This window comes from Delftia sp. PE138, assembly GCF_018320755.1.
Taxonomy (GTDB): domain Bacteria; phylum Pseudomonadota; class Gammaproteobacteria; order Burkholderiales; family Burkholderiaceae_C; genus Comamonas; species Comamonas tsuruhatensis.
Map to the genome: position 1 here is coordinate 56,845 of NZ_JABEPN010000011.1, position 85,716 is coordinate 142,560.

Annotated in this window: 64 protein-coding genes, 2 tRNA genes and 1 riboswitch (1 of these 67 only partly in view); of the genes, 18 read left to right on the top strand and 48 right to left on the bottom strand. The window is 67.7% G+C overall.

What is annotated here, in order from left to right; all coding sequences use genetic code 11:
• Positions 1 to 201 carry the final stretch of a replication restart helicase PriA gene (gene priA / locus HFGMBDPB_RS26745; protein WP_212646621.1) on the top strand. 2,001 nt of this gene lie to the left of the window's left edge, so the window shows 201 of its 2,202 coding nt (coding positions 2,002–2,202); the start codon falls outside the window, past its left edge; its stop codon occupies positions 199 to 201.
• 223 nt (positions 202 to 424) lie between these two features.
• Entirely contained in the window at positions 425 to 1,561 is a 1,137-nt protein-coding gene (locus tag HFGMBDPB_RS26750; RefSeq protein WP_016450381.1) for an asparaginase, read from the top strand.
• Between the two features lie 198 nt (positions 1,562 to 1,759).
• Here HFGMBDPB_RS26750 and HFGMBDPB_RS26755 read toward each other — a convergent pair whose 3' ends face one another.
• From HFGMBDPB_RS26755 to HFGMBDPB_RS26795, 9 genes are all read right to left on the bottom strand, one after another.
• On the bottom strand, positions 1,760 to 2,623 hold the full coding sequence (locus HFGMBDPB_RS26755) for a ChbG/HpnK family deacetylase (protein WP_016450380.1): 864 nt from the start codon (positions 2,621 to 2,623) through the stop codon (positions 1,760 to 1,762).
• Entirely contained in the window at positions 2,620 to 3,042 is a 423-nt protein-coding gene (locus HFGMBDPB_RS26760) for a GtrA family protein (protein WP_017406517.1), read from the bottom strand. Before HFGMBDPB_RS26760 ends, HFGMBDPB_RS26755 begins: the two co-directional genes overlap by 4 nt.
• Positions 3,043 to 3,044: 2 nt before the next feature.
• Positions 3,045 to 4,049 carry a glycosyltransferase family 2 protein gene (locus HFGMBDPB_RS26765; RefSeq protein ID WP_016450378.1) on the bottom strand — a complete coding sequence of 335 codons (1,005 nt, stop codon included), beginning with the start codon at positions 4,047 to 4,049 and terminating at the stop codon, positions 3,045 to 3,047.
• Positions 4,046 to 5,665, bottom strand: coding sequence for a glycosyltransferase family 39 protein (locus HFGMBDPB_RS26770; RefSeq protein ID WP_034368704.1), 1,620 nt, complete (start codon positions 5,663 to 5,665; stop codon positions 4,046 to 4,048). Before HFGMBDPB_RS26770 ends, HFGMBDPB_RS26765 begins: the two co-directional genes overlap by 4 nt.
• 108 nt (positions 5,666 to 5,773) lie before the next feature.
• Complete coding sequence (locus HFGMBDPB_RS26775) at positions 5,774 to 6,724, bottom strand: AEC family transporter (RefSeq protein ID WP_016450376.1); 951 nt, start codon at positions 6,722 to 6,724, stop codon at positions 5,774 to 5,776.
• Between the two features lie 123 nt (positions 6,725 to 6,847).
• Positions 6,848 to 7,207: a hypothetical protein gene (locus HFGMBDPB_RS26780; RefSeq protein ID WP_016450375.1), complete on the bottom strand. Its 360-nt coding sequence runs from the start codon at positions 7,205 to 7,207 to the stop codon at positions 6,848 to 6,850.
• A gap of 93 nt (positions 7,208 to 7,300) precedes the next feature.
• Positions 7,301 to 7,702 carry a roadblock/LC7 domain-containing protein gene (locus HFGMBDPB_RS26785; protein WP_212646622.1) on the bottom strand — a complete coding sequence of 134 codons (402 nt, stop codon included), beginning with the start codon at positions 7,700 to 7,702 and terminating at the stop codon, positions 7,301 to 7,303.
• Entirely contained in the window at positions 7,699 to 8,262 is a 564-nt protein-coding gene (locus HFGMBDPB_RS26790) for a GTP-binding protein (RefSeq protein ID WP_016450373.1), read from the bottom strand. The genes HFGMBDPB_RS26785 and HFGMBDPB_RS26790 overlap by 4 nt, the downstream gene beginning before the upstream one ends.
• Positions 8,259 to 9,017 (bottom strand): hypothetical protein, encoded by a 759-nt coding sequence (locus HFGMBDPB_RS26795; RefSeq protein WP_046988366.1) that lies wholly within the window; start codon positions 9,015 to 9,017, stop codon positions 8,259 to 8,261. Before HFGMBDPB_RS26795 ends, HFGMBDPB_RS26790 begins: the two co-directional genes overlap by 4 nt.
• A gap of 281 nt (positions 9,018 to 9,298) precedes the next feature.
• On the opposite strand from HFGMBDPB_RS26795, the gene HFGMBDPB_RS26800 reads away from it, so the two are divergent.
• The 4 genes from HFGMBDPB_RS26800 (at position 9,299) to HFGMBDPB_RS26815 (ending at position 13,829) form a co-directional block, all read left to right on the top strand.
• Entirely contained in the window at positions 9,299 to 11,368 is a 2,070-nt protein-coding gene (locus tag HFGMBDPB_RS26800) for an ATP-dependent helicase (RefSeq protein WP_212646623.1), read from the top strand.
• Positions 11,369 to 11,386: 18 nt separating this feature from the next.
• A complete protein-coding gene (locus HFGMBDPB_RS26805; RefSeq protein ID WP_209803054.1) occupies positions 11,387 to 11,893 on the top strand; it encodes a hypothetical protein in 507 nt (168 codons plus the stop codon).
• A gap of 87 nt (positions 11,894 to 11,980) precedes the next feature.
• Positions 11,981 to 13,201: a phospholipase A gene (locus HFGMBDPB_RS26810; protein ID WP_047219272.1), complete on the top strand. Its 1,221-nt coding sequence runs from the start codon at positions 11,981 to 11,983 to the stop codon at positions 13,199 to 13,201.
• 166 nt (positions 13,202 to 13,367) lie between these two features.
• Positions 13,368 to 13,829: a hypothetical protein gene (locus tag HFGMBDPB_RS26815; protein WP_026062676.1), complete on the top strand. Its 462-nt coding sequence runs from the start codon at positions 13,368 to 13,370 to the stop codon at positions 13,827 to 13,829.
• Between the two features lie 27 nt (positions 13,830 to 13,856).
• On the opposite strand, the gene HFGMBDPB_RS26820 is transcribed toward HFGMBDPB_RS26815, so the two are convergent.
• Complete coding sequence (locus HFGMBDPB_RS26820; protein ID WP_016450367.1) at positions 13,857 to 14,327, bottom strand: universal stress protein; 471 nt, start codon at positions 14,325 to 14,327, stop codon at positions 13,857 to 13,859.
• Positions 14,328 to 14,462: 135 nt separating this feature from the next.
• Between HFGMBDPB_RS26820 and tgt the strand changes: the two genes are divergently transcribed.
• Positions 14,463 to 15,635 carry a tRNA guanosine(34) transglycosylase Tgt gene (tgt, locus tag HFGMBDPB_RS26825; protein WP_046988757.1) on the top strand — a complete coding sequence of 391 codons (1,173 nt, stop codon included), beginning with the start codon at positions 14,463 to 14,465 and terminating at the stop codon, positions 15,633 to 15,635.
• A gap of 45 nt (positions 15,636 to 15,680) precedes the next feature.
• On the opposite strand, the gene HFGMBDPB_RS26830 is transcribed toward tgt, so the two are convergent.
• Positions 15,681 to 16,631 carry a LysR family transcriptional regulator gene (locus HFGMBDPB_RS26830; RefSeq protein ID WP_016450365.1) on the bottom strand — a complete coding sequence of 317 codons (951 nt, stop codon included), beginning with the start codon at positions 16,629 to 16,631 and terminating at the stop codon, positions 15,681 to 15,683.
• Between the two features lie 112 nt (positions 16,632 to 16,743).
• Here HFGMBDPB_RS26830 and HFGMBDPB_RS26835 point away from each other — a divergent pair, with 112 nt between their 5' ends.
• A complete protein-coding gene (locus HFGMBDPB_RS26835; RefSeq protein ID WP_212646624.1) occupies positions 16,744 to 17,874 on the top strand; it encodes an aryl-sulfate sulfotransferase in 1,131 nt (376 codons plus the stop codon).
• Complete coding sequence (locus tag HFGMBDPB_RS26840) at positions 17,871 to 18,869, top strand: Bug family tripartite tricarboxylate transporter substrate binding protein (RefSeq protein WP_212646625.1); 999 nt, start codon at positions 17,871 to 17,873, stop codon at positions 18,867 to 18,869. Before HFGMBDPB_RS26835 ends, HFGMBDPB_RS26840 begins: the two co-directional genes overlap by 4 nt.
• Before the next feature lie 34 nt (positions 18,870 to 18,903).
• Here HFGMBDPB_RS26840 and HFGMBDPB_RS26845 read toward each other — a convergent pair whose 3' ends face one another.
• The 7 genes from HFGMBDPB_RS26845 to HFGMBDPB_RS26875 all read right to left on the bottom strand — a co-directional run bounded on the left by HFGMBDPB_RS26845 (position 18,904) and on the right by HFGMBDPB_RS26875 (position 25,427).
• Positions 18,904 to 19,680: a D-apionate lactonase family protein gene (locus HFGMBDPB_RS26845; RefSeq protein WP_017406527.1), complete on the bottom strand. Its 777-nt coding sequence runs from the start codon at positions 19,678 to 19,680 to the stop codon at positions 18,904 to 18,906.
• A gap of 97 nt (positions 19,681 to 19,777) precedes the next feature.
• Positions 19,778 to 20,938 (bottom strand): GGDEF domain-containing protein, encoded by a 1,161-nt coding sequence (locus tag HFGMBDPB_RS26850; protein WP_227740886.1) that lies wholly within the window; start codon positions 20,936 to 20,938, stop codon positions 19,778 to 19,780.
• 193 nt (positions 20,939 to 21,131) lie between these two features.
• Positions 21,132 to 22,244: a GGDEF domain-containing protein gene (locus tag HFGMBDPB_RS26855; protein ID WP_349305396.1), complete on the bottom strand. Its 1,113-nt coding sequence runs from the start codon at positions 22,242 to 22,244 to the stop codon at positions 21,132 to 21,134.
• Positions 22,245 to 22,453: 209 nt separating this feature from the next.
• Positions 22,454 to 23,551, bottom strand: coding sequence for a zinc ribbon domain-containing protein (locus HFGMBDPB_RS26860; RefSeq protein ID WP_212646627.1), 1,098 nt, complete (start codon positions 23,549 to 23,551; stop codon positions 22,454 to 22,456).
• Positions 23,552 to 23,618: 67 nt separating this feature from the next.
• Positions 23,619 to 24,437, bottom strand: a complete 819-nt coding sequence (locus HFGMBDPB_RS26865; protein WP_016450358.1) for a DUF2145 domain-containing protein — start codon at positions 24,435 to 24,437, stop codon at positions 23,619 to 23,621.
• 8 nt (positions 24,438 to 24,445) lie between these two features.
• On the bottom strand, positions 24,446 to 24,916 hold the full coding sequence (locus HFGMBDPB_RS26870) for a hypothetical protein (RefSeq protein WP_212646628.1): 471 nt from the start codon (positions 24,914 to 24,916) through the stop codon (positions 24,446 to 24,448).
• A gap of 37 nt (positions 24,917 to 24,953) precedes the next feature.
• Positions 24,954 to 25,427, bottom strand: a complete 474-nt coding sequence (locus HFGMBDPB_RS26875) for a YiaA/YiaB family inner membrane protein (protein WP_012202471.1) — start codon at positions 25,425 to 25,427, stop codon at positions 24,954 to 24,956.
• Positions 25,428 to 25,737: 310 nt separating this feature from the next.
• Here HFGMBDPB_RS26875 and HFGMBDPB_RS26880 point away from each other — a divergent pair, with 310 nt between their 5' ends.
• Complete coding sequence (locus HFGMBDPB_RS26880) at positions 25,738 to 26,922, top strand: saccharopine dehydrogenase family protein (RefSeq protein ID WP_212646629.1); 1,185 nt, start codon at positions 25,738 to 25,740, stop codon at positions 26,920 to 26,922.
• Here HFGMBDPB_RS26880 and HFGMBDPB_RS26885 read toward each other — a convergent pair.
• Both HFGMBDPB_RS26885 and HFGMBDPB_RS26890 read right to left on the bottom strand, forming a co-directional pair.
• Entirely contained in the window at positions 26,919 to 28,883 is a 1,965-nt protein-coding gene (locus HFGMBDPB_RS26885) for an MFS transporter (RefSeq protein WP_160855424.1), read from the bottom strand. The two genes, HFGMBDPB_RS26880 and HFGMBDPB_RS26885, sit on opposite strands and share 4 nt — an antisense overlap.
• Before the next feature lie 11 nt (positions 28,884 to 28,894).
• Positions 28,895 to 29,719 carry a hypothetical protein gene (locus tag HFGMBDPB_RS26890; RefSeq protein ID WP_016450354.1) on the bottom strand — a complete coding sequence of 275 codons (825 nt, stop codon included), beginning with the start codon at positions 29,717 to 29,719 and terminating at the stop codon, positions 28,895 to 28,897.
• Positions 29,720 to 29,833: 114 nt separating this feature from the next.
• On the opposite strand from HFGMBDPB_RS26890, the gene HFGMBDPB_RS26895 reads away from it, so the two are divergent.
• The 5 genes from HFGMBDPB_RS26895 to HFGMBDPB_RS26915 all read left to right on the top strand — a co-directional run bounded on the left by HFGMBDPB_RS26895 (position 29,834) and on the right by HFGMBDPB_RS26915 (position 35,031).
• Positions 29,834 to 30,574, top strand: a complete 741-nt coding sequence (locus HFGMBDPB_RS26895; RefSeq protein WP_012202467.1) for a helix-turn-helix domain-containing protein — start codon at positions 29,834 to 29,836, stop codon at positions 30,572 to 30,574.
• 182 nt (positions 30,575 to 30,756) lie between these two features.
• Positions 30,757 to 31,146 carry a YXWGXW repeat-containing protein gene (locus tag HFGMBDPB_RS26900; protein WP_016450353.1) on the top strand — a complete coding sequence of 130 codons (390 nt, stop codon included), beginning with the start codon at positions 30,757 to 30,759 and terminating at the stop codon, positions 31,144 to 31,146.
• 162 nt (positions 31,147 to 31,308) lie between these two features.
• Complete coding sequence (locus tag HFGMBDPB_RS26905; RefSeq protein WP_017406536.1) at positions 31,309 to 32,316, top strand: Bug family tripartite tricarboxylate transporter substrate binding protein; 1,008 nt, start codon at positions 31,309 to 31,311, stop codon at positions 32,314 to 32,316.
• 65 nt (positions 32,317 to 32,381) lie between these two features.
• A complete protein-coding gene (locus HFGMBDPB_RS26910) occupies positions 32,382 to 33,863 on the top strand; it encodes a SidA/IucD/PvdA family monooxygenase (protein ID WP_212646630.1) in 1,482 nt (493 codons plus the stop codon).
• A 7-nt stretch (positions 33,864 to 33,870) separates the two neighbouring features.
• Positions 33,871 to 35,031 (top strand): CMD domain-containing protein, encoded by a 1,161-nt coding sequence (locus tag HFGMBDPB_RS26915; RefSeq protein ID WP_212646631.1) that lies wholly within the window; start codon positions 33,871 to 33,873, stop codon positions 35,029 to 35,031.
• Positions 35,032 to 35,183: 152 nt separating this feature from the next.
• Here the strand turns inward: HFGMBDPB_RS26915 and HFGMBDPB_RS26920 are convergent, their stop codons facing one another.
• Both HFGMBDPB_RS26920 and HFGMBDPB_RS26925 read right to left on the bottom strand, forming a co-directional pair.
• Complete coding sequence (locus HFGMBDPB_RS26920; protein ID WP_016450349.1) at positions 35,184 to 37,802, bottom strand: PepSY domain-containing protein; 2,619 nt, start codon at positions 37,800 to 37,802, stop codon at positions 35,184 to 35,186.
• A gap of 321 nt (positions 37,803 to 38,123) precedes the next feature.
• A complete protein-coding gene (locus HFGMBDPB_RS26925; protein WP_249343728.1) occupies positions 38,124 to 47,573 on the bottom strand; it encodes a beta strand repeat-containing protein in 9,450 nt (3,149 codons plus the stop codon).
• Between the two features lie 388 nt (positions 47,574 to 47,961).
• Positions 47,962 to 48,072, top strand: a riboswitch (glycine riboswitch).
• 93 nt (positions 48,073 to 48,165) lie between these two features.
• Here HFGMBDPB_RS26925 and HFGMBDPB_RS26930 point away from each other — a divergent pair.
• Entirely contained in the window at positions 48,166 to 49,497 is a 1,332-nt protein-coding gene (locus HFGMBDPB_RS26930; protein WP_212646632.1) for a D-amino acid dehydrogenase, read from the top strand.
• A 32-nt stretch (positions 49,498 to 49,529) separates the two neighbouring features.
• On the opposite strand, the gene HFGMBDPB_RS26935 is transcribed toward HFGMBDPB_RS26930, so the two are convergent.
• The 4 genes from HFGMBDPB_RS26935 to HFGMBDPB_RS26950 form a co-directional block, all read right to left on the bottom strand.
• Positions 49,530 to 50,765 (bottom strand): FIST signal transduction protein, encoded by a 1,236-nt coding sequence (locus HFGMBDPB_RS26935; protein ID WP_212646633.1) that lies wholly within the window; start codon positions 50,763 to 50,765, stop codon positions 49,530 to 49,532.
• Between the two features lie 81 nt (positions 50,766 to 50,846).
• Positions 50,847 to 51,791 carry a PhaM family polyhydroxyalkanoate granule multifunctional regulatory protein gene (locus HFGMBDPB_RS26940; RefSeq protein ID WP_212646634.1) on the bottom strand — a complete coding sequence of 315 codons (945 nt, stop codon included), beginning with the start codon at positions 51,789 to 51,791 and terminating at the stop codon, positions 50,847 to 50,849.
• Between the two features lie 142 nt (positions 51,792 to 51,933).
• Positions 51,934 to 52,467: a copper chaperone PCu(A)C gene (locus tag HFGMBDPB_RS26945; protein ID WP_046988205.1), complete on the bottom strand. Its 534-nt coding sequence runs from the start codon at positions 52,465 to 52,467 to the stop codon at positions 51,934 to 51,936.
• A gap of 96 nt (positions 52,468 to 52,563) precedes the next feature.
• The gene (locus HFGMBDPB_RS26950) at positions 52,564 to 52,923 is read right to left on the bottom strand and encodes a hypothetical protein (protein WP_016450405.1); all 360 of its coding nucleotides are present in this window, start codon (positions 52,921 to 52,923) and stop codon (positions 52,564 to 52,566) included.
• Between the two features lie 116 nt (positions 52,924 to 53,039).
• Between HFGMBDPB_RS26950 and HFGMBDPB_RS26955 the strand changes: the two genes are divergently transcribed.
• A complete protein-coding gene (locus tag HFGMBDPB_RS26955; protein ID WP_016450404.1) occupies positions 53,040 to 53,702 on the top strand; it encodes a glutathione S-transferase family protein in 663 nt (220 codons plus the stop codon).
• 16 nt (positions 53,703 to 53,718) lie between these two features.
• Here HFGMBDPB_RS26955 and recD read toward each other — a convergent pair whose 3' ends face one another.
• The 6 genes from recD to HFGMBDPB_RS26985 form a co-directional block, all read right to left on the bottom strand.
• Entirely contained in the window at positions 53,719 to 55,854 is a 2,136-nt protein-coding gene (recD, locus tag HFGMBDPB_RS26960) for an exodeoxyribonuclease V subunit alpha (protein ID WP_212646635.1), read from the bottom strand.
• Positions 55,851 to 59,675, bottom strand: a complete 3,825-nt coding sequence (recB, locus tag HFGMBDPB_RS26965; protein ID WP_212646636.1) for an exodeoxyribonuclease V subunit beta — start codon at positions 59,673 to 59,675, stop codon at positions 55,851 to 55,853. Before recB ends, recD begins: the two co-directional genes overlap by 4 nt.
• Complete coding sequence (gene recC / locus HFGMBDPB_RS26970; protein ID WP_212646637.1) at positions 59,672 to 63,196, bottom strand: exodeoxyribonuclease V subunit gamma; 3,525 nt, start codon at positions 63,194 to 63,196, stop codon at positions 59,672 to 59,674. Before recC ends, recB begins: the two co-directional genes overlap by 4 nt.
• Positions 63,197 to 63,273: 77 nt before the next feature.
• Positions 63,274 to 63,726 (bottom strand): CopD family copper resistance protein, encoded by a 453-nt coding sequence (locus HFGMBDPB_RS26975; RefSeq protein WP_016450400.1) that lies wholly within the window; start codon positions 63,724 to 63,726, stop codon positions 63,274 to 63,276.
• Positions 63,723 to 64,169: an RrF2 family transcriptional regulator gene (locus HFGMBDPB_RS26980; protein ID WP_016450399.1), complete on the bottom strand. Its 447-nt coding sequence runs from the start codon at positions 64,167 to 64,169 to the stop codon at positions 63,723 to 63,725. The genes HFGMBDPB_RS26975 and HFGMBDPB_RS26980 overlap by 4 nt, the downstream gene beginning before the upstream one ends.
• 13 nt (positions 64,170 to 64,182) lie before the next feature.
• Complete coding sequence (locus HFGMBDPB_RS26985) at positions 64,183 to 65,379, bottom strand: NnrS family protein (protein ID WP_212646638.1); 1,197 nt, start codon at positions 65,377 to 65,379, stop codon at positions 64,183 to 64,185.
• Positions 65,380 to 65,498: 119 nt separating this feature from the next.
• On the opposite strand from HFGMBDPB_RS26985, the gene HFGMBDPB_RS26990 reads away from it, so the two are divergent.
• Positions 65,499 to 65,828, top strand: coding sequence for a cupin domain-containing protein (locus HFGMBDPB_RS26990; RefSeq protein WP_012202449.1), 330 nt, complete (start codon positions 65,499 to 65,501; stop codon positions 65,826 to 65,828).
• A gap of 97 nt (positions 65,829 to 65,925) precedes the next feature.
• On the opposite strand, the gene HFGMBDPB_RS26995 is transcribed toward HFGMBDPB_RS26990, so the two are convergent.
• The 16 genes from HFGMBDPB_RS26995 to tuf all read right to left on the bottom strand — a co-directional run.
• Positions 65,926 to 66,001, bottom strand: a tRNA-Phe gene (locus tag HFGMBDPB_RS26995).
• 66 nt (positions 66,002 to 66,067) lie between these two features.
• Positions 66,068 to 66,742 (bottom strand): response regulator, encoded by a 675-nt coding sequence (locus tag HFGMBDPB_RS27000; protein ID WP_016450397.1) that lies wholly within the window; start codon positions 66,740 to 66,742, stop codon positions 66,068 to 66,070.
• Positions 66,743 to 66,784: 42 nt separating this feature from the next.
• Positions 66,785 to 69,127: a sensor histidine kinase gene (locus tag HFGMBDPB_RS27005; RefSeq protein WP_126313041.1), complete on the bottom strand. Its 2,343-nt coding sequence runs from the start codon at positions 69,125 to 69,127 to the stop codon at positions 66,785 to 66,787.
• A complete protein-coding gene (locus HFGMBDPB_RS27010; protein WP_016450395.1) occupies positions 69,124 to 69,807 on the bottom strand; it encodes a DUF4390 domain-containing protein in 684 nt (227 codons plus the stop codon). Before HFGMBDPB_RS27010 ends, HFGMBDPB_RS27005 begins: the two co-directional genes overlap by 4 nt.
• On the bottom strand, positions 69,752 to 71,149 hold the full coding sequence (gene rsmB / locus HFGMBDPB_RS27015) for a 16S rRNA (cytosine(967)-C(5))-methyltransferase RsmB (protein ID WP_212646639.1): 1,398 nt from the start codon (positions 71,147 to 71,149) through the stop codon (positions 69,752 to 69,754). The genes HFGMBDPB_RS27010 and rsmB overlap by 56 nt, the downstream gene beginning before the upstream one ends.
• Positions 71,146 to 71,775 carry a LemA family protein gene (locus HFGMBDPB_RS27020; protein ID WP_212646640.1) on the bottom strand — a complete coding sequence of 210 codons (630 nt, stop codon included), beginning with the start codon at positions 71,773 to 71,775 and terminating at the stop codon, positions 71,146 to 71,148. The genes rsmB and HFGMBDPB_RS27020 overlap by 4 nt, the downstream gene beginning before the upstream one ends.
• Positions 71,776 to 72,030: 255 nt before the next feature.
• Complete coding sequence (gene rpoC / locus HFGMBDPB_RS27025; protein ID WP_016450392.1) at positions 72,031 to 76,260, bottom strand: DNA-directed RNA polymerase subunit beta'; 4,230 nt, start codon at positions 76,258 to 76,260, stop codon at positions 72,031 to 72,033.
• Between the two features lie 23 nt (positions 76,261 to 76,283).
• On the bottom strand, positions 76,284 to 80,396 hold the full coding sequence (gene rpoB, locus HFGMBDPB_RS27030; RefSeq protein WP_016450391.1) for a DNA-directed RNA polymerase subunit beta: 4,113 nt from the start codon (positions 80,394 to 80,396) through the stop codon (positions 76,284 to 76,286).
• 277 nt (positions 80,397 to 80,673) lie between these two features.
• On the bottom strand, positions 80,674 to 81,051 hold the full coding sequence (gene rplL / locus HFGMBDPB_RS27035) for a 50S ribosomal protein L7/L12 (protein ID WP_012202441.1): 378 nt from the start codon (positions 81,049 to 81,051) through the stop codon (positions 80,674 to 80,676).
• 37 nt (positions 81,052 to 81,088) lie between these two features.
• Positions 81,089 to 81,616, bottom strand: a complete 528-nt coding sequence (gene rplJ / locus HFGMBDPB_RS27040) for a 50S ribosomal protein L10 (protein ID WP_016450390.1) — start codon at positions 81,614 to 81,616, stop codon at positions 81,089 to 81,091.
• A 226-nt stretch (positions 81,617 to 81,842) separates the two neighbouring features.
• Complete coding sequence (gene rplA, locus HFGMBDPB_RS27045; RefSeq protein ID WP_016450389.1) at positions 81,843 to 82,538, bottom strand: 50S ribosomal protein L1; 696 nt, start codon at positions 82,536 to 82,538, stop codon at positions 81,843 to 81,845.
• On the bottom strand, positions 82,539 to 82,970 hold the full coding sequence (gene rplK, locus HFGMBDPB_RS27050; RefSeq protein ID WP_012202438.1) for a 50S ribosomal protein L11: 432 nt from the start codon (positions 82,968 to 82,970) through the stop codon (positions 82,539 to 82,541). It lies immediately after the preceding gene.
• Positions 82,971 to 83,110: 140 nt separating this feature from the next.
• The gene (gene nusG / locus HFGMBDPB_RS27055) at positions 83,111 to 83,695 is read right to left on the bottom strand and encodes a transcription termination/antitermination protein NusG (RefSeq protein WP_016450388.1); all 585 of its coding nucleotides are present in this window, start codon (positions 83,693 to 83,695) and stop codon (positions 83,111 to 83,113) included.
• Positions 83,695 to 84,078 carry a preprotein translocase subunit SecE gene (secE, locus tag HFGMBDPB_RS27060; RefSeq protein WP_012202436.1) on the bottom strand — a complete coding sequence of 128 codons (384 nt, stop codon included), beginning with the start codon at positions 84,076 to 84,078 and terminating at the stop codon, positions 83,695 to 83,697. The genes nusG and secE overlap by 1 nt, the downstream gene beginning before the upstream one ends.
• Positions 84,079 to 84,164: 86 nt before the next feature.
• A tRNA-Trp gene (locus HFGMBDPB_RS27065) sits at positions 84,165 to 84,240 on the bottom strand.
• A gap of 9 nt (positions 84,241 to 84,249) precedes the next feature.
• On the bottom strand, positions 84,250 to 85,716 hold a 1,467-nt coding region (gene tuf, locus HFGMBDPB_RS27075; protein WP_502757483.1), incomplete at its 5' end, for an elongation factor Tu.

Below are 85,716 nucleotides of genomic sequence, written 5' to 3' on the forward strand. Positions count from 1 at the left end.
TTTCTCTACCCGCCCATTCCCATGTCCGTCCAGCGCGTGGCCAATGTGGAGCGGGCGCAGATGCTGATCGAGTCGGCCCAGCGGCCCGCCCTGCTGCGCTTTCTCTGGGCCTGGCAGGCGCATCTGCACTGGATCAGGGCACAGCCCGAGCACCGCGCCCTGGTGCGCTGGCTGGTGGACGTGGACCCGCTGGCCATCTGAACGTGGCACAGCCTCTGGAACGGCCCCAAAAAACCTCAAGCCTTTCAGGCCTTTGGTGCAATCCCACAAAGCGTTCACCGCTCCTTTTTCGGAAGCGCATTTAGCGCATCCGCCGCACGGCTCCCATCGGGATTTGCGCTGATGCAGGCGGGGCATGTTTATTGCATCGTGCCGCATTCAGCCCACAAGGCTGGATCATTCAATGCCTTTCCAGGAGCGATACATGCCGTTCACCCCCTTCCGTATGACCTTGATGGCCGTCGCGCTTGCGCTGGCAGGCTGCGCGTCCCAGCCCGGCGCCAGCCAGGCCCCCGCAGCCGCAGCGCCCGCCACGGCGACCGCCCCTGCACCCGCTCCCGCCGCACAGGCCGGCAAGCCCAACGTGGTCGTCCTGGCCACGGGCGGCACCATTGCCGGCGCGGGCGCCAGCGCCGTCAACAGCGCCACCTACACGGCCGCCAAGGTCCCCGTGGACAAGCTGCTGGCCGGCCTGCCCGAGCTGAGCAACATCGCCAACGTCTCTGGCGAGCAGGTCTTCCAGATCGCCTCCGAAAGCTTCACCAACAAGGAACTGCTGACGCTGGCACGCCGCGTCAACGAGCTGGCCAAGCAGCCCGGCGTGGACGGCATCGTCGTCACCCACGGCACGGACACGCTGGAGGAGACCGGCTACTTCCTGAACCTGGTGGTGCCCACCGACAAGCCCATCGTCATGGTCGGCTCCATGCGCCCCGGCACGGCCATCTCGGCCGACGGCGCGCTGAACCTGCTGGGCGCCGTGGCCACGGCCGCCTCCAAGGACTCGGCGGGCAAGGGCGTGCTGGTCAGCATGAACGACAACATCGACTCCGCGCGCGATGTGGCCAAGCTCACCAACATCAAGACCAATGCCTTCTCCAGCCAGTGGGGCCCGCTGGGCATGGTGGTCGAGGGCAAGACCTACTGGTTCCGCGCCCCCGTCAAGCGCCACACCAGGGGCAGCGAGTTCAACATCGAGCAGATCACCGACCTGCCCGCCGTGGACATCGTCTACGGCTACGGCAACGTGCCCGCCACGGCCATCGACGCGCTGGGCAAGGCCGGCGTCAAGGCCATCGTGCACGCCGGCACGGGCAACGGCTCGGTGGCCGACCGCATCGTGCCCAAGCTCAATGAACTGCGCCAAAAGGGCGTGATCGTGGTGCGCAGCTCGCGCGTGCCGGCCGGCTTCGTGCTGCGCAACGCCGAGCAGCCCGACGACAAGTACGACTGGGTCGTCGCCCATGACCTGAACCCGCAGAAGGCCCGCCTGCTGGCCGCCGTGGCCCTGACCAAGACGCAGGACACGAAGCAGCTGCAGCGCATCTTCTGGGAATATTGATAGGCACCCCCTGAGGCGCTGGCGCGCCTTCCCCCCGTGGCACGGCGCCTCTCTACCCGCTTCGCGGGGGAGGGGGACGACAGCCTCGCTGCGGGGCGGCCCTTGCTTGCTGTCCCTTGCTTTGGGCCTCGTCGGTTTTTTGCGCTGCGCCCACATGGCCCGGTCCATTTTTGGCCGGGCCTTTTCTATTGCTGCTTCTTAGTTCGTTGTGAACAGCGGGGTGAGGGGGCCTTGGGCGATGTGGCAGTGCGCTTGTTCGAGGGCCTGGGCGAAGGCGTCGGAGCGCAGGTAGGCGTATTCGACGGCGCGCTGGGCGCCTATGGCGTCGCCCTGGACGGGGGCGGTGGCGGGGTGGCACATCATGAGGCTGCCGGGCTGCAGCTGGGCCAGCCATTGGGCCATGTGGCGGCCATAGCCTTCGGGCGTGGGCTGGTCGAAGGCGTAGACGCCGCCGAAGCCGTGGTTGAGCGGCACGCCCTGGCGGCGCAGGCGGCGGGTGGTGGTCCAGCCGCCGAGCAGGGCGATGATGGCGGCCTTGGGGTCGCGCCAGAGCTGGCCGGCCGGGGTGGTGGAGCGGACCCAGGGCAGGTCGTCGGCGTTGTCGCCATAGCGCTGGCGCAATTCCTGCACCAGCGCGGCGCGCACGCCGGGAAGCTGGTGCACGTGCTGGTGGCCGTCGATGAAGTCGGGGGCCATGCCCAGCGCGTCCTCGAAGGCGTCGAGCTGGCGGCGCCAGGCGTCGCGCATGGCGGCGCCGCCGAGTGCGCCGGCATAGGCGCGCGCGATCACGGCACCGATGCCGGCGGCGGGCTGCAGGCCATGGCCCTCGGTCAGGTTGAAGTGCAGGCCCAGCGACAGGCGCGGGCGCAGCGCGGGCAGGCGCCTGGCCGCCTGCCTCCAGTGCGGCGAGGTGGTCATGCAGCTGGTGGCCGACAGCCGGCCCTGCAGCGTGAGCTGCTCCACGGCCTCGTCGACCAGGGGGTGCAGCGCATAGTCGTCGGCGCACAGGACGACGGTTCTGGCCGGGGACTTCTCCCCGTTTATGGCAGGCATGGTGTTCATGGGGATTCCTTGCGTCCGGGGGCCGCAAAGGCCCAGAACTTGGCCAGGACGAAGGTGCCCACCGCCACCAGCACCAGCACCAGGGCCAGGCTCCAGAAATAGTGCCAGTGCAGCCAGTGCAGGGCCGCCCAGTACAGCAGCTCGTTGGCCACGAAGGAGACGCAGGCCACGGCGAAGTATTTGGCCACCACGGCCCGGCCACGTGCCTGGGTCTGCACGAAGGTGAACAGCGCATGGCCGTTGTAGCTGACCACGAAGGCCACGAGAAAGGCCAGCACATTCGCATGCAGCGGCGCCATGCCCGCCAGCTGCACCAGCAGGGCGACCACGGCCAGGTGCGTGGCGGCCGCGCAGCCGCCCACCAGCACGAACTGCAGCGCCTGCGGCAGGCGGCGCAGCTGCGCGATCACATCGTGCATGGCTACTCCCGCGGCGCCAGCGGGCTGCGGTCCTCGTCGCGCGCCAGCAGATAGGTGGGGCGGCGCTTGACCTCGTCATAGATCCGGCCGATGTACTCGCCCAGGATGCCGATGGACATCAGCTGCACGCCCGAGAACAGCATGATGCTGGCCGCCAGCGTAGGCCAGCCGTCCAGCGGGTTGCCGAAGATCAGCGTCTCCATGGTGATCCACAGCCCGTAGAGCAGGGCCGCCAGCGAGATCATCCCGCCCACGATGCTCCACACGCGCAGCGGCAAGGTGGTGAACGAGGTCAGCCCCAGCAGGGCCAGCGAGCCCAGGCGCCGGAAATTGAAGCTGGACGCCCCGGCCGTGCGGTCGGCCGGCACGAACGGCAGTGCCGCCGCCTTGAAGCCCACCCAGGCGTACAGGCCCTTCATGAACCGGTGGCTCTCGGGCAGGGCCTTGAGCGCGTCGGCCACGCAGCGGTCCAGCCAGCGGAAGTCGCCGGCATTGGGCGGGATCTTCACCAGGTTGCCGGCATTCATGAGCCGGTAGAACAGGTTGGTGCCCACCCGCTTGGCGCCGCTTTCGGCGCCCCGGTCGGCGATCACGCCATAGACCATGTCGTAGCCGGACTGCCACAGCTCGCACATCTGGGGCAGCATCTGCAGCGGATGCTGGAAGTCGGCGTCGATCAGCACCACGGCATTGCCGCGCGCATGGTCTATGCCGGCCGACAGGGCCGCCTCCTTGCCGAAGTTGCGAGACAGCGCCAGGTAGCGCACGGGCAGCTCCTGCGCCATGCGCAGCGCGATCTCGTGCGTGGCGTCGCGGCTGCCATCGTTGACGACGATCAGCTCGTAGTCGGGCGTCAGCGTGCGCACCATCGCGTCCAGGGCGCGCAGGAACGCCTCCAGGTTGCCCTCTTCATTGTGGGCCGGCACCACGCAGCTCAGCCGCAGCGGCGCGCGCGGCAGCATTCCCTTGGGAGCGGCCGGAGCAATGTCAGCATGCAATTCGGTCATAGGCCAGCATTGTCAGCGGGCTGGCTGCCCGCGCGCGGCAACACATCAAAAACCGCATACGCATAAGGTGTGGGCACAGGAAAACGCCAGCCCGAGCGTTGCAGCGTGAGCACACGCGGCTCCTGCGGCAGGCCCAGCTTCGCCAGCCAGGCCTGCGCCTGCTGCTCGCAATCGCGCGATTTCGCGGTCGGCCCGGGCTCGCCGGCCACGGGGCCGCGCGGGCACAGCAGCAGGCCGGGCTGGCGGCGCCAGTCCGCCAGCGCCAGCACACGAGCATATTCGCTGTCGGGCAGGCCGGGGATGGTGCGCAGATGCGGCTGTGCATAGAAGGAGAGCATGGCGTTTTCCGCCCAGTCGCCGCCCACCCACTGCAGCGGCTGCTGCGGGTGGCGCTGGTTCCAGGACAGCACGATGGCCTGGGCCGCATCGGCCGCGGGCCGGTAGTAGTCGGAGCTGCTCTTGCGCGCATTGCCCCAACCCGCGGCCACGCCAATCACCAGCACCACGGCCAGGCTCGGCCACCAGGCGCGGCGCAGCGCGGCCAGGGCGGCCTGCGTCGCGGCAGGCGCCTCGGCGTCCAGGTTGCGCAGCCACAGCAGCACGAAGGCATAGCCGATGGGAATGGCCCAGGGCGTGGACAGCTCCACCACGCCGGTGGCGCCAAAGCCCAGCGTCGCCAGCCAGGGCATGAGGGCCAGCCAGAACAAGGTGTCGCCCCGCCCCTGCCAGGCCCAGCTGCGGCGCAGAAAGCGCGCGCTCCAGCGCAGCCAGCCACCGCCTTGCTGGCGGGCCTGCATGAAGCCATACACCAGGCACACGGCCAGCCAGGCCGGCAGCCAGTAGAAGATGGGCGCCAGCGCAAAGCGCAGCACATAGCTCCACACCACCTGCCCGCCGCCCTGGTCCATGGCATAGCCCAGCGTCACCCACTGGTGGTGGGCAATCCAGGCCACATGCGGCGCCAGCGCCAGGCCAAAGGCTGCCAGCGCCACATAGGGCCTGGGAGTGAGCAGCCACTGGCGACCTTCGCGAACCAGGAGGATGGGCAGCAGAAAACCGGCCAGGAACACGCCGCTGTAGTACTTGCTGAGCATGCAGGCGGCCGAGACCACGCCCAGGGCCACGCTGAAGGCCAGGCCCCGCACACCCTTTTCCTGCCAGCTGGCCAGCAGCAGGGCCGCCGCCCAGGGCCACAGGGACAGCAGCTGGCTGTTGGCGTTGAACTTGCCGGCCAGCGTCGTATACGGGAAGCACCACAGCAGCAGCAGCGCCCCCAGCGGCGCCAGGCGCGCCAGCCCCAGGCGCCGGCCCAGCACATAGACACCCCACAGGCCCACGCCCACATTGGCATAGGACAGCAGGCGGTAGAAGGCGTCGTTCTGCGGAAACACCATGAACCACAGGCCGACCACCCAGGCGAAGAACGGCGGGTGCTTGTGCGTGCCCAGCTGCAGCGGCTGGGACCAGGCATAGTTCTCCAGCATGTCGTGGTAGCCGTCCAGGTTGCCATTGGCCAGCCAGGACACCAGGGCCCAGAGCAGGCAGGCCAGCGTCACCATCCAGAGCAGGCCCGCGCCCGTGGGGGCGCCGGCCGGGGCAGAGGGGGAGGGTTTCATGCAATCCCGTCGAGGTGGTGAAAAAACATGGGCGCGATTGTAGAGAGCGCCAGCCTGCCGACAGGCCTGGACTGACCGGGCCTGCCCAGGCCTGCCGCTCGGACCGGCTCAGGTCATCAACGCCACGGCACCCGAGAAACTCAGGAAGGCCAGCACCGTGGACACCAGGATGATGCGGGCCACCCGCCCGCCATGCGCACCGAAGCGCTCGGTCAGCAGCGAGACATTGCTGGCGCTGGGCAGTGCGGCCAGCAGCACCAGGGCCACGAAGGCCTCCTCACCCAGCGGCAGGCCCAGCGCCATGGCTGCGCGGGCCACGGCCCAGACCAGCAGCGGATGGACCAGCAGCTTGGCCAGCGCGATGGGCACGTAGTCGCGCGCGGCCACGCGCTCATGGCTGTTCATCTGCGAGCGCGCCAGCACGGCGCCTATGGTGAACAGCGCCACGGGCGAGGCCGCGCCCGCCAGCATGGCCACGGTGCGGTCGATGGGGCCGGGCAGCGTCCAGCCCGCCGCCGACGCCACTGCGCCCAGCACGATGGACCAGGGCATGGGGTTGGAGGCCATGCCCGCCAGCGCGCGGCGCAATGCCACCGTCACACCGTGCCCGCCCGGCATTCCGAGGCGCGACAGCGCAATGCACAGCGAGGTGGTCACCACCATGTCGATGGCCATGGTGACGATGACCGGGCCCGCCGCACGCTCACCCAGCAGCGCCACCAGCATGGGCACGCCCATGAAGCCGGTATTGGGGAAGGCGGCCACCAGCGCGCCGAAGGCCGCATCGTTCCAGCCCACGCGCCGCAGCGTGAGCGCCACGGTGGCGCCCACCATCAGCAGCGCGCACAGCAGGTAGACCACGGAGACGCCCACATCCAGCAGTTGCGCGATCGGCGTCTGCGCGCCAAAGCGAAACAGCATGCAGGGCAGCGCGAAATACAGCACGAAGGCGTTGAGCCCCGGTATCGCCGCCTGCGGCAGCACGCCACGCCAGGTGGCTGCGAAGCCGCAGGCCACGAGAGCGAAGAAGGGGAAGGTGATCAGCAGGACGGACAGCACGCGGCGATTCTGGCAGCAAGCCGGCGCGTACGCTGCGCGCCCGTGGCGCACCGGTGACGGCGGGCGAAAAAAACCTGCCGGAATCCGTCTCCGGCAGGTCTGGCGGCAAGAGCGCGGGCGCTCTCAGAGTGCCAGGTCCTTTTCGATCTCCTGCACCTTGCGGCGGGCCAGCGCCAGGTTGGAGCGGCTCTTGTCCAGCACCAGGTAGAAGAACACGCCTTCATGGGCGGCCACGGGCCGGATGACGTGGTACTGGTGGGTCAGGGTGATCAGGATGTCGTCGATGGCATCGTCCAGCTTGAGCATGCGCATGGTCTTGAGCTTGGCGCGCACCACCTCCGTGTTGCCGGCGGCCGCCAGCTCCATGTCGAGGCCGGAGCCCGCGCTGCCCATCAGCATGCCGCTGGTGCTGTCCACCAGGGCTGCGCACAGGGCGCCATCGATGCCCAGCAGGCCGTTCAGAGAATCATGTATCGAAGCCATATGCCACCTCTTTCAAATAGCAAGGGCAGGCGATGCGATGGACTCATCGCGCCCGCTCCTCGGGGGAGAAAACTCTTGAATCGGATACGGGGGTCAGAGACGGGACAGATCGCCGGCCACTTCGCCCGCGGCCCACAGCGCACGTCCCAGCAGGGCGCTTTGATCGACCACCATGCACAGGATGGCCGGGTGGCTGCCGCCCACGGCCTGGAAAAGGACGGTACCCAGTTCGGTCTCGAAGGTCAGGCGGTGGCAGGACTTGTGGCCTATCTCGGCGGCCACGGCCTTTGCCATGGCCATCAGCGAGCCCGCCATGGCAGACAGGCGCTCCGTCGGCAGCTCGCTCTTGACCCGCAGGGCCGTGATCTCGAAACCATCGGGCGTGCACAGCAAGGCGATATGCACGCCCTCGAGAGGCGCCACCACGCGATTGAGTGCAACTTGGCCAGCTTCGATCACGGTGGAGGAAATCTGGGGATGCGCTGGTGTCTTCATGCCTGACTTTGCAAGGAAAGCAAGGAAACGAGCACCCCCAGCGCATCCAGCAACTGCTGCCGGTCACGGGGGTCCGCCTGGATGACAGGCACTATACCGCGACCTCGATCGGCCAAGGCGGTGCTGAACGCCTCCTGCTGTTGTTCGCTGGCGTCACGGCAACTGAGCAGAAGCACCTGGGGTTCGACCTCCAGGGTGGCGATCTCGGACAGGAGCTGCGCGGCATAGTCCGGCGCCGAGGCATCGCCCACATCCACCATCAGCAGCACGCCCACCGAAGCATTGAGCACCCAGCGGCGCACGAAGTCGAAGCGGTCCTGGCCCGGGCTGCCCACCAGTTGCAGCCGCATTCCCTCGCCCAGATCGATCTCGCCGAACTCCGCGCCCACGGTGGTGAACTCCTTGGAATGGGCGGCCCGGTCGAGATTGGGCACATCCGTTGCGGCCATCAGCGCTCCGCACAGGCTGCGCAGCGCCGTGGTCTTGCCGATGCCCATGGGGCCGATCAGGCTCACCCGCACCAGTCCCGCACCGGGCTGGTCGCTCATCCACATGCTCATGCCTGCCCTCCGCGGCGTATCCAGCCGGTCAGCCGCTGCACCCACTGGCGCGACAGGCCTGGCGCCACGGCAGTGGCAGCCCCGTGCGCCTGCGCGCGGTGGCCGCCCAGCGGCGTCGGATCGTCCGCACGGGCCGGCCTCAGGCTGCAATCGAGCGTGCCGCGCAGCCGGGGGTGGCGCAGGAGCTCGGCCACGGCGGCAGGCTCCATGCCGCTGTGCTCGCACAGTGTGGCCACATCCATCGGGCCACGGCACAGCATGGCCAGGGCCCGCAGGGATTCGGCACTGTTCCAGGGCGCGGGCAGCGCCACCCAGGCCTTGAGCCGGAATTGGTAGCGGCAGCCCTCAGCCTGCTGCCGAAGGTCATCCAGGGCGCGCACCAGGGTCTGCGAGGACGCCACCTGCTGGCGCACCGTCCAGTCCATGAGAAAGACGGCGGCCCGGTCCAGCATGTCGATCAGGTCGGAGAGCGTGAAATCCAGATCCAGATAGGTGGCCAGGCGCTGGGGCGTGCGTTCCAGGTGCTGCCCCTGGGGCACACCGCCCACATAGACCACGCAAGGCAGCCATCCGGCCGCCTCGGGCACGGGCAGGCTGCCGTCCACCACCAGCACCTGGGCGCTGACCAGGGGCACCTGCCGCCAGCCGCGCAGCGACTTGCGGGACGCCACGGCAAACAATGTCTCAAAACGCTGCTTGAGCAGCGGCGACCACAGCTCGGCAGCCAGGCCAATCTCATCGGTAGTGCGAGCCAACTTCAACGCCTCCCCGGATAGCAGCGGGAAATGAACAGATCGAGGTCGCCTGGAGCAAATATAGGCGAGCACTGATATTTTCGATAGTTTTCGCTCAACGATCACACCCATCAATGTGAATTTTTCTATCGGTGGCTGTACAGCCACAGACAGCTCCCCGCGGGTCGCGAGATTTGTCGCCGAATTCCAAGGGTGCTTACACCTGCCCGGACGGCCCCGATCCCCGAAGCGGTATGCTCCCGCTTCCCTCACTTTCACGCCTTTCCCCGCGCAACGCACCCATGTCCGCAGGACTCAATCTGGCCCAGCTCCAGGCCGTCCACTACACCGAAGGCCCCTGCCTGGTCCTGGCCGGCGCGGGCTCGGGCAAGACACGCGTGATCACGCACAAGATCGGACGCCTGATCGAGACGGGCATGGCGCCACGGCGCATCGCAGCCATCACCTTCACCAACAAGGCAGCGGCCGAAATGCGCGAGCGCGCGGCCGGCCTCATCGGCCGACAGGCCAAGGATGTGCTGGTCTGCACCTTCCACGCCCTGGGCGTGCGCATGGTGCGCGAGGACGGCCATGTGCTGGGCCTCAAGCCCCAGTTCAGCATCCTGGATGCCGACGACGTGACGGGCATCCTCAAGGACTGCTCGGGCGGCACCACCGACCTGGCCACGGCGCGCCAGTGGCAATGGACCATCAGCAACTGGAAGAACGCCGGCTGGGACAGCCGCAAGGCCCTGGCCATGGCCCAGGACGACAACGAACGCAGCACGGCGCTGATCATGCAGCGCTACGAAGAGCGCCTGACCGCCTACCAGAGCGTGGACTTCGACGACCTGATCGGCATGCCCATGCGCCTGCTCAAGAACCACGCCGAGGTGCGCGAGAAATGGCAGCGCCTGCTGGGCCATGTGCTGGTGGACGAATACCAGGACACCAACGCCACGCAGTACGAGCTGCTCAAGCTGCTGGTGGGCAGCCGGGCCCACTTCACGGCCGTGGGCGACGACGACCAGAGCATCTACGGCTGGCGCGGCGCCACGCTGGACAACCTCAAGAAGCTGCCGGTGGAGTTCCCGCAGCTCAAGGTGATCAAGCTGGAGCAGAACTACCGCTCCACCTCGGCCATCCTGCGTGCGGCCAACAACGTGATCCAGCCCAACCCCAAGCTCTATCCGAAGACGCTGTTCTCGGAGCTGGGCGAAGGCGAGCCCGTGCGCATCGTGGACTGCGACACCGAGGAGCACGAGGCCGAGCGCGCCGTGGCCCGCATCCAGAGCCTGCGCGCGGCCAGCAACCCGCCGCCGGACTGGAAGGATTTCGCCATCCTCTACCGCGCCAACCACCAGGCCAAGCCCTTCGAGAAGGCCTTGCGCAAGGCCAACATTCCCTACAAGGTCTCGGGCGGCACCAGCTTCTTCGACCGCGCCGAGATCAAGGACCTGTGCGCCTGGTTCCGGCTGTGGATCAACAACGACGACGACCCCGCCTTCCTGCGCGCCATCGGCACGCCCAGGCGCGGCATAGGCCACACCACGCTGGGCAAGCTGGGCGAGTTTTCCTCGCAGCACAAGCTCAGCATGTTCGGCGCCCTGTTCGCGCACATGCTGGAAGCGGCCCTGCCCAAGAAGGCGCATGACAGCCTGCTGGAGTTCGGCCGCTACATCAACGACCTCGAATACCGCGCCCGCCACACGCTGGGCGCCGAGCAGTCGCGCGGCTTCATGCTCGACTGGCTCAAGGAGATCGGCTACGAGCAGTACCTCTATGACAGCGAGGACAGCGAATCGGTGGCCGCCGCGCGCTGGAGCAACGTGCTGGAGTTCTGCGACTGGATGGCCCAGCGCGCCGGCGGCCAGATCGAGGATGCGGCGGGAACGACCACGCACACCGAGGTCAAGAGCCTGCTGGAGGTGGCGCGCAACATCGCCCTGCTGTCCACCATCAGCGAGCGCGAGAAGGAGCAGGACATGGTCATCCTGTCCACGCTGCACGCCTCCAAGGGCCTGGAGTGGCCGCATGTGATGCTGGTCGGCGTGACCGAGGGCATGCTGCCCTTCAAGCTCGACGACGACGATGGCCGCCAGCAAAAGGTCAGCGACGAGACCGCCCAGCGCCTGCAGGAAGAGCGCCGCCTCATGTACGTGGGCATCACGCGCGCCCGGCGATCGCTGGCCGTGAGCTGGACCAAGCGCCGCAAGAAGGGCCGCGAGATGGTCTCCACCCTGCCCAGCCGCTTCATCAAGGAAATGGGCCTGGACGCCGCCACCTCGCGCGAAGACCCGCGCGAGAAGCTGCGCCAGCTGCGCGCCGAGTTCGCGCTCAAGGCACAGCAGTCCACGCCCGCCGACTCCTGATTCCCCGAAAGACACCGCATGCGTTTTTACCGCCCCGTTCTCAGCCTGGCGCTGGTGGCCGTGACCGCCGCCTGCTCCAGCACCGCCTTGCAGCCCACTGCCCAGGCCACCCCACAGTCCACCGCCCAGGCCAAGGCCGCACCCAAGGCCGCCCGCACAACCTCCGCACAGTCCCCTCTCTCATGCCCCGAGGGCGAGGAAATGAAGGACAGCCAGCTGCAGGGCGAATGGACCGGCACGGTCGAAGGCCAGGCCCAGCCCGTGCGCCTGCAGCTGGGACCGCACCCCCAGTGGAAGGGCAACGTCAAGGGCACGATCGCGCGCGGCGCAGACACCCGGCCCATGGTCGGCGACGTGGCCGATGACCACATCACGCTGGAAGAAAGCGCCGACGGCAAGCGCATCACCGCCACCTGGCTGGGCGATGTCGTCGAAGGCAGCTGCGCCCGCGAGATCCGCGGCAACTACCTCGAAGGCGAGGATGCCGCGCCCCGGCCCTTCGTGCTGCGCAAGCTCGCGCCCTGACCGGCCCCCGAGCCTGCACACGAGCCCCTGCTGCCTCTTCACTCATTACCCCTTACTCTTCGCTCCTTCCATCACCGGACCCCTGCCATGACGAATCCTCCACACCTGGATCGCCGCAAGCGCCCAAGCCGCACGCCGACACCCCTGCAGTGGGCCCTGGCCATGGGCCTGGGCGCCACGCCCTGGCTCGGCGCCCAGGCGCAGACAGCGCCCCGCCCCCTGTCCGAGGACGCCTGGCGCCAGTGCGCCGCCACCACGGACAACCAGTCTCGCCTGGCCTGCTTCGACACCTGGGCACAGCAGCAGCAACCGCTGACCGCGCCGCCAGCCACCGGCTGGAGTGCTCCGGCCGCCAGCGCCGCAGCCGATCCTGGCGCCCTGCCCACGCCCGCCCCCGTGGTGACGGCCGACAGCGGCCAGGGCCTGGCGCTGCCCACCACCCCCACCAACGGCGGCTGCCGCGACCCGCGCTACAGCGAGCTGTCGCGCTACTTCGAGCTGGAACCGGGCAGCGACTGCGGCACCTTCAGCTTCCGCGGCTACCGGCCCATGTCCGTGTCCGTGGTGACGGCCGACCATGTCAACCGGCAGCCCACCACGCCCGGCAAGGACCCTGCGCAGTCGCAGCCCTACAAGACCGAGGAAATGCGCGTGCAGCTGTCGGTGCGCACCAAGGTCGCCCAGGGCCTGCTGACCGGCAGCACCTCGGCGGGCAAGGACTCGCTGTGGGTCGGCTACACCCAGCAGTCGTACTGGCAGCTGTTCAGCCCCGCCATCTCGCGGCCCTTCCGCAACACGGACCACGAGCCCGAGATCTTCTACGTCTACCCCACCGATGCCCGGCTGCCCTTCGGCTGGCGCTGGCGCTACAGCGGCGTGGGACTGGTGCACCAGTCCAACGGCCAGAGCGATCCGCTGTCGCGCAGCTGGAACCGCTGGTATCTGATGACCGGCTTCGAGCTGGACAACCGCTGGCAGCTGCACGCCAAAGCCTGGCAGCGCATCCGCGAAAGCGCCGAGCACGACGACAACCCGCGCATCCAGGACTACATAGGCCGGGGCGAGGTGAAACTGGGCTGGAACGTCAATGCGCAGAACTATCTGGGCTTCACTGCGCGCGGCTCGCTGGGCCAGGGCCGCGGCTCCGGCCGCGTCGAATGGCTGCGCACCCTAGGCGAAGGATGGAACGGTGGCAAGAGCAATTTGCGCCTGCATGTCCAGCTTTTCAGCGGATACGGTGACAGCCTGATCGATTACAACTACAAGCGCACCGTGCTCAGCGTGGGCTTCAGCCTTCTGGACTTCTAGAAGGCCGGCCCTCGCGGGCACGCTTTGCCGCTTGCCCTTCGCGGGGAAGCCCCGCCCCGCTGGCTGCATTGCCAGCGGCCGGGGCCATGCGTCAGAATGCGCCGATGCCCCGGGCCTTTTCAGGCAGGCCCGGAACCCGCCCCAGAACGAACCGCGGAGGTCCGCCATGGATTTGCAATACCAGCTCAAGGCCGGCAGTTACTGCCTGTACGACATGCGCGAGACGCCCAGTGCCATCACGGGCGAGCGCCGCTGCCGGCTCAGGACCGAGCTGGTGGCCATTGCCTTCGACCTGGTCACGGGCCAGGTCCATGAGCATGGCTCGCCCACGCGCATCCATGCCTGGGCGCTGTGCACGCGCAGGCGGCTGCGCGCGGCCGGCGACTGGGACCAGGCCGACAGCATCGTCGTGGTCTCCGGGCCCCTGCCGGTGGATGAGATCAACAAATGCCTGGGCATACGCGGCTACTGCCGCCGCATGTTCCAGCGCCTGGCCAGCCTGCCGCACGGCAAGCTGCAGCCCCACGCGCATTCGCACGCTCATGGTGCCCACGGCGCCTACGGAGCTTACGGCGCCCATGCAGGCCGGCACCAGAGCCATCAGGGCCAGCAGCGGCGGGCTGCCTGAAGGCCCGCGCGCCTGCCCGGCGCGTCCTCACTCGGGACTCAGGTCCTGCTCCTCATCTTCATCGCGCGGCTCGGCATGCTTGACGATGGTCACCGGCAGCCGGCTGTTGCGCGCCACCTCGCGCGAGACCGAGCCGATCAGCACGCGCCGCAGGCCGCCCTGGCCCAGCGCGCCGATGATGATCTGCTCGCAGCCCGTGCTCTCGGCAATGTCGGCCAGCGCGGCGGCGGGCTCGCCCAGGCCGATCTCCACCTCGTAGGAAATGCCGGCCGCCCGCACCAGGGCCACGGCCGGCGCCACCAGGTGCATACCGGCGTCCACGCTGGCGGCGGCGATCATGTCCGAGTCCTGCGTGGCCAGCTCGAACAGCGAGGCCTCCTGCTGCACATGGGCCAGCACGAAATGCGCCTGAAGGCCCTGGCGCACCAGGGAGATGGCGTGGTGCACGGCATCCAGCGAGGGCTCGGACCCGTCGACGGCAATCATGATCTTCAGCATGCAGACCTCCTTTTTTGTAGCTGGCGAATCGCAACCACCCCAGTGTAGACGCGGGCCGGCTAAGCCGGACGGGCTCCGGGGACAGTCGCGGCGCGTCCGACACGCGCATGCGGCCATCTGGGACAATGGAGGACTATGCTGCAATTCGACCTGCTCAAGACCGATCCCTCCAGCCACGCGCGCCGCGGCCAGCTCACGCTCAACCACGGCGTGGTGCAGACACCCATCTTCATGCCCGTGGGCACCTATGGCACCGTCAAGGGCGTGATGCCGCGCAGCCTGCAGGAGATGGGCGCGCAGATCATCCTGGGCAACACCTTCCACCTGTGGATGCGCCCGGGGCTGGACATCATGCAGAGCTTCGGCGGCCTGCACGGCTTCGAGAAGTGGGACAAGCCCATCCTCACCGACTCGGGGGGCTTTCAGGTCTGGAGCCTGGGCGCCATGCGCAAGATCACCGAGGAAGGCGTGCACTTCGCCAGCCCCGTCAATGGCGACAAGCTGTTCATGTCGCCCGAAGTCAGCATGCAGATCCAGACGATCCTGAACTCGGACATCGTCATGCAGCTGGACGAATGCACGCCCTACGAGACCAACGGCCACAAGACCACCGAGGCCGAGGCACGCAAGAGCATGGAGATGAGCCGCCGCTGGGCCAAGCGCTCCAGCGACGAATTCCAGCGCCTGGGCAACCCCAACGCGCTGTTCGGCATCGTGCAGGGCGGCATGTACGAGAACCTGCGCGAGGAATCGCTGCAGGCCCTGGTCGAGATGGACTTCCCCGGCTACGCCGTGGGCGGCGTCTCGGTGGGCGAGCCCAAGGACGAGATGCTGGCCATCATGGCCCACACGCCGCACCGCCTGCCGGCCCACAAGCCGCGCTACCTGATGGGCGTGGGCACGCCCGAGGACCTGGTGCAGGGCGTGGCCGACGGCGTGGACATGTTCGACTGCGTCATGCCCACGCGCAATGCGCGCAACGGCACCATCTTCACGCGCTATGGCGACCTGAAGATCCGCAATGCCCGCCACAAGACCGACCACCAGCCGCTGGACCCCAGCTGCACCTGCCACGCCTGCGCCGGTGCCAGCGGCGTGAGCTGGGAGCAAGGCGGACGCGACGGCTTCTCGCGCGCCTACCTGCACCATCTGGACCGCTGCGGCGAGATGCTGGGCCCCATGCTCACCACCATCCACAACCTGCACTACTACCTGAACCTGATGCAGGAAGTGCGCAACGCGCTGGAGGCCGGCAACTTCAGCGAAATGCGCGCGCGCTTCAAGGCCGAGCGCGCCCGGGGCGTCTGACGCCCCGCAGCCGATCGTTCAGGTCACTCAGGTGGCCAGGGCCGCTCAGGTCGCCATATCCTTGAGCGACCAGGACACGCCGGTCTCGAAGCCGGCGCGCATCTCGTCGGCCACGCGCTCCAGCTCGTCCAGAAACAGGCGCATGGCGGCCGCCCTGGTGTAGCCGATGCGCTGGTACAGACAGCTTGGCAGCTGTGCTCCTGCATCGTGCAGGGGCCGCCAGAGCAGGCGGCCGGCCGCCACATCCTCGGCCACGTTGTCGGGCACCAGGAATCCCAGGGCCGTGCTGCCGGCCACCAGGCGCCGCACCATGGGCACGGAGCTGGTCTCCACCAGCGGCCGCTGCTGGTGCAGGGCTGCGCTGTCCATCTGCTCCAGCATGCTGCGCAGCTCCATGCCCGGCGCCATCAGGATCAGCGGATAGGCCACGCAATCGCGCAGGCGCAGCAGGCGCGGCTCGGTGGCCAGCGGATGGCCGGGAGCCATCACCGCGCCCAGCGGCTGGGGCCAGGCCCGCACCTCCTGCACGCCGGGCGGCGGCGGGCGGCGCAGGCAATAGGCCACATCGATCTCTCCCTGCGCAACGCCGCGCAGCAGCTCCTCGCCCGTGCCCGAGCGCACGCTGAAGGTGATGCCCGGATAGCGTGCATGCAGGCTGGAGATCACCAGCGGCAGCAGGTACTCGGCCGTGGCATGCGACACGCCCACGCGCACATGGCCCCGGCGCAGGGCGCGCAGGTCCTCCACCTGGGCCAGCGCGTTGTCGAAGTCACGCTGGCTGCGCCGCACGGCCGCCAGCATCAGCTCCCCGGCGGTTGTCAGCTGCATGCCGCGCGGCAGGCGGTCGAACAGCGGCACGCCGACCTGGGCCTCCAGATTGAGGATCTGCTGGTTCACGGCGGCCGCCGTCAGGTGCAGCGTGACGGCGGCCTTGCGCACCGAGCCACGGCGCGCCACCTCGTCGAAACAGCGAAAGGCCTGGGAGATTGCGGGCATGGCGCGGAGTGTAAATTTTTATCTGACACCTCATCCAAAACAAACAGCTATTCCTGACGCTTGCGACTGCCTACAGTGGCGCTCATTCCCCGCCCTCCTTTGAAAGCAGCCCATGGCAAGCACCGTAGACCAAGTCACCCAGCGCCGCCGCGGCGTCGGACTCATCGCCCACGACCCCGCCCTTTCGGCCGGCGGCTACACCCTGATCGCGCCGCAGACGGCCGACGGCCATGTCTACCTGGTGGACGTCGAGGGCCGCGTGGCCCATGAATGGAAACTGCCCGTGCGCGCGGGCCGCCATGCCGTGATCCTGCCCAACGGCAACCTGGGCTACAACGGCAACCATCCCCGCTCGCCCGACCGCTATGCGCCGTGGTCCATGTGGCATGGCGGCGATTTCTACGAGGTCACGCCGCAGGGCGAGATCGTCTGGCGCCACGAGGACCCGGACCACCACCATGACGCGCAATGGCTGCCCAACGGCCACCTGCTCTATGCCGCCTGCGCGCCCGTGCCCGAGGGCTTTGCCGAGCGCGTGCCCGGCGGCACCGCGCACGGAACCGGCGAGGTGATGTACGGCGACGTGATCCGCGAGGTGGACCGCAGCGGCCGCCTGGTCTGGGAATGGAAGGCCTGGGAGCACCTGGAGCCCGAGGACTTCCCCATCCACCCGGGCTTTGGCCGCTACCACTGGCCGCTGGTCAACGGCCTGGGCGTGAGGGCCGACGGCAGCGTGCTCATGAGCCTGCGCACCACCTCCGGCATCATCGCCGTGGACAAGGCCAGCGGCGCGGTGACGCTGCACATTCCGCCTTCCGTGGTCTCGCACCAGCACGCGCCCGTGGCGCTGGCCAACGGCCACATCCTGGCCTTCGACAACGGCAACTTCCGCGAAGGCGCCCACGTGGCCTTCTCGCGCGTGGTGGAGATCGATCCGGCCGACCACCGCGTGGTCTGGAGCTACCAGGACGAGATGGTCAACGCCTTCTACACAGCCTTCATGGGCAATGCCCAGCGCCTGTGGAACGGCAACACCCACATCACCGAATCGGCCACGGGCCGGCTCTTCGAGGTCACGCCTGCGGGGGAAGTGGTCTGGGAATACATCCTGCCCTGGTTCGCCGAGTATCCCGATGCCGCAGCGCGCCGCACCGGCCCCGGCCGGCTCAACAGCGTGTTCCAGACCTGGCGCTACCACGCGGACCAGCTGCCCTGGCTGGGCGCTGCCGGGAGGCTGGCATGAGCCTCAACCGCAGGCAACTGGCGGCCTGGATGCTGGGCGCGCCCTGGCTTTCGCCGGCAGCCCGCGCCTCCACGGCTGGGGCCGACGCCTGGCCCAGCCAGCCGCTGACCGTGGTGGTGCCCTTTTCGCCAGGCGGCAGCGTGGACGTGGCCGCACGCCTGGTCATGCCGAGGCTGGCCGAGCGGCTGCACCAGCCCGTGGTCATAGAGAACACGGTGGGCGCCTCGGGCACCATCGCCACCCAGCGTGCCATCAAGGCCCGGCCCGACGGGCACACCGTGCTGTTTGGCGTGGCCAGCTGCGTGCTGATCGCGCCGCTGGTCTCGCCAGAACGCTTTCGCTATGACGGCCTCAGGGAGCTGCTGCCCGTGGCGCCCGTGGCCTCTTCGGCCTTCGTGCTGGCAGGCCGCCCCGACCTGCCGGCCGCCACGGCGGCCGAGCTGGTGCAGCTGTCACGCCAGCAACCGGGCCGGCTGACCGTGGGCACCGACGGCGTGGGCACCAGCCTGCACCTGACGGCCGAAATGCTCCAGCAGCAGGCCGGCCTGTCATGGACGCATGTGCCCTACAAATCCGGCCCGCAGGCGCTGACCGAGCTGGCAGGCGGGCAGATCGACCTGGCCGTGCTGCCCGTGGCCCTGGTCCAGTCCTTCGTGCGCGAGGGCAAGCTGCGCGGCCTGGGGGTGACATCGCGCCAGCGGGCCGCCACCTTGCCGCAGACACCCAGCCTGTCGGACACGGCGGTCTGGCAGGCGTTCGATGTCGAAGCCTGGCAAGGCCTGCTGCTGCCAGCCCGCACCGATGCCCGCATTGCAGAGCGCCTGGCCCGGGAGACCGCCGCCGTGCTGGCCGAGCCGGAACTGGTGCGCAAGCTGGCCGAGGCCGGCTTCAAGCCCATGGTCATGGAGCAAGCCCAGTTCACCGCCCACCTGCAAAGGGAGAGAAAGCTGCTGGAGGCCACCGTGCAGGCCGCCCGCCTGCAAGGCACAGGCTGACCCGGCCAGGCCCGGCCAGGCGCTGCTTGCGGTGCTACTGCAGGGCGCCGGGCGAGACAAACGAGAGGCCGGCCATCTGCACCAGGGTCCGGCCCCGGGTCAACGGGTAGGAGGGCGAAGGAGACAACGCGCGCGGCTGCAGCCGGAAAAAAGCCTTGCCGCCACAGCGCTGGCCCAGCATCTCGAACTCGGCGCCTTCCAGGCGGCAATCCACCTGCAGGCCCGGTGCAGGCTCATGGGCGATGCCAGACAGCTGCGACAGGCGCTGCAGCGCATCGGGCTCGGGCAGCACGGTGGTTTCGGCGCTGCCATCGACATGCTGGACATGCACGGGCCGGCCAGCCAGGACCTTGAGCGGATACACCAGCTCCAGGCCCGCCCGCCCGGCGCGCAGGCCCCGCTGCAGGCCGCCGTCGACATCCCCCTGGGCACGCGCCCAGCACGTGAAGCTCAGTCCGCGCGCCGAACCCACGATGCGCACGCGCCAGGCCAGGCTCAGCTCCTCGCAGTCCACCACCGTTTCGTAGAAGGCCTCGAAGCGGCCGGCCCGCTCGCGCAGGCTCAGTTCGCCCGCGCCATGCACACAGCGGTCACCCTGTCCGTCGCGCGCCACAAAGGCCATGGAGCGCAGGATGTCGACGCCGCCATAGCGGACATTGCGCAGGCCGCCGTCGGCCAGTTCGGCGCGGAGCGGGCCGGCCTGCAACTGGCGGGGGCCGGACTGCAGATGCCTATCCCAGCCTTGCGCAGACACCACGATGCCAGCGCCCTCGGGCCCGTTGCCGGCGATTTCAGCGAACCATTGGTTCATATTTGCACCCTTGTCCATTCCGAGCATGGATGCCGATGCTATGGACGATCGGTGCGCATGAATAACGATGTTTTCTGTCACTCGTCGTGAGCTGCACTCACAAGCGGTCAGGCATTCCGGCATCAGTCCGGGGAGCCGGTGCGCCGCTCAAGGCCTGCGGGGCCTGTTGCGGCTCCAGCACCGTGCAGTTGCGGCCCTGGGCCTTGCCTCGGTACAGCGCCGCATCGGCGCGCGCGATGGTGGCCTCCACCGATTCGCCCGTGCGGTACTGCGCCGCGCCCAGCGTGCAGGTGACGCGGGCGCCATCGCCCAGGGTGTGCGTCCACGGAGCCTCGGCAATGCGCAGGCGCAGGCGCTCCAGCAATTCGCCGGCCTGGGCAAGGCCGGTGTCCGGCAACACCAGCAGGAATTCCTCGCCGCCATAGCGGCCCACGCCATCTGTACTGCGCAGCTGCGACTTCAGCAGCGCGCCGAAAGCGCGCAACACGCGGTCGCCGCCTTCATGGCCAAAGCTGTCGTTGATGCGCTTGAAGTGGTCTATGTCCAGCAACGCCACGCACAGCACCTCGCCACGCTCCTGGGCTGCGGTGCGCACTTCGTGCAGCCGCTCCATCACGCCGCGCCGATTGCTGACGCCGGTCAGGTCGTCATGGCGCAGCAAGGCCTCAATCTGCGCCAGCGCAGCGGCCAGCTTGTCATTGGCGATGCCCAGCCGGTACTGCATGCTGCGAAAGAAGGTCGCCTGCACGCTGCAGCGCACCACGGCCCCCAGCACCACGCCGAAGGCCAGCAGCTGGCCCGCAGCCGTGTCCGTGGTCATGCGCATCAGCGGACCCCGCCAGCAGATGATGGCGGCCACGGCAACGAGGGTGCCTATCCACGTCAGCCAGAAGCTGGTGCGGCTGCGCGCGAGAAAACCGTCGGCGCTGAAGGCGATCAGCATCACCATCGACTGGAACGCCAGGGCGGGTGCCGCCATGACCATGCCCAGCACGCCGATGATGGACACCAGCTGGTGCGTGAGGAACATGCCCGGATCGCGCAGCTTGTGGCACCAGTCGCTGGCATAGGCCCAGGTGATGAAACCCATGCCGGCCGCCACCCACAGTCCATAGCCCAGCACCACGGGCCAGGGCGCGTAGCCGGCCCATGCATGGCCCAGGAACAGCAGCAGCGCATAGAGATGGCTGAGCAGCACGGAGATGTGCAGCTGCCAGGTGCGGCGTTTCCAGCGCTCCAGGTGCAGCGCCTCGTCCACCAGCGGTGACGCCGGCTTCGGCCCCCAAAGGAGGCGGTCGGGAAGATTCCGGGAAATGGAGGAAAGCACGGGCATGCAATGAAGCGCGGCGGGCCGGCGGCCCCGATGGGCGCCCATTGTGACCGCATCCGGGAAATCCCGAGGAGCGCGCTCCCCCGCAGGGGATGAACAGGCCCTATCGCAGGCTGTGCGTCTAGGACGCGCGCGGCGGCCGCACATCCTCGGCCACCACGATCTGGTTGCGCCCGCAGGCGCGGCCATGCAACAGGGCTGCCTCGGCCCGCTGCACCAGCCGCTCCGAGGTCTCGCCCGCCTGGAACTCCGCCACGGCCAGGGTCAGGGTCAGCGGGTCCTTGTCGGGATCGGGGATGGGCGTTTCGCTCCAGCGCTGCTGGCGCACACCCTCGCGCACGCGCTGCAGGGCCCAGACGGCCTGGACCGAGGCGGTATCGGGCATCACCAGCATGAAGGTGTCGTCGCGGTAGCGGCCTATGCCGTCCACGGTGCGCAGATGCGTGACCAGCAGGCCGCTGAGCATGAGCAGCACGCGGTCCTGCAGCGAGGGGCCCTTGTAGGCCTGGTGAACACCCACGCGCTCCACCCACGGGTCCAGCTCCAGCAGCACCACGCAAAACGGCTCGGGCTTGCGGGCATGGCGTTCGCGCAGGCCATCGACGACATCCATCAATCGCGCGTAATTGGCCACGCCGGTGAGTGTGTCGCGCCCCGTGGGCAATTGCAGCGAGCCCACGCGTTTTTGCAACTGCTGCACATCGTCGGCCAGTTGGCCGCAATAGCTCGACAGCTGCGCCAGCTCCTCGGTGTACTGGCGCTGCATGCGGCCCAGCGCCTGCCACAGCGCCAGCGCATGCACGGCCAGCGGCAGCAGCACGCTGACCAGCCACAGGATGCGCACGGCGACCGGGCCCGGCGCCATCTGCGGCATGGGCCTGGCCACCACCACGGCGCAGAGCATGGCCAGCATGGCGCACAGCACCACCACCTGGCCCGTGGGCAGATGCAGCGCCTGCTCGCGCTCGCCATCCCAAGGCAGCCAGGCGACGGCCGCCAGCCACAGCAGGGCACAAGCCCAGGCCAGGGTCGGCTGCCATGCCGCCAGCAGCAAGGCCATCGTGGCCTGTATCCAGCCATGGCCGCGCAGCGTCCGGGTCAGCGGCAAGCCGGCTGCATGGCAGCGCCAGATCCAGGCCATGCCGGCCAATGCCGACAGCGCGGCGTAGGCCGCCCATGCTTTCCATGAAGAAGGGCCCGCCAGCACATGACCTGCCAGAAGGGCAGCCCCCACGGCCCAGGCCGCAAGGGGAAGGACATGGGCGGACCCGCCGGCCGGTGGGTGGGCGGGCTGCGCTGGCGTGTGTTGTGGGGGATACGGCAGCTGGCGTGACATGGCATCCTCGCTGAAGACATCTGCGCCCCGGCCGAGCGCGCAAGCCATGGTGTACCACAACCCCGTGCAGCTTCAAGGGGCTTGGAGCCCTTGACGGCCAGGCCGGCTCAGCCTGGCGCCGGCCCGGGCTCCTGCGCCCGGGGCAGCACCGCGCCCGCCTTCCTGCTGTGGCCATCGGCCTGGGTGCCGCAGCTGTGGCAAAAGCGTACAAAGGCGCTCTTGCGGGTGTTGCAGCTGCCGCAGCGGTCGAACAGGCCGATGCCGCAGTGGGGACAGAAGTCGATGGCGCCGTCCTTCAGATCCACGGGGCGCTCGCAGCCCGGGCACACGCCCTTGGCCAGGCGGGCCAGGGCCACGTCATAGCCCAGTTCCTGGCGCCGCTGCGTCTCCGGCAGCGATTCCTGCTGCTTTTGCCTTTCAAGATAGCGGTTCAGGCCCAGGATGGCCGCGCGCCCCAGCAGCACCGTCACCACGATACCGACCACATAGCGCACGTAGCCGCCGTAGTCGGGCAGGTACGGCACAAGTTCAACGAAGAAAGCGAACAGCGCAAAAAAGATGAATCCCCAGACGAAGGGCCACCAGGTGCTCTTGCGCTGTTTGGCGAACAGCCAGCCGGCCGCCAGCAGCAGCGGCAGGGTCAGCGCCAGGCGGTAGAGAAAGACACGCAGCTCGACGGCGCGCATCTCCGTGCGCCAGGATTCCATGGCACCGTCGCGCAGATCGTCCCATTGGCGGTTGGCCGCGTCCAGGCGCTGCCGCGCCCGCAGGCTCGTATCCTGCAGCCGCTCCACGGAGGCGCGGGCGGTGTTCTCTTCCTGCTTGATGGCATCGAGCGCCTGGGTGCGCGACAGCAGTTCGCTGTCCTGCTCGGGCCGGGCGGTGGCACGGCGCGTGGCCACCCAGTTGTCGAAGGTCTCGCGCGCCGAGCGATAGCGCGACTGCGCGGCCTGGTACTTGAGCCGTGCGTTCTCCAGCGCCGTTTCCGCCTTGTCGTGGTCGGCATCGGCGGCCTTGATCTCGGCCTTCACGGGCTCGGCCGCCTCGGGCGCGATGAAGTCCTCCACCGTGCGCGGCGACTCGACCTGGGGCAGGTCGCCCACCACCAGGCCGCCCAGGCCGATGAGGAAGGACGCGAACACCACCGCCACCAGCCACAGGCCTCGGCGGAACCATTTCTCGGGCAGACGCAGGGCCTTGCTCATGGGGAAACTCCTGTTTCAGTGGCCTGCGGCCGAGGAAGACCGCAGGCGGAGGAAGAGCCGGTCCGGCTCAGGGCAGCACGCGCACCGGACCCGCCAGCTGGCTGCGCTGCAGCCACTGCGTCACCGACTCCACGGTCACGGTCTCTATGCGGCTGGCATAGCGCTTGTCGTTGGGATGGTCGTCGAAGGCGATGTTGGCGGCCGTCACGCGCCCGCCCAGCCGCGACAGCGCGCGGATGACCAGCACGCCCGGCTCGTAGCCCTTGAACTGCAGCCAGGCCTGGGCCTGCTGGCGCCGCTGCACCGTGGCCGGCTCCATGGCGGCGGCCAGGGTTTCGGTGGCCCACTGGTTGGACTGCTGGTAGCGCTGCCCCCAGGCGTAGCTGACCATGCTGTAGGGCTCGTGCTGCAGGCGCAGCACGGTCTGGGGCTGGGTCAGAAAGGTCCACAGCGCCTGCTGCACGGCGGGCGTGGGCACCTGAACGCCGGCCTCGTAGCGCCACAGGTCGTCCAGGAAGAACTCGCCCAGGCCCTGGCGGTAGACATGGCCGCCGGCCGTGCCGCATTCGTTGAGTTTGTGCGCCACGCGCCAGGGGCCTTCGGGGGTCCTGTAGGCCCAGCCGTAGTGCGAGTAGTGCAGGTCGTACTTGCTCAGGTCCTGGCCCACGCGCGCCAGCAGCACGACACGGGTGCCGTTCTTCGCGTATTCGGCATCCAGCGCCTGGGATGTGCGCTGGGCCAGGTCCAGGCCCTTTTGCAGGGATTGGGGGGTGAGGGGCTTGTCCTCGCAGCTGCGCCCTGCATGGGCCGTGCCCAGCGCGGCGGCCAGCAGCAGGCCCAGGCAGGCGGCACGGGCTGCAGGGGAAGGAGAAAGCAGCGGTTTCATGGCGGGCATCACAGGCGTTCGTTGTGCAGCAGGGCCTTGCCCATCTCGTTGGGAATGAAGGCCAGCACCTTGCCGGCGGCCGAGATGATGACGCCCGTGCCGATCACGCTGCAGGTCAGCACCGTGCCCACGGCGTAAGCCGAGGCGGAGGCGCCCCGCCCCACCACTTCCACGCTGGCCTGGGCGCCGTCGGAGGCACGCTCCAGCAGGTAGACCGTGCCCGTGGCCGAGGCCTGCACCGCCTTCACGGTCAGCACCGCGCCGCCCACCGACAAAGCGGCAGGCACGGCCACCACGGCGCCAGCGGCCGCCGAAGCCACCGAAGCCGTGCCCACCACGGAGGCCACGGGCAGCGTGGACAGCGCCACCGAGGCCTCGCTTTGCGCATGGGCAGGCGCCATGGCCAGGGCTGCGCACAGCGCACCAGCGGCCAGCAGGGCACGCGGCAGGCGCGCGAAAACGGATTGGTTGACCATCATTGCTTGGACTCCTGGAAATGCGGGGAAGGGGTGGACATCACTCGGCGTCGGCCGGTTGCGCGGCCTCGCGGCGGCCATGCATGCGGGCCTGCGCCAGGTCGGCCTCGTGGCGGTCACGCAGCATCTTGGCCAGCGTGAAGGCGGTGGTGATGAGATAGAGCCAGCTCACGCCCAGGAAGGCCTTGTAGGTCACGTTGATGTCCATGCTCACCAGCCCCCAGCCGGTCAGCGCCATGGACACGGCAAAGCCGCCCCAGACCACCAGCTTCCACATGGGCGTGTCGCCTGCGCCGCTGCGGCCGCCCTCGTTGTCCCGCACGAACTTGGCCAGCACGAAGGCGGCCGAGAGGCAGAACACATAGCCCATCACCATGAAGGCCTGCTCCAGCTGCTCGCCGGGCAGCCATGCCAGGCCGATGGCGCACAGCGAGACCGCAATGCCGAACGACACCCACACCTGCAGTTGCCAGGCCCGGGTATCACGCTGAACGACGATGGGAGAAGAGGACATTTGCCGAGGTGCCCCTCAAGGGCATTGGTTGAACACGGGACGCATGGTGCCCAGACGTAACTTGCGTGTCTGCATTCAACCGTAACAGTGGCCAGACACAGGCCATCGAGTATCTTCAAACGGTACTTTTCAAGTTTTTGACTGTTGTTTACACCCCAAAAAGTTCCTGCATGTGACACCAGCACACAGGACATCGGGCACGGCACCTGGGCGACAGGAACCCTGCGGCGCGCCACAGACAATGCGCCCACCCCGGCTGCAGTGCAGCGGGCAATCGCACGTTCGCCACGCTGATTGATGGAGATCTCCCATGACCAAACCCTTTGACCTCGTCGTCCACGGCGCCACCGGCTTCACGGGCCGGCTGGTGGTGGAGTACCTGCTCAGGCGCTACCCCGCAGGCAGCGGCCTGCGCTGGGCCATGGGCGGGCGCAATGCCGCCAAGCTCGCGGCCGTGCGCGACGAGCTGGGCGCGCCCGCCGATACCCCGCTGGTGGTGACCGACACCGGCAATCCCGCAAGCCTGCAGGCGCTGATGGAGCAGGCCCGCCTGGTGCTGACCACGGTGGGCCCCTACCAGCTCTACGGCAACGAACTCGTGGCCGCCTGCGCCCGCGCCGGCGTGGACTATGTGGACCTGTGCGGCGAGCCAGCGTGGATGCGCCAGATGATCGATGCCCACGAGGCCGCAGCCCGGGCCAGCGGCGCGCGCATCGTGTTCTCCTGCGGCTTCGATTCCATTCCCTTCGACCTGGGCGTGTTCATGCTGCAGCGAGAGATGCAGGCCCGCTTCGGCCAGCCCGCCCAGCGCGTGCGGGGCCGGGTGCGCAAGATGAAGGGCACCTTCTCGGGCGGCACGGCCGCCAGCCTCAAGGCCACCATGGCGGCGGCCGCCGCCCAGCCGGGCGTGCTGGATCTGCTGCGCAATCCGTTCTCGCTCACGCCGGGCTTCGAGGGCCCGCGCCAGCCCTCGGGCAGCAAGCCCATGGTGGACGAGGTGCTGGGCCTGTGGGTGGCGCCCTTCGTGATGGCGGCCATCAACACGCGCAACGTGCACCGCTCCAACTTTCTGCTGGGCCATGCCTATGGCGCCGACTTTGTCTACGACGAGATGATGGTCACAGGCGCAGGCGAAAAGGGCGAGGCCCTGGCCAACGCCGTGGCGGCCGACAAGTCGCTGGGCGCGGACGACGGCCCCAAGCCTGGCGAGGGGCCATCGCGCGAAGAGCGTGAATCGGGCTTCTACGACGTGCTGTTCATCGGCACCGACACGGCCGGCCACAGCCTGCGCGTGGGCGTCAAGGGCGACCGCGATCCGGGCTACGGCTCCACGTCCAAGATGATCACCGAGGCCGCCGTCTGCCTGCTGCAGGACGCCCCGGACACGCCCGGCGGCATCTGGACCACGGCGCCTGCCATGGGCGACGCGCTCATCGCCAGGCTCAAGGCCAATGCCGGCCTGAGCTTCACGGTGGAGGAACAGAGCCCCTCTTAGGCCGCCAGCAGCCGCTGCACGCGCTCGCGCAGCAGCGCGGGCTGCACCTCGGTCTGGGCCATGGGCTGGCCCACGTTCAGGCCCACACGGTTGAACAGGCCACGGCGGAAGGGCCGCACCATGGCGCCGCCCTGCTCGATGCGGCTGAAGTACGAGCCCCAGAGATTGGTCAGCGCCATGGGGACCACGGGCACCTGCAGGCCATCGGCCTGGGCGCGTTCGACGATCTTCATGATGCCGCCACGGAACTCCTGCAGCTGCCCGTCGCGCGTGATGCCGCCCTCGGGGAAGATGGCCAGCAGGTCGCCCTCGCGCAGCACCTGGGCGGCGCGCTCGAACGCAGCCTCGTAGGTGGCTGGATCTTCCTTCTGGGGCGCGACGGGGATGGCCTTGGCCAGGCGGAACAGCCAGCCCAGCAGGGGCACGCGGAAGATGCGGTGGTCCATCAGGAAGTAGATGGGCCGGGGGCTGGCGGCCATGAGCAGCACGGCATCGACAAAGCTCACATGGTTGCAGGCCAGGATGGCCGCGCCGGTGGCCGGGATGTGCTCGTCGCCCTGCACCTTGAAGCGGTAGACGAAGCGCGAGACCACCCAGGCCACGAAGCGCAGCAGGTACTCGGGCACCAGCAAAAAGATGTAGGCCGCCACCACGGCATTGGCAATGCCCGTGATCAGGAAAACCTGGGGAATGCTGAAGCCCGCCGCCAGCAGCGCGCCGGCCAGCACGCTGGAGGCGATCATGAACAGCGCGTTGAGGATGTTGTTGGCCGCGATGATCCGCGCGCGGTGCGTGGGCTGGCTGCGCATCTGGATCAGCGCGTACATGGGCACGCTGTAGATGCCGGCCGACAGGGCCAGCATGCCCAGGTCGGCCATCACGCGCCAGTGCGCGGGCTGGGCAAAGAAGGCACCCACGCCCATCAGCTCGGAGGCCGGCAGTGCGCGCGAGGCAAAGAACAGGTCCACGGCGAACACGCTCATGCCGATGGCGCCCAGCGGCACCAGGCCGATCTCCACATGGCGGCGGCTGAACACCTCGCACAGCAGCGAGCCCGTGCCGATGCCCACCGAGAACACCACCAGCAGCAGCGAGGCCACATGCTCGTCGCCATGGAGCACCTCCTTGGCAAAGCTGGGGAACTGGGCGAGGAACACGGCGCCGAAGAACCACATCCAGCTGATGCCCAGCAGCGAGCGGAACACGGCGGGCTGCTCGCGGGCCAGCTGCAGGTTGCGCCAGGTCTCGGTGAAGGGGTTCCAGTTGATGACCAGGTGCGGATCGGTGGCCGGCGCATTGGGGATGAACTGCGCAAAGATCCGCCCGATCACCGCCAGCGCCAGGCAAGCCACGGCCACCTGCAGATGGCCGACCTCGGGCACGGCCACCAGCAGGCCGCCGGCCACGTTGCCCAGCAAGATGGCCACGAAGGTGCCCATCTCCACCATGCCGTTGCCGCCCGTCAGCTCGCGCTCGCTGAGCACCTGGGGCAGGTAGGCGAACTTCACGGGGCCGAACAGCGTGGAGTGCAGGCCCATCAGGAAGACGCAGCCCAGCAGCAAGGGCACATTGGCCTGGATGAAGCCCCAGGCGGCCAGCGCCATGATGGCGATCTCCAGGTTCTTGACCAGGCGGAACATCCGCGTCTTGTCCCACTTGTCCGTCAGCTGGCCCGAGGTGGCCGAGAACAGCAGGAACGGCAGGATGAACAGCGCCCCGATCACCAGCCCCGCCATGGCCGAAGGCAGCCAGGAGACGCTGAGCTGGTAGGTCACCATCACGGTGAGCGCGAACTTGAACAGGTTGTCGTTGGCCGCCCCGGAAAACTGCGTCCAGAAGAACGGCGCAAAGCGCCGCTGGCCCAGCAGGGCGAACTGGTTGGGGTGCTCGTGCGCGGCCGATGGCACGGCGCCGGCCGTTGCGGTGGGGGCAGACGGGCTGCCGGTCTCTTGCTGGAACATCTTGTCTTCCCTCAACGGTTGGTGGCGCCGCCGTGGCCGCACGCATCGGCGCACATTGTGCCCGTACTGGTCATGCGCGCCGTGCCGGCCGCACGCAGCGCGGCGATCACGGGCAGGGCGGCGGCCGCCGCCACCACATGCTTGAGGCTGTGGCCGGACACCAGCCCGCCGGTGGCCTCGAAGACGGCCGCATCGCCCCACTCCAGCAGCTTGGCCGCGCCATACCAGGCAATCACCACGCCCAGGCGCAGCGCCAGCGCGCCATGGCGCGGCGCCACGCAGGCCAGGCCCAGCACCGCCAGCATGCCGCCGCCCTGCACCAGCGCCCAGGGCAGCAGGTTGCCGCCATGCAGCCAGACCAGCACCGAGGCCACGGCGGCGACCAGCATGGCCACCGCGGCGCGCACGGCCACGCGGTCGGCAATGCGCGATTGCAGCGCCAGTCCCAGCATGCCGGCAAAGGCCATGGACATGCCCAGCCGGTCGCCGGCCAGGGTGGCATCGTGGGGGGCCCAGTGGTAGACGGACGAGCCTATGGCCGAACACGCCAGCCCCGTGAAGAACAGCGCGGCCAGCCAGCGCAGGGCCGGCGCCAGCGCTTGGCTACGCCGGTCCAGCAGCAGGCGCGCGCCCGCCACCGCGGCCCAGGCAAAGCCCAGATTGCTGAGCACATCCAGCGCATGGGGCAGCGGCCCCCAGGCGCGCTGGTCGGCAAAGGCGTGAAAGTCCTGGGGCTGCGGCACTGCAGGGCCAATCAAGGCGGCCAGCAGCAGCAAGGCGGCGCCCCAGTACAGCGCGCGTAGGGCGGCGGCCGGTGAAATCAATGTGGATGGCATGTGTTGCTCCTCGTGGAAAGTGGCGCGGAGTGTGGCGAGCCACCGGCCCTTCCAGCATCGTTTTTCTGCACCCGCCGCGCAAACCAGCACCTCGGGTATCGATAATCGCTACCCATGAGCACCACTGCCGACCTCGTCATCGCCCTCAAGAAGGAACTCAAGGCCGCCCAGATGACCTATGCCGACCTGGCGCGCGCCCTGGGCATGGCCGAGTCCAGCGTCAAGCGCATGCTGGCCAAGGGAGACATGCCGCTGTCGCGCATCGATGCCATCTGCCGCGCGCTGAGCCTGGACTTCGCCGACCTGGCACGCCGCGTGGCCGACAGCCAGCCGCTGCTGCAGGAGATGACGCCGGAGCAGGAGAACGCCGTGGTCGCCGACCGCAAGCTGCTGCTGATGGCCATCTGCGTGCTCAGCCAGTGGACGCTGGAGCAGATCGTGGCCACCTACCGCATGACCGAGGCCGAAGGCATCCGCTACCTGGCCCAGCTGGACCGCATCGGCATCATCGAGCTGCGCCCCGGCAACCGCTACCGGCTGCGCCTGGCCAAGACCTTCCGCTGGCGCGCGCGCGGGCCGGTGATGGAGTACTTCCGCGAGAACGCCGTGCTCGACTATTTCGGCGGCGGCTTCGACCAGCCGGGCGAAGGCATGCTGATGGTGCACGGCTCCATCGGCCGGCATCTGGCGCCCAGCTTCGTGGAACGCATACAGCGGCTGGCCCATGATTTTTCCCAGCAGCACCTGCAGGACCAGCGCCTGCCGCCGGGCCAGCGCGAGGGCTACACCCTGGTGCTGGCCATGCGCAGCTGGGAATTCACGGCGTTCACGGCCCTGAGAAGAGGCACTGTCTGACGGCGGCTGCAGGACGGCAGCCTGCGCTGCAGCGCCTGGCAACAAGGCTTCACCAAGGCGATACACAAGATTGCAAGACTTCGCGTCGCGGCAACCCGGGCTTGACGCAGCACTCGCACCATGCAGTCATGGATTCCCGTCACAGGGACTCCAGCCCGATGAACCAAGGACAAGGAGCCGCCATGATTTCCCTTCGCACACCGCTGATCGCCGCGACCGTGGCCCTGGCCGGATGGGCCGGGACCGCGCAGGCCCAGGCCAACGTGACCTACGCGGCGCCGGGTGCCGCCATCTCTGTGCAGTTCGGCGCGCCGCCCCCCATGCGCTACGAGGCCGTTCCGGCACCGCGCCGCGGCTATGTGTGGGCGCCGGGCTACTGGCGCCCGCAGGGCCACCGCCATGCCTGGGTGGCCGGCCACTGGGTCAAGGCGCGTCCCGGCTATGTGTACCGCCAGCCCGTGTGGTCGCAGCACGGTGGCCGCTGGGGCTACGCACCCGGCCGCTGGGACCGTGACCGCGACGGCGTGCCGGACCGCCATGACCGCCGCCCCAACAACCCCTACCGCCATTGATGGGCGCTTGCGCCCGGCATGAAGCCCGCCCCATCGGCGGGCTTTTTGCTGAGCGCTGCGGCCATGCCCACACTGGCTTCATACCAACATATGCATATAAAAGTGGCTCATTAAGTTCTCAGGAAAATATGGGAATTGATTCACCGGATTTCCCTGCACACCATGCGCCCCTCGCTTTTCCGCTCCTGGATTCCCGCCGCCGCCGCGGCCCTGGCCGTCCTCGGCTCCACCGCAGCGGTGGCAGCCGATTCGGCGGCTTCGTGGCCGCACCAGCCCGTGACCATGATCCTGGGCTTCCCGGCAGGCTCGGGCGTGGACGTGATCGCGCGCGGCGTGCAGGAGCCGCTGTCCCAGCGCCTGGGCCAGCCGCTGATCATTGACTACAAGTCGGGAGCGGCCGGCAACATCGCCAGCGAGATCGTGGCGCGCGCCAAGCCGGACGGCTACACGCTGGCCTTCGGCACGGCGGCCACGCACGGCAGCAATGCGGCGCTGTACAAGAAGCTGCCGTTTGACGTGGAAACCGACTTCGTGCCCGTGGCGCCGCTGATCGATGTGTCCAACGTGCTGACCATCAATCCCAACGTGATCAACGTCAGGAACCTCAAGGAGTTCGTGGACGAGATCAAGGCCAACCCCGGCAAGTACAACTACGCCTCCACGGGCAACGGCGCGGGCACGCACATGGCCTTTGCAGAGTTCAATGCGCGCCTGGGGCTGAACATGGTCCACGTACCCTACAAGGGCGGCCCCGAGGCCATCACCTCGGTGCTGCGCGGCGAGACCTGCTGCATCATGAACCAGGTCCAGACCGTGCTGCCGCACTACAAGAGCGGCAAGGTGCGCCTGCTGGGCGTGACCACGGCCAAGCCCGTGGAAGTCATCAAGGAAGTGCCCACCATCGCCTCCAGCGGCCTGACGGGCACCAAGGGCTTCGACAGCTCGATCTGGTTCGGCATCTTCGCGCCCAAGGGCACGGACCCGGCCATCGTGGCCAAGCTCGGCCAGGCCGTGCGCGAGGTGCTGGAGCTGCCCGAGGTGCGTGCGCGCTTCGAGTCCCAGGGCAATGCCATCCGCATCGAAACGCCCGAGCAGTTCAAGAAAACCGTGCACAACGACCGCCTGAAATGGGCACAGGTGGTCAAAGACGCGAAAATCAGCATCGATTGATGCCGCGCGCGCCCGCAGGCCCTGCCCCGCTGGCGCGCCTTTCCTCGTGAGTTCCTGGTGAGTCTATGTCCCTGACCGAACCGGCAGCCGCGGCCCCTGCGGGCCTGGCTGCCCTTGAAGAACGCCTGCGCGACGACCTCGTCGCCCTGGGCTGGCCTGCCAAGGCCTGGATTCCTCCCTCCACCCGCGACGGCCAGCCCGTGCACGATGTCCTGGTCATCGGCGCCGGCCAGGCCGGCCTGGCCCTGTCGGCCGCGCTGTCCCAGTTGGGCATCGCGGCCGTTTTGCTGGACAAGGCCCCGCTGGACTTCGAAGGCCCCTGGGCCACGACGGCGCGCATGGAAACCCTGCGCTCGCCCAAGGAGCTGACCGGCCCCGCGCTGGGCCTGCCCTCGCTGACCTTCCGCGCCTGGTTCATCGCCCAATGGGGCCGCGAAGCCTGGGCCGCGCTGGACAAGATCCCGCGCCTGCAGTGGATGGACTACCTGCGCTGGTACCGCCGCGTGATGCGCTGCGACGTGCGCAACGGCCACCAGGTCACGGCCATCCGCCCGCAGGCCGACGGCACGGTCGAGGTCGATGTGACGGCCGATGGCGCCTCGCGCACCTGGCTGGCGCGCCGCGTGGTGCTGGCCACGGGCCGCGACGGCCTGGGCGGCCCGCAGATCCCCGCCTTCATGCAGGGCGTGGACCGCAGCCGCTGGGCACACTCCTCCGACGTGCTCGACTACAGCCGCCTGGCAGGCCTGCACGTGGGCGTGGTGGGCGCGGGCTCGTCGGCCATGGACAGCGCGGCCACCGCGCTGGAGAACGGCGCCGCCAGCGTGGACCTGCTGGTGCGCCGCAGCGACCTGCCGCGCATCAACAAATCCAAGGGCTCGGGCACGCCCGGCCTCACGCACGGCCAGTTCCTGCTGCCCGACGCCTGGAAATGGCGCATACGCCACTACATCAACGTGCAGCAGGTGCCACCGCCGCACGGCAGCACGCTGCGCGTCTCGCGCCACGCCAACGCCCACTTCAACCTGGGCTGCGCCGTGCAGAAGGTGGAGCAGGCAGGCGACAAGCTGCGCGTGAGCACGCCGCGCGGCGTGTTCGTGCTGGACTTCCTGATCGTCTCCACCGGCTTTGCCATCGACTGGCGCCAGCGCCCCGAGTTCGCCGACCTGGCGCCCCATGTGCGCATCTGGAGCGACCGCTTCGTGCCCGAGGCGGGTGCCGAGGACCAGGAACTGTCGGACTCGCCCGACCTGGGCCCGCTGTTCGAGTTCCAGGAAAAGACGCCCGGCGCCCTGCCCGGCCTGGACCATGTGCACTGCTTTTGCTATCCGGCCGCGCTGTCGCACGGCACGGTGTCGGGTGATATCCCCGCCATCAGCGACGGCGCGCGCAAGCTGGCCCAGGGCCTGGCCTCGCTGTTCTACCGCGAGGACCTGGAACACCACTACGCCCAGCTGCAGTCCTATTCCGAGCCCGAGCTCGACGGCAGCGAATGGACGCCCGCCGACCCCGAAGCCCGCGTGCGGGCCCTGGCAGACAAGACCTGAGATACCCATGACCACCGCCAACGACACCATCGACCGCCTGGCCGGCCTGACCGACCAGTCCCCCGTTTTCGCCACGCGCCGCCAGCGCGACAAGGTGGCCATCGCCACCCAGGCCTGCGAGGACCTGCTGCTGGGGGACAGCCTGGCCGACAGCCTGTCGCGCGCCGAGCGTCTGGTGCTGGCCAGCGAGCAATGCCGCGTCAGCGGCGTCCAGGCCCTGGCCGATGAATACCGCCAGCGTGCCGAGTCCCTGGGCGACGCCCTGACGCCCGCGCTGCGCACCGTGCTGGCCCAGCCCGGCGCCCAGACCGGCAACGCCCGCCTGGATGCGGCCCTGCACTTTGTGCGCACCCTGGCCCTGCACCCGGCCGAGAGCGACCGCGCAGCCCTGCTGGCCATGCCCGAGTCCGGCCTGTCCATCGACGACACCGTACTGGTGGCCCAGCTGGTGGGTTTCATCGCCTACCAGTTGCGCCTGTTCGCGGGCGTGCAGGCCATGGTCGCGCTGGGCGGCCAGGCCAGCACGCCGGCTGCCGAAGCCGCCGCCGCACCCTTCGTGCACCCCGCCAACCTGCCGCCACCGGGCGAGCCGCTGCGCCGCAACGGCTACACCAGCGAGACGCTGGACTGGACGTCCTGGCTGCCCGTGCTCGACCCCGCCACGGCCACGGCCGAGCAGCAGGCCGTGCTGGACCTGAGCCACCCCAAGGCGCGCACGTCGGACTTCTACCTGCTGCTGGCCCGCCAGCCGCGCGTGCTGTCGGAGCGCTCGCAGGCCTTCAACGCCATCATGTACGCGCCCGGCGGCCTGTCGCGCGCCGAGCGCGAGGTGGCGGCCACGGCCGTGTCGCGCTCCAACGGCTGCGTGTACTGCGCATCGGTCCACGCCCAGCGTTTCGAGCAACTGGCCAAGCGCAACGATGTCATGGCACAGATGTTCGACGACCCCGACACGGCCGGCACCAATGCGCGCGAACGCGCCATCATCCAGTCCTCGCTGGCCCTGACGCGCGCGCCGGGCAGCTTTGGCGCTGCCCAGCTGCAGCCGCTGCGCGATGCCGGCCTCACGGACCAGGAAATCCTGGACATGCTGCACTCGGCCGCGCTGTTCGGCTGGGCGAACCGGTTGATGCTCAATCTCGGCAAGGAGAGGTACATCACCCCCTGAGGCGCTTACGCGCCTTCCCCCGTATGCACGGCGCCCTCTCTCGCTACGCGGGAGGGGGACGACACCCTCGCGGCGGGGCGGCCCTTGCTCGGTGTCCCTGACTTGGGCCGCGCCAGTTTCATGCGCTGTGCATTAAGACGCGGCGCTTCACCTCAGTACACATCCCTGCGGTAACGGCCTTCGACGATCAGATCTTCGACGGCGGTAGCGCCCAGGATGTCGGCCAGCGCGGCATCGACGCCTGCGGCCATGCCGTCGGCGCTGCCGCAGACGTAGAGCACGGCGCCGTCGGCGATCCAGTCGCGCAGGGGTTCGGCGGCTTCGCGCAGGGCGTCCTGCACGTAGCGGCGCCGGGCCTGGTCGCGGGAGTAGATGAAGTCGGCGCGCTGCAGCTTGCCTGCGGCCAGCCAGCCGGAGACCTCGGCCTCGCAGTACCCGTCATGGGCCCGCTGGCGTTCGCCGAACAGCAGCCAGTTGCGGTGGCGGCCTGCGTGCATGCGCGCCAGCAGGTGGCCGCGCAGGCCGGCAAAGCCGGAGCCGTTGCCGATGAAGATGGCCGGAGCGTCGGGCTCGGCACCTGCCTCTTCACGCGGCTCGAAGGCGCGGTTTTCCACCAGTCTCATGGCCACGGAGGTGCCCCGGGCCGCATGCGCCGTCAGCCAGCCCGACGCCACGCCCAGGCCGCCGTCATGGCGGGCCTGGCGCACCAGCAGCCGCACATGGCCGTCCTGCGGCAGCGAGGCGACCGAGTAGCTGCGCGGCAGCAGGGGCCGCAGCGCATCGGCCACGGCCTGGGGCGCGGTGCCGGGGGCGATGTCGCCCGGGGCCGGCAGCACGCTGGCGGCCAGCGCCTCGGCCAGCGTGCAGGTCTGCTGGCGCCATTGCACGGGGGCCGAACCATCACATTCCTGGACGGCCAGCCAGGCCTGCACGGTGGCTGCGCCATGGCGTGGCAGCACCTCGGCCAGCGCACCAGCCCGCCACAGCGGGGCCACGCCTTCGGGCGGTGCCAAGTCCAGCACATAAAGCCCTGCGCCCTGGCTGCCCGCGTTGCACAGGCTGCGCGCCTGCAGCGGCCATGAGGCAAAGGCCGTGGCATCGGCAAGCGGTTCCGCCGAAGACGCAGGCAGGGCATCGCACACGGGCAGCACGGCGCCGAAATGCCCTGCCAGCGCCTGCTGCCAGGCATGCCAGGCCTGGGCGTCCTCGCCATCCATCTCGATCAGCGGAAACACGGGCTGTGCGCCCAGGCGGCGCAGCTGGTGGTCCAGTGCATGGCCAAAGCCGCAGAAGGCCGCGTACTGCCGATCGCCCAACGCCAGCAGGCCGTATTGCAGGTGCGGCAGGGCCGAGCCCGAGGCCGCGCCCAGCAGGCGGGCAAAGCGGCGCGCGGCATCGGGCGGGTCGCCTTCGCCGAAGGTGCTGGCCACGAAGAGCACGCGCCGGTGGTGGCGCAGTTGCTCGGCATCCAGCGCCGCCACGGATTGCAGGCTGGCCGCCATGCCTGCGCCGCGCAGCGCAGCCACGGTGGCTACGGCCAGGCGCTCGGCGCGGCCGGCCTGGCTGGCGAAGGCGACCAGCACGGTGTCCTGGCCCGCAGGGGCGGACGGTGGCGGGTCCGCCATCAGCGCCTGGCGCTCCTTGGCCAGGGCACGCGCCTTGCGCCGGCGGTCCAGGTAGAGCATCCAGCCCGTGATGGCGAACAGGGGCATGATCAGCGAGGCCAGCGTCATGAAGATGCGCCCCGGCATGCCGAAATAAGTGCCCATGTGCAGCGGGTAGATGGCACCCACGGCGCGGCGGCCCGTGGGCAGGTCGGCATAGCGCTCGTCGCGCTGCACCGTGCCATCGGGCAGCAACGCCATCTGGTTGCGCGCGCGCTCATGGGCGGCATCGGCATCCAGCCAGCTGATCTGCAGGGGCTGGCCCGCGCGCTCGGGCAGGCGCAGCTGGGCGAACTGCCAGCCATGGGCGATGCGCTCGAAGGCGGCCCAGCCAGGCGCGATGTCGATGGGCTGCTGCGCGCCAGCCGGCTCAGGCCGGCCGCCACCGGGTTTCGAGGACGGCGCCGCGGGAGCGGCCACACGCGGCGGCACGCCGGCCCAGCCGTCCACCGTGCTGCGCACCACGCCAAAGGCCCAGTACATGCCGGTGCAGGTGAACACCACATAGGCCACCAGGGCCCAGGTGCCCGCCACCGAGTGCAGGCCCCAGAGGAAGGAGCGGCCCTTGAGCGCCGGGTCGAAGGTCAGCCAGGTGCGCCAGGACAGCGGCCGGCGCGGCCAGCGCAGATACAGGCCCGACAGCGACAGCATCAGCAACAGGCCGGCCAGGGTGCCCGTGATCGGCTTGCCGTCATCGCGCGGCAGCAGCAGCCAGCGGTGCAGGCGCTCCACCCATTCGAAGAACTCCGTGCCGTGCTGCTCAGGCAGCTGCGCGCCCGTGTAGGGATCGACAAAGACCGTCTGGCCCCGGCGCTGGCCGGCCGGTGGCTTGAAGGCCACCTGGGCCGAGCGGCCGGGCTCGGCAAAGACGGTAATGCGCTGGACCACGCGCTGCTCGCCGGCCTCGCGCAGCGCCTGCGCAATCTGCGGCGGCCCCAGCGGTGGGTCATCGCGCGCAGGCACGGAGACAGTGCCGGGATTCAGCCAGCCCAGGATCTCCTCATGGAACGAGAACACCGCGCCCGACAGCCCGATGACGATGAGCACCGTGCCGGCCGTAATGCCGACGAACCAGTGCAACTGGAACCAGATTTTCTTGAAAGTCATGGGGAGCAGGCGGCGGCGTTCAGCGGTCCATCACGGTGCGCAACGGAACATCAGGACAGAACGGTGCATGGAAGGCAGGCGTGCAGGAATGAAGGGGCCAGGCGCCTGTGCGTCGGCCGGGACCCAGGGATGCAAGGCACCCATCAGCGCGAAATTCTAAATTGTTCTCATTTACGGCGTGTTGCACGCGCGATAGGCCCGCAAGGCGGCCTGGGGTTACGGGCAGGCTTGAGCCGCCGGGATACAGCGCCTCTACCCAATGGAAATCGCCTGCCGAAACAGGTTCGGCAGGCGATGGTTCAGCGCCTCTTCAACCGTGTGTCAACCGCGTCTGCGGCGCAGATTCCACAGGCCTGCAGCCAGCATCAGCAGCATGGCCATGGCGAGCATGCGCGGTTCGAGGGCAGGGATCGGCGTGGCATCCTGTGCCGCCCCCACACGCGCCGGACCGCTGGGATCCACGATCACGCCATTGGCTGCGCGATCGTCATCACCCTGGCCGCCATCGGTGACCACCACCGAGGTCGTATTGCCCGACACCACCGCACCCGCAGGCTGATACCAGGAGTCCGCCGCCCCTGTGGACGCTGGACCGAACTTCCAGTACGCCATGCCGGTCACCGGCCCCGGCCAGGTGACGCTGACCGTGATCGAGCTGCTGGGCGTACAGCCACGGGCCACGAAGTGCACATTGCCGTACGGGAAGCTCAACTGGCCCGGCGCACCCGCCGCAGCAGCGACGAAGGACGACTGCGACACATCGAACCCGCAGCCCGCGCCACCACCGCTCAAGGTCGCCGTGGCGTTTCCTGCCCCGGTGGCTGTCGGCCCCGTGAAGGTCGTTCCGAGCACGTTGAGCGAAGTCGTTGTGGCAGGTCCGGTATTGCCATTGCCAGGATTGGTCTGGGTCGCGCTGATCGTGTGCAGACCCGGCGTCGGCAAGCCGCCGCCCGGCGTGCAGCTCCACGTCTGATCGGCCGCGACGATTGCCGTACACAGTGTCGTCGAGCCATCCTTCACCGTGATCGTGTAGCCCGGCGTGCCGGTGCCGGAAATCTGCGGATAGCCTCCCACCGTGGTCGGCGAAACCGTCAGCGTCGGAGCCACCGGCACCTGCGTGCTGGGAGTGACCGGCGTTGCTGGTGTCGATGCACAGTTCACAGTGCAACCGGCCGTCGGATTGACGGGGCTGATGCCGCCCGATGGATCGTAGGAAGCCGTGTTCGTGCTCGAACCCACAGCCGTCGGAACAGCCGGCAGATTGAAGCTGGTGTTGCTGCCAGCCGCCACCGGCGTGGTGAAGCTCACCGTGCAAGACAGGATCGCCGTGCCATTGCCCACGAAGGGGAAGGTATTGGGCGTGCAGGTCGCACTGGCCACGTTCGCACCGGTCGGCACGCCCGTGATGCTGATGCCTGCCGGCACCAGGTCCTTGATGGTCACGCTGGTGGCGGGACCGAAGGCACTGGCAGCGTTGGACACGGAGAACGCGTAGTTGAACGCAGTCCCCACAGCCAAGCTGCCGGGGTTGGCCTTGGTGACCGTCAACGCTGGCGTGCCAGGCGTCACCGGAGTCACCGGTGTGGAAGCGCAGTCTGTCGTGCAACCGGCTGTCGGATTGACGGGGCTGATGCCACCGGACGGATCGTAGGAAGCCGTGTTCGTGCTCGAGCCCACAGCTGTCGGCACAGCCGGCAGGTTGAAGCTGGTGTTGCCACCGGCCGCCACTGCCGCAGTGAAGCTCGCCGTACACGTCAGCACGGAGCTGCCATTGCCCGCAAACGGGAAGGTATTGGGCGTGCAGGTCGCACTGGCCACGTTTGCACCAGTCGGCACGCCCGTGATGCTGATGCCTGCCGGCACCAGGTCCTTGATGGTCACGCTGGTGGCAGGACCGAAGGCACTGGCGGCATTCGCTACCGTGAAGGCGTAGTTGAACGGCGTGCCCACAGCCAAGCTGCCAGGGTTGGCCTTGGTGACCGTCAACGCAGGCGTGCCAGGGGTCACCGGCGTGGAAGGCGTCGATGCGCAATCCGTCGTACACCCCGCCGTCGGATTGACGGGGCTGATGCCGCCCGACGGATCGTAGGAGGCCGTGTTCGTGCTCGAACCCACCGCCGTCGGAACAGCCGGCAGGTTGAAGCTGGTGTTGCCACCGGCCGCCACTGCCGCAGTGAAGTTCACCGTACACGTCAGCACGGAGCTGCCATTGCCCGCAAACGGGAAGGTATTGGGCGTGCAGGTCGCACTGGCCACATTTGCACCAGTCGGCACGCCCGTGATGCTGATGCCTGCAGGCACCAGGTCCTTGATGGTCACGCTGGTGGCGGGACCGAAGGCTCCAGCCGCATTCGCTACCGTGAAGGCGTAGTTGAACGCAGTCCCCACAGCCAGGCTACCCGGGTTGGCCTTGGTGACCGTCAACGCAGGCGTGCCTGGCGTGACCGGAGTCACCGGCGTGGAAGCGCAGTCTGTCGTGCAACCCGCCGTCGGATTGACCGGGCTGATTCCGCCCGACGGATCGTAGGAGGCCGTGTTCGTGCTCGAACCCACCGCTGTCGGAACAGCCGGCAGATTGAAGCTGGTGGTGCTGCCAGCCGCCACCGGTGTGGTGAAGCTCACCGTGCACGTCAGCACGGAGCTGCCGTTACCCGCAAACGGCAAGGTGTTGGGCGTGCAGGTCGCGCTGGCCACGTTTGCACCAGTCGGCACGCCCGTGATGCTGATGCCTGCCGGCACCAGATCCTTGATGGTCACGCTGGTGGCGGGGCCGAAGGCACTGGCAGCGTTGGACACGGAGAACGCGTAGTTGAACGCAATCCCCACAGCCAGGCTACCCGGGTTGGCCTTGGTGACCGTCAACGCAGGCGTACCAGGAGTCACTGGCGTGGAAGGCGTCGATGCGCAGTCTGTCGTGCACCCTGCCGTCGGATTGACCGGGCTGATTCCACCCGACGGATCGTAGGAGGCCGTGTTGGTGCTCGAACCCACCGCCGTCGGCACAGCTGGCAGGTTGAAGCTGGTGCTGCTGCCAGCCGCCACCGGTGTGGTGAAGCTCACCGTACACGTCAGCACGGAACTGCCGTTACCCGCAAACGGGAAGGTATTGGGCGTGCAGGTCGCACTGGCCACGTTTGCACCAGTCGGCACGCCCGTGATGCTGATGCCTGCCGGCACCAGGTCCTTGATGGTCACGCTGGTGGCGGGACCGAAGGCACTGGCGGCATTCGCTACCGTGAAGGCGTAGTTGAACGCCGTGCCCACGGCCAGGCTGCCGGGATTGGCCTTGGTGACCGTCAACGCTGGCGTGCCTGGCGTCACCGGAGTCACCGGTGTGGAAGCGCAGTCTGTCGTACACCCTGCCGTCGGATTGACGGGGCTGATGCCGCCCGACGGATCGTAGGAGGCCGTGTTGGTGCTCGAACCCACAGCCGTCGGCACAGCCGGCAGGTTGAAGCTGGTGCTGGCACCGGCTGCGACCGAGGTCGTGAAGTTCACCGTACACGTCAGGACGGCGCTGCCATTGCCCGCAAACGGGAAGGTGTTGGGCGCGCAGGTCGCACTGGCCACGTTCGCACCGGTCGGCACACCCGTGATGCTGATCCCCGCAGGCACCAAGTCCTTGATAGTCACGCTGGTTGCGGGGCCGAAGGCACCGGCGGCGTTATTCACCGTGAAGGCGTAGTTGAAGGGCGTACCCAGGGCCAGGCTGCCCGGGTTGGCCTTGCTGACCGTCAGTGCAGGCGAACCAGGCGTGACAGGAGTGGTGGGTGTCGACGCGCAGTCTGTTGTGCACCCTGCCGTCGGATTGACCGGGCTGATGCCGCCCGACGGATCGTAGGAGGCCGTGTTGGTGCTCGAACCCACAGCCGTCGGAACAGCCGGCAGGTTGAAGCTGGTGCTGCCACCGGCTGCGACCGAGGTCGTGAAGTTCACCGTACACGTCAGGACGGCGCTGCCATTGCCCGCAAACGGGAAGGCGTTGGGTGTGCAGGTTGCACTGGCCACGTTTGCGCCGGTCGGCACGCCCGTGATGCTGATACCCGCAGGCACCAGGTCCTTGATGGTCACGCTGGTGGCGGGACCGAACGCTCCAGCCGCATTCGCTACCGTGAAGGCGTAGTTGAACGCAGTCCCCACAGCCAGGCTGCCGGGGTTGGCCTTGCTGACCGTCAGCGTGGGCGAACCAGGGTTGACTGGGGTGGCGGGCGTCGACGAGCAGTCCGTCGTGCAACCTGCCGTCGGATTGACCGGGCTGGTACCACCGGACGGATCATAGGAAGCCGTGTTCGTGCTCGAACCCACCGCCGTCGGCACAGCTGGCAGGTTGAAGCTGGTGCTGCTGCCAGCCGCCACCGGTGTGGTGAAGCTCACCGTACACGTCAGCACGGAACTGCCGTTACCCGCAAACGGGAAGGTATTGGGCGTGCAGGTCGCACTGGCCACGTTTGCACCAGTCGGCACGCCCGTGATGCTGATGCCTGCCGGCACCAGGTCCTTGATGGTCACGCTGTTGGCAGGACCGAAGGCACTGGCGGCATTGGACACGGAGAACGCATAGTTGAAGGGCGTACCCACAGCCAAGCTGCCCGGGTTGGCCTTGGTGACACTGAGGTTCACCACGCTCACAAAATGAATTTGTGCGGCGCTTGGCGAATACGCGTTTGCTCCCACGGTGAACGTGCCACCCAGGGTTCCTGCAGGAATGCTGGTGGCGATGCTGTAGGTCCCACTTGCTGTGCTGGTGGCAGTGATCGAGCAGATGCCCAGAGTTGCGCCACTTGTTCCAGTGGTGCAAGTGGCTGACGCACCTGCCGCACCACCGTTCAGCTTCACGCCGGCAGTACCGGCAAAGGTGACGACCTCGCCACCCTTGGGATTGCCACCGGCATCGCGCACATACGCTTCCACCACATCGGTTGCCGTGCCATTTGCCGCCGCGTTGTCGCTCACGACACGCAGGCCCGAGTTGCTTGCCGAGGCATTGCCGGCGACAAAGGCCATCGATTGCGGGCTGTTGCCGATGGCAGTTGCACCCACCGTGGTGGCGGCCGAGTAAGTCGATGCGGTCACGCTGGTGAACGACACCGAGCAGGTCGCCGCCGCACCAGCGGTCGTGCAACTGGCGGTGGCAGGTGCCGCTCCGGCAGGCGTCACGCTGAAGTTCACGGCAACGCCGGTGACCGGATTGCCGAACGCATCCTTGGTGACCACGGAAACGACGTCCTGGCCGCCGCCGGCTGCCTGGTTGTTCACATCGACCGACATGGTCGAATTGGCGGGATCGACGGCACCTGCCGTAAAGACATAGGCAGCCGTCGCACCGTACGTATTGCCGCCGGCGCTGATGCCGCTGCCGCTCAATGCGCCGCTCGCGATGCTTGCGCCGGAAGCGTAGGAGCCCGCGACGGTTGTCCTGGCGGTGACCTGGCAGGTACCGGCCGCATTGGTGGTGCAGGTACCGCTGAAGGTGATGTTTGCGGTGGGAGAGAACGTGACAACGCTTCCGGCCACCGGATTGCCGTTGACATCTCCCACAAACGCTTCAAGCACATCTGTCGCCGAGCCATTGGCCGTGGCCGGACTGCTGACGGTACGCACCCCCGACCTGGCGGGGTCGGCGGCATTGGCCGTGAAGTTGATCACGGCCGGACTGCCATTGGCCACGCTCTGGGTGGTGGTGCCGTTGTTGTCCGTGGCTGTGAAGCTCGCCGCACCCGCGACGGTGGATGTCACCGTGATGGAGCAGCGCGCTGGATTCGCATTGGCCGCAATCGTGCAGGAAGTTGCCGAAGGCGTGCCGGCGCCGGTATGGACAAAGCCGATGGTGTGGGCAACCGTATCGACGGTTGCATTGCCATTGGCGTCCTGCAGTGCGACGGTCACCGTGCCGGTGCTCGTACCGTCGGCCATCACCGAGAGCGGTGTGGCACTGAGCAGATTGCCACTGGCTGTATTGCTGGGCGGCCCGGCAATGAAGTTGACCGATACCGGACTGCCATTGCTCACGGCCTCTCCGTTGTCCGTTGCCGTGAAGCTTGCGGTGCCGACCGTGGCCGATTTCACCGTCACGGAGCAGGTGGCCGGATTGGCGTTGGCCGCGATCGTGCACGTGGGTGCGGCCGGCGTGGTCGTGCCCACGCCCGTTTTGGTGAAGACAATCGTGTGCGCAGCCGTATCCGTGGCGGGATTGCCATTGGCATCGCGCAGGGTCACGCTGATCGAACTCGTGGCCGTGTTGTCTGCGACAACGCTGAGCGGACTGGCACTGATCAGGTTTCCATTCGCGCCATTGCTGGGCGGGCCGGCCGTGTAGTTCACCACAGCCGTAGCCGTGGCGGCCGAGCCATTGATGGTGAAGCCAAAGGTGCCGCTGCCGACTGCGGTAGGTGCCGTGACGGTGGCCGTGTACACCCCTGCGCTGCACGACCCCGCGCCGACCGCAGGCGAGCCCTGTGTTCCGCCGTTCAGCGTGAAGGCCACCGTGTTGGCACAGGTCGAAATCGAATTGCCTGACGCATCCTTGAGCTGCGCCGTCAATGTGCTGGTTGCAGTGCCATTGGCAATGATCGAGGTCGGACTCGCAACGATGGTCGAGGCGCTGGTACTTGGCGGACCCGCCGTGTAGCTCACTGAAGCCGTAGCAACTGCGGCAGAGCCGTTGATGGTGAATCCGAAGATCCCGCTGCCGACCGCCGTGGGCGATGTGACGGTGCCCGTATAGATGCCGGCAGTACACGAGGCCGCGCCCACACTCGGCGTTCCCTGCGTTCCGCCGTTCAGGGTGAACGCCACCGTGTTCGTGCACGTGTTGATCGGATTGCTGCTGGCATCGACCAGTTGCACGCGCAGCACGCTGGTGGAGCTGCCGTTGGCCACGATCGATGCCGGAGTGGCGACTATCGTCGATGCACTCGTGCTCGGCGTTGCGGCCGCATAGGAGATCGTTGCGGTGGCAACAGCCGCAGACCCGTTGATGGTGAACCCGAAGGTTCCGCTGCCGACCAGCACCGGCGATGTCACCGTCCCCGTGTACATGCCGGCACTGCAGCCCGTGACGCTGACGGCAGGAACGCCTTGCGTCCCCGCATTGAGGGTGAAGGCCACCGTATCGGTACAGGTGGTGACAAGGTTGCCTAAAGCATCCTTCAACTGCACGGCCAAGGTGCTGGTGGAGACGCCGTTGGCCGCAATCGATGGCGGACTCGCGGCGATTTCAGAACCGGTCGTGCTGGCCGGCAGCCCGGTGAAGCTGTAAGCAACCGGCGAAGGCTGATAGGTCACTGCGCCAGATACCGGGCTTCCACCCAATGGAAGATTGGAGAACGTGGCACCAGCGACTGACGACGACAAGGTCACGGGTGTCGTGAATGTTCCGGCGACACTGCTGCTGGCATTGATGGGAGACGCGCACTTTCCGCTGGAGTTGGTCGTGCAGCTGACTGCGGCGGAGCCGCCATTGAACGTGACACCTGCAGGCGGCGCTGCGAAGGTGACGGTGTCACTGCCCCCCGTCCAGGCATTGCCTTGGCCATCAACAATGTAGACCTCCAGCAAGTCGCTGCTGCCGACAGGTTGATTGTTGGTCGTCGCCAGAACGCCGGATTTCAGGGCACAGGGAAAACCGGTGACGCTTGCCGCCGTTGAAAGCTGCGAGGTTTGTGCTCCACCGGAATTGCTGTCCGTCACTGTGACTCGCACCTGGCCGCTGAGATACGAAGGAACGGTCAGCGTTCCCGAGGCTCCGGCCATGGTCCCTGAGCCCAGATAGACCTGCGCATCGTTGACGCCCGCGCCGGTCGGCGACCAAAAGGCTTCCACCGTATACGGTGCCGGCTCGCTCGCATTGGCATTTGCCGTGATATTGAATGTCCAGGTGCAGGCGGCGGTGTCACTGGCGCCAACGCCAAGGGTCGGGGTCCATCCGGTTTGTCCATTGGCCGTCGTCTGCAAGCTGATACCTGAGTTTGCAGCCACAGGCACGGAAAACAGCGTGTTCTGAGAAATCTTGAAGAAATCACGCGCAGTGACACGAATGGCACTTCTCGACTGGCTTGTCATCTTGTTGTTGCCAATCAATCCTGGTGCCGTACCCGTACCACCGATATTCACCCCGTCCCCGCCGCCAGTGAAGTTGTTATCGGTCACCGTCACTACCTGCGTCGTGCCTGAGGCTGCCGTATTCAACGTTGGTGCCGACACATGCATTGGCGATGAAGTGGTATAGGCGGCAATAGGCAGCGAGAAGGTATTACCCGTCACGGCAAGACCAGTTCCATTGTCTAGGTTGATCGTTCCATCAACCGACACCACGGCCCTGGGCGCATTTCCACCAGTCGGGCTCAGTGCGATATTCGAATCTTTGATCGTCAATCCGTTGACGGTCATGTTCGACATGACCTGGAAGAACTGCTCGAGCTGCATTCCCCCGATAGGGTTGGGCAGATTCGTTACCGTGAAATTATCGACAACAATGTTGGAAACCGTGCCTCCTGTACCGTTGCTTGCGGCAACGGAAATGGCCGAGCCCTTGTTATTGCCGTAATTTCCATTCCATATCGCGGAATTGATCGTGCTATTGGTAAAGAATACGTTTTGTGCGCCTTGATGAATCTCCGCGTACAGCTCGCAGTTGAACGGCGTCCCCTCTCCAGCAGGGGTTGGAGCCACATTCACCAGGCCGACGCGATCAATGGTGATATTGTTCGCCGGGGAGCCAACGACGAATACCGCTTCGCCACAGGTCATATTGGGCGAATTGGTGAGCGTGATGTTCTTCCCACCAAGATAAAAAGTTTCCCAGGGGGAGTCCGCCCAGTTCTGGACTTGTATGACTCCCCCGAAATCGATGGTCAACGAGCCCGTGCCGGCTGGCACGGTGCCTTTGAGCCAGTACCAGGCACCACCGGCACCAGTGGTGGTGCCCGTATCGCCGCCGCTGATCATCTGGCTTTGACCACAGGCATTGGTGGCCCCCGTCACGGCGCCGGACTGGGCTCCGCTGATGAATGTATTGGCACAGCGCACGTAAACCGTCTGATTGTCGACATACGGATGGAGGTTTCCCGCCGCATCCTTGGATGTCCCGCTCTGTATGGTTCGTACCGACGTGGTCAGTGTCGGCGCAAAGACGATGGAAACATCGGCACTCGGATCCAGCGTTTGCAGCGTGTAGTTGGCTGCCTGAATGGCCGCTCGCAGCGTACATGCGCCAGCAAAGGTGCCCCCCAGCGTGCTGACACAGGTGGTTGGTGTCGTTGCATTGGCATTGGGAGCGTCGCTGTTGTCGGTGACCGTGAAGACGATGGTCGCCGCCAGTGCCGTGGATGAGATACCCGCGCATGAAAGCAGCAGCAAAGAGAAAAGGCACTTCGCTGCACGCCACTTGCGAAAAAATGCCGAACCAGGCAGGCGATTGAGAGCATGCATGATATTCCCCGTTCTCTCAAGGAGATATGACAGGAAAATGATTTTCCCAATGGCAATGGCCATCAGTTGTACCCAGCGCATTTGCATCGCCGTACCTCGGATAGTTCTATTTGAATCACGAGCCCACAACTCACCTTGCAGCCGGTGAGTTTGGAAGCAAAATTTTTCGCGCAGATCCTGCGCGTCAATCAAAAAAAGGCGGATTTCCATCAACGCTTGCGCGCTGCTCCACTGCCCATTGAGCGGGCACACCTTCAGTCGGGTTTGCGACGCAAAACATTCCTCCCTCGACAAACCATATTCACCGTGCTTGTATTTTTTCAGTGACGGACCAGTTTCCATGGACCCGCACCTGTGCAACGGTAAGTCGCCTATCAGACATATAGACAACCCATGGTTAACCCATGCAGGTCCAATCGACCAGAACATGCACTGACAAACCACTGCACATATCGATAGGCTAAATCATGTTTTTTTCTATTTCAATAGTTTTTTTACATGAAACCAGAGACTCGTACCAGCGCTACGAGGGAGGCGCTTGAACGATCTAGGGAATACCCTGAATCAGCCACACCACATACAGGTAACTGGTGGTATCCCCAATACGACTGGAGCTGGCTGCGCAAGCCCCATAGAATCGCCCCTGCAGGAGAGCAGGCGGGCGCCACGGTGCCGAGCCTCACCGAAGGCGCAAACTCCCATACACGCTCAGGTTCCGTACTGCAAACACAACATGCCGTCTGGAGAGCCGCCGCACGCAATGTGCGGCGCACCGAAGGAGCAAGCCCCGTTCCCATGGACGGCGGTGAATCTCTCAGGTACCAAGGACAGGGGGAGCGGCAGCTGCGTCACGACGGACGCCGGCTGCCTGCTATCCAGACCATAGCGGCCAGCTTTCGCGTGACCCGGCACATGCCTTTGAAAGGGCATCGTCATGCGCGTCATCGTTCTCGGAGCCGGTCTGATCGGCACCACGTCGGCCTACTATCTGCAATCCCTCGGTCATGAAGTGACCGTCATCGACCGCCAGGCCGCGCCCGGCGCCGAAACCAGCTTCGCCAACGGCGGGCAGATCTCGGTCAGCCACGCGGAGCCCTGGGCCAACCCCGGCGCACCGCTGAAGCTGCTGGGCTGGCTGGGCCGGCAGGACGCCCCCCTGCTCTTCCGCCTGCGCGCCGACATGCGCCAGTGGCTCTGGGGCCTGTCCTTCCTGCGCAACTGCACGCCCGCGCGCACGCGCCACAACATCCAGCAGATCGTTCGCCTGGGCACCTACAGCCGCGAGGCCCTGCAGCAGCTGCGTGCCGACACCGGCATCCAGTACGAGCAGCGCACGCAGGGCATCCTGCACTTCTATACGAACGCCCGCGAGTTCGAGGGCGCGCTCAAGCCCACCGAGCAGATGCAGGCCCTGGGCTGCGACCGCCGCCTGATCGACGCCGACGAAGCCGTGCGCCTGGAGCCGGCCCTGGCCCATGTGCGCGGGCAGATAGCGGGCGCCACCTATACGGCCGAGGATGAATCGGGCGACGCCAACCTCTTCACGCGCGAGCTGGCACGCATTGCCACCACCACGGGCGTGCAGTTCCGCCACGGCCACCACGTCATGGCGCTGCGCACCACGGGTGCGGGCGCCAGCCGCCATATCGACCATGTGGAGGTGACCAATGCCGATGGTCGCTACGAACGCATCCAGGGCGACGCCTATGTGCTGGCCATGGGCTCGTTCAGCCCGCTGCTGGCCCAGCCGCTGGGGCTGCACCTGCCCATCTACCCGGCCAAGGGCTACTCCGTGACCCTGCCGGTGCTGGACCCCGCCAAGGCCTACCAGGTCAGCCTCACGGACGATGAGTTCAAGCTGGTGTTCTCGCGCTACACGGGCGCGCAAGGCGACCGCCTGCGCATTGCGGGCACGGCCGAGTTCAACGGCTACGACCGCAACCTGGACCCCGTGCGCTGCGAGGCCATCGTGCGGCGCGTGCAGCAGCTGTTCCCCGGCGCCGGCGATACCGGGCGCGCCCAGTTCTGGAGCGGCCTGCGCCCCGCCACGCCCAGCAATGTGCCGCTGATCGGACGCTCGCCCATCGCCAACCTGTTCCTGAACACCGGCCACGGCACGCTGGGCTGGACCCATGCCTGCGGCTCCGGCATGGCGCTGGCCGACCTGGTCAGCGGCAGGCAGCCGGCCGTGGATTTCGATTTTCTGGGGGCCGCAGCCATGGACCCGGATCGCAGCGCAGGCACGGTGCGCCCGCGCGCGGTCTGAGGTGCGGACGGCGTGTACGACGTGTACGACGCCTAGGCAGTGAACACCGTCAACACCCCGGCGAAGCGGTGCAGACGGGCGTCCATGATCTCGGCTTCGGCAACGAAGCCGATCAATGGCACATCGCCCAGTGCGTGGCGCAGGGTGCGCAGTTCGGCATCGGGGCCGCCGAACAGGCCGCCGCCGCGGCCCCGGCAACTGATGTAGATGGCGCCACGGATGCGGGGCTGTGCCTCGCCTTCGGGCGCCGCCTCCTCGGGCTCCGCGGCATCGCGCAGCGCAGCGCCCAGTTGCAGCAGTTCCTGGCGCGCGACCTGGGCCTGGCGGCGGCAGAAGATCACCGAATGCCCGGCCTCCACGGCCGATGACAGGGCCACGCCCTGGCGCAGCGGGTCCAGGCCAACCAGGGTCAGCACCTGGGCCTCTTCGGTCAGCACGCCGTGGGCCAGGCCCCTGCCCGGCGGCGCAATGGCCGCCAGCGTACTGCGCACCGTGGTCAGCGCGGGCTGCCAGTCGCTGCCTTCCAGCTCCACGCCCAGCAGTTGCAGCAGGCGCTGCAGGGCCGGATCGCCATCGAGCCCGGTGACCAGGGCCCCGCGCGCCTCGGTGATCTCCAGCCCCTCGCCCAGCGGCACGCAGCCCTGGGCCATGCCCGTGATGCAGGGCACGCCGGCACCGAAGGCCACGCCTGAAAAGCCACCACGAAAAATGCCGCGCGCGTCCGCATGCTGCGCATGCAGATCCTCGGTACGGCAGGCGATCTGCACGCCCTCCACGCCATCTTCCCCGTCATCGCCCACGCCGCCGAACAGCAGGCCGGACTCGGTGCGCTCGGACAGCTCGTACAGCAGCTCGGCCAGCTCGGGCTGGCCGCCTGCGGCATGGACCAGGGCCGAATGGGCGGTGAAGCCGGCCTCGCCGCCAGGCGCATGCAGGGGCGCCAGGCCCGAATACAGGCGGTAGTGGGCGGCCGGTACATCCAGCAGCATCACCGCGAGCGCGGTTCCTGACAGGTACTCATGCGACATGGCCAGAACGCCGCCGGCCGAGCAGCCGGCCCAGTCCGCCACATGGGGCAGGGCCCTGGCCAGATGCTGCAGCAGCGGCCGTGCGTGGGCGGCATGCGCATGGGACAGGTACACCAGTCCCAGACGGGGCCGCTGCGCGTGGCCGGGCCCGGCCATCTGCAAGCGCAGCTGCTGCAGCACCGCGTCGGCCGCGGCGCGCCAGTCGGAATGGCTGGCATGGCCTACAGGAAACAACGACATACCAACCTTCTTTCTAGCCCCGCCAGCACCCGGCTTGCGGGTGGCTGGGGCCTTGCGCATCCATGGGTCCGGCCCGATCGGTCAACGCGCCGGCCGGCTCTTGGCTGCCGGCTTGCTGGCGGCCGGCGCCTTGGCTCCAGCCTTTGCAGCGGTTTTCCTGGCAGCCGCTTTGGCGGGAGCCTTGGCAGCGGTCCTGGGGGCTTCGGCCTGCGCCGCAGCCTTGGCCGCCGGCTTTGCGGACGGCGCCTTGGCAGGGGAGACCGCCGCCGCCTTGCCCGCCTGCGCAGCAAAGGCGCTGGCCTGTGCCGCCATGTGGTCCATGGTGGCCTTGGCCAGGTCACCGGCCATGCCGGTGGCGCGCTGGGCGGCCGCCACGGCCTCCGGGGCCATGGGCTCGGCCATGGCCTTGGCGGCGATCTGCTGGAATTGCTGGGTCAACGCGCCCCACCACTGCATGGCCTGGCCCATGGCGGCGGCCTGGGCGGACTCGTCCTTGGGCGCCGCAGTCTCCGCGGCTGCGGGTCTGTCGGCGGCCTTGCCCGCCTCGGGGGCTGCAGGCGGCGCGGCAGCGGCCTGTGCGGGCTCGGGCTGCGGCTTTTCCTTCTTGCTCGCCCGGCTGGCGGCCGAGGACATGGGCCAGTCCGAAAGGTCGCCCTGCCCCGCGCTGGCGGCGCCCTTGGCCGCGGCGGTGGCTGCGGCGGTTGCGGCTGCAGGGAACTGGAAGGCCTGCGCCAGCTCGCCCATGCTGACGTTCATGCCCTGCAAGGTGGACAGCGTCATGCGCTGCACTTCCAGGGCCTGGATGGTGGCGGCCAGCGCCTTGCCGTTCTGGTCGAGCCAGAACTGCACGGCTTTGAGTTCGGTGATGCGCTTGTCCACCTCTTCGATGCTCACCGTGGGCGCCACCCATTCGGGCAGGCGCCCCAGGGGCCGGGCGGTGGCCGATCCTGCACTCTGGGCCAGGCCCTGCAGGAAGTCGAAACCGGGGATGAACTTGCCGAAACCGAAGGAGGACGCATCACTCATGGCAGCACTCGCTAGGACTGGGTTGGAAGAACATGCCGGTGAAGCACACCGGCCATGCGCTCAGCTTAACCCAGGCACACGCCAAGTCCATCGCAAGTCATGCACGGCCCGCTGCGCACAAACCCGGTGGATGACAAAAAGCTCAGTGGGAGTGGCCGGCATGTCCGCCGTGTCCGCCATGCGCGCCGCCCTGCGCAGCCGATGCCGCACCTGCGCCGGGCGCCATGGCGCGCACGGGGACCTGCAGGCTCAGGCGCGAGGTCTCGCCCTTGGCGTCCTTGAACACCAGGGTGATGGGTACCTGACTGTCCTTGAGCAGCGGGCTCTTGAGCTGCTGCAGCATGACGTGGTAGCCGCCGGGCTTCAGGTCCACGGCCACGCCCTTGGGCAGGTCCAGGCCGTCGATGGCGCGCATGCGCATCACATCGCCTTCCATCTTCATTTCATGCACCTCGGCCACGCCGGCGGCGGGCGACTCCACGCCCACCAGGCGCAGCGGCTCCTCGGCCGTCAGGCGCATGAAGGCGCCCGTGGCCTGCTGGCCCGGCACGCTGGCACGCGCCCAGGCGGCGTCGGCCTTGACATGGGCCGCATCGGCATGGGCATGGGCATGGGCCAGGCCCATGGACAGGGAGGCGGCGATCAGGAAAGGGGTGGTCCATTGACGCAGTGTCATCACGGTTTCTCCAGAAATTTCAATGCATTGCGGCACGGTCTTCGTGCCTTGCAAAAAGGGTTGGCCAAGCGAAGGAAGCGGGAGTGAATCCGGGAGTCACCGGGGCGGGGCGCGGGCCTGGGGCAGGGCCGGCATGGCCACGCTGTGGACGGAGGCCGGGTGCGCCCGTGGCTGCGCATCTGCCACCAGCGGTGCCGGGGCCGCACTGCACCGGGCGGGCGGCGGCGCCAGCGGGGGCAGGCACAGCGGGCAGTCGATGCCGTGGCTGCCGGCAAGGGCATCGTCCTGACCGGCCGGCGAGGGCACCCAGACCGATTCGCCAGCGGCCGAGCACAGGCGCTCCCAGCCCGAGGCGCGCGCCAGCGGCGCAAACGCCGATGCCAGCGCCACGCACAGCCACAGGCCCAGCGCCCAGCGGGCGCAGGCAGCCAAGGTGGAGGGCAGGCGAAGCGGCATGGCGTCATTCTAGGGGTCTGCCCCAGGACGTCATGTCCGTGACCCCGCCAGGCCCTGCCCGCCCCTACCATCGCAGGCGCATCCCCCAGCCCTCACCAACACCCTAGGAGACACCCATGCTCACCCTGTGCGGATTCGCGGCCAGCAACTACTACAACAAGGTCAAGCTGGCCCTGCTGGAAAAGCAGCTGCCCTTCAACGAGGAACTGGCCTGGCTGGGAGAGACCGACATGGCGCTTTCTCCGCTGGGCAAGGTGCCCTACCTGCGCATCGACGACGGCCGGGGTCTGTGCGAGTCGGCCGCCATGGTCGAGTACGTGGAGACGCTGTCGCCCTCGCCGGCCCTGCTGCCGGCCGACGCCTTCGAGGCCGCCAAGGTGCGCGAGCTGTGCGTGTACCTGGACCTGCACCTGGAGCTGGTGGCGCGCATCCTCTACCCGCAGGCCTTCTTCGGCGGCCAGGTCAGCGACTCCACCCGGGAGCGCACGCTGGCCCAGCTCGACAAGAACGTGGCGGCCTTCGCCAAACTTGCGCGTTTCTCACCCTTTGTGGCGGGCGACAGCTTCACGCTGGCCGACTGCTGCGCCATCGTCCACCTGCCCCTGGTCAGCGCGGCCAGCAAGATCGTTGGCGGCCGCGACGTTCTGGCCGACCTGCCCGTGCGCGAGTACCTGGCACGCATGGCCGAGCGGCCCACGGTGCAGCAGGTCAATGCCGACCGCAAGACCAATACGGCGCTGATGATGGCCCGCTACGCCAGCGACAAGACCCCGGCCTGAGGCGCGGGGCCTTCACTCACTCCTGCAGCCAGCGCAGCAGCCCGCTGGCGCGCTGCGTGGGGCTGCCAACGGCCGAGGCCACCAGGCCCGGCACCTCGGAGAACAGCGAGAAGGCCTGGCGGGCGCGCGTGATGCCGGTGTAGACCAGCTCGCGCCCCAGCACGCTGCCGCCGCGCGAGGGCAGCACCAGGGCGGTGTGCTCGAACTCCGAGCCCTGGCTTTTGTGCACCGTCATGGCGAAGGCGGTCTCCACATGGGCCATGCGGCTGACGCCGACCGAGCGCAATTCGTCGCCCTGCAGGAAGTAGACGCGCAGCAGCTGCCCTGGCTGCCCCTGGTGCGCTCCCGGCAGCGCAATGCCGATGTCGCCGTTGAACACGCCCAGCTGCGCGTCGTTGCGCGTGACCATGACGGGACGGCCCGCATACCATTCGCCGCCTCGGCGGATCACGCCCTGCGCATCCAGGGCCTGCTCCACCGCGCGGTTGAGGCCGGACACGCCCCAATCGCCCTCGCGCACGGCGCACAGCAGCCGGAAGCGCTCGAAGGCCTGCAGCACAGCGACCACCCAGGCGCGGTGCGCTGCCTCGTCGGCGCCGGCCGCATCCGGCCGGCCCTGCAGCGCCTGGGCATAGAGGGCATAGCTGGCAAGACCGCCGCGCCCGTGCACGGCCAGTTCGGTCACGGCGTGCACGCCGCCGCCATGGCGTTCCCACAGCTCGGAACCTGCGCCGGCTTGCGTGCCGGCATCGAGCAGGGCCTGGGCCTTCACCGCCTCACCGGCATTCACGGCGTGTGCCAGCTGGCCGATGGGGCCGCCGAAGCGCCGGCTCTCGCGCAGCATGACGGTGTGCTGCGCCAGCGCTGGCGCACGATCGCCGTCGGGCGCCGCGAACTGCGGCGGCAGCCGCTGGCCCGCCACGCGCAGTGCGTAGTCCAGCGTGTCGGGCAGGTAGCGCCCGGCCTGGGCATCGCGGCACAGGTCGCCCAGCACGGCGCCCGCCTCCACCGAAGCCAGTTGGTCCTTGTCGCCCAGCAGCACCAGGCGGGCGCCGGCCGGCAGTGCCTCCAGCAGCGCCGCCATCATCTCCAGGTGGACCATGGAGGCCTCATCGACGATGAGCACGTCCACGTCCAGCTGCCGCCCTGCATGGAATCCCCAGTGCCGCGTATCGGGCCGCGCGCCCAGCATGGAGTGCAGGGTGCGCGCCGCACCCATGCGCTGCACCAGGCCCGCCAGGTCGATCTCGCCGCCCATGCTGCCCTGCAATTGCAGCAAGGCCCCGTCGATCGATTGCTTCAGCCGCGCAGCCGCCTTGCCCGTGGGGGCGGCCAGGGCCACGCGCAACTGGCCGGCATCGGGCGCCGTGGCAAACAGCAGGGCCAGCAGCCGTGCGGCGGTATAGGTCTTGCCGGTGCCGGGGCCGCCCGTGATCACCGACAGCCGGCCGCGCAGCGCCAGCGCGCAGGCCAGCTTCTGCCAGTCCACGGCGCCACCGTCCGCCGCAGGCGGGAACAGGCGGTCCAGCCAGTGGCGGGCCAGGGCTTCGTCCAGCGGCTGGCCGGCCACGGCCTGCGCCGCCGTGCGCTGGATGACGTGGGCGGCCACGGCGCGTTCGTAGTCCCAGTAGCGGCGCAGGTACAGCAGCGGCGCGGGGCCGTCTGCGCCGGCCAGCACCAGGGGCTGGCCGAGGTCCTCGCTGCCATCCTGTCCATCTACCTGCTCCCCGTGCACCACGCGCACCACGGGGCTGGCGCTCAGCGCCGCAACCCAGCCGGACAGGCGCGCAGGCAGCATCTGCCACAGGGCCTGCTGCGCGGGCAGCGCATCGGCCGGCCAGGCCAGCACGTCGTTGGGGTGGCCGGCCAGCGGCGCCAGGGGCAGGCAGCTGTGGCCGCGCCCCTCCATCTGCGCCAGCAGCGCGGCGGCCACCAGCAAGGCGGGCCCGGCCTGTGCATCCTGCCCGGCGACGAAGGAAGCCAGCGCCGCATCCAGCCGGCGCAGCAGGCCCGCGTCGGCCCAGCGGCGCAGCAGGGCCAGCACTTCATTGGTGTCTGGCGGCACGGCGCCCGGCGGTTCGCCGCCCGGCCGTTCATGGAACAGGTCCAGCGTGGCCGTATCGATGGTGCGCGAACGGGGGCGCGGGCTCATGGCAGTTCCTCCGCGTTGGCGCGGCCGGGACCGAGCAGTTCATCGAGCGCATCGAGCAAGGGCAGCTCGGGCGCCATGGCATGCATGCCACCGGCCGGGCCATCGATGCCGCGCAGAAAGTAGTACAGCGCACCGCCCAGCTGGCGCTGCGGCTCGTAGGCCGTGCCCAGCCGGCTGCGCAGCAGCCGGTGCAGGGCCAGCAGGTAGAGAGCGGCCTGCACGTCGTAGCGGTGGTGGAGCATGGCGCGGGCCAAGGCCTCCTGGCCGTAGGCGGCGCCGTCCGGGCCCAGGTGGTTGCTCTTGTAGTCAAGCACCCAGTAGCGGCCCTCGTGGCAGAACACCAGGTCGGCAAAGCCCATGAGCATGCCGTGCAGCGAGCGCTGGGGCAGCGCGGGCCGGTCCTGCCCCGGCAGGATGAAGCGCCGGCACAGCTGGTCGATGCGCTCGGCCGGCAGCTGGCGCGCGGGCAGCCAGAACTCCATCTCCGACAGTTGCGGGCCCAGCGTGGCCAGCGTGACATCGAGCGGCGCCAGCGGCTGGTGGACCACGGCCGTGAGCCAGGCCAGCAGGTCGCGCGCCTGCTCGCCCCGGCCCGCGCGCTCGCAGCGGCGCACCAGGCGATCAGCGAGCGCACCCTGGCCGTCCACGGGCAGGGCAAAGTCTTCGCCGCCCAGCCATTCCAGCTGGTCGTGCACGAAGTTGCCGACCACGGGGCCGCGCAGAAAGCGGTGCCAGACCGCAGGCCCGCCGGCCGGTCCATCCTGCAGGGGCTGCAGGCCCGCCAGGCCGGCGATGTCCGCCAGTTCCGGCGATGGCGGAGGCTCCAGCGCCTGCTCATCCTCGGCCGGGCGCTGCACGGCCACGGGCAGCACGGGCAGGCTGGGCGCGGCCATGGCACGCACCAGGGCAGAGAAGCTGCCGATGCCCCAGCGGGTGTCGAAGCGCGCGTCGTAGGCAGGGGCATCGTGCAGCGGGGTGGCGCCAGCCGGTGGCTGCCAGCGCGTGCGCTGCAGTGGCCCGGCATCCAGGTCGCGCCAGGCCATGTGCGGGTCTTCTCCGCACAGCTGCTGCAGGCCGTCAAGCCAGCCCTGGGCCGAGCGCGGCTCGGTGCCGCCCAGCAGGTAGCCGGCGGCGCCCTGCTCGTTCACGCAGGCCTTGCCGTTGCCGCGCCTGAGCGGGGCCAGGCCCAGCCACAGCGCATGGCGCGGGCGGGTGAGCGCCACGTAGAACAGGCGCAGGTCCTCGCGCAGCCGCTCGCGGTCGGCCTGGGCCAGGTCTTCGTCGCTGAAGTCCAGCAGCAGCCTGCGGGCCGGGGCGGCATCGTCTTCCCCCCCCTCCTGCGCGGACAGGGTCAGGAACGGCGTCCTGGCCCGCTCCATGGGGCGGAAGCTGCCTGCGAACGGCAGGCAGACCAGCGGGTACTCCAGGCCCTTGCTCTTGTGCACAGTGACGATCTTGACCAGGTCGGCATCGCTTTCCAGGCGCACCACCTGCTCTTCGCTGCCGCTGCCCGGCGCCTCGATCTGGGTGGCCAGCCAGCGGATCAGGGCCTGCTCGCCCTCCAGCTGGGCGCTGGCGGTCTGCAGCAGCTCGGCCAGGTGCAGGTAGTTGGTCAGGCGCCGCTCGCCACCCAGGGCCGGGTCCTGCAGCCAGCGCGCGGGCAGGTCCAGGCGGTACAGGGTCTGGCGGAGCATGGCCAGCACGCCCAGGCGCAGCCAGATGCTGTGCAGTTCGCGCAGCTGCTCGCTGCGCGCGTCAAAGGCTTCCTCGTCGGCGGCCAGCCAGGCCAGCTCGTCCAGCGACAGGCCGATGAGCCGCGTGGCCAGGCCCGCGCGCACGGCCTGGGCGTCCAGCGGCGCGGCAACGGCGCGCAGCCAGTACAGCAGGTCATGGGCCTCGTCGCTGGCGAACACCGAATCCTGGTCCGACAGGTAGACCGAGGCCACGGCGCGCGCCTGCAGTTCGCGGCGCACGGCGGCCGCCTCTCGGCCCGTGCGCACCAGCACGGCGATGTCGGCAGGCCGCAGGCGCACAAGGCGGCCATCGGGCTGCACAAAGCCGGCCTGCGGGTCGGCCAGCCACTGCACGATCTGCTCGGCGCAATGGGCCGCAAAGCGCCGCCGTACCTCGTCGGCCGACAAAGGCAGGGGGATGCCGGTGTCCTCGTCACGGCCCGCGCTCCAGGCCACGGTGAGGGCGGGCATGGCGCCGTCGCGCGTGTGCAGTTGCTCGCTGCGCCCCTGGGCGGCCACGGGCTCGAACGGCAGCGGGTTGTGGCTGCCGCGCCGGAACATGAAGGCGCCCTCGCCCGGCCGCTGCTCGGCCTGCGCGAACCAATGGTTGACGGCACCCACCAGCGCCTGGGTGGAGCGGTAGTTGGTGCCCAGCACGTAGTGGCGCCCCTCGGTGGCGCGGCGCGCCTGCAGGTAGCTGTGGATGTCGGCGCCGCGAAAGCCGTAGATGGACTGCTTGGGGTCGCCGATCAGCAGCAGGGCGCTGTGCGGGTCGTTGGCCGCCGTGCGGTAGATCTGGTCGAACAGGCGGTACTGCAGCGGCGAGGTGTCCTGGAATTCATCGATCAGCGCCACCGGGTACTGGGCCAGGATGCGCTCGCGCAGCACGGTGCCGTTGTCGCCGGCCAGGGCCGTGTCCAGGCGCTGCAGCATGTCGGCAAAGCCGAAGCTGCCGGCCTGGCGCTTGAGGTGGGCCAGCCGCTGCGCCACGCGCGCGGCCGCATGCAGGCGCACGGCCACGCTGACGGGCGGCAATTGCTCCAGCTGCACCAGCAGCGCCTGCAGCTCGGCCAGCTCCAGCGGCATGAGCACATCGCCGGCCGATCCCTTGAAGGCCTCGGCCAGGCCCTCGGGGCTGAGGCGGTGGCGCGCGGCCTCGGTCAGCGCCAGCGGACCGTCCAGCGGGGCGCGCGACCAGTCGGCCAGCGCGGCCAGCCAGCCGGTGTAGCGCGCGGGCTGCAGCTTGCGCTTGTCCCACAACGCGCCCTGCCCGTCGAGCTGTCCATCCAACCACCGCTGCAGGCGCTGGGCCTTGTCGTCCCAGCCGGCCGCCAGGGCCAGCAGGCGGCTGCGGCGCTGTTCCATGGCGCGCTGCAGGCAGTCGGCCAGGCTGCCCTCGCCCGCACCGGGCACGGGGGGCTCGCGCAGCAGGGCACGCATGTCTTCGACCAGGGCATCGACGTGGGGCCAGATCTTCAGGGCCTCGTCCAGCAGTTCGTCGGACAGCGGGTAGCACTGCTGGCGCCAGTAGTCCTGCGCGGCCTCGGTCTGTCGCTGGCTTTCGTCAGGCTCCAGCGTTTCGTCGAAGAGGTTGCCGCTGTCGAAGGCATGCTCGCGCAGCATGCGCTGGCACCAGGCGTCGATGGTGTGGATGGCCGCGTCGTCCATGCATTCAGCCGCCATGGCTAGGCGCCAGGCCGCTCGTTCACGGGCCGCGCCTTCAGGGTAGGCCTCGCGCAGCGCGTGCAGGAAGCCGTCGTGGGGCGCAGGTTCGGCCTCGCCACGAAAGCACTGCACGGCCTCGATCAGGCGCTTGCGTATGCGGTCGGACAGCTCGCGCGTGGCCGCGCGCGTGAAGGTCATGACGAGGATGTCGGGCGGCATCAGCGGGCGCTCGAAGGCCGTGCTGCTGATGCCGTCCAAGCTGCCCTCGCCATGCCCCAGCACCAGGCGCAGGTAGAGCGCAGCGATGGTCCAGGTCTTGCCGGTGCCGGCGCTGGCCTCGATCAGGCGGCTGCCCCACAGCGGAAAACGCTGTGCGTCGAGCACATGGCTGGTCACGCCGCCGGTCACTTCGCTGGTGCTCATGGTGCATCCGCCTGGTAGGGCTGGACCTGCACCTGCGCGGCCACCCAGTCGAGCAGCGGCGCGTGGACGGCATGGGCCAGTGCCTCGAAGCGCCCATCGGCGACCAAGGCCTCGAAATCGGGATAGCAGCGGGCCCAGGACGGGTCCTCGCCTTCGCCGCCGACCAGATGGCCGCCCTCATAGGCCTGCTGTGCCGCAGCGGGAAGGCCTTCGGCCATGGCCAGGCCGCTGCGCAGCGGCAGGGGCAGCGGACCGTTCTGGCCTTCGCGCCACAGGGCCATCAATGCACGCAGCCGTGCCAGCGCTTCGGAAGGGTCCATGGGCAGGACCTGCACCAGGCCGTCGCGCGCCACCACGCGCAACTCGGCCTGCGAGCCGCTGGCGGCCAGCGCCAGGCTGCGCAGGTAGACCGGCATGAGCTTGTCGGCATGGGGCCGGCCCTTGGCATTGAGCAGGTTGCGCGGGTCCAGCAGCAGCCAGCACTGTGCGTCGTCCGCCTCGGGGGGCTCTTCGGTTTCGCAGGACTGGCGCAGCCCGTCGATCCAGTCGTCGAACACCAGGCCATCGTCCTCGATCAGCAGCCGCCTGCGCGGCGCGGGATGGGCATACCGATCCAGTTGCTGGCGCCAGGCCCGCAGCGAAGGCGTGACCGAGGACTGCAGCGCCCGCGCGCCGCGCTCGCCCAGCCCCGCCAGCGGCAGCCGCCCCGAGCGCGTGAGGCGCGCCACGGCCGCTCGCACACTGTCTTCCATGGCCTGGGGCGCCTGCCCGGGCTCGGACAGGCCGGCCGCCACCTGCTGCTGCAACTGCTGCACCAGCAGGTATTCGGTCAGGCCGTCGAGCTGGAACAACTCCTCGTCCACGACCGGGTTGTCCTCCTGCTCGAAGCGCACCTGCAGGCGCTGGCGCAGGTAGGCGCGCGCCGGGTGGCGCAGGAAATCGGTGAGCCGGGCCAGCGTCAGCGGCGCCGAGGCGTCCGGGACAAAGGGCGGGCGCGGCTGCGCGGGCAGCGGAGGCAACGCGTCCGTGCCGTCAGACTGCGCATGCGCGGCCCGCCATTCGCGCGCATACGTGGTCCAGGGCGAACCTTCTTCGAAATAGCGGCGGCTGAAGGGCTGCAGCGGGTGCTGCTGCGTGCGCTGCGCCAGCAGCGGCTGGCCGCCTTCGCCGCGCCAGCCGGCCTCCAGGTAGTCACGCAGCTGGGAGACCAGGACCGAGGGCGGCTGCTCGCTGTTGTCGCGCACATGGTGGCCGGTCCAGCTGATGTAGAGCGCGCGGCGCGCGGACAGCAGGGCTTCGAGCATGAGCTGGCGGTCATCGTCGCGGCGCGCGCGGTCGCCGGGGCGCTGCTGGCCGGGCAGCGCCATCAGGTCGAAGTCGCTGCGCGTGGCGCGGCGCGGATAGTCGCCATCGTTCATGCCCAGCAGGCAGACCACCTCGAAGGGAATGGCGCGCATGGGCATCAGCGTGCAAAAGGTCACGCCACCGGCGCGAAAGCGCTGCGACAGCGAGGGCTGCTCCAGCGCCTGCATCCAGGCCTCCTGGGCCACGCCCAGTTCCACGGCCTGCGCATAGCCGGCCTGCTCGCAGGCGCGCTGCCAGTCCGTGAGAGCGGCGTCCAGTGCGGCCAGCATGGCCTCGTCCTCATCGTCGTGCGCCTTGAAGAAGTCCTGCAGCAGCGCGCGAAAGCGCTGCGCCCAGGCCTCGGGCATGGCGGGCTGCTCGGCCTCGCGCCACCACGCCAGCATGCGCTCCAGCAGCGCGGCCAGCACGCCGGCCAGCTCGGCCGACAGGCCGCCCACCTCGTCATAGGGCTCGATGCCGCCGAAGGCCTGGCCGTCCTGCGCCACGCCGCTGGCATAGCCCAGCAGCATGCGCTGCAGGCCGAACCAGGCGCTGTTGTGCTCGCCGCAGGCCTGCAGGCCCAGGGCGCCGCGCTGCGGCGCATTGAGTCCCCAGCGGATGCCGGCCCCGGCCATCCAGCGCGTGAGCTGGGGCAGGTCGTCGGCCGCCAGACCCATGCGCGCGGCAATCGCTGGGACGTCCAGCAGGTCGCACAGCTCGCTGAGCCGGCAGCGCTGCTGCGGCAGGCGCAGCAGCCATTGCAGGGCCACGGCCAGCGGGCTGCTGGCGCGTGCGCCCAGGTCGGCAATGTCAAAGGGAATGTGGCGCGGATCATGCCTGCCGTACTGGCCGAACACGGCGCGTATCGAGGGCGCGGCGGTCTCTATGGACGGCAGCATGACTACGACGTCACGCGGTGCCAGCGGTGCCTGCCCCGGCTGCCCGGGATCGGTCGGCCGGGCCAGCATCTGCAGCAGCTGATCGTGCAGCACCTCCAGCTCGCGCACCACGCTGTGCGCGCTGTGGAACACGATGGAGCGGTCGGCCCGCGCCACCTCCAGCGGCGGGTGCTCGGCCAGCGGCACCAGGTCGCGGATGCGCTGCTGCACCTGGGCCAGCAGCGGCGCGGTGCGCAGGTCCTCGGCATCGGTTTCGTCGAACAGGTCCACGCGCGGCATCTGCAGCTGGGCTGCGGCACCCGTGGTGTCGAAGGCGTCGAGCTGGCGCACATAGTCGCGGCTTTGCCGGCCCCAGGCGGCCAGCAGCGGATGGGCGTGGGCATGCATGGCCTCCAGCGGCAGCTGCGCCAGGTCGCGGCCGCCGCGCAGCGGCTGGCGGCGCCGCGCCATGCGCAGCAGCTCGCGCCCGTCGATGGCGTCGGCCCAATGGAAGCGGCAGGGATTGGGCACGGCCAGCAGCACCTGGCTGTGGCGGGCAATGGCGGCCAGGAACTCCAGCAGGCTCAGCGGCAGCTGGCTGATGCCGAACACCACCACGCGGCGCGCCAGCGGCGCGGCCGGCGCCTCGCCCGACTGCAGCGCGGCCAGAACCCGTCCCTGCAGGCGCGCGCGCGTGGCGCCGCGCTGGTCCTCGTCCAGCTCGGCCAGCACGGCGCGCCACAGGCGCGGCTGCCACAGCTGGCCTTCGGGCACCGAGGCGTCCGCCACACCAGGGCGCAAGGGCATGGGCAGCACGTCATGCCCGGCCTCCCAGGCGTCCAGCCAGTCGGCGCGGTAGATCTGGTATTGGTCGAAAAGGTCGGCCAGGCGCTGGGCCAGCTGCAGCAGCCGCTCGGGCTCGCCGGGGCGCAGAAAGCCTGCAATGGGGGCGAAGGCCGGGTGATGCAGGCACTGCGGCAGCAGGCGCATGAGCCGCCAGGTCATGGGTGTCTTGTCCAGCGGCGATTCGCGCGGCACGGCCTGGCGGCCCAGCACCTGGCGGTAGCTGCGCCAGACAAAGCGCGCGGGCAGTTCCACGCGCGCGGCGGCGCACACGCCCAGCTGCTCGGCCATGCGCATCTTGAACCACTCGGCCATGCCGTTGCTCTGCACCAGCACCACCTCCGGCTCCAGCACGTCCAGCGGGTGCGCAGCCAGCCATGCCAGCACCGTATCGGCCAGCACCTCCGTCTGATTACCGTGCAGGGCGATCAAGCCCGGCTGCCAATGCGATGCCACCTCTGCGCTCCCGTGCTCCAAGCCATGCGAGCAGCGAGCTTAACGCGGTTGACACGGGCCGGGACCGCGCGGGTCCATTACCAATGCAGGTAGAACATGGCCTTGGCCAGCAGCACGATGGCCAGCACGTGGCAGAACACGCTCAGGTGCAGGCGGTGCGAGCGGCGCCCGCCCAGCACACCGCGCCGGCGCCACCACATGGCTGCCAGGAAATGTCCGAACACGCTGAGCGCCAGCCCGATCTTGAGCGCCAGCAGCAGGCCGAAGCTGCTGGCCAGCGGAGCGGCAAAGGCTGCAGCCAGTGCCGCGCGATGCTGCCAGGCCAGACCCAGCCCCGCGCCGTACAGCACCAGCAGCACCCAGGGCATGACGGCCACCGCTCGGTCGCCCAGCGCCTGCTCGGTGGCGCGCGCCACGATGGCGGGCAGGTGGCGGCGCGCCCCGGCCAGCAGCACCACTTCAAAGAACACCGTACCCGCGAAGGCGATGGCAGCCAGCAGGTGCAGGGTCAGCAGCAGGCCGTAGCTCATGCGCGCCTCCTGTGCGGCAGGGGCAGCGGCAGGGATGCGGGAGCCGGCAGCAGATCGGCCAGCGTGAAGCCGTCCAGATGGGCCAGGAAGCTGTCCAGCGCCCCGCCCAGCACGCCGGCCAGCCGGCAGTCCTGCGCAAGCGTGCAGGCAGGTGGGCTGGTGCCCGTGAAGCATTCGACGATGGCAAGGTCCGGCTCCATGCCGCGCACCACGTCGCCCAGGCCGATGTCGGCCGGCGCATGGGCCAGGCGCATGCCGCCGCCCTTGCCGCGCACGGTCACGATCCAGCCGCGCAGCGCCAGCTGGTGCGTGACCTTCATGAGATGGGCTTCGGAGATGGCATGGGCCTGGGCGATATCTGCAATCGTGCACAGCCGCCCGGGGTGGCGCGCCACATGCATGAGCAGGCGCAGCGCGTAGTCGGTCATCAGGGTCAGGCGCATGGCAGGCCTGCGATCATGCCTGCCGGTCGGCACGCGGGCGCACCAGCAGCGGGGCGAAACGCCACAGGTACAGCGCAAAGGCCAATACCCAGGCAGCGGCCGAGACATGCAGCGCCGCCAGCGACAGCGCCGTGGGCAGCAGGGCCGCCAGGCGCAGCACGGCAGCGGCAATGACCAGGGCATAGGCGGCGACCATGCTGCGGTCGGTGCGCAGCGGCAGGCCCAAGTGGCCCATCGACGTCCGTGTGCACATGCCGATGATGAGCAGGGCAAAGCCGCCCGCACCGATCACATGCACGGGCCAGGCGGGGCGCAGCACCCATCCGGCCGCATGCGCGCCGGCCACCAGCAGGCCCGCACCCAGCGCCGCGTGGCCCAGGTAGAGAATCCACAGCAGCGGCACGCGGCGCACGGCCTGGGGCTTCCAGGCCAGCACCTGCCACAGGGCGATCAGGCCCGCCACGGCCAGGCCGGCGGCCAGGCCCGGCCACCAGCCCGCCAGCAGGCAGGCGATGGCCACCACGCCCGCACCCAGTTGCCACTGGCCGCTGGCCGTGTGCATGGGGATCTGCAGGCCGGACACGGCGCGCATGGCGAAGAAGGGGATCACGCGCCGCGCGATCAGCAGCGCAATCACGGCCATGCACAGCAGGCCTGCGTTGAAGCGCTGCATCAGCGCGCCGTAGTCGCCTTGCCAGATGGACCACAGGTACAGCGCATCGGCCGCGCCCAGGCCGGCCAGCAGCAGGGGCAGCCCGTAGTTGCGCCGGCTGCGCGCCACCTGAATGGCACGGCCCAGCGCCAGCGCGGCCCAGCAGAAGAAGGCCGTCTCGCACAGCGCGGCGACCGCAAAGGCCTGCGGCCCCGGCAGCAAGAAGCCTGCGCGGGCCACCAGCCACAGCAGGCACAGCGCGCCCAATGCCCGGCCCTGCAGGGGATTGCGCCCTGTCCAGTTGCTGCCTGCCGTGAACAGAAAGCCCACGGCGATGGTGGCCACGAAGGCCCACAGCATCTCGTGCGCGTGCCAGAACACGCCGGGCATGCGCCCCGCGATCCACTGCGGAGCATGGACCCACAGCGCCACCGACAGCGCGGCCCAGAGGCAGCCAAGCAGGTACAGCGGCCGAAATCCCAATTCGAGGAATGCCGTCCATTGCGGCGCCGGCTCCCGGGTTCTCAGGGGTTCCTCCAGCTCCATCCATTGCGCCATGATGTGCACTCCTTCCGGCCCGCTGCGCCTGCATAAGATGCATCCAGCGTACATCTTCAAGTGCACCGGCGAGGCGGCGGCGCAACCACCTTCTGACCCATATCAAGCAGGAGCCAAGCATGGCACTCGAACACGCAAAGCCACTGGAGGTCATCGCCCTGCACGCCCGCGACGGCATGCCCATCAGCACCAGCCTGATCCGAACGCCGAAGCTGCAGCTGCTGCGCCTGGTGCTGCCGCCCGGCCATGCCCTGCCCAGCCATCAGGTCCCCGGCGAGGCCACCATCCACTGCCTGGCGGGCGAGGCCGGCATTGCCACGCGCCTGGCCAGCCTGCGGCTGGTGGCCGGCTCGGTGGTGCTGGTGCCTGCCGGCGAGCTGCACGATGTGCACGCGCGCGGCGACCAGGGCTGCGTGCTGCTGGTGACGATTGCGGGCGCGAACGACTGAACGCGGCCGCAGCACAGGCAGGATCACGCATTGCCTGAGGCACAAAGAAAAACGGACTGCTTCTTGCGAAGCAGTCCGTAATCTTTTTCACTGTATCTGGTGGCCTGGGACGGAATCGAACCGCCGACACAAGGATTTTCAATCCTCTGCTCTACCGACTGAGCTACCGGGCCGAGAACTAGATTATATGCAGGATTTTTTGACCCAAAAACGAAAAAGCCAAAATTCCTTCAAAAAGTCTATCCGCGCTTGTTGCGGCCCAGGTCCACGCCCAGCTGGCGCAGCTTGCGGTACAGGTGGGTGCGCTCCAGGCCGGTCTTCTCGGCCACGCGGGTCATGGAGCCGCCTTCGCGCGCCAGGTGGAACTCGAAGTAGGCCTTCTCGAAACCGTCGCGCGCCTCGCGCAGGGGGCGGTCCAGATCGAAACCCTGGTGTGCATGCGGCACGTTGTTGTCCACCGGCACACGGCTGGCCGCAGGCGTGACGACGGCTGCGATGTCGGCGGGCTCGGCCACTGCGGCAGGCGCTGCAGCCGGCGCCTGGCTGGCGGCATTGCGCGCCAGGCCCTGCTCCACCGCCTTGAGCAGCTTCTGCATGGTGATGGGCTTTTCCAGGAAGGACAGCGCACCGATGCGCGTGGCCTCCACCGCCGTCTCGATGGTGGCGTGGCCGCTCATCATGATGACCGGCATGGTCAGCTGGCCCGCCGAGGCCCATTCCTTGAGCAGCGATACGCCATCGGTGTCGGGCATCCAGATGTCGAGCAGCACGAGGTCGTAGGTGTTGGAGGCGCGCGCCGTGCGCGCCTGGCCGGCGTTCTCGGCCACGTCCACACTATGACCTTCGTCGTTGAGGATTTCCGACAACAAATCCCGGATCCCCAGTTCGTCGTCGACCACCAGTATGTTTGCCATGTGTCTTAAGCCTATGTGCTGAGGCGCGGGGGGGCGTCAGGCCTATCCTGTACGCTCAGGCGCAAATGATAGCGACACTTGCGCACCTTGAATCACCCCGCCGTCGTCCCTGTTGCCCAGGTCGATGCGGGCGCCATGCTCGTCTGCGATTTTCTTGACCACGGCCAGGCCCAGTCCGGTGCCCCGCGCCTTGGTCGTGACATAGGGCTCGAAGGCCCGTTGAAGGATGTTGGCCGCGAAGCCCGTGCCGCTGTCGCTGATGCTCAGGCGCACGCGGCGCGTGGACTCATTCCAGCGCGTCTCTATGGTCACGGGGCCGGGGGGCTGGCCGCTTTCCTGCGCACGCTGGGCCGTGGCGTCCTGGGCATTCTGCAAAAGATTGTGAATGACCTGGCGCAGCTGCTGGCCATCGCCGGAAATCGGCGGGCATTGCGGGTCCAGCACACACTCCACGCGCACTTCGGCGTTCTCTTCACCGTACAGCTGCAGCACGTCGGTCACCAGCGCGTTGAGGTCCAGCGACTGCAGATTGGCGGCAGGCAGGCGCGCGTAGTCGCGGAATTCATCGACCAGGCGCTTCATGGCGCCGACCTGATCGACGATGGTCTTGACGGACTTGGCCAGCAGCGCCTGGTCAGCCGGCTGCAGCTTGTCGGTCAGCCGCATGGCCATGCGCTCGGCCGACAGCTGGATGGGCGTGAGCGGGTTCTTGATCTCATGGGCCACACGGCGCGCGACCTCGCCCCAGGCCTGGGCGCGCTGGGCCGAGACGATCTCTGAGATGTCGTCGAAGACCAGCAGCCGCTGCGCATCGGGCAGTTCCGCACCGCGCATGACCAGGGTGGTGGTGTGCTGGATGACGCCGCCATCGGTGGAGGCATGCAGCTCATGCACCAGTTGCCAGCGATCGCGCCCCTGCTCGCCCAGGAAGAGCGCGAACTGCTCCTGCACGACTTCGCCGAACTGCTCCAGCCCCGGCACCTGGGACAGCGCCCGTCCTTCATGGACGGCCATGGGCGCGCGCAGTATGCGCGTGGCCCCGGGATTGCTCAGGACGATGGCGCCCCGCGCGTCCAGCACGATGACGCCCGATGTGAGGTTGTCGAGGATGGTCTGCAGGTTGCCGCGTGCGGCATCGAGCTGGCCCATGCTGCGGTTGGCCTCGGCGCGCGCATCGGCCAGTTGCTGGGTCATGAGCGCGAAGGAGCGCGTGAGCCCGCCGATCTCGTCGCGCGTCTGCAGCGCCGGCTTGGGCCGCAGGTCGCCGCGCGCCACGTCGCGCATGCCCTGGGCCAGCAGCAGCAGCGGCCTGGCCAGCTGGTTGCCCAGCACGATGGCCAGAACCACGGCGCCGAAGACCGCCAGGAACAGGCTGAGCGTGAGCGTGCCTATGTACATGCGCTGCAGGCCGCCGCGTGCCAGCGCGCGTTCCTGGTATTCGCGGTTGGCGGCCTGCACGGCAAGGGCGTTGGTCACCAGCGCCTGCGGCAGTGCAATGGTGGCCTGCAAATAACGCGGCTCGGTCAGCAGTCCCACGCTGGGGTTGGGAACCACGGCCAGCGTGCGGACCTGGGCATTCGGCGCTGTGGCACCCGGCTGGGCCGTGCCGTCGTCGTCCAGTCCTTCGATGCTGGCCACGGCGCGCTGCTCGCGCAGCGAGCGCAGCATTTGCGCGCTGGGGCGTTCGGGCTGCAGGTTGAAGCGCGACTGGCCTGCGCTGGCGATGGCGCGCAGGCCCGGGAAGTCGCCGCTGCGCGTGGTCTGCGAGGGCCCCATGACGGCAAGCTCCGACGCACTCCAGAGCACGACATCGGTGGCACCCAGCTGGTCGCGCACGCGCTCCAGGATCAGCGCGGCGCCCGCATCGGAGACCTGGGACAGCTGGGCGCCTGCGGTGCGCGTGTTGTTGGCCATGTCGTTGGCCACGGTCTCCAGCGTGGAGCTGGCCAGGCTCACGCCTGCCGACAGCGCACCCTCGACCTGCACGTCGAACCAGCTCTCGATGGAGCGCGAGACGAACTGGTAGGAAACGATGTAGATCAGCAGGCCCGGCACCAGTCCCACCAGCGTGAAGATGCCGGCCAGCTTGAGCAGCAGGCGGCTGCCGAAGCGCCCCCGCTGCAGGCGTATGGCCAGGCGGATGCCGCCCCAGACCAGGATGGCCAGCAGCAGACCGGCCACGACCACGTTGGCGGCGAACAGCCAGTTGTAGTTGCGCTCGTAGTCCAGCCGGTTGTTGGTGGCCAGGGTCAGCAGGAACAGCAGCAGCACGCCGACCAGCCCCATGAGACCGGCGCCCACGCCCACGGCCCAGCGCGTGCCGCGCGACAGGCCGGCCGAGGCCGGCAGGGCCATGCGTTCGTCGGCGTCGGTGTCCCGGTTCATGGCGCGTCTTCCAGCATCTGGGCGCGCGACAGCTGCAGGTTCCAGCCCGAGCGGCCCAGCGCACCGATCTGCAGCGGCCTTGGCAGCTGGGACAGGTCGATGCGAAAGCGCAGCTGCACCGAGACACCCGACTGCGTGGGTGCCGTGTCCATGATTTTCCAGCGCGAGATGCGCCGCATGGAGGACAGCGCATCTTCCAGGGTCTCGAAGGTCTGGCCCAGGGCCAGCCCCAGCCCGGCGCTGGAGAAGGGGGTATTGGAGATGTGCAGGCGCCAGCGGCGTGTCAGCGGCTGGTGGCTGAGGCGGTAGTGGCGGCTGGCGGTGGCCAGTTGCTGATCGGACCAGTACCAGCGCTCACGCTGGACCTGGGCCTCGGCCACGAAGTACATGGGAATGCCCTGGCGCAGCGCGTCGTCGATCTGGTAGGGCAACTCGAACTGGAGATTGGCGGACAGCAGCAGACCATCGTCGGAGCGCTCGAGCTGCATGGATCCGATCTCGGCGGTCAGCGCATCGGCCCTGGCCTGCAGGCCCAGGCCGGCCAGCACGGCGGCCAGCACAAGTGCCCCGGCCAGCCGCGCCAGCAGGCGCAGCCAGGCTGGCGACCTGGTCCGGGGACGGGGGTCAGCGCGTCTTTTGCAGCAAGGCGTAGAAGAAGCCGTCGTGGTCACCCAAAGCATTGTCAGCCAGCATGCCGGCTTTGTAGTCCTTGCCCGGGATTAAATGCCCTGGCGCCGGCAGTGTTCGCGCCTCACTGTTGCGTGCAACAAACGCTTGAACCTGTGCCTCGCCCTCTTGCCTGAAGACCGAGCAGGTGCAGTACAGCAGGCGCCCGCCAGGCTGCAGCAGGGGCCACAGGGTGTCGAGCAGCCGGGACTGGATCTGGGCCAGCTGGTGCACATCGCTTTCGCGGCGCAGCCAGCGCACGTCGGGCTGGCGCCGCACGATGCCCGAGGCCGTGCAGGGCGCGTCCAGCAAGATGGCGTCGAACAGCTGGCCGCCGCATTGCGCCTCGAACCACTGCGCAGGCTGGGACGCATCGGCCACGACCACTTGCGCCTGCAACTGCAGCCTTCCCAGCGTGTCCTCGATGCGCGCGGCGCGCTCGGCGTCTATCTCCAGCGCCGTGACCTGCAGGGTCTGCGGCGCTGCGTATTCCAGCAGGTGGGCCGTCTTGCCACCGGGGGCGGCGCAGGCATCAAGTATCCGCAACGCTCGGCCGGCGGGCTGCTCCAGCCCTTGCAGCAGCAGCGGTGCGGCCAGTTGCGCCGCCGCATCCTGCACGGAGGCCAGGCCCTGGTCGAAGCCCGGCAGGGATTGCACGGGCAAGGCCTGCTGCAGTTGCAGGCCGCTGTCGGCCACGGCAAGCGATGGCACGTCCATGGCCTGCAGCGCCGCCTGGTACTGCGCGCGGTCTGCCCTTTGGCGATTGACGCGCAGCGTCATCGGCGGCTGCTCGTTGTTGGCCTGCAGGATGGCCTGCCAGTGATCGGGATGGTCCTTGCGCAGGCGGGCAATCCACCAGGCGGGATGGTTCCAGACCGCCTGCGGCTGGGCTTCGGTGGTGGCGACCAGGGCATCGCGCTCGCGCAGAAAGCGGCGCAGGCAGGCGTTGACAAAGCCGGACTGCGCGCGGGTCGGCCCCTGCTTGGCCGCTTCCACGGCCTGGTTGACCAGGGTGAACGGCGGGTATGGCGCGCGAGATTCATCCCAGGCCAAGGCCAGGGCGGTGTTCAGCAACGCGCTGACGCGCGGCGGCGGGTTGCGCGAGGCCAGCTGCTTTTGCAGCGCCTGGGCACGGCCCAGCTGGCGCAGCACCTGGAACAGCAGGGCCTGCACACCGGGACGCAGCGGCTGCGGCACACGCGCCAGCACGCTGCGGCTGGACTGGCCTTCGAGCACGGCCTGCAGGCATTGGGCGACGGCGTCGAGCTGCTGCCAAAGAGGAGGTGCGGCCGGTGCGGCATGCGCCTGCGAGGGCGCCGCAGCGCGGCGCGGGGAAGAATGCGTGCGTTGGTTCATGTTCCACTTTCCTGCACCTTGCTGGGCGCAGGTTCGACCAGCAGGCTGCGCACCGGGCGAAAGCCCAGCAGCCAGGCCAGCAGCCTGGCCGGATATTGCGCGATGGCGGCGTTGTAGCGCTCGGTCGCGGCGTTGAATTGCTGCAGTCCCAGGCGGTTGCGCACCTGGTGCTCGGTCCAGCGCTGCTGCCAGGGCTGCAGCGGATCGGGGTCCGGCGACGGGGTATCTGATGGCGCAGCGCCAGTGCCAGCGGCGCCGGCGCCGGTGTCAACGGCGACCTTGGTCATGGCCTGCCAGGCCACCTCCAGCGCCGAGCAGGCATGCTCCAGCGAGGCCAGCGCGCTCTCGCGCAGCGGCCGGCCACGGGCATCGACCAGCGCCGCCTGCAACTGCGCGGCGGTCTGGTGCAGCGCGGCCTGGGCATGCACAAGGGCGGGGCTTTGGCCTTCGCCCTTGGGCTGTGCCTCGAAGGCCTGCAGCATGGCATGCCACTGGCCCAGGTATGCATCGAGCGTACCGAACTGCTGCACGCAGCCGCTGCGCAGCCGGGCCAGCCGGTTGTATGCGCCGACGGCCCAGAACACCAGCAGTGCCAGCAGCATCCATTCAAGAGACAAGGACCACATCGTCTGCAATGGCCCGGCCGGAAGCTGGTCCGGCCGAACTCTGGTTATTCCCAAAGAAAAACGCTCCCGCCTGCGCAGGGCAGGCCGGGAGCGTCACATCATCAAGCACTTGCGCCATGCACTGCTCTAGGAGACAGCATGTCCCAACAAGAGGGACGCCGAGCAAGGGCCGCCCCCGCAGCGAGGGCGTCGTCCCCCTCCCGCGTAGCGAGAGAGGGGGAAGCGGCACAGCCGCTCAGGGGGTGACACCGCCTATCAGTCAGCGGAAGCGTCACCGGCGACGGCAGCCACGCCAGCGTCGTCGTCAGCCATCACACCGGCCAGTTCGGCCGCTTCGGCGTCGGCGATGGCGCGGCGCTCTGCGTCGTCCATGGCGTCCTTGGCCTTGCGCGCCTGGTGGTATGCCAGACCCGTGCCAGCGGGGATCAGGCGACCCACGATGACGTTTTCCTTCAGGCCACGCAGCTCGTCGCGCTTGCCCATGATGGCAGCCTCGGTGAGCACGCGGGTCGTTTCCTGGAACGACGCGGCAGAGATGAAGGAGTCGGTCGACAGCGATGCCTTGGTAATACCCAGCAGCACGTTGGAGTACGTGGCAGGGATCTTGCCTTCGCGCTGCAGCGCCTCGTTGGTATTGAGGATCTCCGAACGCTCGACCTGCTCGCCAGCGATGTAGGTCGAGTCGCCGGTGTTCTCGACCACGACGCGGCGCAGCATCTGGCGAACGATCACCTCGATGTGCTTGTCGTTGATCTTCACACCCTGCAGGCGGTAGACGTCCTGCACTTCATCGACGATGTAGCGCGACAGCTCCTCGATGCCCAGCAGGCGCAGGATGTCCTGCGGATCGGCCGGGCCGTCGACGATGGACTCACCCTTGTTGACCACCTGGCCTTCGTGCACCAGGATGTTCTTTTCCTTGGGCACGAGTTCTTCCCAGACCTTGCCATCCAGATCGGTGATCTGCATGCGCACCTTGCCCTTGGTTTCCTTGCCGAAGGAAATGGTGCCGGTCATCTCGGCCAGCGTGCCCTTGTCCTTGGGCGTACGGGCTTCGAACAGCTCGGCCACGCGGGGCAGACCGCCGGTAATGTCTCGGGTCTTCTGGCCTTCGACAGGGATACGGGCCAGCACTTCGCCGGGGCCCACGTCCTGGCCGTCACGCACCTGGATCAGCGCGCCAACCTGGAAGCCGATCGTCACCGAGTGGTCGGTGCCGGGGATCTTGACTTCCTGGTTGTTGGCATCGATCAGCTTGACCTGGGGACGCACGACCTTGGCAGAGCCACGGCGCTTGGGATCGATCACCACCAGCGTGGACAGGCCGGTCACTTCATCGACCTGCTTGGCCACGGTCAGGCCCTCTTCCACATTCTCGAAGCGCACCTGGCCGGCGTACTCGGTAATGATGGGTCGGGTCAGCGGATCCCAGTTGGCCAGGATCAGACCGGCCTTGACCTGCTGGTCGGGCCTGACGGTCAGCACGGCACCGTAGGGCACCTTGTGGCGCTCACGCTCGCGGCCGTTGTCGCTGATGACGATTTCGCCCGAACGCGAAATCACGACCAGCTCACCCTTGGTGTTGCTGACGTAGCGCATCGTGCTGTTGAAGCTGATGGAGCCGTTGGACTTGGCTTCCACGCTCGAGGCGATGGCAGCGCGCGAAGCGGCACCACCGATGTGGAAGGTACGCATGGTCAGCTGCGTGCCGGGCTCGCCGATGGACTGGGCGGCGATCACACCCACGGCTTCGCCGAGGTTGATCAGGCCGCCGCGGCCCAGGTCGCGGCCGTAGCACTTGGCGCACAGGCCGTAGCGGGTTTCGCAGGTCAGCGCGGTGCGGACCTTGATCTCGTCCACGCCTTGCGACTCCAGCTCGTCGATCACGTCTTCGTTGAGCAGCGTGCCTGCGGGCAGCAGCACGGCCAGCGTCTCGGGATGCACGACGTCCTCGGCCGTGGTACGGCCCAGCACGCGGTCGCGCAGCGATTCGATGACTTCACCGCCTTCGACGATGGCGCGCATCAGTGCGCCATTGCTCGTGCCGCAATCGTCCTCGTTGACCACCAGATCCTGCGTCACGTCCACCAGACGACGCGTCAGGTAGCCGGAGTTGGCCGTCTTCAACGCCGTGTCGGCCAGACCCTTTCGGGCGCCGTGGGTGGAGATGAAGTACTGCAGAACGTTCAGGCCTTCACGGAAGTTCGCCGTAATGGGCGTCTCGATGATGGAGCCGTCAGGCTTGGCCATCAGGCCACGCATGCCGGCCAGCTGGCGGATCTGCGCGGCCGAGCCGCGGGCGCCGGAGTCGGCCATCATGTAGATGGCGTTGAACGATTCCTGCTCGACTTCGTTGCCGTGGCGGTCGATGACCTTTTCCTTGGCCAGCTGGGCCATCATGACCTTGGAGACTTCGTCGCCGGCCTTGCCCCAGATGTCCACCACCTTGTTGTAGCGCTCGCCAGCGGTCACGAGACCGGAGACGTACTGCTGTTCGATCTCCTTCACCTCGGCTTCGGCACGGCCGATGATCTCGGCCTTTTGCGGCGGCACCAGCATGTCGCCGATGGCGATCGAGATGCCGGCGTGCGTGGACAGGCGGAAGCCGTTTTGCAGCAGCTTGTCGGCAAACACCACCGTGGCCTTCAGACCGCACTTGCGGAACGAGGCATTGATGAGCTTGGAGATCTCCTTCTTCTTGAGCGCCTTGTTCATGTGGCTGAACGGCAGGCCCTTGGGAAGGATCTCGGACATCAGGGCGCGGCCCACGGTGGTTTCCACCAGGCTGGTCGAAGGCTCGAACTCGCCGGAGTCCTTGTTCTTCGTCCACTCGGTCAGGCGAACGCTGATCTTGGCGGCCAGCTCGACCTGCTCGGCGTCCAGCGCGCGCTGCACTTCGCCGATGTCGGCGAAGACCATGCCCTCGCCCTTGCCGTTGATGCGCTCGCGCGTCGCGTGGTACAGACCCAGCACCACGTCCTGCGAAGGAACGATGGAGGGCTCGCCCGATGCGGGGAACAGCACGTTGTTGGAGGCCAGCATCAGCGTGCGGGCTTCCATCTGTGCTTCCACCGACAGCGGAACGTGGACGGCCATCTGGTCACCGTCGAAGTCGGCGTTGAAGGCCGCGCAGACGAGCGGGTGCAGCTGGATGGCCTTGCCTTCGATCAGGATGGGCTCGAAGGCCTGGATGCCCAGGCGGTGCAGCGTGGGAGCACGGTTCAGCATGACCGGGTGCTCCTTGATGACCTCTTCGAGGATGTCCCACACCACGGGCGTGCCGGATTCCACTTCCTTCTTCGCCGCCTTGATGGTGGTGGCGATGCCGCGCTGCTCGAGCTGCGCGAAGATGAAGGGCTTGAACAGTTCCAGCGCCATCAGCTTGGGCAGACCGCACTGGTGCAGCTTGAGGTACGGACCCACCGTGATCACGGAACGGCCCGAGTAGTCCACGCGCTTGCCCAGCAAGTTCTGGCGGAAACGGCCGCTCTTGCCCTTGATCATGTCGGCCAGCGACTTCAGGGCACGCTTGTTGGCGCCCGTCATGGCCTTGCCACGGCGGCCGTTGTCCAGCAGCGAGTCCACTGCTTCCTGCAGCATGCGCTTTTCGTTGCGCGCGATGATTTCCGGAGCCTTCAGCTCCAGCAGGCGGCGCAGACGCGAGTTGCGGTTGATGACGCGGCGATACAGGTCGTTCAGGTCGGACGTTGCGAAGCGGCCGCCGTCCAGCGGCACCAGCGGACGCAGGTCCGGGGGCAGCACGGGCAGCACTTCCATGACCATCCAGCCCGGCTTGATGCCGGACTTCTTGAACGCTTCCAGCAGCTTCAGGCGCTTGGCGTTCTTCTTGACCTTGACTTCGGAGCCGGTCAGGTCGCCGCGCAGGCGCTCGGTCTCGACGTCGATGTCGATGCCTTCGAGCAGGTCCTTGATGCCTTCGGCGCCCATCTTGGCTTCGAACTCGTCACCGTACTCGGTGCGCTTGGCCTCGTAGTCGTCCTCGGTCATGATGCTGAACTTCTTCAGCGGGGTCATGCCGGGGTCGGTCACCACGTAGGCTTCGAAGTACAGCACGCGCTCGATGTCGCGCAGCGTCATGTCGAGCACCAGGCCCAGACGCGACGGCAGCGACTTCAGGAACCAGATGTGGGCGCAGGGCGCAGCCAGGTCGATGTGGCCCATGCGCTCGCGGCGCACCTTGGTCTGGGTCACTTCGACGCCGCACTTCTCGCAGATCACGCCGCGGTGCTTGAGGCGCTTGTACTTGCCGCACAGGCACTCGTAGTCCTTGATGGGGCCAAAGATCTTGGCGCAGAACAGACCATCGCGCTCGGGCTTGAACGTGCGGTAGTTGATGGTCTCGGGCTTCTTCACCTCGCCGAAGGACCAGGAACGGATCTTCTCGGGAGAAGCCAGACCGATCTTGATGGCATCGAAATGCTCATCGGGCGTGAATTGCTTGAACAGGTCGAGTAGAGATTTCATAAGACTCTTTCCCTTTTCAATATTTAAGAACGCTCAAGCTCGATGTCGAGGCCCAGGGAGCGGATTTCCTTGACCAGCACGTTGAACGACTCGGGCATGCCTGCCTCGATGGCGTGCTCGCCCTTGACGATGGATTCGTACACCTTGGTACGGCCCACCACGTCGTCGGACTTCACGGTCAGCATTTCCTGCAGCACATAGGCGGCGCCGTAGGCTTCCAGCGCCCACACTTCCATTTCCCCGAAACGCTGGCCGCCGAACTGGGCCTTGCCGCCCAGGGGCTGCTGCGTCACCAGAGAGTACGGACCCGTGGAGCGGGCGTGCATCTTGTCGTCGACCAAGTGGTGCAGCTTCAGGTAGTGCATGTAGCCGATGGTGGTCGGACGCTCGAAGCGGTCACCGGTGCGGCCGTCATACAGGTAGGCCTGCGTGCGGCTTTCGGTCAGGCCCTTGCGCTCCTTCAGCTCTTCCGGATATGCCAGATGCAGCATGTCCTGGATTTCCTGCTCGGAAGCGCCGTCGAACACCGGCGTGGCAAACGGCACGCCCGTGGTCAGCGCCTGCGCCATGGACACGATCTCGTTGTCATCGAGCTGGGCCAGGTCTTCCTTGCGGCCGCGCGAGTTGTAGATCTCTTCCATGAAGGCACGGATTTCGGCGGCACGGGCTTCCTGCTGCAGCATGTCGCCGATGCGCTGGCCCAGGCCCTTGCCGGCCCAGCCCAGATGCACTTCCAGCACCTGGCCGATGTTCATGCGCGAAGGCACGCCCAGCGGGTTCAGCACGATGTCGGCAGTGGAGCCGTCGGCCATGTAGGGCATGTCCTCGACCGGAACGATCTTGGAGACCACGCCCTTGTTGCCGTGGCGGCCGGCCATCTTGTCGCCGGGCTGCAGGCGGCGCTTGACGGCCAGGTAGACCTTGACCATCTTGAGCACGCCAGCGGGCAGCTCGTCGCCCTGGGTGAGCTTCTTGCGCTTTTCTTCGAAAGCCAGGTCGAAGCTGTGGCGCGTCTGCTCCAGCGAGTTCTTGATGGACTCAAGCTGGGTGGCGACCTCGTCCTCTGCAGGACGGATGTCGAACCAGTGGAACTTCTCCACGCCGTCCAGGTAGGCCTTGTCGATCTTGGCGCCCTTGGCCAGCTTTTGCGGGCCGCCGTTGGCCACGCGGCCATTGAGCAGCTTCTCGATACGGTCGAAGGCGTCGGCCTCGACGATGCGCAGCTGGTCGTTCAGGTCCAGGCGGTAGCGCTTGAGTTCATCGTCGATGATCTGCTGGGCACGCTTGTCGCGCTGGATGCCTTCACGGGTGAAGACCTGCACGTCGATCACGGTGCCTTGCGAGCCCTGGTCCACGCGCAGCGAGGTGTCCTTCACGTCGGAAGCCTTCTCGCCGAAGATGGCGCGCAGCAGCTTCTCTTCAGGCGTCAGCGTGGTCTCGCCCTTGGGCGTGACCTTGCCGACCAGCACATCGCCGGGCTGCACTTCCGCACCCACGTAGATGATGCCGGACTCGTCCAGGCGGTTGAGCTGCTGCTCGGACAGGTTCGGGATGTCGCGCGTGATTTCCTCGGCACCGAGCTTGGTGTCGCGGGCCATCACCACGAGTTCTTCGATATGGATCGAGGTGTAGCGGTCTTCGGCCACCACGCGCTCGTTGATCAGGATCGAATCCTCGAAGTTGTAGCCGTTCCAGGGCATGAAGGCGATCAGCATGTTCTGACCGATGGCGATTTCGCCCAGGTCGGTCGATGCGCCGTCGGCCACCACGTCACCCTTGGCCAGCTTGTCGCCACGCTTGACGATGGGACGCTGGTGGATGTTGGTGTTCTGGTTGGAACGCTGGTACTTGATGAGGTTGTAGATGTCCACGCCGACTTCGCCGGCCACGGCTTCCGCATCGTTCACGCGGACCACGATGCGCGTTGCATCGACATAGTCCACGATACCGCCGCGGGTTGCCGTCACCACGGTGCCGGAGTCCACTGCCGCCACGCGCTCGATGCCCGTGCCCACCATGGGCTTTTCGGGACGCAGCACAGGCACGGCCTGACGCGACATGTTGGCGCCCATCAATGCGCGGTTCGCGTCATCGTGCTCCAGGAACGGAATCAGCGAGGCAGCCACCGACACGATCTGTGCGGGCGACACGTCCATGTACTGAACGCGCTCGGCCGACACCAGGGTCGAATCACCCTTTTCGCGCGCCGACACCAGGTCGCCGATCAGGCGGCCTTCGGCATCCAGCTCGGCATTGGCCTGGGCGATGATGTACTTGCCTTCCTCGATGGCCGACAGGTAGTCGATCTCCATCGTGACCTTGCCGTCGGCCACGCGACGGTAAGGCGTCTCGATGAAGCCGTACTCGTTCAGGCGGGCGTACAGGGCCAGCGAATTGATCAGGCCGATGTTCGGGCCTTCAGGCGTTTCGATAGGGCAGACGCGGCCGTAGTGGGTCACGTGCACGTCGCGCACTTCGAAGCCTGCGCGCTCGCGCGTCAGACCGCCCGGGCCCAGGGCCGAGACGCGACGCTTGTGCGTGATTTCGGCCAGAGGATTGGTCTGGTCCATGAACTGCGACAGCTGCGACGCACCGAAGAATTCCTTCAGGGCGGCCGAAATCGGCTTGCTGTTGATCAGGTCATGGGGCATCAGCGGCTCTTGCTCGGCCTGACCCAGACGCTCCTTCACGGCCTTCTCGATACGTGCCAGGCCCGTGCGGTACTGGTTCTCGGCCAGTTCGCCCACGCAACGCACGCGGCGGTTGCCCAGGTGGTCGATGTCATCGACCTCGCCCTTGCCGTTGCGCAGATCCACCAGGATCTTGACCACGGCCAGGATGTCCTCGTTGGACAGCACCATGGGGCCGGTGGCGCCATCGCGGCCGACCTTGGCGTTGAACTTCATCCGGCCAACGCGCGAAAGGTCGTAGGTGTCGGGGTTGTAGAACAGGCGCTGGAACAGGGCCTGCACGGCGTCCTCGGTCGGCGGCTCGCCGGGGCGCATCATGCGGTAGATGGCCACGCGCGCAGCGAACTCATCGACGGTTTCGTCGGTGCGCAGGGTCTGCGAAATGTAGGCGCCCTGGTCCAGCTCGTTCGTGTAGATGCACTGCAGATCCTGGATGCCGGCGCTGCGCAGCTTCTTGAGCAGGGACTCGGTCAGCTCTTCGTTGGCCTTGGCGATGATCTCGCCAGTGTCCGGATCGACGATGTTCTTGGCGACCACGCGGCCGATCAGGAAATCTTCGGGGACGCTGATGAACTTGGTGCCCGACTGCTCCAGCTCACGCGTGTGGCGAGCAGTGACGCGCTTGTCCTTGGCGACCACGACCTTGCCCGACTTGTCGGTGATGTCGAAGCGCGCGACCTCGCCGCGCAGGCGCTCGGGGACGAACTCCATCTGCGCGCCCGAATCCATGAGGCGGAAGTTGTCGTTGACGAAGAAATTGGCCAGGATCGATTCCGGCGTCAGGCCGATGGCCTTCAGCAGAATGGACACGGGCATCTTGCGACGACGGTCGACGCGGAAGAACAGCAGGTCCTTGGGGTCGAACTCGAAGTCCAGCCACGAGCCGCGGTAAGGAATGATGCGTGCCGAGAACAGCAGCTTGCCCGAGCTGTGGGTCTTGCCCTTGTCGTGTTCGAAGAACACGCCAGGCGAGCGGTGCAGCTGCGAGACGATGACGCGCTCGGTGCCGTTGATGATGAACGAGCCCTTGTCGGTCATCAGGGGCACTTCGCCCATGTAGACCTCTTGCTCCTTGACTTCCTTGACCACCTTGGACTGCGAGGTCGAAGACTCACGGTCATAGATGATCAGCTGAACCTTGGCGCGCACGGCAGAGGCGAAGGTCAGACCACGGGTCTGGCACTCGCGCACATCGAAAGCAGGCTTGGCGAGGTTGTACTCGACGAACTTCATCTCCACAAAACCGTTGTGGGAGACGATGGGGAAGGCAGAGTTGAAGGCCGCTTGCAGGCCTTCGATGGTGCGTTTTTTGGGGGCTACATCTGCCTGCAAGAATGCGGTATATGCATCTTTTTGCATCTGCAGCAGGTAAGGCACTTCGAGCACGCTGTCGCGGCTCCCGAAGCTTTTGCGGATTCGCTTGCGTTCGGTGTAAGAATAGGCCATGAGATCTCCGGGCAAAGACATGAGTCCTGGGTCTGCGACGACTGCCCCACATGGAAAGCTCCCTGCGGGCTTGGCGGTTGGCCACTACCAACCATGGCTGACGGCGATGCGTTGCACATCGCCCGAACCAAGGCATCTTCTGCTGTCGGGTTGTCAGAAGACACTAGAAAACAGGCTGCTCCAGACCGCTTTCTAGTGTGCTCTATGGATACGCTCTCCACAAGCGCCAAAGGCTGGAGGCCCTTTTTCGGAGCCTCCAGCCCTTGAGGGGACTGAATTACTTCAGTTCAGCCTTGGCACCGGCTTCCACCAGCTTCTTCACAGCGGCTTCAGCGTCAGCCTTGGCAACGCCTTCCTTGACGTTCTTGGGAGCGCCGTCGACCAGGTCCTTGGCTTCCTTCAGACCCAGGCCGGTGATTTCACGCACGGCCTTGATGACGGAAACCTTGTTCGCGCCGGCTTCGGTCAGCACAACGTTGAACTCGGTCTTTTCTTCTGCAGCAGCAGCGCCGCCAGCAGCGCCACCAGCAGCGGGAGCGGCCATGGCGGCAGCGCTCACGCCGAACTTCTCTTCAATGGCCTTCACCAGGTCATTGAGTTCCAGGACCGTCATGCCGTCGAGCGCGGTCAGAAATGCGTCTTTATCGAATGCCATTTTGATTTCCTAACAATATTGGTTAACTGCCGCGCGCTCAGGCTGCGACTGCTTCGGCTGCCGGTTCTTCGGCAGAGCCTTCGCTCTTCTTTGCCGCCAGGGCGCCCAGCACAACGGCCGTACGCGAGATAGGCGACATCAGCAAGCCACACAGTTGTGCCAGCAGAACTTCCTTCGAGGGGATGTTCGCCAGTTGCTTCACACCGTTCACGTCCAGGGCCTTGCCTGCAAACGCACCACCGCGGATCACCAGCTTGTCGTTGGTTTTCGCGAAGTCGGCCACCACCTTGGCGGCAGCCACTGCGTCTTCAGAGAAGCCATAGATCAGAGGGCCGGTCATCTGGTCGGCGACAACGTCGAACTGGCTGCCAGCCACAGCACGGCGGGCCAGCGTGTTCTTCAACACGCTCAGGCTCACACCCTTGCTGCGGGCGTCAACGCGCAGTTTGGTCATGTCGGCGACCGTGATGCCGCGGTATTCCGCGATCACAAGCGTTTGAGCTTTTGCGGCGAGGCTGGTCACTTCATTGATGACCGCTTCTTTCTCACTGCGATTAAGACTCAAGGTCTACTCCTTCAAATGCACACTCGGGGCAGGCCCCTCATGCGCGCTCTTGTTGCAGCGACCAACTGTTTTGGAAATGCATCCATCTGCAGCGGGATCGCCATCTGCGTTGGCCCCTGAGGTTTAAGTGCCGCAAGGCACACCAACGGTCTTGGATGACCCGGCGCATCGCTGCGCCGGCCCACCACTGAGGCAGCCCGCAAGCCGCCTCAAGATTTCTTGGCTATCAGGCCGAGATGGTTTGCGTGTCGACGCGAACGCCCACACCCATGGTCGACGAAACAGCCACCTTGCGCAGGTACAGGCCCTTGCTCGAGGCGGGCTTGGACTTGTTCAGGGCGTCGATCAGCGCAGCCAGGTTGCCTTGCAGCTTCTCGTTGTCGAACGAGCGGCGGCCGATGGTGGCGTGGATGATGCCGGCCTTGTCGACGCGGTATTGCACCTGACCAGCCTTGGCGTTCTTCACGGCCGTGGCCACATCGGGAGTCACCGTACCCACCTTGGGGTTGGGCATCAGGCCGCGCGGGCCCAGGATCTGACCCAGCGTACCGACGACGCGCATGGCGTCGGGGGCAGCGATGACCACGTCGAAGGGCATGTCGCCAGCCTTCACGCGGGCAGCCAGGTCGTCCATGCCGACCACGTCGGCGCCAGCAGCCTTGGCTTCTTCAGCCTTGGCGCCTTGGGCGAATACGGCCACGCGGGCGGTCTTGCCAGTGCCGTGGGGCAGCACGACGGCGCCACGAACCACTTGGTCAGACTTCTTGGCGTCCACGCCCAATTGCACGGCCACGTCGATGGATTCATCGAACTTGGCGGTGGCGGCTTCCTTCACCAGCGCCACGGCGTCGGCGAAAGCGTACAGCTTGGTGGACTCCACCTTGCCCTGGAGAGCCTTTTGCTTCTTGGTCAACTTGGCCATTTACACACCCTCCACAATCACGCCCATCGAACGGGCCGAACCAGCCAGCGTACGCACGGCGGCGTCGACGTCAGCAGCGTTCATGTCCTTCAGCTTGGTGTTGGCGATCTCTTCCAGCTGAGCGCGGGTGATCTTGCCGACCTTGTTCTTCAGGGGGTTGGAGGAGCCCTTGTCCAGCTTGATGGCCTTCTTGATCAGCACAGTCGCCGGAGGCGTCTTGATGATGAAGGTGAAGCTCTTGTCGGCAAAGGCCGTGATGACCACGGGCAGGGGCAGGCCGGGCTCGACACCTTGGGTCTGGGCGTTGAACGCCTTGCAGAATTCCATGATGTTGAGGCCGCGCTGACCCAGCGCAGGACCGATCGGAGGAGAGGGATTGGCCTTACCAGCTGGCACTTGCAGCTTGATGAAGCCGACGATTTTCTTCGCCATTGAATGCTCCTTGCGGGTATAGCGCCGCCGGCCCAACCAAGAATAGTTGCAGCCGGCAGCTCCCCGGGGGTTAAAAGACTCTTGCTGACACGCCCTGCACCGAGCCTAAAAATGCAGAGCCAGAGATTGTAAGCGGTAACTCAGGTTTTTTCAACCTGGGCAAATTCAAGCTCGACCGGCGTAGAGCGACCGAAGATCATCACCGAGACGCGCAGGCGGCTCTTTTCGTAGTTGACCTCTTCGACCGAGCCATTGAAGTCCGTGAAGGGGCCTTCCTTGACACGCACCAGTTCGCCGGGCATGAATTCGATCTTGTGGCGCGGCTTGTCCGTGCCTTCCTGCATCTGGCTGACGATCTTGCGCACTTCCTCTTCGGAGATCGGTGCGGGGCGGTTCTTGGCACCACCCACGAAACCCGTCACCTTGCTGGTGTGCTTGACCAGGTGCCAGGTGTCGTCGTCCATGACCATCTCGACGAACACGTAGCCAGGGAACAAGCGGCGTTCGGTGGTACGGCGCTGGCCGTTCTTCATCTCCACCACTTCCTCGGTGGGAACCAGGATGCGGCCGAACTTGGACTGCATGTCCGAACGCGCGATGCGCTCGATGATGTTGCGCTCCACGGCCTTTTCCATGCCGGAGTAGGCATGGACGATGTACCAGCGCAGATCCGGATTGGCAGGCGTTGCCCCTCCGTCGTTCACACCTGTTTCGACAGCATCCATTACTTCCTCCAGCCCAAAATCAGGTCATACAGGACCCACTCCAGCGTCTTGTCCGTGAACCACAGGAACAAGGCCATGATGACCACAAAGCCGAAGACGTACAAGGTCATCTGCATGGTCTCCTTGCGCGTCGGCCAGACGACCTTCTTGACTTCGCGCCAGGCATCCTGCGCAAAGCTGACGAAACGCTTTCCGGGCTCGGAAACAAGGAACGTGCCAGCAGCCGCAGCCAGACCGACCAGCAGCACCAGCCACTGAACGATGGGACCTTGCTTGCTCAGCAGATAGAAACCTGCGATCGCAGCAACGACTAAAGCCGCGACTGCGGCAAGCTTGGCTTTGTCAGCTCCGGAGCTGACCGTTTCAACCTGAGTAGTGGCCATAATCCATTTCTAATGCGCATTTTTTGCGCAACGCCAAGACACCGAAGCCCGCTTTGGGGCGGGCTCGTTGCGATTCCACCATCAGGTGGCAGGGGCAGTAGGAATCGAACCTACAACCTTCGGTTTTGGAGACCGACGCTCTGCCAATTGAGCTATACCCCTACGAATCAATTAGGCAATGATCTTGGCAACCACGCCAGCGCCCACGGTACGGCCGCCTTCGCGGATAGCGAAGCGCAGACCTTCTTCCATGGCGATGGGGGCGATCAGCTTGACGGTGATCGACACGTTATCGCCAGGCATCACCATTTCCTTGTCGGCGGGCAGCTCGATGGAGCCGGTCACGTCGGTCGTGCGGAAATAGAACTGGGGACGGTAGTTGTTGAAGAACGGAGTGTGGCGACCACCTTCGTCCTTGGACAGCACGTACACCTCAGCCGTGAAGTGGGTGTGGGGCTTGATGGAGCCGGGCTTNGCAATGATCTTGGCAACCACGCCAGCGCCCACGGTACGGCCGCCTTCGCGGATAGCGAAGCGCAGACCTTCTTCCATGGCGATGGGGGCGATCAGCTTGACGGTGATCGACACGTTATCGCCAGGCATCACCATTTCCTTGTCGGCGGGCAGCTCGATGGAGCCGGTCACGTCGGTCGTGCGGAAATAGAACTGGGGACGGTAGTTGTTGAAGAACGGAGTGTGGCGACCACCTTCGTCCTTGGACAGCACGTACACCTCAGCCGTGAAGTGGGTGTGGGGCTTGATGGAGCCGGGCTTGCACAGCACTTGGCCGCGTTCCACGTCTTCACGCTTGGTGCCGCGCAGCAACAGGCCCACGTTGTCGCCAGCTTGGCCTTGGTCCAGCAGCTTGCGGAACATTTCCACGCCGGTGACGATGGTCTTCTGGGTGTCGCGGATACCGACGATTTCGATTTCTTCGCCGACCTTGATGATGCCGCGCTCAACGCGACCAGTCACCACGGTGCCACGGCCGGAGATCGAGAACACGTCTTCCACGGGCATTGCGAAGGCACCGTCCACAGCGCGCTCGGGCGTGGGGATGTAGGTGTCCAGGGCTTCAGCCAGACGCAGGATGGCGGGCTCGCCCTTGTCGCTTGCGTCACCTTCCAGGGCCAGCTTGGCCGAGCCGCGGATGATGGGGGTGTCGTCGCCGGGGAAGTCGTACTTGGCCAGCAGCTCGCGCACTTCCATTTCGACCAGCTCCAGCAGCTCTTCGTCGTCCACCATGTCGCACTTGTTCAGGAACACGATGATGTAGGGCACGCCCACCTGACGAGCCAGCAGGATGTGCTCGCGGGTCTGGGGCATCGGGCCGTCAGCGGCCGAGCACACCAGGATAGCGCCGTCCATCTGAGCAGCGCCGGTGATCATGTTCTTGACGTAGTCGGCGTGGCCGGGGCAGTCAACGTGAGCGTAGTGGCGGTTGGCCGTTTCGTACTCGACGTGGGCGGTGTTGATCGTGATGCCGCGGGCCTTTTCTTCAGGTGCTGCGTCGATCTGGTCGTAAGCCTTGGCTTCGCCGCCGAACTTCTTGGACAGAACGGTGGCGATGGCAGCCGTCAGGGTCGTCTTGCCGTGGTCCACGTGACCGATGGTGCCCACGTTGACGTGGGGCTTGGT

Coding starts and splice junctions, on each gene's coding strand:
- HFGMBDPB_RS26750 (WP_016450381.1), top strand. CDS start 425: ATGCCGTTCACCCCCTTCCGTATGACCTTGATGGCCGTCGCGCTTGCG.
- HFGMBDPB_RS26755 (WP_016450380.1), bottom strand. CDS start 2,623: ATGAACACCATGCCTGCCATAAACGGGGAGAAGTCCCCGGCCAGAACC.
- HFGMBDPB_RS26760 (WP_017406517.1), bottom strand. CDS start 3,042: ATGCACGATGTGATCGCGCAGCTGCGCCGCCTGCCGCAGGCGCTGCAG.
- HFGMBDPB_RS26765 (WP_016450378.1), bottom strand. CDS start 4,049: ATGACCGAATTGCATGCTGACATTGCTCCGGCCGCTCCCAAGGGAATG.
- HFGMBDPB_RS26770 (WP_034368704.1), bottom strand. CDS start 5,665: ATGAAACCCTCCCCCTCTGCCCCGGCCGGCGCCCCCACGGGCGCGGGC.
- HFGMBDPB_RS26780 (WP_016450375.1), bottom strand. CDS start 7,207: ATGGCTTCGATACATGATTCTCTGAACGGCCTGCTGGGCATCGATGGC.
- HFGMBDPB_RS26785 (WP_212646622.1), bottom strand. CDS start 7,702: ATGAAGACACCAGCGCATCCCCAGATTTCCTCCACCGTGATCGAAGCT.
- HFGMBDPB_RS26790 (WP_016450373.1), bottom strand. CDS start 8,262: ATGAGCATGTGGATGAGCGACCAGCCCGGTGCGGGACTGGTGCGGGTG.
- HFGMBDPB_RS26800 (WP_212646623.1), top strand. CDS start 9,299: ATGTCCGCAGGACTCAATCTGGCCCAGCTCCAGGCCGTCCACTACACC.
- HFGMBDPB_RS26805 (WP_209803054.1), top strand. CDS start 11,387: ATGCGTTTTTACCGCCCCGTTCTCAGCCTGGCGCTGGTGGCCGTGACC.
- HFGMBDPB_RS26810 (WP_047219272.1), top strand. CDS start 11,981: ATGACGAATCCTCCACACCTGGATCGCCGCAAGCGCCCAAGCCGCACG.
- HFGMBDPB_RS26815 (WP_026062676.1), top strand. CDS start 13,368: ATGGATTTGCAATACCAGCTCAAGGCCGGCAGTTACTGCCTGTACGAC.
- HFGMBDPB_RS26820 (WP_016450367.1), bottom strand. CDS start 14,327: ATGCTGAAGATCATGATTGCCGTCGACGGGTCCGAGCCCTCGCTGGAT.
- tgt (WP_046988757.1), top strand. CDS start 14,463: ATGCTGCAATTCGACCTGCTCAAGACCGATCCCTCCAGCCACGCGCGC.
- HFGMBDPB_RS26830 (WP_016450365.1), bottom strand. CDS start 16,631: ATGCCCGCAATCTCCCAGGCCTTTCGCTGTTTCGACGAGGTGGCGCGC.
- HFGMBDPB_RS26835 (WP_212646624.1), top strand. CDS start 16,744: ATGGCAAGCACCGTAGACCAAGTCACCCAGCGCCGCCGCGGCGTCGGA.
- HFGMBDPB_RS26840 (WP_212646625.1), top strand. CDS start 17,871: ATGAGCCTCAACCGCAGGCAACTGGCGGCCTGGATGCTGGGCGCGCCC.
- HFGMBDPB_RS26845 (WP_017406527.1), bottom strand. CDS start 19,680: ATGAACCAATGGTTCGCTGAAATCGCCGGCAACGGGCCCGAGGGCGCT.
- HFGMBDPB_RS26860 (WP_212646627.1), bottom strand. CDS start 23,551: ATGAGCAAGGCCCTGCGTCTGCCCGAGAAATGGTTCCGCCGAGGCCTG.
- HFGMBDPB_RS26865 (WP_016450358.1), bottom strand. CDS start 24,437: ATGAAACCGCTGCTTTCTCCTTCCCCTGCAGCCCGTGCCGCCTGCCTG.
- HFGMBDPB_RS26870 (WP_212646628.1), bottom strand. CDS start 24,916: ATGATGGTCAACCAATCCGTTTTCGCGCGCCTGCCGCGTGCCCTGCTG.
- HFGMBDPB_RS26875 (WP_012202471.1), bottom strand. CDS start 25,427: ATGTCCTCTTCTCCCATCGTCGTTCAGCGTGATACCCGGGCCTGGCAA.
- HFGMBDPB_RS26880 (WP_212646629.1), top strand. CDS start 25,738: ATGACCAAACCCTTTGACCTCGTCGTCCACGGCGCCACCGGCTTCACG.
- HFGMBDPB_RS26885 (WP_160855424.1), bottom strand. CDS start 28,883: ATGTTCCAGCAAGAGACCGGCAGCCCGTCTGCCCCCACCGCAACGGCC.
- HFGMBDPB_RS26890 (WP_016450354.1), bottom strand. CDS start 29,719: ATGCCATCCACATTGATTTCACCGGCCGCCGCCCTACGCGCGCTGTAC.
- HFGMBDPB_RS26895 (WP_012202467.1), top strand. CDS start 29,834: ATGAGCACCACTGCCGACCTCGTCATCGCCCTCAAGAAGGAACTCAAG.
- HFGMBDPB_RS26900 (WP_016450353.1), top strand. CDS start 30,757: ATGATTTCCCTTCGCACACCGCTGATCGCCGCGACCGTGGCCCTGGCC.
- HFGMBDPB_RS26905 (WP_017406536.1), top strand. CDS start 31,309: ATGCGCCCCTCGCTTTTCCGCTCCTGGATTCCCGCCGCCGCCGCGGCC.
- HFGMBDPB_RS26910 (WP_212646630.1), top strand. CDS start 32,382: ATGTCCCTGACCGAACCGGCAGCCGCGGCCCCTGCGGGCCTGGCTGCC.
- HFGMBDPB_RS26915 (WP_212646631.1), top strand. CDS start 33,871: ATGACCACCGCCAACGACACCATCGACCGCCTGGCCGGCCTGACCGAC.
- HFGMBDPB_RS26920 (WP_016450349.1), bottom strand. CDS start 37,802: ATGACTTTCAAGAAAATCTGGTTCCAGTTGCACTGGTTCGTCGGCATT.
- HFGMBDPB_RS26925 (WP_249343728.1), bottom strand. CDS start 47,573: ATGGAAACTGGTCCGTCACTGAAAAAATACAAGCACGGTGAATATGGT.
- HFGMBDPB_RS26930 (WP_212646632.1), top strand. CDS start 48,166: ATGCGCGTCATCGTTCTCGGAGCCGGTCTGATCGGCACCACGTCGGCC.
- HFGMBDPB_RS26935 (WP_212646633.1), bottom strand. CDS start 50,765: ATGTCGTTGTTTCCTGTAGGCCATGCCAGCCATTCCGACTGGCGCGCC.
- HFGMBDPB_RS26940 (WP_212646634.1), bottom strand. CDS start 51,791: ATGAGTGATGCGTCCTCCTTCGGTTTCGGCAAGTTCATCCCCGGTTTC.
- HFGMBDPB_RS26945 (WP_046988205.1), bottom strand. CDS start 52,467: ATGACACTGCGTCAATGGACCACCCCTTTCCTGATCGCCGCCTCCCTG.
- HFGMBDPB_RS26950 (WP_016450405.1), bottom strand. CDS start 52,923: ATGCCGCTTCGCCTGCCCTCCACCTTGGCTGCCTGCGCCCGCTGGGCG.
- HFGMBDPB_RS26955 (WP_016450404.1), top strand. CDS start 53,040: ATGCTCACCCTGTGCGGATTCGCGGCCAGCAACTACTACAACAAGGTC.
- recD (WP_212646635.1), bottom strand. CDS start 55,854: ATGAGCCCGCGCCCCCGTTCGCGCACCATCGATACGGCCACGCTGGAC.
- recB (WP_212646636.1), bottom strand. CDS start 59,675: ATGAGCACCAGCGAAGTGACCGGCGGCGTGACCAGCCATGTGCTCGAC.
- HFGMBDPB_RS26975 (WP_016450400.1), bottom strand. CDS start 63,726: ATGAGCTACGGCCTGCTGCTGACCCTGCACCTGCTGGCTGCCATCGCC.
- HFGMBDPB_RS26980 (WP_016450399.1), bottom strand. CDS start 64,169: ATGCGCCTGACCCTGATGACCGACTACGCGCTGCGCCTGCTCATGCAT.
- HFGMBDPB_RS26985 (WP_212646638.1), bottom strand. CDS start 65,379: ATGGCGCAATGGATGGAGCTGGAGGAACCCCTGAGAACCCGGGAGCCG.
- HFGMBDPB_RS26990 (WP_012202449.1), top strand. CDS start 65,499: ATGGCACTCGAACACGCAAAGCCACTGGAGGTCATCGCCCTGCACGCC.
- HFGMBDPB_RS27000 (WP_016450397.1), bottom strand. CDS start 66,742: ATGGCAAACATACTGGTGGTCGACGACGAACTGGGGATCCGGGATTTG.
- HFGMBDPB_RS27005 (WP_126313041.1), bottom strand. CDS start 69,127: ATGAACCGGGACACCGACGCCGACGAACGCATGGCCCTGCCGGCCTCG.
- HFGMBDPB_RS27010 (WP_016450395.1), bottom strand. CDS start 69,807: ATGCTTTGGGTGACCACGACGGCTTCTTCTACGCCTTGCTGCAAAAGA.
- rsmB (WP_212646639.1), bottom strand. CDS start 71,149: ATGAACCAACGCACGCATTCTTCCCCGCGCCGCGCTGCGGCGCCCTCG.
- HFGMBDPB_RS27020 (WP_212646640.1), bottom strand. CDS start 71,775: ATGTGGTCCTTGTCTCTTGAATGGATGCTGCTGGCACTGCTGGTGTTC.
- rpoC (WP_016450392.1), bottom strand. CDS start 76,260: ATGAAATCTCTACTCGACCTGTTCAAGCAATTCACGCCCGATGAGCAT.
- rpoB (WP_016450391.1), bottom strand. CDS start 80,396: ATGGCCTATTCTTACACCGAACGCAAGCGAATCCGCAAAAGCTTCGGG.
- rplL (WP_012202441.1), bottom strand. CDS start 81,051: ATGGCATTCGATAAAGACGCATTTCTGACCGCGCTCGACGGCATGACG.
- rplA (WP_016450389.1), bottom strand. CDS start 82,538: ATGGCCAAGTTGACCAAGAAGCAAAAGGCTCTCCAGGGCAAGGTGGAG.
- rplK (WP_012202438.1), bottom strand. CDS start 82,970: ATGGCGAAGAAAATCGTCGGCTTCATCAAGCTGCAAGTGCCAGCTGGT.
- nusG (WP_016450388.1), bottom strand. CDS start 83,695: ATGGATGCTGTCGAAACAGGTGTGAACGACGGAGGGGCAACGCCTGCC.
- secE (WP_012202436.1), bottom strand. CDS start 84,078: ATGGCCACTACTCAGGTTGAAACGGTCAGCTCCGGAGCTGACAAAGCC.